This window comes from Amycolatopsis sp. WAC 04169, from assembly GCF_003947535.1.
Taxonomy (GTDB): domain Bacteria; phylum Actinomycetota; class Actinomycetes; order Mycobacteriales; family Pseudonocardiaceae; genus Amycolatopsis; species Amycolatopsis keratiniphila.
Map to the genome: position 1 here is coordinate 1 of NZ_QHJI01000010.1, position 115,343 is coordinate 115,343.

At 69.3% G+C, this 115,343-nt stretch carries 95 protein-coding genes and 2 pseudogenes (1 of these 97 running past the window's edge); 47 read left to right on the top strand and 50 right to left on the bottom strand.

The window, feature by feature from the left end; translation table 11 throughout:
* Positions 1–218, top strand: a pseudogene (locus tag DMC61_RS27530) (2-oxoacid:ferredoxin oxidoreductase subunit beta); the annotation flags it as partial.
* A gap of 981 nt (positions 219–1,199) precedes the next feature.
* Here DMC61_RS27530 and DMC61_RS27540 read toward each other — a convergent pair.
* The 6 genes from DMC61_RS27540 to DMC61_RS27570 all read right to left on the bottom strand — a co-directional run bounded on the left by DMC61_RS27540 (position 1,200) and on the right by DMC61_RS27570 (position 7,106).
* A complete protein-coding gene (locus tag DMC61_RS27540; RefSeq protein ID WP_125692472.1) occupies positions 1,200–1,661 on the bottom strand; it encodes an AMP-binding protein in 462 nt (153 codons plus the stop codon).
* Between the two features lie 180 nt (positions 1,662–1,841).
* Positions 1,842–2,969 (bottom strand): hypothetical protein, encoded by a 1,128-nt coding sequence (locus DMC61_RS27545; RefSeq protein ID WP_125692474.1) that lies wholly within the window; start codon positions 2,967–2,969, stop codon positions 1,842–1,844.
* A gap of 549 nt (positions 2,970–3,518) precedes the next feature.
* Positions 3,519–3,737 carry a hypothetical protein gene (locus tag DMC61_RS27550; protein WP_125692476.1) on the bottom strand — a complete coding sequence of 73 codons (219 nt, stop codon included), beginning with the start codon at positions 3,735–3,737 and terminating at the stop codon, positions 3,519–3,521.
* A 104-nt stretch (positions 3,738–3,841) separates the two neighbouring features.
* Positions 3,842–5,302: an alpha/beta hydrolase gene (locus tag DMC61_RS27555; protein ID WP_125692477.1), complete on the bottom strand. Its 1,461-nt coding sequence runs from the start codon at positions 5,300–5,302 to the stop codon at positions 3,842–3,844.
* A gap of 416 nt (positions 5,303–5,718) precedes the next feature.
* A complete protein-coding gene (locus DMC61_RS27565; protein WP_233594967.1) occupies positions 5,719–6,285 on the bottom strand; it encodes a hypothetical protein in 567 nt (188 codons plus the stop codon).
* Between the two features lie 104 nt (positions 6,286–6,389).
* Positions 6,390–7,106 (bottom strand): MerR family transcriptional regulator, encoded by a 717-nt coding sequence (locus DMC61_RS27570; protein WP_125692481.1) that lies wholly within the window; start codon positions 7,104–7,106, stop codon positions 6,390–6,392.
* A gap of 147 nt (positions 7,107–7,253) precedes the next feature.
* Between DMC61_RS27570 and DMC61_RS27575 the strand changes: the two genes are divergently transcribed.
* Both DMC61_RS27575 and DMC61_RS27580 read left to right on the top strand, forming a co-directional pair.
* Positions 7,254–8,699: an alpha/beta hydrolase gene (locus tag DMC61_RS27575; protein WP_125692483.1), complete on the top strand. Its 1,446-nt coding sequence runs from the start codon at positions 7,254–7,256 to the stop codon at positions 8,697–8,699.
* A gap of 304 nt (positions 8,700–9,003) precedes the next feature.
* On the top strand, positions 9,004–9,579 hold the full coding sequence (locus tag DMC61_RS27580; RefSeq protein WP_125692485.1) for a 3'-5' exonuclease: 576 nt from the start codon (positions 9,004–9,006) through the stop codon (positions 9,577–9,579).
* A 102-nt stretch (positions 9,580–9,681) separates the two neighbouring features.
* Here the strand turns inward: DMC61_RS27580 and DMC61_RS27585 are convergent, their stop codons facing one another.
* The gene (locus DMC61_RS27585; protein WP_125692487.1) at positions 9,682–10,485 is read right to left on the bottom strand and encodes a hypothetical protein; all 804 of its coding nucleotides are present in this window, start codon (positions 10,483–10,485) and stop codon (positions 9,682–9,684) included.
* Positions 10,486–10,682: 197 nt separating this feature from the next.
* Positions 10,683–11,936 carry a hypothetical protein gene (locus DMC61_RS27590; RefSeq protein ID WP_125692489.1) on the bottom strand — a complete coding sequence of 418 codons (1,254 nt, stop codon included), beginning with the start codon at positions 11,934–11,936 and terminating at the stop codon, positions 10,683–10,685.
* A gap of 115 nt (positions 11,937–12,051) precedes the next feature.
* Between DMC61_RS27590 and DMC61_RS41970 the strand changes: the two genes are divergently transcribed.
* The 6 genes from DMC61_RS41970 (at position 12,052) to DMC61_RS27615 (ending at position 14,152) form a co-directional block, all read left to right on the top strand.
* Positions 12,052–12,183, top strand: a complete 132-nt coding sequence (locus DMC61_RS41970; protein WP_255431637.1) for a hypothetical protein — start codon at positions 12,052–12,054, stop codon at positions 12,181–12,183.
* An 84-nt stretch (positions 12,184–12,267) separates the two neighbouring features.
* Positions 12,268–12,585 (top strand): YbaB/EbfC family nucleoid-associated protein, encoded by a 318-nt coding sequence (locus tag DMC61_RS27595; RefSeq protein WP_125692491.1) that lies wholly within the window; start codon positions 12,268–12,270, stop codon positions 12,583–12,585.
* Positions 12,582–12,881, top strand: a complete 300-nt coding sequence (locus tag DMC61_RS27600; protein WP_125692493.1) for a hypothetical protein — start codon at positions 12,582–12,584, stop codon at positions 12,879–12,881. The genes DMC61_RS27595 and DMC61_RS27600 overlap by 4 nt, the downstream gene beginning before the upstream one ends.
* A 20-nt stretch (positions 12,882–12,901) precedes the next feature.
* The gene (locus DMC61_RS27605) at positions 12,902–13,258 is read left to right on the top strand and encodes a hypothetical protein (RefSeq protein WP_125692495.1); all 357 of its coding nucleotides are present in this window, start codon (positions 12,902–12,904) and stop codon (positions 13,256–13,258) included.
* 40 nt (positions 13,259–13,298) lie between these two features.
* A complete protein-coding gene (locus DMC61_RS27610) occupies positions 13,299–13,976 on the top strand; it encodes a hypothetical protein (RefSeq protein WP_125692497.1) in 678 nt (225 codons plus the stop codon).
* The gene (locus DMC61_RS27615) at positions 13,973–14,152 is read left to right on the top strand and encodes a hypothetical protein (protein ID WP_016334999.1); all 180 of its coding nucleotides are present in this window, start codon (positions 13,973–13,975) and stop codon (positions 14,150–14,152) included. Before DMC61_RS27610 ends, DMC61_RS27615 begins: the two co-directional genes overlap by 4 nt.
* Before the next feature lie 142 nt (positions 14,153–14,294).
* Here the strand turns inward: DMC61_RS27615 and DMC61_RS27620 are convergent, their stop codons facing one another.
* From DMC61_RS27620 to DMC61_RS27635, 4 genes are all read right to left on the bottom strand, one after another.
* Positions 14,295–14,810: a hypothetical protein gene (locus DMC61_RS27620; protein WP_233594968.1), complete on the bottom strand. Its 516-nt coding sequence runs from the start codon at positions 14,808–14,810 to the stop codon at positions 14,295–14,297.
* Positions 14,811–14,877: 67 nt separating this feature from the next.
* The gene (locus DMC61_RS27625) at positions 14,878–15,195 is read right to left on the bottom strand and encodes a hypothetical protein (RefSeq protein ID WP_125692500.1); all 318 of its coding nucleotides are present in this window, start codon (positions 15,193–15,195) and stop codon (positions 14,878–14,880) included.
* Between the two features lie 169 nt (positions 15,196–15,364).
* The gene (locus DMC61_RS27630) at positions 15,365–15,850 is read right to left on the bottom strand and encodes an NUDIX hydrolase (protein ID WP_125692502.1); all 486 of its coding nucleotides are present in this window, start codon (positions 15,848–15,850) and stop codon (positions 15,365–15,367) included.
* A 77-nt stretch (positions 15,851–15,927) separates the two neighbouring features.
* Positions 15,928–17,286, bottom strand: a complete 1,359-nt coding sequence (locus DMC61_RS27635) for an MFS transporter (RefSeq protein WP_125692504.1) — start codon at positions 17,284–17,286, stop codon at positions 15,928–15,930.
* A gap of 340 nt (positions 17,287–17,626) precedes the next feature.
* Here DMC61_RS27635 and DMC61_RS41230 point away from each other — a divergent pair, with 340 nt between their 5' ends.
* On the top strand, positions 17,627–17,773 hold the full coding sequence (locus DMC61_RS41230) for a hypothetical protein (protein ID WP_158634141.1): 147 nt from the start codon (positions 17,627–17,629) through the stop codon (positions 17,771–17,773).
* Positions 17,774–17,866: 93 nt separating this feature from the next.
* On the opposite strand, the gene DMC61_RS27640 is transcribed toward DMC61_RS41230, so the two are convergent.
* From DMC61_RS27640 to DMC61_RS27665, 6 genes are all read right to left on the bottom strand, one after another.
* The gene (locus tag DMC61_RS27640; protein ID WP_125692506.1) at positions 17,867–18,064 is read right to left on the bottom strand and encodes an MbtH family NRPS accessory protein; all 198 of its coding nucleotides are present in this window, start codon (positions 18,062–18,064) and stop codon (positions 17,867–17,869) included.
* 11 nt (positions 18,065–18,075) lie between these two features.
* Positions 18,076–19,311 carry an MFS transporter gene (locus DMC61_RS27645; RefSeq protein WP_125692508.1) on the bottom strand — a complete coding sequence of 412 codons (1,236 nt, stop codon included), beginning with the start codon at positions 19,309–19,311 and terminating at the stop codon, positions 18,076–18,078.
* Entirely contained in the window at positions 19,308–34,142 is a 14,835-nt protein-coding gene (locus tag DMC61_RS27650; protein WP_125692510.1) for a non-ribosomal peptide synthase/polyketide synthase, read from the bottom strand. Before DMC61_RS27650 ends, DMC61_RS27645 begins: the two co-directional genes overlap by 4 nt.
* A 10-nt stretch (positions 34,143–34,152) precedes the next feature.
* Positions 34,153–51,717: a non-ribosomal peptide synthetase gene (locus DMC61_RS27655; RefSeq protein ID WP_125692512.1), complete on the bottom strand. Its 17,565-nt coding sequence runs from the start codon at positions 51,715–51,717 to the stop codon at positions 34,153–34,155.
* Between the two features lie 74 nt (positions 51,718–51,791).
* Positions 51,792–53,090 carry a serine hydrolase gene (locus tag DMC61_RS27660; RefSeq protein ID WP_233594969.1) on the bottom strand — a complete coding sequence of 433 codons (1,299 nt, stop codon included), beginning with the start codon at positions 53,088–53,090 and terminating at the stop codon, positions 51,792–51,794.
* Positions 53,091–53,868: 778 nt separating this feature from the next.
* Entirely contained in the window at positions 53,869–54,693 is an 825-nt protein-coding gene (locus DMC61_RS27665) for an SAM-dependent methyltransferase (protein WP_125693093.1), read from the bottom strand.
* Positions 54,694–54,789: 96 nt separating this feature from the next.
* On the opposite strand from DMC61_RS27665, the gene DMC61_RS27670 reads away from it, so the two are divergent.
* From DMC61_RS27670 to DMC61_RS27695, 6 genes are all read left to right on the top strand, one after another.
* The gene (locus DMC61_RS27670; RefSeq protein ID WP_233594970.1) at positions 54,790–55,572 is read left to right on the top strand and encodes a hypothetical protein; all 783 of its coding nucleotides are present in this window, start codon (positions 54,790–54,792) and stop codon (positions 55,570–55,572) included.
* A 78-nt stretch (positions 55,573–55,650) separates the two neighbouring features.
* Positions 55,651–56,196, top strand: coding sequence for a YciI family protein (locus tag DMC61_RS27675; protein WP_125692514.1), 546 nt, complete (start codon positions 55,651–55,653; stop codon positions 56,194–56,196).
* A gap of 681 nt (positions 56,197–56,877) precedes the next feature.
* Positions 56,878–57,117, top strand: a complete 240-nt coding sequence (locus DMC61_RS41760) for a metallophosphoesterase (RefSeq protein ID WP_233594971.1) — start codon at positions 56,878–56,880, stop codon at positions 57,115–57,117.
* 34 nt (positions 57,118–57,151) lie between these two features.
* Positions 57,152–57,688, top strand: a complete 537-nt coding sequence (locus DMC61_RS27685) for a hypothetical protein (protein WP_233594972.1) — start codon at positions 57,152–57,154, stop codon at positions 57,686–57,688.
* A gap of 204 nt (positions 57,689–57,892) precedes the next feature.
* Positions 57,893–59,464, top strand: coding sequence for a PP2C family protein-serine/threonine phosphatase (locus DMC61_RS27690; protein ID WP_125692515.1), 1,572 nt, complete (start codon positions 57,893–57,895; stop codon positions 59,462–59,464).
* Positions 59,461–60,492, top strand: a complete 1,032-nt coding sequence (locus DMC61_RS27695) for a B12-binding domain-containing protein (RefSeq protein WP_125692517.1) — start codon at positions 59,461–59,463, stop codon at positions 60,490–60,492. Before DMC61_RS27690 ends, DMC61_RS27695 begins: the two co-directional genes overlap by 4 nt.
* Positions 60,493–60,503: 11 nt before the next feature.
* On the opposite strand, the gene DMC61_RS27700 is transcribed toward DMC61_RS27695, so the two are convergent.
* The gene (locus DMC61_RS27700) at positions 60,504–61,718 is read right to left on the bottom strand and encodes a PP2C family protein-serine/threonine phosphatase (RefSeq protein WP_125692519.1); all 1,215 of its coding nucleotides are present in this window, start codon (positions 61,716–61,718) and stop codon (positions 60,504–60,506) included.
* 141 nt (positions 61,719–61,859) lie between these two features.
* Here DMC61_RS27700 and DMC61_RS27705 point away from each other — a divergent pair, with 141 nt between their 5' ends.
* From DMC61_RS27705 to DMC61_RS27730, 6 genes are all read left to right on the top strand, one after another.
* Positions 61,860–62,309 (top strand): MarR family winged helix-turn-helix transcriptional regulator, encoded by a 450-nt coding sequence (locus DMC61_RS27705; RefSeq protein ID WP_233594973.1) that lies wholly within the window; start codon positions 61,860–61,862, stop codon positions 62,307–62,309.
* A 108-nt stretch (positions 62,310–62,417) separates the two neighbouring features.
* Positions 62,418–63,281 carry an STAS domain-containing protein gene (locus tag DMC61_RS27710; RefSeq protein ID WP_125692521.1) on the top strand — a complete coding sequence of 288 codons (864 nt, stop codon included), beginning with the start codon at positions 62,418–62,420 and terminating at the stop codon, positions 63,279–63,281.
* Complete coding sequence (locus DMC61_RS27715; RefSeq protein ID WP_125692523.1) at positions 63,278–63,676, top strand: STAS domain-containing protein; 399 nt, start codon at positions 63,278–63,280, stop codon at positions 63,674–63,676. The genes DMC61_RS27710 and DMC61_RS27715 overlap by 4 nt, the downstream gene beginning before the upstream one ends.
* The gene (locus DMC61_RS27720) at positions 63,666–64,097 is read left to right on the top strand and encodes an anti-sigma regulatory factor (RefSeq protein ID WP_016335021.1); all 432 of its coding nucleotides are present in this window, start codon (positions 63,666–63,668) and stop codon (positions 64,095–64,097) included. The genes DMC61_RS27715 and DMC61_RS27720 overlap by 11 nt, the downstream gene beginning before the upstream one ends.
* Positions 64,094–65,092: an ATP-binding protein gene (locus DMC61_RS27725; RefSeq protein ID WP_125692525.1), complete on the top strand. Its 999-nt coding sequence runs from the start codon at positions 64,094–64,096 to the stop codon at positions 65,090–65,092. The genes DMC61_RS27720 and DMC61_RS27725 overlap by 4 nt, the downstream gene beginning before the upstream one ends.
* Entirely contained in the window at positions 65,089–66,270 is a 1,182-nt protein-coding gene (locus tag DMC61_RS27730) for a PP2C family protein-serine/threonine phosphatase (protein ID WP_125692527.1), read from the top strand. The genes DMC61_RS27725 and DMC61_RS27730 overlap by 4 nt, the downstream gene beginning before the upstream one ends.
* A 29-nt stretch (positions 66,271–66,299) precedes the next feature.
* Here the strand turns inward: DMC61_RS27730 and DMC61_RS27735 are convergent, their stop codons facing one another.
* On the bottom strand, positions 66,300–66,887 hold the full coding sequence (locus tag DMC61_RS27735) for a TetR/AcrR family transcriptional regulator (protein ID WP_125692529.1): 588 nt from the start codon (positions 66,885–66,887) through the stop codon (positions 66,300–66,302).
* 83 nt (positions 66,888–66,970) lie between these two features.
* Between DMC61_RS27735 and DMC61_RS27740 the strand changes: the two genes are divergently transcribed.
* The 3 genes from DMC61_RS27740 to DMC61_RS27750 all read left to right on the top strand — a co-directional run bounded on the left by DMC61_RS27740 (position 66,971) and on the right by DMC61_RS27750 (position 69,393).
* Entirely contained in the window at positions 66,971–67,972 is a 1,002-nt protein-coding gene (locus DMC61_RS27740; RefSeq protein WP_125692531.1) for a saccharopine dehydrogenase, read from the top strand.
* An 81-nt stretch (positions 67,973–68,053) separates the two neighbouring features.
* Positions 68,054–68,422 carry a lipid asymmetry maintenance protein MlaB gene (locus DMC61_RS27745; RefSeq protein ID WP_125692533.1) on the top strand — a complete coding sequence of 123 codons (369 nt, stop codon included), beginning with the start codon at positions 68,054–68,056 and terminating at the stop codon, positions 68,420–68,422.
* Positions 68,422–69,393, top strand: coding sequence for a sensor histidine kinase (locus tag DMC61_RS27750; protein WP_125692535.1), 972 nt, complete (start codon positions 68,422–68,424; stop codon positions 69,391–69,393). The genes DMC61_RS27745 and DMC61_RS27750 overlap by 1 nt, the downstream gene beginning before the upstream one ends.
* Positions 69,394–69,513: 120 nt before the next feature.
* Here the strand turns inward: DMC61_RS27750 and DMC61_RS27755 are convergent, their stop codons facing one another.
* The 4 genes from DMC61_RS27755 to DMC61_RS27770 form a co-directional block, all read right to left on the bottom strand.
* The gene (locus tag DMC61_RS27755) at positions 69,514–70,128 is read right to left on the bottom strand and encodes a dihydrofolate reductase family protein (RefSeq protein ID WP_125692537.1); all 615 of its coding nucleotides are present in this window, start codon (positions 70,126–70,128) and stop codon (positions 69,514–69,516) included.
* A 127-nt stretch (positions 70,129–70,255) separates the two neighbouring features.
* Positions 70,256–70,552: a YkvA family protein gene (locus tag DMC61_RS27760; RefSeq protein WP_125692539.1), complete on the bottom strand. Its 297-nt coding sequence runs from the start codon at positions 70,550–70,552 to the stop codon at positions 70,256–70,258.
* 31 nt (positions 70,553–70,583) lie between these two features.
* Positions 70,584–71,102 (bottom strand): oxidoreductase, encoded by a 519-nt coding sequence (locus tag DMC61_RS27765; protein WP_125692541.1) that lies wholly within the window; start codon positions 71,100–71,102, stop codon positions 70,584–70,586.
* Positions 71,102–72,004, bottom strand: a complete 903-nt coding sequence (locus DMC61_RS27770; protein ID WP_125692542.1) for a class I SAM-dependent methyltransferase — start codon at positions 72,002–72,004, stop codon at positions 71,102–71,104. The genes DMC61_RS27765 and DMC61_RS27770 overlap by 1 nt, the downstream gene beginning before the upstream one ends.
* A gap of 127 nt (positions 72,005–72,131) precedes the next feature.
* On the opposite strand from DMC61_RS27770, the gene DMC61_RS27775 reads away from it, so the two are divergent.
* Positions 72,132–72,611: a hypothetical protein gene (locus DMC61_RS27775; protein WP_125692544.1), complete on the top strand. Its 480-nt coding sequence runs from the start codon at positions 72,132–72,134 to the stop codon at positions 72,609–72,611.
* A gap of 55 nt (positions 72,612–72,666) precedes the next feature.
* On the opposite strand, the gene DMC61_RS27780 is transcribed toward DMC61_RS27775, so the two are convergent.
* Complete coding sequence (locus DMC61_RS27780; protein WP_125692546.1) at positions 72,667–73,224, bottom strand: SMI1/KNR4 family protein; 558 nt, start codon at positions 73,222–73,224, stop codon at positions 72,667–72,669.
* Positions 73,225–73,319: 95 nt separating this feature from the next.
* Here DMC61_RS27780 and DMC61_RS27785 point away from each other — a divergent pair, with 95 nt between their 5' ends.
* Positions 73,320–74,096, top strand: coding sequence for a hypothetical protein (locus DMC61_RS27785; RefSeq protein ID WP_125692548.1), 777 nt, complete (start codon positions 73,320–73,322; stop codon positions 74,094–74,096).
* A 12-nt stretch (positions 74,097–74,108) separates the two neighbouring features.
* Here DMC61_RS27785 and surE read toward each other — a convergent pair whose 3' ends face one another.
* The 3 genes from surE to DMC61_RS27800 form a co-directional block, all read right to left on the bottom strand.
* Positions 74,109–74,849: a 5'/3'-nucleotidase SurE gene (gene surE / locus DMC61_RS27790; RefSeq protein ID WP_125692550.1), complete on the bottom strand. Its 741-nt coding sequence runs from the start codon at positions 74,847–74,849 to the stop codon at positions 74,109–74,111.
* The gene (locus DMC61_RS27795; RefSeq protein ID WP_233594974.1) at positions 74,849–75,772 is read right to left on the bottom strand and encodes a PfkB family carbohydrate kinase; all 924 of its coding nucleotides are present in this window, start codon (positions 75,770–75,772) and stop codon (positions 74,849–74,851) included. Before DMC61_RS27795 ends, surE begins: the two co-directional genes overlap by 1 nt.
* A 164-nt stretch (positions 75,773–75,936) precedes the next feature.
* Positions 75,937–76,467, bottom strand: a complete 531-nt coding sequence (locus DMC61_RS27800) for a CGNR zinc finger domain-containing protein (RefSeq protein WP_125692552.1) — start codon at positions 76,465–76,467, stop codon at positions 75,937–75,939.
* A 96-nt stretch (positions 76,468–76,563) separates the two neighbouring features.
* On the opposite strand from DMC61_RS27800, the gene DMC61_RS27805 reads away from it, so the two are divergent.
* Positions 76,564–77,451, top strand: coding sequence for an alpha/beta fold hydrolase (locus DMC61_RS27805; RefSeq protein ID WP_125692554.1), 888 nt, complete (start codon positions 76,564–76,566; stop codon positions 77,449–77,451).
* A gap of 40 nt (positions 77,452–77,491) precedes the next feature.
* A complete protein-coding gene (locus DMC61_RS27810) occupies positions 77,492–77,722 on the top strand; it encodes a hypothetical protein (RefSeq protein ID WP_016335039.1) in 231 nt (76 codons plus the stop codon).
* A 34-nt stretch (positions 77,723–77,756) separates the two neighbouring features.
* Here DMC61_RS27810 and DMC61_RS27815 read toward each other — a convergent pair whose 3' ends face one another.
* Both DMC61_RS27815 and DMC61_RS27820 read right to left on the bottom strand, forming a co-directional pair.
* Positions 77,757–78,389, bottom strand: coding sequence for an MBL fold metallo-hydrolase (locus tag DMC61_RS27815; protein WP_125692556.1), 633 nt, complete (start codon positions 78,387–78,389; stop codon positions 77,757–77,759).
* Positions 78,386–79,471 (bottom strand): S-(hydroxymethyl)mycothiol dehydrogenase, encoded by a 1,086-nt coding sequence (locus tag DMC61_RS27820; protein WP_125692558.1) that lies wholly within the window; start codon positions 79,469–79,471, stop codon positions 78,386–78,388. Before DMC61_RS27820 ends, DMC61_RS27815 begins: the two co-directional genes overlap by 4 nt.
* A gap of 151 nt (positions 79,472–79,622) precedes the next feature.
* On the opposite strand from DMC61_RS27820, the gene DMC61_RS27825 reads away from it, so the two are divergent.
* Positions 79,623–80,888 (top strand): helix-turn-helix transcriptional regulator, encoded by a 1,266-nt coding sequence (locus DMC61_RS27825; protein ID WP_125692560.1) that lies wholly within the window; start codon positions 79,623–79,625, stop codon positions 80,886–80,888.
* A gap of 90 nt (positions 80,889–80,978) precedes the next feature.
* A complete protein-coding gene (locus DMC61_RS27830) occupies positions 80,979–81,476 on the top strand; it encodes a hypothetical protein (protein WP_199750122.1) in 498 nt (165 codons plus the stop codon).
* Positions 81,477–81,497: 21 nt separating this feature from the next.
* Here the strand turns inward: DMC61_RS27830 and DMC61_RS27835 are convergent, their stop codons facing one another.
* Positions 81,498–82,079, bottom strand: a complete 582-nt coding sequence (locus DMC61_RS27835; protein WP_125693103.1) for a (d)CMP kinase — start codon at positions 82,077–82,079, stop codon at positions 81,498–81,500.
* A gap of 59 nt (positions 82,080–82,138) precedes the next feature.
* Between DMC61_RS27835 and DMC61_RS27840 the strand changes: the two genes are divergently transcribed.
* The gene (locus DMC61_RS27840; RefSeq protein ID WP_125692562.1) at positions 82,139–82,702 is read left to right on the top strand and encodes an AAA family ATPase; all 564 of its coding nucleotides are present in this window, start codon (positions 82,139–82,141) and stop codon (positions 82,700–82,702) included.
* Between the two features lie 19 nt (positions 82,703–82,721).
* Here DMC61_RS27840 and DMC61_RS27845 read toward each other — a convergent pair whose 3' ends face one another.
* The gene (locus DMC61_RS27845) at positions 82,722–82,994 is read right to left on the bottom strand and encodes a hypothetical protein (protein WP_125692564.1); all 273 of its coding nucleotides are present in this window, start codon (positions 82,992–82,994) and stop codon (positions 82,722–82,724) included.
* 373 nt (positions 82,995–83,367) lie between these two features.
* Here DMC61_RS27845 and DMC61_RS27850 point away from each other — a divergent pair, with 373 nt between their 5' ends.
* Together DMC61_RS27850 and DMC61_RS27855 are read left to right on the top strand one after the other, a co-directional pair.
* The gene (locus tag DMC61_RS27850) at positions 83,368–83,676 is read left to right on the top strand and encodes a hypothetical protein (RefSeq protein WP_125692566.1); all 309 of its coding nucleotides are present in this window, start codon (positions 83,368–83,370) and stop codon (positions 83,674–83,676) included.
* Positions 83,673–84,992, top strand: a complete 1,320-nt coding sequence (locus DMC61_RS27855) for a DUF4474 domain-containing protein (RefSeq protein WP_125692572.1) — start codon at positions 83,673–83,675, stop codon at positions 84,990–84,992. Before DMC61_RS27850 ends, DMC61_RS27855 begins: the two co-directional genes overlap by 4 nt.
* A gap of 7 nt (positions 84,993–84,999) precedes the next feature.
* Here the strand turns inward: DMC61_RS27855 and DMC61_RS27860 are convergent, their stop codons facing one another.
* Together DMC61_RS27860 and DMC61_RS27865 are read right to left on the bottom strand one after the other, a co-directional pair.
* Positions 85,000–85,236 carry a hypothetical protein gene (locus tag DMC61_RS27860; protein ID WP_125692574.1) on the bottom strand — a complete coding sequence of 79 codons (237 nt, stop codon included), beginning with the start codon at positions 85,234–85,236 and terminating at the stop codon, positions 85,000–85,002.
* Between the two features lie 10 nt (positions 85,237–85,246).
* Entirely contained in the window at positions 85,247–86,083 is an 837-nt protein-coding gene (locus DMC61_RS27865; protein ID WP_125692577.1) for a GNAT family N-acetyltransferase, read from the bottom strand.
* Positions 86,084–86,179: 96 nt separating this feature from the next.
* Here DMC61_RS27865 and DMC61_RS27870 point away from each other — a divergent pair, with 96 nt between their 5' ends.
* Positions 86,180–87,529: an NAD(P)-binding domain-containing protein gene (locus DMC61_RS27870; RefSeq protein ID WP_125692579.1), complete on the top strand. Its 1,350-nt coding sequence runs from the start codon at positions 86,180–86,182 to the stop codon at positions 87,527–87,529.
* On the opposite strand, the gene arsB is transcribed toward DMC61_RS27870, so the two are convergent.
* Both arsB and DMC61_RS27880 read right to left on the bottom strand, forming a co-directional pair.
* Positions 87,444–88,517: an ACR3 family arsenite efflux transporter gene (arsB, locus tag DMC61_RS27875; protein WP_125692581.1), complete on the bottom strand. Its 1,074-nt coding sequence runs from the start codon at positions 88,515–88,517 to the stop codon at positions 87,444–87,446. The genes DMC61_RS27870 and arsB overlap by 86 nt on opposite strands.
* A 29-nt stretch (positions 88,518–88,546) precedes the next feature.
* Positions 88,547–88,951, bottom strand: coding sequence for an arsenate reductase ArsC (locus DMC61_RS27880; RefSeq protein ID WP_125692583.1), 405 nt, complete (start codon positions 88,949–88,951; stop codon positions 88,547–88,549).
* Between the two features lie 126 nt (positions 88,952–89,077).
* Between DMC61_RS27880 and DMC61_RS27885 the strand changes: the two genes are divergently transcribed.
* Positions 89,078–89,464, top strand: a complete 387-nt coding sequence (locus DMC61_RS27885; RefSeq protein ID WP_125692585.1) for a helix-turn-helix transcriptional regulator — start codon at positions 89,078–89,080, stop codon at positions 89,462–89,464.
* A gap of 20 nt (positions 89,465–89,484) precedes the next feature.
* Here DMC61_RS27885 and DMC61_RS27890 read toward each other — a convergent pair.
* Positions 89,485–90,962 (bottom strand): annotated as a pseudogene (locus DMC61_RS27890) (SulP family inorganic anion transporter).
* Between the two features lie 173 nt (positions 90,963–91,135).
* On the bottom strand, positions 91,136–91,522 hold the full coding sequence (locus tag DMC61_RS27895; protein ID WP_199750123.1) for a hypothetical protein: 387 nt from the start codon (positions 91,520–91,522) through the stop codon (positions 91,136–91,138).
* Positions 91,523–91,623: 101 nt separating this feature from the next.
* Here DMC61_RS27895 and DMC61_RS27900 point away from each other — a divergent pair, with 101 nt between their 5' ends.
* Together DMC61_RS27900 and DMC61_RS27905 are read left to right on the top strand one after the other, a co-directional pair.
* Positions 91,624–92,028, top strand: coding sequence for a hypothetical protein (locus tag DMC61_RS27900; RefSeq protein ID WP_125692587.1), 405 nt, complete (start codon positions 91,624–91,626; stop codon positions 92,026–92,028).
* A gap of 147 nt (positions 92,029–92,175) precedes the next feature.
* Complete coding sequence (locus tag DMC61_RS27905; protein WP_125692589.1) at positions 92,176–92,616, top strand: hypothetical protein; 441 nt, start codon at positions 92,176–92,178, stop codon at positions 92,614–92,616.
* A 3-nt stretch (positions 92,617–92,619) separates the two neighbouring features.
* On the opposite strand, the gene DMC61_RS27910 is transcribed toward DMC61_RS27905, so the two are convergent.
* A complete protein-coding gene (locus DMC61_RS27910; RefSeq protein ID WP_125692591.1) occupies positions 92,620–94,038 on the bottom strand; it encodes a hypothetical protein in 1,419 nt (472 codons plus the stop codon).
* Positions 94,039–94,123: 85 nt separating this feature from the next.
* Between DMC61_RS27910 and DMC61_RS27915 the strand changes: the two genes are divergently transcribed.
* Positions 94,124–94,579, top strand: coding sequence for an N-acetyltransferase (locus DMC61_RS27915; protein ID WP_125692593.1), 456 nt, complete (start codon positions 94,124–94,126; stop codon positions 94,577–94,579).
* A 147-nt stretch (positions 94,580–94,726) separates the two neighbouring features.
* Here DMC61_RS27915 and DMC61_RS27920 read toward each other — a convergent pair whose 3' ends face one another.
* On the bottom strand, positions 94,727–95,413 hold the full coding sequence (locus DMC61_RS27920; protein WP_125692595.1) for a dihydrofolate reductase family protein: 687 nt from the start codon (positions 95,411–95,413) through the stop codon (positions 94,727–94,729).
* Positions 95,414–95,605: 192 nt separating this feature from the next.
* Here DMC61_RS27920 and DMC61_RS27925 point away from each other — a divergent pair, with 192 nt between their 5' ends.
* Complete coding sequence (locus tag DMC61_RS27925; protein WP_125692597.1) at positions 95,606–96,934, top strand: MFS transporter; 1,329 nt, start codon at positions 95,606–95,608, stop codon at positions 96,932–96,934.
* Here the strand turns inward: DMC61_RS27925 and DMC61_RS27930 are convergent.
* From DMC61_RS27930 to DMC61_RS27940, 3 genes are all read right to left on the bottom strand, one after another.
* Positions 96,931–97,995: a DUF6348 family protein gene (locus DMC61_RS27930; protein WP_125692599.1), complete on the bottom strand. Its 1,065-nt coding sequence runs from the start codon at positions 97,993–97,995 to the stop codon at positions 96,931–96,933. The two genes, DMC61_RS27925 and DMC61_RS27930, sit on opposite strands and share 4 nt — an antisense overlap.
* Before the next feature lie 88 nt (positions 97,996–98,083).
* Positions 98,084–98,830: an SDR family oxidoreductase gene (locus tag DMC61_RS27935; RefSeq protein ID WP_125692601.1), complete on the bottom strand. Its 747-nt coding sequence runs from the start codon at positions 98,828–98,830 to the stop codon at positions 98,084–98,086.
* 28 nt (positions 98,831–98,858) lie between these two features.
* Entirely contained in the window at positions 98,859–99,356 is a 498-nt protein-coding gene (locus tag DMC61_RS27940) for a carboxymuconolactone decarboxylase family protein (RefSeq protein ID WP_233594976.1), read from the bottom strand.
* Between the two features lie 166 nt (positions 99,357–99,522).
* Here DMC61_RS27940 and DMC61_RS27945 point away from each other — a divergent pair, with 166 nt between their 5' ends.
* Positions 99,523–100,422, top strand: a complete 900-nt coding sequence (locus tag DMC61_RS27945; RefSeq protein ID WP_125692603.1) for an RNA polymerase sigma-70 factor — start codon at positions 99,523–99,525, stop codon at positions 100,420–100,422.
* Between the two features lie 55 nt (positions 100,423–100,477).
* Here the strand turns inward: DMC61_RS27945 and DMC61_RS27950 are convergent, their stop codons facing one another.
* Together DMC61_RS27950 and DMC61_RS27955 are read right to left on the bottom strand one after the other, a co-directional pair.
* Positions 100,478–101,851: an amino acid permease gene (locus DMC61_RS27950; RefSeq protein WP_199750131.1), complete on the bottom strand. Its 1,374-nt coding sequence runs from the start codon at positions 101,849–101,851 to the stop codon at positions 100,478–100,480.
* Positions 101,852–102,039: 188 nt separating this feature from the next.
* Positions 102,040–102,933: a LysR substrate-binding domain-containing protein gene (locus DMC61_RS27955; protein ID WP_125692607.1), complete on the bottom strand. Its 894-nt coding sequence runs from the start codon at positions 102,931–102,933 to the stop codon at positions 102,040–102,042.
* A gap of 72 nt (positions 102,934–103,005) precedes the next feature.
* Here DMC61_RS27955 and DMC61_RS27960 point away from each other — a divergent pair, with 72 nt between their 5' ends.
* Entirely contained in the window at positions 103,006–104,001 is a 996-nt protein-coding gene (locus DMC61_RS27960; RefSeq protein ID WP_125692609.1) for a YeiH family protein, read from the top strand.
* Here DMC61_RS27960 and DMC61_RS27965 read toward each other — a convergent pair.
* The 3 genes from DMC61_RS27965 to xsc form a co-directional block, all read right to left on the bottom strand.
* A complete protein-coding gene (locus tag DMC61_RS27965; protein ID WP_125692611.1) occupies positions 103,979–104,971 on the bottom strand; it encodes a phosphotransacetylase in 993 nt (330 codons plus the stop codon). The genes DMC61_RS27960 and DMC61_RS27965 overlap by 23 nt on opposite strands.
* 70 nt (positions 104,972–105,041) lie before the next feature.
* Entirely contained in the window at positions 105,042–106,406 is a 1,365-nt protein-coding gene (locus DMC61_RS27970; RefSeq protein ID WP_125692613.1) for an aspartate aminotransferase family protein, read from the bottom strand.
* A 246-nt stretch (positions 106,407–106,652) separates the two neighbouring features.
* Entirely contained in the window at positions 106,653–108,461 is a 1,809-nt protein-coding gene (xsc, locus tag DMC61_RS27975) for a sulfoacetaldehyde acetyltransferase (protein ID WP_125692615.1), read from the bottom strand.
* 144 nt (positions 108,462–108,605) lie between these two features.
* Between xsc and DMC61_RS27980 the strand changes: the two genes are divergently transcribed.
* Genes DMC61_RS27980 through DMC61_RS27990 form a run of 3 tightly spaced genes read left to right on the top strand, consistent with a single transcriptional unit; the run spans position 108,606 to position 112,033 of the window.
* Positions 108,606–109,406 (top strand): IclR family transcriptional regulator, encoded by an 801-nt coding sequence (locus DMC61_RS27980; RefSeq protein ID WP_125692616.1) that lies wholly within the window; start codon positions 108,606–108,608, stop codon positions 109,404–109,406.
* Between the two features lie 9 nt (positions 109,407–109,415).
* Positions 109,416–110,348: an AAA family ATPase gene (locus DMC61_RS27985; protein WP_125692618.1), complete on the top strand. Its 933-nt coding sequence runs from the start codon at positions 109,416–109,418 to the stop codon at positions 110,346–110,348.
* A complete protein-coding gene (locus DMC61_RS27990; protein WP_125692620.1) occupies positions 110,345–112,033 on the top strand; it encodes a cobalt chelatase in 1,689 nt (562 codons plus the stop codon). Before DMC61_RS27985 ends, DMC61_RS27990 begins: the two co-directional genes overlap by 4 nt.
* Here the strand turns inward: DMC61_RS27990 and DMC61_RS27995 are convergent.
* A complete protein-coding gene (locus tag DMC61_RS27995) occupies positions 112,016–112,216 on the bottom strand; it encodes an Rv0909 family putative TA system antitoxin (protein ID WP_125692623.1) in 201 nt (66 codons plus the stop codon). The genes DMC61_RS27990 and DMC61_RS27995 overlap by 18 nt on opposite strands.
* A 310-nt stretch (positions 112,217–112,526) precedes the next feature.
* Here DMC61_RS27995 and DMC61_RS28000 point away from each other — a divergent pair, with 310 nt between their 5' ends.
* Entirely contained in the window at positions 112,527–113,126 is a 600-nt protein-coding gene (locus DMC61_RS28000) for an OmpA family protein (RefSeq protein ID WP_233594977.1), read from the top strand.
* Positions 113,123–114,361 carry a polysaccharide pyruvyl transferase family protein gene (locus DMC61_RS28005; RefSeq protein WP_125692625.1) on the top strand — a complete coding sequence of 413 codons (1,239 nt, stop codon included), beginning with the start codon at positions 113,123–113,125 and terminating at the stop codon, positions 114,359–114,361. The genes DMC61_RS28000 and DMC61_RS28005 overlap by 4 nt, the downstream gene beginning before the upstream one ends.
* A gap of 5 nt (positions 114,362–114,366) precedes the next feature.
* Here the strand turns inward: DMC61_RS28005 and DMC61_RS28010 are convergent, their stop codons facing one another.
* On the bottom strand, positions 114,367–115,343 hold the 3' portion of the coding sequence (locus tag DMC61_RS28010) for a sodium:solute symporter (protein WP_125692627.1). The gene runs 463 nt beyond the window's last position; the window shows 977 of its 1,440 coding nt (coding positions 464–1,440); its start codon lies off the right edge, out of view; its stop codon occupies positions 114,367–114,369.

The following is a 115,343-nucleotide window of genomic DNA, read 5'->3' on the forward strand; positions in this document are numbered from 1 at the left end:
ACGACCCCACGATCGAGGACACGTCGTACGCGTTCGCGCTTTCGCGGATCGGCGACCAGAACCTGAACCACGTGCCGACCGGCATCCTGCGGCAGGTCGAGCGGCCCACCTACGACGACCAGGCGCGTGCCCAGGTCACCGAGGCCCAGGCCGCGCGCAAGCCCGACCTGCAGGGCCTGCTGCGCGGCAAGGAAACCTGGACGATGACAGGACGATGACTTTGCCCCGCTTGACTGCGGACCTGAGGACCTGAGGACCTGCGAGGCAGCCTAGTGCGAACTCTTCCAACCCAAACACTAAGAAAACGGCGCAGCCTGAAACTATACTCGAAACAAGAGCGACCCAGTGAACGTTATTAGATCAACGCACCTGTAGGTGCCAAGGACTGTGGCGCATCATACGACCTGCCGATATTCGTGGATCAGTCCACCGAGCCGATCGTGCCGACGAACCCGATTCGGCGCCCGTCATCCGGCCAGAAACTTGCCCAGCCTGGGACCCAACGCAAGGACGTTGCCGAACCCGAACAGGAACGTCAACCCCACGATGACGCCATCAAATCACAGTGACCAACTGTAGGACAGTGTCACGCTCAACCGGAGAACCAACAGCTTTGGCAGACACGAAGTAACTCCTCGCAACCAGCGACCGGAAGATCAACTGGCGATATTCAGGCGACCGGAACGCACCGCAACGCGTTCGAAACCGCCCTAACGAGGACGAACGAGAGACCGCTGACCTGCGAAAACAGAGGAAACGCCTGGTCAGGAGCTGGCTCGATCTTCCCTGACACGGAAGAGGTCACTGGTTCAATCCCAGTATCGCGCACCATCTGTTTTCGCAGGTCAGAAGCCCTGCTCCTCCTCGGAGGGGCGGGGCTTCAGTCGTTCAATGGCGATAGCCGCATGTCACCAAACGTGGGATGAAGGTGCGGGACCACTCCCCCAGCTTGGTCCGCTCATTCGCCGTGAGCGCGACCAGAGACCCGATCCACCGGGTCTCGAGCGCTTGCAGGATCTGACGGCGCATCAGCGGACTCATATTCACGATGCCCTTCATCTTCGGCCCCAGCCCCCGCCCGACGGGCGACCTCGGGGATGCCATCCTCCGCCAGCCAGGTGCTGTTGTGCCGTCCCTCGTAGAAGGTGAAGGTCGGCACGATCGGCTACACCACGTCCGCAGATCGGGTGTGTTCAGCATCACTGCCATCCCAACTCGGGCGCCAATAGCGGTTGCGGAAGTTCGACCGCCGCAACGGTGCGCCCTCTGCGCTGCAGAGCACGAACGGAAAGCAGTGGCTGTCCATCAGCTCTTCGTAGAACGGCTGATGCTCGGCGGCAGCTCCACGCTTCGTGTGCCCGCCGGAGTCTTCGTCCGGATCCTTCGGTGGCGAAGAGCGCAACCGCGTCGGAGTCGTCGAGGTGGTAGGTCACTTCACGGCTTTTGAGTAGGACGTTGAGCGGCACCACCGTCGCGCCGGCTTTAAAGATTCCATTGTAGACGATGGTGAACCAGGGCAGGTTCGGCGACATCACCGCGACGTTGTCGCCGCGGCCGATCCCGCGGGAGGCGAGCAGGTGTGCGACCTGGCCGACGGCCTGATTCACCTCGGCGTAACCTACATGGTCCGGCAAGAAGATCTTCAGGTCAGCATGATGCACGCAGCACTCATCGGAAAGCCGGCCGAAGCAGACTCAATGGTCGACGACTTCGTCTCAGCAGAGAGCTGACACCCCTCGTTTGTTGGCATCGCAGGTGTTGCCACCAGCTCCGCTCCCGTCCGGTGTAGAAAGTCATTGTCTACTTCGGTGGCACTGTCAGGCGAAGCCTCAGGCGACTGCTCAGCGGTCGCTTTCGGTGTTGGCTTCTTCGGCTCGTTCGCGGTTGCGCTGCTGCCGCTCGCGTTCTCGTCGGCTGTAGGTCGCCCGGCGGACGCGGTCCTCGTCCTCAAGGCTCGAGCCCACCGCGCCGGCGACAATTCCCACCGACGTCGCCAGCCATACCAGCTTCAGATAGGAGGCCGGGCCGGCCGGGTGGCCGAGGACCTGCGCGAAGTACGTGCCTTCGACGAACACGATCGACGCCAAAAGCGCCAGCCCGAAAAGAATGACGTACATGCAGGCGACACCGATCGCCAGCGTCAGCGCGGTCGAGACGTTGTACAGCACCGCTTTCCGTCGTTCGAGGTGCCCGGACGGCGAATCCCACAGATGGTTGTGCACCATCAGCCAGCCTGCCATCACCACGATCGCCAGCGCGGTGATCCCCGCCAGCCGAAGCTCCGGAAGGGCTTCCGCGAGCTTCCAGAACGAGGTGGTGACGATGCCGTACGCGGCGGTGGCCGCCGCCGCAGCGGCCGCCCCGGCGAGATTGGGAACCAGCCTCCACGGGCGGTTGTCCCGGACCATTCCGGCGAGCAGCCTCATCCGGCCGCGTAAACCCACCAGGGCCAAATGCTCATCGGCGTCGCCGCGACCGCGAATGTGCCGCGTCGGCGCGACCAGATCCCGTAGCCGGTCAAGGATCCGGCGCGGCGGATCGGCCGCCTTCGCCGAGTGGTGCGCAACCAGATGCCGAACCAGGTGGACGATCTGCCGGGACACCCGGCCGCGCAGCCGCAGGGCACCGAGTGCGGGCAGCGACACCATCGCCACGCCGTGATCGATGTTGTAGTCCGAGGCGATCGGGACCGTACCGGCTCGCCGTGGAAGATCGGTGATCAGCACCAGCAGGTCCCATTCGTGCTCCACCCGCCGCTCCTTCGCCAGGTCCAGCATCGGGATGTTCCCATCCTCGTCGAGCGGCAACGACCGCGTCTCATGCTCGACGCGCCAGGTCGTCTCGTCATCGAGGTCACGGGCCAAACGGGCGGGCAGGCCGTCCGCAACTCGCCCGGCGAGCTGCCGGGGAAATCCGTCGTCGGTCACCAGGCCCACCACAAGGGTCTCCGGCGCGCGCTGAGCAGTCATGCTGGGGACCTTTCCGCGAAGTCACGGTCAAGTTCCCGGGTGCCCGATTCACTCACCTGCAAACGGCTTGGCCGACAATGACCGGGCCACCTGCGGCTTCCTTCTCCGCGGTGCGCTGGATCAGCTTCCGCCAGACGCGCCTCCGCCTCGACGGTGACTGCGACCCCGCTGAGCAGAGTGCCGATCCTCGTCACCGCCTCCACGCTGCGCGACATGTCGACCTGGACCGAAGTGTCGAGTTGAACCTCGCCGTCCGGGAACCGTCGCCTACGCGACCGCGACGTGCTCGAGCGGATGCACCACCACAGCGTCGGCGTCCAAGAGTCTGCCGTTCAACGTCGCAGTGGACTTCGACCACCAGGTCACGTCGGCCGGCTCCAACCTGGAACACCTGAAGGTACTTCCTGTCTTCACTTTCCGATCCGTGTCGCCCTCGACTGGCGGACCGTTGCGTGAAGAGATCGGCACACCCGTCGACGTGCGCTGCGACTGCACTCCAAACGTCGGGCCCGACACCGGCGGATGTGTGTATGCCCAGTTCACCCCGATCTACGACGTGTCCACCCTCAACAACGACACCGCCCAGGTCGCCTGGCACATCCAGTGGGCCCAACGCAACCTCGCCGGCGCGTGGGGCGGGAAAGGATTCGGGCCCGAGCTCACGCGCACCATGGACAGCGCATCGATCACCGCCAACCGGAACGCCAGCACCACAACCTCGGCGATCACCAGACCGCGGACGGCAGGCGGGGTGGCGGTCGGAAGCACGCTGCCGTCCTTCCTCGTTCGCTGGTCCGGTGATCATCATGCCTCAGCGGCGACGGGACGCCGGATGCGCCGGACCGCCCGGCACATCCGGCATCCGCGGTGTTTCATCGTGGTTCGGCCGCGCACGCCAGGTCGTGCTTCGGGCGCTGGCCCGTCAGCAGGAAGGTGGTCGCCGCCGTGTCGGCGCACTCGTTGCCGACGTAGGGGTAGACGCCGTGACCGCCCGCGTCCACGGTGACCATCCGGGCCCGGTCGCCGAACGCGCGCCGCAGCTTCTCGGCGCCCGCCAGCGGTGTCGCCGGGTCGCGCTGGTTCTGCAGCATCAGCACGTTGGACGGCCCCCGGTCACCGACGCGTACCGGTGGGCTGGCGGGCGCTGACCAGAACGCGCAAGGCTGGACGTTGGCACCGGCGGCACCGAACATCGGATGACGGAGCCGGTCGATCGCGACGGTGCGCTGGTAGGTGCGCACCGAACCGGGCCAGCGGGAGTCGTTGCAGATCATGTAGTAGCGGCCGGAGACCAGGTTTTCGATCCCGGGCGGTGCGTCCGGCCCCATCGGCGGGAGCGGCTGGTCCTTGTCGAGCGCCTGCCAGATCTTCGCCACGAGCGGCATTCCCGCGTCATTGAAGAGGAAACCGTAGGTCAGCATCCGGAACGTCGGGCCGTCGATGTCGCGGACCGGGGCCTTGTCCAGCCGCGCGGCGAGGTCGAAGTACTTCGCGGTGACCTGCTCCGGTGTGCTGCCCAGACCGTATTCGGGCTTCGCCGCCGCGAACTTGGCGAAGTCCGGGAACCGGTCGTCGAAGCCCTGGGCGTACAGCCGGTCGTTCGCGTAGTCCCAGCCGTCCGGGCCCACGTTGCTGTCGAGCATGATCCGGTCGCCACGCTGCGGGTACAGCGTGGCGTACACGGCGCCGAGGTGGGTGCCCCACGAGTAACCGGCGAAGGAGATCTTCTTCTCTCCCAGCGCGGCACGGATACTGTCCATGTCCCGCGCGGTGTTCGCCGTGCTGACGTGCGGCAGCATCCACGCCGACTTCGAAGCGGCGCACTGCCGGGCGATGGCCTTCGACTGCTCCGCCCGCGTCGCCACGTCCGCGGCGTCGCGCGCATACGGCGGGACGTTGCCCACCGAGCTCTGTTCCGGCGTCAGGTCACAGGTCACCGGGGTGCTGTGCCCCATCCCGCGCGGGTCGAACCCGATCAGGTCGTAGCTGTCGAGCACGGCCTGCGGCATCTTCGCCGTCCTCAGGTCGGCGGGGAACTTCAGCCCGGCCGACGGACCACCCGGATTGGTGAGCAGCACGCCGCGACGCTGTCCCGGATTCTTGCTCGCCAGGCGGGAGATCGCGATGTCGATCCGCTTGCCGCCAGGTTCGTTGTAGTCGAGTGGAACCTTGATCGTCGAACATTCCAGGCCGGGTGCCGCGGCGTCGGCCGGACACGGCCCCCACTTCACTGTCGCCGGCGATACCTCCGATGCCGCCCCGGCCGGTGTCGCCGCCGCGGCGGCCGCCGCCAAGATGGCGACAGCCAGCGCGATGGACCACGTCTTCCTCATCCGAGCCCCTCTTCCGTTCTGTTGGCGAATCCCCATCCTGTTCACCAGGCGGTGTACGCGCATCGAGCGCGCGAATGGTTCCGTCATAGCCTTTGGTCGGCCAAAAGGACTAGCCGGAAGGACGAGGGCTCGAGCAGGCGGGAGAGCGCCGGACCGGATGGGCCCGGGTGGTCGTGAGTCGTACGTGACCTTCTGACGTCATGTCCTGTTTCAGGACTTCGTGAACGGGTCCTGGCTGGTGAGACGTTGGAAACGTACTGAGCGGTCCGGCGGGCGCCGACGAGTCCGCACCCGCCGCCGCGGCATCGAAGAGATCCAGACACTGGCCGGGCGTGATCTCGGCACTTCGGCCTGGCGAACGGTGACACAGGACCTCATCGACACAACGGAAGGCCCTCTTCGCCGCGCGCCTCGGGTCAGGAAGCGACGGTGTCGATCAGCCGGTTGAACCGCAGGCGCGTGGCACGTTCGACGGCGGAAAGCACACCGGCGACGGTCAGGGCGACGTTCCCCCACGTGGGCAGATCGACCGGCGAGACGAACCTGCCGACGTGTTCGGCGATGGCCGGGACCCGGGTGAGGGCCTCGACACCGTGCATGAGACTGATGACGAGCGCTGTCAGGAGAACAAGCAGGGTCACCGCGCCGACGACCGCGCTTATGCGCGGATTACGCCGCCCGAATCGCGCCCGCAGTCCTTCCTGCGAACGATCGTGCGGGCGTAGCGCGCGTTCCGTGCCGTCCTCGGCGACGTAGTGGACACGTTTCAGCCCGAACGCGCTGGTGGCGACCTCGATGACGCCGCCGGGCACCGGAAACGACGTCGGCAGGTTGGACCGATGGATCTGGACGCCGTCCCGGTACAGCGCGGCGGGGCTCTTCCCGACCGCGTTCTCGTGGTCCTTCTTGCTCTTCGCGTCGGCGAGGTGCCGGACGTCGACCGCGTACACGTGGGTTTCCCCGGTCGGTGTCGGGAGATCCAAGAAAAGCAGTGAACGGGAGAACAGCTGCCAGAGACGGTAGTCGGGGAGGGCGCTCCCGTCCCCGGGCCTGACTTTGCTCAGTTGCCATCGTCGTTTGAGGTTCTTCATGGTCCTTTCTCTTTCTTCTCGATCAAGGCGTTCAGCCGCCGCAGAACGTCCAGCTGGGCCGGGTTGTACAGCTCGATCAGTCCACTGAGGACTGCATGTTTGGTCAGTGCCACCCGCGTCCTCGCGTCAGTCAAGGAAGGTTGCGCCTCGATCTGGTCGCGTGCGACGGGTGCGAGAGCCTCGGCCAGCCGCTGTCGCGTGACTTCGTCGGCGTCGGCCGGTAGTGCGTCGAGCTCCGCTTGCGCCGGATGACGGGGTGCCGCGTGCAACTCGCGCACCGCGTCCATCGTTTCCGCGTCCAGCACCCGCGAGAAGACCATCAGCATCGAACGCTCCACCTCGGAGAGATCGGCGACATCGCCGTCGAAACCGGGCGGCAAGTCGACGAGACTGCGGCGGTCCAGGATCAACGCCAGTTCCTTCCGCATCCGCTCCTGCCGTTCGATGCTCGCCTTCAGCTCGGCGTCCAGCGCGCGCAACGTTCGCTCCGCGTTCCCCTCTGACTCGTCCATCGCCTCGATATCGGAAAGCGGAACCCCCAGCTCGACGAGCCGCCGGATCCGCAGCAGCCGGATCAGATGCGAGATGCGGTACCGCTTGTATCCGTTCGCCCCTCTTTCCGGCTCGGCGAGCAGACCGATCCGGTGGTAATAGCGGACGGTCTTCAAAGTCGTGCCTGCCAGCTCCGCCAGCTCACGTGTGCTCCAAGCCATCCCCCGGAGTGGACACCATGCCCCTGGGGCACAGTCAAGCGAGATCACCGGATGGCGCCCCGGCGAACGTCTTTCTTGACCGTGCCCCGAGGGCACGGTCTCTACTCGAAACGGACAGACGCCCGACGTCCCACCCGAGGGGAAACCATGCTGAGAGCCTTGACCATCGTCGTCGCGGCCACGGCCGCGGTGATGTGCGCGTCACCAGGACTTGCGCAGACCGGCCTGAAGTGGGGCGATTGCCCCGCCGACGTCGCCAAACACGGCTTGCGATGCACGACCATCGACGTTCCGCTCGACTATCGGGACCCGGACGGGCAGCAGATCCAGCTCTCGGTCTCCCGTCTGGCGAGCAAGAACCCGGACAGGCGCCGGGGTGTGCTGCTGACCAACCCCGGTGGGCCGGGCGGCAGCGGCCTCGACTTCCCTGGCGGGCTCGTCGATCTCGAGCTGCCGCAAAGCGTCCTGGACAGCTACGACATCATCGGCTTCGACCCGCGCGGGGTCGGCCGAAGCACCCCGGTCACCTGCGACCTGACGATGGAACAGCAGTACAGGGGCAACATCCCGCCGTACGCACGCAACGCGGCCGACGTACTGACACAGGCCAGGAACGCGAAGGCCGTCGCCGAACAGTGCGCCAGGTCCAAGACGGCGAACCTGCTCCCCTACTTGTCGACCGCGGCCACCGCTCGCGACATGGATCGAATCCGCGAGGCGCTGCACGAGGACAAGCTCTCCTTCCTCGGCTACTCCTACGGCACCCATCTCGGCGCCGTCTACTCCACGCTGTTCCCCGAGCGCAGCGACCGGATCGTGCTCGACAGCAACCTGGTCCCGGGTGGTCTGGACCGGACGGGCAGCCGGTTGTTCGGTCCGGGCATGGAAATGCGATTCCCGGACTTCGCCAAGTTCGCCGCGGCGCGCCCCGAATACAACCTGGGAGCCACTCCCGAAGCGGTGACCGCGAAGTACTTCGACCTCGCCGGCCGCCTGGACCGGACGCCGGTGCAGGGCTACGACGGCAACCTGTTCAGGCTGGCCACCTTCGGCTCCCTCTACCGCGACAGCCGGATGCCCGGCCTGGCCGAAATCTGGAAGGCACTCGACACGAACCAACCGCTACCGCCGTCAGCCTCAGCGGAGGCCCCGCAGACTCTGGAAAACAAGGTGGCCAGCCACCTCTACGTGATTTGCAACGACTCCCGCTGGCCGAAGTCCGTGAGCGGCTACCTCCACGACGTCTCCGTCGACCGCCAGCGCTATCCGATGTTCGGCGCGTCCGGGGCCAACATCCGCCCCTGCGCTTTTTGGCGGTCCGAGCCCGCGGAACCTCCCGTGCGGGTAGGTGACCGGGGCCCGTCGAACGTGCTGCTGGCACAGAACACCCGCGACCCGGCGACGCCGCTGGCCGGTGCCGAACAGATGCGGCGCGCCCTCGGCGACCGAGCCCGCATGGTCACCGCCGATCAGGGAGGCCACGGTGTCTACCTGATCGGCGCGAACAAGTGCGCCAATGACACGGTCACCGCGTTCCTGACCACGGGCGAACGCCCCGAGGCCGATCACACCTGCGTGGCGGAACCGGCCTGACTTCCTCCGGTGCCGGGCCGGTTCGCGCCAGAACCGGCGCGGCGCCCTCCTTCGAGTGCCCGCCGTTCGAGCGAATCGGCCACCTATGACGCGGTGTCACAGAGCAGAAGGACGTTGTCGCTCGCGATGACCGCTTGCGGGCTATATCCCATGTCCACATTGCCGTCTGGTCGGCGAGGCGGGTTGGCGAGTCCGAGGTAGCGGGCCGTGGACAGTGCGGTGAGTGCCCTGACGTTTGGTGCCGGCGGGGGCAACGCGGAAATTGAGGTGTCAGGACAGGCCGAGCATCCCTACCGTCGGCCCCATGCACCATGAATACGCCCTGCTGAACGTCATTGATGTGGAAGCCACCTGCTGGGACGGGCAGCCGCCGCCCGGCTCTGTGAACGAGATCATCGAGATCGGTCTCACCGTCGTGGATGTGCCGGCAGGGCGCCGTGTGTCCCGGCATCGTGTCTTGGTCCGACCTGTCCGGTCGACGGTGAGCGACTTCTGCTCTGAACTGACCGGACTGACGCAAGCTGAGGTGGAGCGGGGCGTCTCCTTCGGCGAGGCATGCCGGATCCTCGTCGAGGAGTATGAGGCTGGGGAGCGCCCCTGGGCGAGTTGGGGCGAGTACGACCGTCGGCAATTCGCGCGGCAGAGTCAAGCTGACGGGGTGGCCTACCCGTTCGGCTATCCGACTGAGCGCACCCACACCAACGCCAAGGCCGTGTTCGCCGCGGCCTACGGGCTGCGCAAGAAACCCGGCATGGATCGCGCTCTGCAGATCGCCGGACTGCCGCTGGAGGGACGCCATCACCGCGGCGAGGACGACGCGTGGAACATCGCCGCACTCGTTCTCGATCTTGTGGGCCGTGGGGCATGGCCGCTTCACTGAGCAGGCTGTGGGCCTGCCCCGTTGTGACGGAGAGGGTGATGTTGCCCCGGTTCTCCGGACCTTCGTGAGCGACGTTGTACGGCGCGCTTCGTGTCCGGGCGTTCAGGTGGTTGTCCAGGGTAGCCGTATCGCTTCGATCTCGGAGTCGCTCAGCAACGCTTCGACCAGCACCTGCGAGCCGACGACCTTGGTGGCCCACAGGTCATAGTCGGTACACAGGCACCAGGAGCGATCCTCAGCCCACAGGTTGGACGGGCTGAAGTCGGTCTCAGGATCGTCGTACAAGATCGCGGCGTCGCCGAGCTTCCCCACGCGCACATGGGGATTCTCGAAGTCGCCGGCCCCGAGCGTCAGCGGGCTGTAATAGGCCAGGCAGCGGGTGGCCGGACCCGCGGGACTATGTTCGGTGAGGATCTCGAGCAGCCGCGTCCAGGTCTCGCGGTCCAGGCTTCCCTCGGTGGGCGGAACGATACCGAGCGGCCAACTGCCCTTCTTCCTGATCGAGGGAAAGCATCGGTACGAGGGCAGCAATCCTTCGGGAACCACAGGGTCGCCGGTACGCCGGGCAAGCTCCGCCCAGCGTAAGCGCCGCCACCCGGAACCGGGGTGCTCGGCACGGCCCAGCCCGCCTCCCGTGGTCACGCTGACCGCGTCGAGGTCGACGCCGCCGATGATGTGGGGCTGGACGCTTCCATCCGCGAGGCGCGCCTGATGGTACTCGTGATGAGTTGTCTCCATCGGCCCTCGTTCGTGCTCGTACATGGCGTTGAGCACCCACGCCGCGTCAGGCATCGCCGGTGGCATGAACCCGGTCAGGCCGTCGCCGCACACCGCCCGTAACCAGTCTGTGGCACCGGCCGGGGCCAGTGGCCACAGCTTCGTCAACGCGGTCGGAAACTCGGACATGCCTGCATGATTCCAGTCAGCAGGCGCAGAGCGTGCCGCGAATACCTCCCGCAACAGCCGCACAGGTCAGCTGGACACTCGGGACGAGCACCTCGTCGAGCAGGATCTGCTCTCCCCTCTCTCTACCGCGATCGAGGACAGCAGCGGTGAACCGTATTCGTCTCGCGGTCCCACAACAGTGACCAGCTGCCGTCGAGTCACGGGGATCCCGCTCCCCCGGCCCGCGCCTCGGCGGCCGTGTACTCGACCCTGATCACGACCGACCGCTCGTTGGGCACGGTGAACTCGCTGTCGGGCACGACTTCCATCCGGCCCGCGACGTTGTGCAGGCGCCTGGTGACGTCGGCGATGCGGCCGGCGATCACCCGCTCGTTCCGCTCCGGGCTGCCGGTCTGGCTCGCCCGGCCAGTGATCCGCACCGGTTTCCGCCCGGAAACGATCAATTCACGTACCGGCGCAGGGATGGACGTCCACCACTCGTTCACCCCCAGAATGCCGTCGTTTCCGGACCTGAACCTGCCCTCGGCGGAATAGAAGATGGTCTTCATCTTCGTGATCTTCGGCAGGATCCGCACCCGGATGTTGACCGCGAAGCTGCACGTGACCGAGGTGGTACCGCTCACCGTCATTCCGACCGCGTGCGAATTGGCCTCGCTCACCGCATAGCTGCCGCCCGTGGTCACCGATCCCCCCACGCCGCCCGGGCTGGCGGCCCCGGTCCCCGATCCGGTGACCGTGGTGGTCGTCGTCCTCGTTCCGGTGTCCGTCGTGGTGGTGGACTGGAGCGCCCGGAAGACGACGCTGACCGTCAGAGTGCCGGAATTCTCGCCGTCTCGTGAAGTGATGGTCGGAACCCCTTCGAGGTACCCGGCGGCACCGATCGTCCCGCCGGGAGTGGTGTTGACGAAAGCCACTCGGCCTTCGGGTGTCACCGTGAAGGGCGCCGAAACCCAGTAGTCGATGGGACCTCCACCGGCGTGGATGTGCCGTTCGTTCGTGCCGTAGACCCGGCCGAGTTCCTGGACGATGCCGTGGTGGTGCCAGTACCAGGGCAGCCGGAGCATCACGGTTCCCGTCGCTCCGGGATCGACTTCGACCGTCTCCGTGGCGTTGCTGAGGAACCAGGCCGGATGACTGACCGAGCGGTTCCCGTCGGCGACGTCGACGGACGCGTTGGCGTTGACCATCACGCTGCTGTCGTTCGTCCCGCCCCAGCCGGCGAAGGTACCTCGCTTGTTGACGTCGCGCTGGACGGGGAGCCCGGGCTTCTTCGCCCCGAGATAGGCGGTGACGGCCTTGTTCCCGGCGAGGCGTTGCAGATTCGCCACGTTCGCCACGCCCGGCAGCACACCGGGCGGGAGCTTGTCTTCCGTGGCCCGGGGACGAGTGCTCCGGTCGCGGGCCGGACCGGACGGCCCGGGTCGTTGCCTGTCGATTTCGCGCTCATTCATGAATGCGACACCTCGCCAACGTGAATTGCCGGAGATCGAACTTCACGCACGTTCCCGCAGAACAGCACACTACCGTCACACTGTCCGGGGCTCGCCGATCTGCCGGGGCGTCACAATGGGCACCATCGGCTTCCCTGTCGGGCAGAGCTCGCACGGCATCGCGGGAACGGAACGCTCGGGCTCGGTCCTCTCGCTGCCGGGCTCCTCGGCGTTCCTCGTGGGTGGTGCGGTGTCGTCCGCGAGGTGACGAGGGTGATCTAGGACACAATGTCCACGGCGTTTGCCCCGAACTGTCCGCGTCGGCAAAGTCAACGATGCTTACATGCACTGTATGAACGGATACGACTGGGCTCCGCCCACGGCTGCGGAAATGGCCGTTTGGGAGGCCAAGGCTGCGGAACTCGAACGTCTGGGCGCCGAACAGGCCGAAGAACGTTTTACCGGTCGTTCGGACAGCGGTCTCGTCGAGGCCGAAGTGGACGGCAACGGACGGCTGACGGACCTCGACGTGAGCCCCGAGGCGCTGCGTCAGGCCTACCCGCAGAACATCGGCCCGGACACGATCGAAGCCATCGCCGCAGCCCGGGCCGCGGCAGGCGCTGCAGGCCGCGAGAAGGCCGAAGGAATCCTCCCGGGGGTGCGCGCGTGAGCCGCAAGCGCAGGCTGGAGAACCTGGTCAGCGAGATCGAGGAGCGGGACGCCGCGCTCACGACGGCGCTCGCGAACGTCAGGGGGCAGACCATCGAGGTCGACATCCCCGACGAGCTCGGCGTCGTCGAGGTCTCCGGTGCCGGCCGGCTGGAACGCATCGAAATCGACCTCGACAACCTCCCCTACACCACGGCCCAGGCGTTGAGCGAGAACCTGCTGGAGGCGATCGTCGCCGCCGAAGAGCACGCGCAGGAACTCAGGCAGCAGGCCCTCACCGCCTCACGCCCCCGCTGATCACCGAACGGAGAACGACTTTGGCTCGAATCGAAGGCACCGGTTACTACGTCGTACCGGACGCCCTCCGCAAGAACACCGAGGCGTGGGTGACCACTGGGGACGCCTGGCGGGAGTTCGTCAACCTCGGCGGCGACTATGCGGCCATGGCCCCCTCCGACATGGGGCTGCTCGGCATGAAGACCGGTTTCCCCACGGACTACAACGCCGCCCGCGAGACCATCCTCAAGACCGCCCGCGTCGGGATCGAGCAGATCGACGAGGTCCGCGACAACCTGGACAAGGTCGCCAAGGAGTACGAGAACCGCGACGCCGAGTACTACGAGAAGTTCGGATACATGGGCGGCGACGACGATGCTGCGGACAGTCGCTTCTAGCTCCCGGCACACACCCGAAACTTAAGGAACAGAACAGAGCATGGCGACACGCCAGAAGGCCGAGTGGCCTGAGAACGCGGCCAACAAGGTCCAGCAGAAGGCCGAAGAGCACGAGCACAAGGGTGCGCTCGACACCTTGTTCATGATCCGGGATCTCCTGTTCGGCAACGCCGACCGGATGGAGGAACTGGCCGTGTGGTGGGGCCAGGCCTGGTACATGGTCGACTCGGAGACCGCGATCGACGACTCGCGCAACAACCTCGCCGCGTACTGGCAGGGCGGCGGGTACGACTCGTACAACACCTACGCGATCAATGCCACCAAGCGCATCTCCCGCAACGAAGGTGTGTTCAACGAGATCGCCGGCACGATGGAGAGCTGCATCGACATCGTCTACGAGACCTACGGCGACGCGATCGCCTTCATCAGCGAGTGCGCCAACCAGATCGCCGAGGCTACGGCGAACTTCCTCGAAGACCTCATCAACCCCTTCGGTGAGGCTGCGAACGTCATCCGCCTGCTCAACGGTTTCGTCCAGAACGTCAGCGATCTGATCGAGGCCTCCGTCCGCAAGATGGGCGACCTGCGCCAGATGGGCGTGTTCCTCGCCCGGCAGGCGAACGACTTCAGTGACGTCAAGGAGATGGCCGAGGCGGCCGGGAACCCCGAGCTCTGGGGGGTCAAGCCGGTGCCGAAGGAACCCGCGGCCGCGCAGTGACGGACGAACCGGCGAAGGAGCCCGACGGCGAACGCCTGCTCGAGAACCCGTGGGATCCGGAGACACTCGCCGCCAAGCGCAAGAAGGCGGGCAAGCCGAAGGCCAGGATCAAGGGGGCGGACAAGCGCGCCGAGGAGGATCCTGAGTTCCGGATCAAGTTCGGGAAGGCCTGGTAGCGGCCCCGACGGGGGTCCACATAGGACTAAAGTGTCCTATGTGGACCCCTTCACGACACGCTTCGCGCGAAGGACCTCAGCCGGTGGACGGGATGCGGACCGTCGGCTGCGCGACCAGCGTTTTCAGTGAACCAAAGGCTGCTCATCCCCCGGCGTCGAGCCAGCGCGCGGTTTGCGGGATCAGCGCCAACAGGAGCGTCGCGGCCGCCGCGACCAGGACCACCGCGAACGGCCAGCCGGAGCCGATGCGCGGGGTGAATCCGCTGTACGAGACAGCGAAACGCGAGCCTATCCACGGCACGAGCAGGACCAGGCCGGCGAATCCGAAGGCGATCGCCGCTCCGACCGCGGTGAGTACCCGTCCAGGGCGTTTGCGCTGGAGCAGCAGGATCCCACCACTCGCCAGCAGCGCTGTGGCGAATAGATCGGTCACCGCGGCGATCCCCAGGAAAACGGGAACAGCGACGGAGAGTTCGATGTCGGGGGCGATGACTCCGACGGCGAGCAAAATAAGGGAATAAGCGAACTCGACGGTGCGGAGCGCGGCAGCTGCCAGGAAACCGAGACCACCGAGAATCGCCAGAACCCCGGTAGCGATCCCGGTCGCGCCCTTCGGCTGCGACGTCGCAGCGGGCAACGGATGGTGCTCGAGTGTCATCGCGTGCTTGCCGTAGGTGGGGTGCCCGTGCCTGGTGATCAAGGTGCAGCGAGCCGGTCGACAGTCGTCAGCAGGCCCTGACGATGACCGAGTGCGCCTTGCTGCCGAGGTCGAGGATCTTCACGTTCCGGTTACCGGCAGGCACGCGAACCTCATAGGTGCCGGGATTGACCGGATATCCGAGGTAGCTGCCCGCCGGAGCGGCCGCGGTGCCCGCGATCATCGAGCCGTCGGTGCGGTGGATCGTCGTGGAGACCGAGCTACCGCAGTTGTTCGAGATGTAGATCTTGCCCTGGGTCGCGGCCGAGGCGGAGCCTGTGCCGAGGACCGAGACGGCCAGCCCTGTGGTGGCCAGAACGGCAAGAACGCGCCGGGAAGTCGTCATGGTGGCTTTCTCCAGTGTCTGATCGGGGTCGCCACAAGCTACCGGCAGGCGTGTTCCCATGCTGTCGGTCGAACAGACCACAACGCACGAGTCAATCGGTGACGTCAGTCTCGCTGGCGACCTCGCGCGCCGACGCGGCGTCTGCGGGCATAACAGCACGACCGGCCATTCAGCTGTCGGCTGATCGGACCACCCGCCTGGCGATCTCCGCGTCCAACGGGCTCATCTCCTCGCTCACCGGTTCCGATGGCGGCCACCAACGAAAGTCCAGCGCTTCACTGTTGACGGTCAGTCGAGGCGCGGCCTGGAGCCGAGTCCGATATACGGCCAGGAGTTCCCGACGCTCCGGCTTCGTGAGATCGAACTCGGCCACGGCGGCGAACGACAGGTCCACGCCGTGGATGCCGGTCTCTTCACCCAACTCCCGCACCGCGGCCTCGCGCGGGCACTCACCCGGCTCCCGCGTCCCTCCCGGAAGCTCCCACTGCCTCCGCCAGCTGTCGAACATCATCAGGACCGCCCCCGCATGGATGGCGACAACCAACGACGCGGGCACGCCCACGTGCTCGGCCAGTCGCCCCATCTCCTCTTCCGCGACAAGACGGAAATCGACCAAGACGTTGCCGGCACGATCGCGGATCGGAAGGTCAGCCACGACTCCATTCCACCGCACTACCGACAGGCCTTCCACCGGTTCAGCTCGTCGCCGTGCGGCAAAGAGCGACGAGGCCCCTAAGGCTGTCCCCGTTCCCAGGGCGCGGTCCCCGCTGTGACCCGTGGCCCGCTCAGTCCGAGGGTCGCGGCCGTACCGAGGACGGCGGCACCTAAAGCCACGAAGATCCCGGACGGCAGATCCGTCACGCCGCTCCCCAGCGCGACAGTACTGATCACCGCCGTGCCGAGCGCGGAGCCCAGCTGCGGCGCGGTGTTGAGCAGACCGGACGCGATACCGCGGTCCGTCTCCCCCACCACGGCGGTCCCGGCGTTCGTCGCCGCCACCGATGCCGCGCCGAGACCGGTGCCCGAGATCGCGAGCGACACCGCGAAGCCCGCTGTCGAGCCGGTGTGCAGCGCGACCAGCCCGATCACCAGCGCCGCGGCGACGACACCGAAGGCCCCGAAGGCGACCCATCGGCCGCTGAGCCGGTCCAGCAGCCGGGTGCCCAGCCAGCTTCCGCCCACGACGCCGATACTGAAGGGGGCGAACAGGAATCCGGTGGTCCCGGCCGACAAGCCTTGCTGCTGCTGAAAGAACACCGTTCCCAGCACACTGGCCGGGGTGGTGGCGAAGGTCAGCGCGAACGCCACCACGAGCGCGGCGTCGAAGCGCGGCGTGCCGACCAGACGCGCCGGGACCAGCGGTTCGGCGGTCCGCCGCTCCACCACGACGAAGACCGCAAGCAAGGCGACAGCGCCCACGAGAGCGACCACCCGAACGGTTCCGGTCGCCGCGCTGACACCGTAGATCGCGGCGAGCAACCCGCCGGTCACCAGCATGGCGCCCGGCAGGTCCAGCGAACCACGTTCGGCGCGTTCGGTACGCGCGGGCAGCAGGGAACGCGCGAACAGCAACACCGCCAGGCAGATCGGCACGTTGAGCAGGAAGATCGAGCGCCAGCCCGCGTAGTGCACCAGCAATCCGCCGAAAAGGAACCCGGCCGCTCCCCCGGCCGCCGCCGTGGCCGTCCACCAGCCGACCGCGACCACCCGCTCCCGGCCCTCGGCGGTCAAGGACAACACCAGGGCGAACGCCGCCGGGACGACGAACGCGGCGGCCAGCCCCTGGACCGCGCGAGCGGTGATCAGCACCTCGATCCCGGGCGCCAGGCCACCCGCGAGGCTCGCGGCCAGAAACGCGGCCATTCCCCAGACGAACGTCCTCCGGTGCCCGTAGCGGTCCGCGACCCGCCCCGCCGAGACCAGGAAACCCCCGAACAACAACGCGTAGCCGCTGACCACCCATTGCGTGGAGGCCTCCGCGCCGGGGAACCGGCGGCCGATCTCCGGCAGGCCGATCACCGCGATCGTCACCCCGAGCACGTCCACGAACTGAGCCGCACACAGCAGCAGGACCGCCGCCCGCTCGCGCATCACATCACCCCATCACGCTGTCCATCCTGCGATCCCGCAGCCGATCCCGCCACTCACGCCGGACGTAGGGCAGGCCGTTGAGGTGCACCACCGGCACACTCCCGTCGCCGGACACCGTCGCTCCCAACGCGATCCGGCGGGGGCCGGCGTGCGGGCCCCACGGCGGCGCGCCGGGGTCGAACCGTTGGGCGGCGGCGGAGACACCGGGCGGTGGCGTCTACTCGGCGAGGTTGAACAGAGTCGGCCGTTCTTCATCGAATACGACGTCGCTCGCGCCGGTCGCGTAAAGGGATGGCAACGCGCTTATGCGGACGCGGCGCATGACTGTGCACCTGGCCGGGTGTCATATCTGGAGATCGGCGGCGATGAGTCCGACGTTCAGCAGTGGGTGGGCGAGCTTGATGTGCCGCTGCGCTTCATTGGTGGTGAGTCACGCCTAGCGGCCGTAGGGATCGTCACCGCCCGAGGCGAGATCGTGATGCGCTGACGCGGCTGCGTTAGGACAGGAGCACGTTGGTCACGAGTCGCCCTGGGACGCGTGCCCGGGACGGCGGTCACCGCCCCGGGCACCGCGATCGGGTCATTCCGCCGCCATGCGCTCCCTGAGGCTTCGGGGGCGCATGTCCGTCCAGACCTCGTCCACGTGGTCCATGCATTCCTGCCGGGTGCCGGTCTTGCCGTCGGGACGCCAGCCTTCGGGAATCTCTTTTCCCTCCGGCCACAGGGAGTACTGCTCTTCGTCGTTGACCAGGACCTGGAACGTCGTGTTGTCGTCCATCGGTTCTCTCCTTATTTTCGGGTTGTTCCGGCTTCGAGTGGTTCGGAAGTGGCGGGGAGCCCGCGCAGCGTGGGGTTGAAGGTGGTGAACACGGTGACGACCGCGATGGCGCCCGCGCACGCGAGCACCGCGGCCGAGCCGGGCAGGGCCTCGACCAGCCAGCCGCCCAGCGCGGGGCCGAACGCGGCGGCCAGGCCGCCGGTCACCCCCAGCACGCCGCCGAGCCGACCGCGCAACTCGTCGGGGGTGTTGAGCAACTGATAGGTGCCGATGGCGGTGTTGGCGGCGGGCGGCAGGAAGGCGATCCCCGCGAACAGCAGGCCCATGAGGTATCCGCTGTGCACGAAGATGGCGAGTGGTGTCAGTACGGTCAGCGCCCAGAACACCCCGGCGATCAACAGGTACGGGCTGACCTTGCGGTAGAGAACGGGCGCGGCCAGCGCACCAAGTACTCCGCCGGCGCCGAGCATCGCCGCCATGACGCCGATCTCCCCGGAAGGCATACCGCGACCGTTCGCCAGCACGATGATCACCAGGTAATAGGCCGAGAAGAAGAGGTTGAGGCTGACGACGCAGAACGTCGTGACGCGCAGCCGCGGTTGCCGCCACACCCAGCCGAGTCCTTCCGCGATCTCCCGGCCCAGATGCGCGGGCGGCCGGGAGGCGGTGGCTCGCCGGACCGGCAGCCGGACGAACCACAACGACACGAAGGCGAACAGGTGCGCCACGACGTCGAAGACGAACGGCACGAACCGGCCGAAGGAGAACAGGAATCCGCCGAGCGCGGTACCCGAGAGCTGGCCCGCGCTCGTCCTCGCGGCGTTCAGCGAGACCGCCGACGGTACTTCGTCCGGTTTGACCAGCAGCGGCAGGCTCGCCTCCTCCGCCGGTTCGAACAAGGCGCGGCACACTCCCATCACCACCGCGACGGCGACCAGAAGCCCCACTCCGGCCACGTCCGACCACAGCGCCAGGACGAGCACGGCGGCCGCGATCGCCTGTGCGGCCTCGCATCCGAGCATGATCCGCTTGCGGGACCAGCGGTCCGCGAACGCGCCGGCGGGCAGTCCGGCGGCCAGCTGGGCGATCGCCACCGCGCCGACCACGAGTCCTGATTGGACGCCGGATCCGGTGATCGCCAGCACCACCAAGGGAAAGGCGATCATCGTGGTGCTGAAACCGGCTTCGGAAACGACCTGCCCGGTCCACAGGAGACGGTAGTCGCGATTGTTCCGCAGCCCGCTCACGTCTCGTCACCCCGGCAGTCGGACGCGATGGCGCGCAAGGCGTCGGCGAAGTCCGCGGCGACGGCCGCCACCGTGGCCCGCGTGTTCAGGTGTGGCTGGTAGTACCAGGAGAACTCGAGCCTGCCGTCCCGCACACCGCCGACCACTTCGAGCACGTGCGCCGGGCGGTTCTCGGGGTCCTGCTCGCGTCCGAGTGGTGCGTGCGCCCGGCGGTAGAACCCGCTCCCCTCGCTCGCGTGGTCGCCCTGGCCCAGGTAGTTGAACGCGACCTCCGGTGCCGTGTCACCGAGTTCCGGGAACCGGAAGTGCCGCAGGGCGCCGTAGCCGAAACCGTTGCCGGGCAAGGCACGCAGCTGCTTCCGGGTCGCCTTGACCAGTTGCCGCCACCCCGCCGAGCCGTCGACCGTGAGCCCGACGGGGAACAACGTGGTGAACCAGCCGACGGTCCGGGAAAGGTCGACGTCGTCGAGGATCTCTTCGCGGCCGTGTCCCTCCAGATCGACCGCCACGGCGGATTCCCCGGTCCAGCGGGTGAGCGCCGTGGCCAGCGCGGTCAGCAGGACGTCGTTGATCCGCGTCCGGTAGACGCCGGGGGCCAAATGCAGCAGGGCGTCGGTGTCGTCTTCATCGACCTCCACGGTCACCGATTCCGGTGGCGCGGGCGGGACGCCGGTGCGATCGCGCGGGATCGTGCGGCCGGGCAGCTCACGCGACCAATGCCCGTGTTCAGCGTCCAGTGCGCCGTTTTCGACGAACTCACGCAGCCGGTGCGCCCACTCCCGGAACGACGTCGTCTTGGTCCCGAGGTCGGTCTTCTCACCGGCTTCGATCTGCCGATACGCGCGTTCGAGATCTTCGAGCAGGATGCCCCACGACACCGCGTCGACGACCAGGTGATGCGCGGCGAGCAGCAGCCGGGGATTCTCCGCGCCGTCCGGTTCCGTCAGCACCGCACGCAGATGCGGTGGCCGTGCCAGGTCGAAATCGGCCTGCGCGTACTCGGCCTCGGCCGCCAGCGCGGCCGCGGGCACCTTCTTCAGCACCGGCCTCGGCTCAGGCGGTTCGTTGTACTGCGTCCACCCCGCCTCGGTCCGCTCGAAGCGCAGGCGCAGCGCGTCGTGCTGGGTGATGACGGCGTCGAGCGCGAGCCGCAGCGACTCCTCCTCCACCGGCCCGTCGAGTTCGACGAGCACCGATTGGTTGAAATGCGTGGGATTGGCCGGTTCGGCGGCGAAGAACCACTGCTGGATCGGGGTCAGCGGAACGTCGCCGACGACGACCTCGCGGTCCGCGTCCGCGGTGTCCACCGGTTTCACCACCGTCGCCAGTTCGGCGATCGTCTGATGGGTGAACAGGTCCTTCGACCGCGTCGACAACCCGGCCCGCCGGGCGCGGTGGACGACCTGGATGCCGAGGATCGAGTCGCCGCCGAGATCGAAGAAGTTGTCCGTGACGCCGACCCGATCCAGGCCGAGGACTTCGGCCCACAGTTTCGCGAGCACCGCTTCCGTTTCGGTGCGTGGCTCCACGTGGTCCGCGCCCTGCACCGAGGACGGGTCCGGAACCGGGAGCGCCGCACGGTCGGCCTTGCCGTTGGCGGTGATCGGGATCGCGGCCACCGGTACGAAGACCGACGGCACGAGATAGTCGGGCAACGTCTCGCCGAGGAAGGCCCGCAGCCCCGCCACCTCGCCGACGACGTAGGCGACAAGGCGTTTGTGGCCACCGATCTCCCGGGCTTCCACCACCGCCTCCCGCACCTCGGGATGGCGTCGCAACGCGGTCTCGATCTCGCCGAGTTCCACCCGGAAACCGCGGATCTTGACCTGGTCGTCCACGCGGCCCACGAATTCCAGCACGCCCTGAGCCGTCCAGCGGACGAGGTCGCCGGTCCGGTACATCCGGCTCCCCCGGTCGCCGAAGGGGTTCGCCACGAACCGGTCCGCGGTCAGGCCCGGGCGGCGCAGATAGCCGCGGGCCAGGCCGTCGCCGGAGACGAAGAGCTCACCGGTGGCCCCGATCGGTACCGGCCGCAGCGCGGCGTCGAGGACGTGGACCTCGGTGTTCGGGATGGGAGCGCCGATCGGCGGTGACACGCCCGGGGTCAGCGGCTCGCTCCACGAAGTGACCACAGTGGACTCCGTGGGCCCGTACGCGTTGATCATCCGCCTTCCGGGCGCCCAGCGGTCCACCAGCGACGCCGGGCAGGTGTCCCCGCCGACGATCACCGTGCGGAAGCCGGGCAGTTCCACCTCGGGCACGGTGGCGAGCGCGATCGGCGGGATCAGCGCGTGGGTGATCCGCCGCCGCCGCAGGACGTCGGCCAGCCCGGTGCCGAGCAGCGGTCCCTCGGGCGGCACGACGAGCGCGGCGCCGGCGGGCAGGGACAGGCACAGTTCCAGGATCGAGGCGTCGAAACTGGGCGAACTGAAGGCGAGCACCCGATCGCCCGGCCGCACCTCGCAGTGCTCGATCCCGGCCGCGGAGAACGACGCGAGCCCGGAATGGCTGACGACGACGCCCTTGGGCCGGCCGGTCGAGCCGGACGTGTAGATCACGTAAGCGGGCTGTGCCGGGTCGATCCGGACACCGAGGTCGGTGTCGTCGTACCCGGCAGCGTCGAGTTCGCTGTCCACCACCAGGACGGGGTGGGCGTCCTTCAGCATGTATTCGATCCGTTCGGCCGGGTAGCCGGGATCCACGGGCAGGAACGCGGCGCCGGTCTTGGCCACGGCCAGTTCGGTGACCACGAGCGCCACCGAACGCGGCAGGCGGACGGCCACGATCCGCTCCGGCCCGGAGCCTCGCTCAGCGAGCCATCGGGCCAGCCGGTTCGCCCTCGCGTTCAGCTCCGCGAAGGTCAGCGAGCCGGTGTCGGACACCAGAGCGGAGGCGTCCGGCGTCCGCCGGGCCTGTGCTTCGACGAGTTCGGCCAGTGAAGCCGCCGGGATTTCGCGCGCGGTGTCGTTCCACGCTCGCAACCGTTCGAGTTCACCGCGCGGCAACGACGGCAGGGCCGCCATCGGCCGGTCCGGCTCGGCGGCGAGCATGGTCAGGAGTTCCCGCAGCCGCGCGATCAGCCGTTCGATGGTCTCCGCGTCGAACAGCCCGGTGCTGTAGTTGATCGCCCCGTGCACCGTGTCGCCGTCCTGTTCGAACTGCACGAGGAGGTCGAAGGGGGCCGACACCGCGGGCAGCGCGACCTCCCCCGCGACGAGCGTGCCGGAACCCGGCCGGTCACCGGTGTTCTGCAGGACGACCATGGCCTGGAACAACGGTGTCCGGCTCGGGTCGCGAGCCGGTTGCACGGCGTCCACCACGCGCTCGAACGGGACGTCCTGGTGGGCGAAGGCGTCGAGCACCACGGTCCGCACCTGGGCGAGGAACTCCCGGAAGGAGCATCCGGTGTCCACAGTGGACCGTAGGGTCAAGGTGTTGACGAAGAACCCGACGAGGCGTTGCAGCTCGGCGCGTTCCCGTCCGGCGGTCACCGTGCCGACGGCGACGTCCCGCTGGCCCGTCCATCCGGCCAGCAGGATCTGGCAAGCGGCCACCAGGGTCATGAACAGGGTGCCGTCCTGGGCGGTGGCCAGCTCCCGGAGCTTCGCGACGACGTCGGCGGGCAGGTCGAACCCCATCCATTCGCCCTCCGTCGTGCGCACCGCCGGCCGGGGCCGGTCGGTGGGCAGCTCAAGGGGTTCCAGCCCGGCGAGGCGGTCCCGCCAGTGGTCGAGCTGACCGGTGAGCTCGGGACCGTCGAGGAGTTCGCGTTGCCAGGACGCGAAATCCGCGTACTGCACGGGAAGTTCGGGCAGTTCCGGCTCCTCGCCACGCGCGAGGGCGGTATAGACCTCGTCGAGTTCGGCGGCCAGCACGCCCGCGGACCAGCCGTCGGTGACGATGTGGTGCAGCGCCAGCAGCAGAACGTGCTCTTCGGACGTCCGCCGGAAGAGCCGTGCCCGCAGGAGCGGTCCGGTGCGCAGATCGAACGGCCGCGACGCTTCCCGTGCCAGCACGTCTTCGTCGAACTCCTCGACCGGGAGGTCGACGTCGCAGGGCTCGTGCACGACCTGGACGCCACGGCCGTCGATCGCGTCGAACGTGGTGCGCAGCGCTTCGTGCCGGGCGACCAGGAGTTCCAGCGCCCGCTTGAGGACCGCGACGTCGAGTTCCCCGCGAAGCAGCAACGCCGTGGGCGAGAGGTAATCGGCGCCGCCGGGCTCGAACTCGTCGAGGAACCACAACCGCTGCTGGGCGAAGGACAACGGCAGGGCACCGTCGCGGGCCACGACCGGGATCGGCCGCGTTTCGGCCCGCCGGTCCGGCAGCGCCGCGGCGAACCGGCCGAGGGTCGGCGCGCTGAACAACGCGCGCGGTGAGACGTCGACGCCCAGTTCCGCCCGCACCCGCGACGTGATCCGCATGCTGAGGATCGAGTCGCCGCCGAGTTCGAAGAAGCCGTCCGTCACCCCGACCCGGTCGAGTTTCAGCACCTCCGCCCAGATGACGGCGAGGCGGCGTTCGGTCTCGGTCCGCGGCGCCACGTACTCGGCCGCGGCGTCGCGGCCGGGTGCGGGCAGCGCTCGCTTGTCGACCTTGCCGTTACGCGTCAGGGGAAGGGCGTCGAGCGCGACGAGCACCGACGGCACGAGGTGGCCGGGCAGGCGGTCTCGCAGCCAGTCCCGCAGCCCTTGTGTGTCGCCGACGACGTAGGCGACGAGGCGTCCGTCGTGCGCGGTGACCGTGGTGTCGGTGACCGCCGGATGCTGCCGCAGCACGGCTTCCACTTCGCCGGGTTCGACCCGGAACCCGCGGATCTTGACCTGGTCGTCGACGCGGCCGAGGTAGTCGAGCCGCCCGTCGGTGGTCCAGCGCACCCGGTCGCCCGTGCGGTACATCCGGGTGCCCGGCGGGCCGAACGGATCGGCGACGAAGCGGTCCGCGGTCAGCCCGGGACGGCCGAGGTAACCGCGGGCGAGCTGGACACCGGCGAGGAACAGCTCCCCCGGTACCCCGGCCGGGACCGGCGTGCCCGTGGCGTCCAGGACGTAGGCCCGCAGGTTGGGCAGCGGACGGCCGATCAGCGGCCGGTCTCCGGCCACCGGTGTGTGGACGGCGTCGACCGTCACCTCGGTGGGGCCGTAGTAGTTGTACGAGGTGACACCGGACGCCACTAGCTCCCGCCACAGCCGCTCGCCGGTCGCCTCACCGCCGACGAGTACCGTGCCGGGCCGATGTTCCCCGCTCAGCAGTCGTGCCTCCAGCAGCTGCTGGAGATAGGCCGGGGTCAGGTCCATCAGGTCGATCCGGTGGTCGCGGACGTAGCCGACGACGGCGTGGGGATCGAGCCGGGTGTCGTCGTCGAGCACGTGCAGCTCGTGCCCGTCGATCAGGGCCAGAAGCGCTTCCCAGGACGTGTCGAACGACAACGACGCGGTGAGCGCCACCCTGCGGCGCTCCTCGGCGAGGAAGACACGGCGGTGCGCGGCGAGCATGTTCATCAGGCCACGGTGTTCGATGACGACGCCCTTCGGCGTTCCCGTCGAACCGGAGGTGTAGATGACGTACGCCGCGGTGTCCGCGCTCGCCCCGGTCGCGGCGGAGGTCGCGGGGCCGGGGTCCGTCCCGTCCAGCACGACGACCGGTCGCGCGTCCTCGAGCAGGAACCGTTTCCGTTCCTCCGGAAGGCCGGGATCGACCGGCAGGTAGGTCGCGCCCGTCTTGAAGATCGCGAGGATCGCGATGACGGCTTCGGCCGAACGGGGAAGCGCGACGGCGACCACCGTTTCCGGCCCCGCACCCTGGGCGGCCAGGTGTCCCGCCAGCCGCGTGGCGCGGGCGTCGACCTCGGCGAAGTCCAGCACCTCGTCTCGGAAGATCAGCGCGGTCTCGTGCGGTATCCGGGCGACCGTCGCCTCGAAGACGTCGAGCACCGTGCCGGATGGCACGTCGATCAGCGGGCCGCTGCCCGTGGACAGCAGTTCACGCCGTTCGGACGGCGACAACGGGGAAAGCGCGTCGAGGCGGCACCGCGGGTCATCGGCGATGGCACGGACGAAACCGGCGAGCTGATCCGCGAGGCGGCGAACCGTGCCCGCGTCGAACAGCCGGGGGTCGTAGGAGAGTTCGAGCCCGAGTTTGTCGTGCAGGTAGGCGGTGAGGTTCAGCGGGAAGTTCGTCGTATCGAGCGATTCGACGTCCAGCACGCGCACGTCGGCCTGTCCGCTGTCCTCGATCGGGTAGTTCTCGAACACCACCACGCTGTCGAACAGCGCCGTACCGGCCGGAACGGCCGTGAACGCCTGCAGTTCGGACAGGGCGAGGAAGTCGTAGCGGCGCGCGTCGGCCTGCGCCGCCTGGGTTTCGCGCAGCCAGTCGAGCGCGACTTCCCGGCCACGGACCTCCACCCGCGTCGGGACCGTGTTGATGAACATGCCGATCATCGACTCGACCCCGGGCATCCCCTCCGGGCGGCCGGACACGGTCGTCCCGAACAGGACGTCGGTTTCCCCGCTGTAGCGCGCGAGCAGCAGCGCCCACGCGCCTTGCACGATCGTGTTGACCGTGAGCGCCGCGGACTTCGCCGTCTGGTGCAGCTTCGCCGACTCCTCCGGGGAAAGCTCGACCAGGACCGCCTCCGCGGATTCCGCCCGGTGCGCTTCCGTCGGCCGCCGGTCGAAGGGCAGCGGGGTCGGGGTGGTGAACCCGTCCAGGACGGCGCGCCAATGGTCCTCCGCCTCGGCGCGGTCCTGTGCGGCGAGCCAGGCCAGATAGTCGCGGAACGGACGTCGCGGGACCAGCCGCGCGGGCCGGCCTTCCACGATGGCCGCGTACTGTTCGCACACCTCGCCGAAGACCTGCGCCGTACTCCAGCCGTCGAGCAGGACGTGATGCGAGGTCCACACCAACTGCACCTCGTCCTCGGGGAGCCGGGCGATCGCGAGCCGCATCAACGGCGGCTCGGTCAGCTCCATTCCCGCCGCCACGTCGTCGGCGAGCAGCTTCTTCAGTTCCCGGTCCTGCTCGTGCCGGTTGAGCGCGCGCCAGTCGTGGTGCCGGACCGGGACCACGACCTCGCGGTGAACCCGCTGGACCGGCTCCTCGATACCGTCCCAGGCGGTACTGCTGCGCAGGATCGGCGTGCGGTCGACCACCCGCTGCCACGCCTCGGCGAGCGCGTCCGGCCTGCTCACGCCGGCCAACCGGAGCCGGAACTGGTCGAAATAGGCGGTCGATCCGGTGTCGACCAGGCTGTGGAACAGCATGCCCGTCTGCAACGGCGTGAGCGGGTAGATGTCCTCGACGTCGCGGCCGTCACCGGCGAAGCGGTCGACGTCCGCCTGCGAGAGCCGCGCCAACGGAAAGTCCGACGGCGTACGTCCACCGCTCTCGGCGCAATGCGCGATGATCCCGCGCAACGCACCGAGCATGGCTTCGGCGATCCCGCGCACGGTTTCCTCATCGTGCACCTCGTCGGAATACTGCCAGGTGAGATGCAATTCGCCGCTTTCGACGACACCGACGACGTCGAGCAGATACGGACGGACGCTTTCCGGATCGCTGTCGTGTCCGAGGGTCTCCCCTCTGCCCCGGATCCACCCGTCGTCAGGGCTCCCCATGTCCCAGCGGCCGTGGTAATTGAAGGAAATCCGCGGTTCGGGGGCCGCTCGTAAAGCGGAACCCGGCGTTTCTTCGGCGTTCGAGTAGCGCAAAGCCCCGAATCCCGCGCCTTTCGACGGGACCGCGCGCAGTTGTTCCTTCACGGATTTGAGCACGTCGCCCCACTCGCCTTCGGGCACGGCGAGCGAGAGCGGGTACTGCGCGGTGAACCAGCCGATCGTGCGCGAAAGGTCCAGCGGGCCGGCGATCTCCTCGCGGCCGTGGCCCTCCATGGCGATCACCACCCGCGACCGCCCCGTCCAGCGAGCCAGCGCCCGGCCGAGCGCGCTCACCAGCACGTCGTTGACCTCCGTGCGGTACGCGCCGGGTACGTCGCGGAGGAGCGCGGTGGTCTCGGCCCGGCCAAGTGACACCGAGACACCGCGCTCCGACTTCGCGGTGTTGCGGCCCGGGCGGTCAACCGGAATGTCCGTCCGAGCTCCGCGAAACGCAGTTTCCCAGTACCCGATTTCCTTGTCGAGTCGTCCCATTTTCACGTATTCGCGCAGAGAACGCGCCCAATACGTGAATGATGTTCGCACCGGGGGCAGGGTTTCGCCCCGGTACGCGCGTTCGAGGTCGGCCAGCAGAACGCGCCACGACACCCCGTCCATGACGAGATGGTGGGCGGTGAGGAACAGCTGTGGTGCCCGGTCCCGGAAGGTGAACACCACCGCACGCCAGAGCGGCCCGGTGGTCACGTCGAGCGACGTCTGTGCCCGCACCGCCTCGGTGTGCATGGCAGCGGAGACACTGTCCACTTCGGACAGATCGACGTGCCGGAGAAGGTCGGCGGATTCGACGGGAGCGGGCTCCTGCACCCAGCCCTCGTTCGTCCGGGAAAAGCGCATGCGCAACGCGTCGTGGTGCTCACCGACGCGGTTCAGGGCGGAGATCAGCTTCGGTATGTCCACTGAGGACAGTACGACGTGCACGGACATGGTCAGCCGCCACGGCTCGTCCATCCGCTCGAACAGCCAGGACTGGATCGGGCCGAGCGGCGCGGGTCCGGCGTCGTCCACCTCGACCTGGTCCACCGGCACTTCGGTGCGGGCGACGTGCGCGAGTTCGGCGATGGTCTGGTTGCGGAACAGGTCCTTCGACGACAGCGTCAACCCCGCCTGCCGGGCCGCCGCGACGACCTGGATGCTGAGGATCGAATCCCCACCGAGACCGAAGAAGTTGTCCTCGACACCGACCCGGTCGACGCCGAGCACCTCGGACCAGACCCCCGCCAACACGGTCTCGACGTCGGTGCGCGGCGCCACATACCGGTTCTCGGTCCGGGCGCCGGGCTCCGGCAGCGCACGGGTGTCGAGTTTCCCGTTGGCGTTGAGCGGCAACCGCTCCAGCGGGACGAACACGGCGGGCACCATGTGCGCGGGCAGGGAGCGGCTGAGGAACTCCCGCAGTGCCGTCGTCCCCGGCACAGGTCCCGTCAGGTACGCGACGAGCCGCCGCGCGTCGCCGGTCCCGTGGGCGACGACGGCCGCCGCGTCGACGTCGGGATGTGCGACGAGCGCCGCTTCGATCTCGCCGGGTTCGATGCGGAATCCGCGGATCTTGACCTGGTGGTCGGCCCGGCCGCGGTAGTCCAGCTCACCGCCGCCGGTCCACCGCAGCAGATCGCCGGTGCGGTACATCCGGGTGCCGGCTCCGCCGAAGGGGTCCGCGACGAACCGCGACGCGGTGAGGCCGGGCCGGTCCAGATAACCGCGTGCCAGGCCCGCGCCGGCCACGTAAAGCTCACCGGTCACGCCGGGCGGGACGGGAGCGAGATCGGCGTCGAGCACGTAGGTCCGCAGGTCCGGGATCGGGACCCCGACGGTGGCCGTCCCGTCCGCTTCCAGCGCCCGGTACGTGACGTGCACCGTGGTCTCGGTGATGCCGTACATGTTCACCAGCCGCGGCCCGTCCGGATGCCGCCGGAACCACTCCCCCAGCCGCGCCGGATCCAGAGCTTCGCCGCCGAAGATCACGTATCGCAGGCTGAGCTCCGGAGTCGGCAGCGTGCTCAGCCGGTGGAACGCCGACGGCGTCTGGTTCAGGACCGTCACCCGCTGCTCGGCGAGCAGCGCCAGGAACTCCTCCGGTTCGCGGACCGCGTCCTGCGGGACGACCACGAGCCTGCCGCCGTGCAGCAGCGCGCCCCACAGCTCCCAGACCGAGAAGTCGAAGGCGTAGGAGTGGAAGAGCGTCCAGACGTCGTTCTCGTCGAAGCCGAACCAGTGCGCGGTCGAGGAGAACAGGCGGGTGACGTTGGAGTGCGGGATCAGCACGCCCTTGGGCACGCCGGTGGAGCCGGAGGTGTAGATGACGTAGGCGGTGTTGTCCGGCTCGACCCGCACCCGCGGAGCGGTGTCCGGGCGGCCGTCGGCCTCGACGGAGTCGACCACGCACACCGGACGCGCGTCCGCCAGCGTCGCCTCGATCCGCGCCGCCGGGTACGCCGGGTCGATCGGCAGGTAGGCGGCGCCCGTCTTCAGCACGGCGAGCACCGCGACGACGAGGTCCGCCGAACGCGGCAGCCGCAGCGCCACCAGCCGCTCCGGCCCCGCGCCCTGGTCGATCAGCCGGTGGGCGAGACGGTTGGCGCGCCGGTCGAGTTCGTCATAGGTCAGCTCCGTGCTCCCGCTCGTCACCGCGATGGCGTCCGGAGTACGCGCGGCGCGTTCGGCGAAGAGTTCGTGCAGGACGGGCGAAGGTTCCGCCTCCGCCTTGCCATTCCACTCCAGCAGCACCCGGTCGCGTTCGGCCGGGCTGATCCAGGGCTGCTGTCCGAGCGGCAGTTCCGGAGCCGTCGCGATGCCGTCGAGCAGGCGGCGAAGCCAGCCGGTCAGCCGCTCGATCGTGGCGGGATCGAACAGATCGGTGTTGTAGTTGACGAGCGCGTCGAGCCGGCCTCCGGTCTCCTGGAAGTGGATCGTGAGGTCGAAACCGGCGGTCACGACCGGCGGCGCCAGCTCTTCGACCTCCAGGCCCGCCATCGACGGCCGGGTGTCCGGGGTGTTGTGCAGTACCACCAGCACCTGGCACAGCGGTGTCCGGCTGGTGTCGCGTTCGGGCTGCAGGTCGTCGACGACCCGGTCGAAAGGCACGTCCTGGTGCGCGAAAGCGTCCAGGACGGTGTCCCGCACGTCGTCGAGGAAGACGTCGAACCCGAGTTTCAAGTCCACTGTGGACCGCAGGACGAGGGTGTTGACGAAGAACCCGATCAGGCCTTCGAGGTCCGTCCGCTCGCGGCCGGAAACGACGGTGCCGACGGCGATGTCGTCCTGCCCCGACCAGCGGGCGAACAGCAGTTGGCTCGCGGCGATCAGGGTCATGAACAGGGTGCCGCCCTGATGCCGGGACAGCTCCTTGAGCCGCGCCGTGGTCCCGGCGGGCACGCTGAATTCGTACAGGGCACCGTTCTTGGTGCGCACGGCCGGACGGGGCCGGTCGGTGGGCAGGTCGAGCGCGGGCACGCCGTCGAGGCGGTTGCGCCAGTAGCTGAGCTGGGCGTCGAAGTCGGTGCCTCGCAGCCGTTCCCGCTGCCAGACGGCGTAGTCCGCGTACTGCGCCGGCAACGGTGGAAGGACCGGCTCTTCGTCGCGGCGGAACGCGCTGTAGCACGTGGCCAGCTCGGCCAGCAGCACGCCGGAGGACCAGCCGTCGGTGACGATGTGGTGCAACACGAGCGTGAGCACGTGATCGCCGGGCGCGAGCCGGGTCAGCGCGACCCGCAGCGACGGCCCGGTGTGCAGGTCGACGGGGCCGGTCGCGGCGGCGAGGGCGCCGTCCAGGTCGCCTTCGGTGACGGGCACGTCGACGGCGTACGGCGGGTGGATCACCTGGACGCCGCGGCCGTCGACGGTCGCGAAGGTGGTCCGCAAGGATTCGTGCCGGGCGACCAACGTGGTCAGGGCGCGGTTCAGCGCGCCCGTGTCCAGCTCACCGCGCAGCCTCAAGGCCGTCGGCGACACGTATTCGGTGCTGCCCGGTTCGAATTCGTCGAGGAACCACAACCGCTGTTGCGCGAAGGAAAGCGGCGCCTCGAACCGGCCGCCGTCCCTGGGCAGCACCGGAATCGGCGCCTGCGGCGCGGTGATCTCGGGCAACCGCAGGGCGAGGCGCGCCGGAGTGGGCGCGGTGAAGACGAGCCGCGCGGGCACGTCGGCGCCGAGCGTGTCGCGGAGCCGCGCGAGCACACGGATGCCGAGGAGGGAGTCGCCGCCGAGTTCGAAGAAGTCGTCGTCGACGCCGACGCGTTCGACACCGAGGACGTCGGACCAGATGGCGGTCACCAGCCGCTCACGGTCGTTGCGGGGAGCCACGTACGGCGTCGAGGTGGCGTGTCCGGGATCGGGCAGGGCGCGGCGGTCCAGTTTTCCGTGCCGGGTCAACGGCAGTGCGTCCAGGCCGACGAACGCCGAGGGGACGAGATGCGCGGGCAGGACGTGGTGCAACGCCGTCCGCAGCGGGGCGGGGTCGGCGTCGCCGACGACGTAGGCGACCAGTTTGCCGTCCCGCGCGTCCACGGCGGCGTCGGTGACGGACGGCTGCGCGCGCAGCGCCGTCTCGACCTCGCCGGGCTCGATCCGGAAGCCGCGGACCTTGATCTGGTCGTCGACGCGGCCGAGGTGTTCCAGCCGCCCGTCGGGGGTCCAGCGGGCACGGTCGCCGGTGCGGTAGAGCCGGGTACCGGGCGGGCCGAACGGGTCGGCGGTGAAGCGATCCGCGGTCAGTCCCGGCCTGCCCAGATAGCCTCGGGCGAGCTGGGCGCCGGCGAGACACAGTTCGCCGGGCACCCCGGCGGGCACGAGCCTCGACCCTTCGTCCAGGACGTAGGCGGTCACGTTGCCGAGTGGCGTGCCGATCACCGGCCGGTCGCCGGTCACCGGCGCGCAGGTGGTGTCCACAGTGGACTCGGTGGGCCCGTAATAGTTGTGGACCGCGGTTCCGGAAGCGGCGAGCGCGCGCCAAAGGTCGCCGTCGAGGGCCTCGCCGCCGACCATGAGGAACTTCGGCCGGTGTTCTCCGTCGAGCAACCCGGCGGGCAGCAACTGCCGCAGGTACGACGGCGTGACGTCGAGGAAGTCGACGCGCTCGTCCCGCACATAGCGCGTCAGCCCGTCCGGATCGAGCCGGGTCTCTTCGGTGATGACGTGCAGTTCGTGACCGTCCGCGAGCAGCAGGGGGCCTTCCCACGACGTGTCGAACGACAGGGTCGCGGTCAGCGCGACGCGCATCCGCTCGCGGCCGAAGACGGTGCGATGGTTGGCGAGCAGGTTGACCAGCGCCGCGTGTCCGACGACGACACCCTTCGGTGTCCCCGTCGAACCCGACGTGTGGATGACGTACGCGGCGTCCGACGGCTGCGGCGGCTCCGGTCGCGGCCGGTCGGTGGTGACCGTGAAGGTGTCGTCGAGGACGACGACCGGCCGGGTGTCGTCCAGCAGGGTCCGGATCCGCTCGGCCGGCAGGCCGGGGTCGATCGACTGGTGCACGGCACCGGCTTTGAGCACGGCGAACAACGCGACGATCGCGTCGGCCGAACGCGGCAGCAGCACCGCGACGACCTGGTCCGGCCCGGCGCCGCGGGCGGCCAGTTCCGCGGCGAGGCCGTCGGTGCGGGCGGCGCGTTCGGCGAAGGTCAGCCGGGTGTCGCCGCAGACGAGCGCGACCTCGTCAGGCTGGGTGGTCGCCTGGTGGTCCAGGAGATCGACGATGGTGGTCGCCGGAACCTCCAGCTCGGTGCTCCCCCACGACAGCAGGCGGCGCTCTTCGTCCTCGTCGGTCAGCGGCAGGTCCGCGATCCGGCGCCCGGGTTCGGCGGCGATCCCGGCCAGCAGCCGCAGCAGGTGGCCGACCAGGCCGTCGATGGTGGCGGCGTCGAACAGTTCGGTGCTGTATTCGACAAGTCCGGCCAGCCTGCCGCCGGATTCCTCGAACTCGATCGAGAGGTCGAAGTTCGCCGCGTCCCGGGCGACGTCCGCCGGTTCCACGGCCAGCCCCGGGAATTCCGGACCGTCGCCGGAAGCGGAATGCAGCAGCACCATGACGTCGAACAGCGGGTTCCGGCCGGCGTCACGGCCCGCCCGCACGGCGTCGACGACCGCGTCGAACGGCACGTCGTCATGGGCGAAGGCGTCCAGAACGGTCTGGCGGGCGTGGGTCAGGTGCTCGCTGAAGGACAGGGACCGGTCGACGTCCGAGCGTAGGACGACGGTGTTGACGAAGAAGCCGACGACCCGTTCCAGTTCCGGCCGCTCGCGGCCCTGCACGACGGTTCCGAGCGCGATGTCCTCCTGCCCGGTGTAGCGGGCGAACAGTGCCTGGCACGCGGCGACGAGCACCGTGAACAGCGTCGTCTCCGACGAGCGCGCCAGCTCGGCCAGCCGTCCCGCGACCTCCGTGGGCACGGTGAACTCCCGTGTCGCGCCGTCGGTGCTCCGGACCGGTGGCCGCGGCCGGTCGGTGGGCAGCTCCAGCGGGGCGACGCCGTCGAGATGCGACTTCCAGTAGCCGAGACCCGCACCCCGGAGTGGCCGGTTTCGTTGCCATACGGCGAAATCCGCGTACTGCACCGGCTGGGCGGGCAGCCGGGCGCGGTCGCCGTCGCGGTAGAGCAGGCCGAGTTCCTCGGTCAGCACGCCCATCGACGCGCCGTCGGTGGCGATGTGGTGCACGCACACCAGCAGCACGTGCTCGGTGTCGGTGAGCCGCAGCAGCGCCGCGCGCAGCAGTGGCCCGCGGCTCAGGTCGAACGGCCGGGTGTACTCGGCCCGCAGGACGTCTTCGAGGTCTCCGGGCCCGACGTCCACGACGGGCAACGCGATCTCGTGGGGCGGCCGCACGATCTGGAAGCCCTCGCCGTCGATCTCCTCGTAGGTGGTGCGCAAGGGCTCGTGGCGAGCGACCAGCAGTCGTAGCGCGGTGGCCAGCGCGGCGCGGTCGAGCGGTCCGGTCAGGCGCAGGGCGAACGCGCTGTTGTACTCGGGGTCGTCCGGCCGCAGCCTGCTGAGGAACCAGAGCCGCCGCTGGGCGGACGAGAGCGGGATCGGGCGGGAACGGTCGGCGGCGGCCGGGATCTCCGGCGCCGGGCCTGCCGTTCCCGCCATCCGCGCGCGCAGCACCTCCCGCAGGTGGGCGGGCAGTGCCGCGATGCGGTCCTGTCGGGACGAGGTCATGGTGGCGTCCTCACGCTTCCGTTTCGGAGGCGAGGCTCTCGAGCTCGCCCAAGATGAGTTCTTCGACCGTCCCGGCCAGCCCCGCGACGGTGCGCGCGGTCAGGACGTCGGCCGGGGTCAGCCGGACGGCGAACAAGGCGCCCGCCTTGGCCGCGATGTGCAGGCTCCGCAGCGAATCCCCGCCGAGGGCGAAGAAGTTGTCCTCGGCGCCGACCCGCTCCACGCCGAGTACTTCGGCCCAGATCGCGGCCAGCGCCTGTTCGGTTTCGGTTTCCGGCTCGACGTACCCCGTCTCCGGCGCGGCGGGCGCTGGCAAGGCCTTGCGGTCGAGCTTTCCGTTGGCGCTGACCGGGATCCGGTCCAGCGCGACGAACGCCGACGGCACCAGATAGTCCGGCAGCCGATCGGCCAGGAAGTCCCGGAGTGTGTCCTGCCCGGCTTCCGACACGACGTAGGCGACGAGTTGCTTGGCACCGGGCTGGTCCTCGCGAACGACGACGGCCGCCTGCGCCACGGCGGGATGCCGGGCCAGCACTGCCTCGACCTCACCCGGCTCGACCCGGAACCCGCGCAGCTTCACCTGATCGTCCGCCCGCCCGAGGAATTCGAGGGTGCCCGCTCGGGTCCGGCGGACGACGTCGCCGGTGCGGTACATCCGTTGCCCGCCCGGGGCCGCGAGGAACCGGTCGGCGGTCAGCCCCGGCCGGTCGCGGTAGCCGCGAGCGAGACCCGAGCCGGCGAGGTACAGCTCGCCCGGCATTCCCGGCGGCACCGGGCGCAGCTCCTGATCCAGCACGCGGGCGACCATCCCGTCCAGCGGTGTGCCGATCGGGACCCGGTCGGGAACCGTCTCGTCCATCGGATGGGCGGTGGCGAACGTCGTCGTCTCGGTGGGGCCGTAGCCGTCCACGACGCGCAGCGCCTGGCAGGCACCCAGCACTCGCCGCACCGCCTCGGCGGGCACGACGTCGCCGCCGGTCCACACCTCCCGCAGTCCGGCGAAGCAGTCCGGGCTTTCCTGCGCCAGCACGCGGAACAGGCCCGCCGTGACCCACATCCCGGTCAGCCCGTGCTCGCGGATCAAGGTCCGCAGCCGGTGCGCGTCGAGGCCGCCGTCCGGGGCCGTGACGACGCGGCCGCCGGTGAGCAGCGGCACCCACAGTTCGTAGGTGGTCGCGTCGAAGGCCGCCGGGGAATGCAGCAGCACCCGTTCGTGTGCACCGCCGCTGAACCGGCTGTCCCCGGCCAAGGCCGCGACGTCACGGTGCCGCACGGCGACGCCCTTCGGCGTGCCGGTGGACCCCGAGGTGTACATGACGTACGCCAGCCGGCCGGGATCGACGACGACGGCGGGATCACCGTCCGGCTCGCCGTCCACTGAGGACAGCCGGATGGCATCTGGGTAGTCCGTGTCGGACACGACGAACCGCACACCTTCGAGCAGTACCTGCCGCCGTTCCGCCGGGGCGCGGGTGTCGATCGGCAGATACGCGCCACCCGCCTTGACCACGGCCAGTTCCGCCACCACGGTGCCCGCCCTGCTCGTGGCGAGGCCGACCGGTTCCTCCGGGCGCAAGCCGAGCCCGATCAGGCGGTTGGCCAGCCGGTTCGCCCGCCGGTTCAGCTCGGCGTACGTGACCGGTTCGCCGTCGAGGACGGCAGCCACCGCGTCGGGCCGGGTGCGGACCTGCTCGGCGAAGAGGTCCGGCAGCGACCGGGCGGGGGCCGCCGTGCCGGTTTCCGTCCATCGCGCCAGGAGCAGTTCGTCCTCCGTGGTCAGCATCGACACGTCGGTGATCGCCCGAGCGCCGTCCACCGTCAGTTCCCGGAGCAGGGTGAGCAGGTGACCGGCCAGCCGGCTCACCGTTTCGGCGTCGAATAAGGCCGGGTCGTAGCCCAGGTCGACGTTCAGCTCACGACCGGGCGACGCGACGACCGTCAGCGGGAAGTTCGTCGTCTCTCGTGCCGACAGATCGCGCACGGTCAGGCCGTGCCCGGCCTCGGCGCCGGTGATCGGATAGTTCTCGAACACCACCAGGCTCTCGCAGAGGTTCACTCCCCCGGGCAGCTCCGCCCAGCCTTGGACCAGCGCGAGCGGAAGATGTCCGTGACGGCGCGCCTCGGCCTGCCCCGCCTGAAGATCCGCGAGCCACTCGGCGACACGGGCACCACGGTCGATCCCGACCCTGACCGGCAGCGTGTTGATGAAGATGCCGGTGATCGCGTCCACACCGGTCACCTCGGGCGGGCGGCCGGACACGGTGGACCCGAACACGACGTCGTCGTGGCCGCTGTAAGCCGACAGCAGCAAGGCCCAGGCCCCTTGCAGGACCGCGTTGTGCGTGAGGCCGTGGCGTTTGACGAACCCGTCGAGCCCGCTCGTCGCCGCCTCGTCGAGGCGCACAGGCAGCCACTCGGACGAACAGGCGACATGCCCGGCCGCGGGCGCCCGATCGCCGGGAACGGGTGTCGGCCCGTCGATCCCGGAAAGCGTGCGACGCCAGAAGCGTTCGGCGTCGGTCCGGTCGAGGCCGCCCAGCCACGCGAGGTAGTCCCGGAACGGCGGCCTCGTGGGCCGCGTCTGCCCGGCGTAGGCGCCACAGACGTCGGACAGGACGTGGAAGACGCTCCAGCCGTCGAGCAGTGCGTGGTGGAACGTCCACAGCACCTGGACCTCGGTCTCCGACAACCGCACGAGCGCCACGCGCATCAGCGGCGCCTCCGCGAGGTCGAGCCCTTGTTCGCGGTCCTCGGCCAGGAGCCGCTGGAGATCGTGACCGGTCCCGTCCAGCACGCGGATCGGCAGCCGTACCTCGCGGTGTACCACCTGCAGCGGCTCCTCGACGCCGGTCCACACGAACGCCGTCCGCAGGATCGGCGTACGGTCCACGACCCGCTGCCACGCCGTGGCGAGCCGGTCGAGGTCGGTGACACCTTCGAGGACGAATGTCGCCTGCTCGACGTACATGCCTTGCGCCGTCTGGGAAAGGCCGTGGAACAGCATCCCGCCCTGCATGGGCGTCACCGGGTAGACGTCCTCGACCGTCCGGCCGTCGCCGACCAATTTGTCCACTGTGGACTGGTCGAGGGTGGCGAGCGGGAAGTCCGACGGCGTGCGGCCGCCGGCTTCCGGTGCGGCGCAGTGCGCGATGATCTCACGCAGCGCGGCCAGCATCCGCTCCGCGAGTTCTTCGACGGTGCGGCGATCGTGCCGGGTCTCCACGTGCGCCCAGGTCAGCTCCAGTTTCCCGGCAACGACACGGCCGACGATGTCGAGCGTGTGGCCCGCGGGCGCGGCCGGGTCGACGTCGGCGTCGAGCGCGCCGGTCCGGAACGCGCCCGCCTCGGCGTCGTCGAACCGGCCGAGGTAGTTGAAGCCGATCCGGGGATCGATGGCCGGCGCGGTACCGGTGAGATAGCGCAGGGCGCCGTACCCGATGCCCCGCCGCGGCACCGCCCGTAGCTGTTCCTTCACCGCTTTGAGCGCGGCGCCCCAGTCGTCCGGGACGTCGAGCGCCACGGGGAACATGCTGGTGAACCAGCCGACCGTGCGGGACAGGTCGACGTCGTCGAACAGGTCTTCGCGCCCGTGTCCCTCCAGGTCGATCACCGGGGTCTGTCCTGTCCAGTCCCGCAGCACCCGGCCCAGCGCGGCGAGCAGCACGTCGTTGACCTGCGTGCGATAGACCTCGGGAACATCCTGGAGCAGCGCCCTGGTCTCCTCGGCGGTGAGCCGGACCGCCACCTCGCCGGTGTCGGCGATCGTGGCCGGTACCGCCTCGGCCGGCGGCGCCGGGATCCCGCGCCAGTAAGCCAGTTCGTCGTCGAAACCGCCGGACTCGGCGTGCTCGGCCAGCCGCCTGGCCCACTCCAGGTACGACGTCGTCTTCGGCCCGAGTTCGCCGCCGCGGTAGGCGGCTTCCAGGTCCTCCAGCAGGATCCGCCAGGAGACGCCGTCGACGACGAGATGGTGCGCGGCCAGGGTCAGCCGCCGCCCGTCGAGCACCGCGGCCAGCAACGGCCCGCGTCCGAGGTCGAAGGCGATCTCGTCGGTGAGCAGCTCAGCCGGCCACACCGGTTCGCCGTGCTGGACGCCGTCGCGTGCGAATCGCAGCCGCAGCCCGTCGTGCTGAGCCCACACGGCTTCCAGCGCACGGCGCAGCGCGGCCTCGTCCACCTCTTCGGTGAATTCCAGCACCACTCGCTGGTCGAACCGGTCCGGCAGGCCGTCGAAGTACCAGTGCTGGATCGGGGTGAGCGGCGCCGTCCCGGTGACCGGCCCCTGTTCGGCGCGCGGCCCGGCGTCGCCACCGGCGTGGGCGGCCAGCGCGGCGAGGGTCGGATGCCGGAAGACGTCGTGAGGCAGCAAGGTCAGCCCAGCGCGGCGGGCGCGTGACACGACCTGGATGCTGAGGATCGAGTCGCCGCCCAGTTCGAAGAAGTTGGCCTCGGCGCCGACGTCCGCGACGCCGAGCACGTCGGACCAGATCGCGGAGAGCGCGCGTTCGGCCTCGGTCGTGGGCGCGGTCCCGGCCGACTTGCCGCCGAAGTCCGGCGCGGGCAGGGCGCGGCGGTCGACCTTCCCGTTGGCGGTCAACGGGAAACGGTCGAGCCGGACGAACACCGAGGGCACCATGTAGTCGGGCAGGGTGCGCCCGAGGAACTCGGCGAGGCCGTCCGCGTCGCCGGTGTGGTAGGCGACGAGGCGTTTGACGCCGTGGTCTTCCCTGGTCAGGACCGAGGCCTGGCCGACGTCCGGATGCGCGGTCAGCGCGGCCTCGATCTCCGCCGGTTCGATCCGGAAACCGCGGACCTTGACCTGCTCGTCGGCACGCCCGGTGTACTCCAGTTCCCCGCGCGGGTTCCAGCGGACGAGGTCGCCGGTGCGGTACATCCGCTCCCCCGGCGGGCCGAACGGGTCGGGCACGAACCGGTCGGCCGTCAGCGCCGGATCACCGAAGTACCCGCGGGCGAGTCCGGCGCCGGCGATGTACAGCTCACCGGGCACGCCCTGTGGCACGAGCCGCAGTTCGGCGTCGAGGACGTAGGTCCGCATGTTGTCGAGCGGTTTCCCGATCGGGACGGGACCGGTGACGTCGTCCGGAATCGGATGCGAGGTGGCGAAGGTCGTCGTCTCGGTCGGACCGTAGCCGTCGACGACGACCGTGCCCGGGCACGCCTCCCGCACCCGCCGGACCGCGGCGGCCGGGACGACGTCGCCGCCCGCCCACACCTCGCGCATCCCGCGGAAGGTCTCCGGGGCTTCCTGGGCGAGCAGCCGGAACAACCCGGCGGTGAAGAACGCCCCGTGGACCTCGTACTCGGCGATGACCCGCCGGAGGGTGTCCACGTCGAGGTCTCCCGGAGGGGCCACGACGACGGTGCCGCCGTTGAGCAGCGGGACCCACAGCTCGTAGGTGGAGGCGTCGAAGGCGGGCGAAGCGTGCAGCAGCACCCGCTCGTGCGCGGCGAAGCGCCGGTCGGCGGCGAGCGCGACGACGTCACGCTGGCGTACGGCCACGCCCTTCGGCCTGCCCGTCGAACCGGACGTGTACATCACGTAAGCGAGGTTGTCCGGCGCCGCCTCGGGCAGCGCCACGTCCGCCGTCCGGCCGTCGGGGACGACGATCTGTCCACTGTGGACCAACGACTCGGCGCGGGCCCGGTCGGTGACGAGGATCGGCACACCGTCCAGCAGTGTCTTCAACCGCGGCGCGGGAGCCCTCGTGTCGAGCGGGAGATACGCCGCGCCCGCCTTGACCACGGCGAGTTCGGCGACGACCAGGTCCGGGGAACGGTCCATGAGCACGCCGACGACGGTTTCGGGACCGGCGCCGAGCGACACCAGCCGCCGGGCGAGCCGGTCCGCGCGCTCGTCCAGGTCCGCGTACGTCAGGCGCACGCCGTCGCCGACGAGGGCGATCGCGCCGGGAGCGCGCGCGACCTGCCGTCCGAAGAGCTCGGCGAGACTTCCTGCCGGAAGCGGATGCGCCGTGTCGTTCCAGTCGCCGAGGATCTGGAGCCGTTCGGCGTCGGTGAGCAGGTCGATGCTGTCGAGCGGACGGTTCAGGTCCTCGGCGAAGGCGTCGAGCACGCCCACGAGCTGGTCCGTGATCCGCTCGGCCGTCGCGGCGTCGAACAGATCGGGGTCGTAGCCGACGTCGAGGCTCAGCCGTTCCCCCGGCGACGCGACGACGCTGATCGGGTAGTTCGTCGTCTCGGCGGCATCGACGTCGCGCAACCGCAGCCCGTCCCGCGTCGCCGAATCGATCGGGTAGTTCTCGAAGACGACGATGCTGTCGAAAAGGCTGCCGTCGGCACCACTCCACGCCTGCAACTTCGTCAACGGCAGATGCCCGTACCTGCGGGACTGCACCTGGCGGTCCTGCAACGCCGCCAGCCATCGCGCGACCGGCGACCGATCGGTGGTGACGCGGACCGGGAGCGTGTTGATGAAGATCCCGGTGATGTCGTCGGCGCCGGTCAGGTCGACCGGGCGACCGGAAACGGTGGTGCCGAAACAGACGTCGAGTTCCCCGGTGAGCCGGGACAGCACCAGCGCCCAGGCGCCCTGCAGGACGGTGTTCATCGTGAGCCCCGCCGTGCGCGCGGCTTTCGCGAGCCGCGCTGAGCTTTCGACCGGGACCCGCAGCCACTCGGCCGACCTGCTCGTGTGGTCTTGCGCCGTGAGCCGGCCGCGTGCGGTGAAGTCGCCGAGTTCGCGACGCCAGTGGCGTTCCGCCTCGGTGTCGTCCTGACGGTCCAGCCAGGCGACGTAATCCCGGAACGGCGGCCGCTCCGGTAGTTCGGCCCCGGAGTAGGCGGCGAACACATCGGACAGCACCCCGAAGACGCTCCAGCCGTCGAGCAGAACATGGTGGAACGTCCACAGCACCCGGACTTCCGTGTCCGAAAGCCGTGCCAGGGTCAGCCGCAGCAGGACTTCGCCGTCCAGATCCAGCCCTTCGGCACGGTCCGCGGCCAGAACCTCCTGCCAGAACCGCTCCTGCCCCGCGGCGGAGTGGGCGCGCCAGTCGAGCCGGTTGACCGGGACGGTCACCCGTCGCCGCACCACCTGTACCGGTTCCGGCACGCCCTCCCAGGCGATCCTCGTACGCAGCACGGGGGTGCGGTCGACGACGTGCTGCCAGGCTTCGGCCAGCGCGTCGACGTCCTCGACACCTTCGACAACGAAACCGACCTGCTGGAAGTAGAGCCGCTCGTCCGGCTGTGACAACGAGTGGAACACCATCCCCGCCTGCATCGGCGTGAGCGGGTAGAGATCTTCCACCGCCTTGCCGTCCCCGACGAGGGCGTCCACTGTGGATTGGTCGAGCGCGAGCAGCGGGAAGTCGGACGGGGTGCGCCCACCGGCCTCCGGTTCGGCGCAGTGCGCGATGATCTCCCGCAGGGCCGTCAGCATCGCCTCGGCGAGCCTGTCCACTGTGGACTCATGGTGGACACCCTCGGTGTAGTACCAGGTCAGTTCGAGTTCGCCGGACTCGACGCGGCCGACGACGTCGAGCAGATGCGCTCGCGCCGAAAGCTCGCTCTCGTCCGATTCCAGCCTGCCCGAGGTGAAGCGGCCGAGGTAGTTGAAACTCACTGCCGGGTCGATCGACGGCGCGGTCCCCGCCAGGTGACGCAGGGCGCCGTAGCCGATCCCGCGCCGGGGCACGGCCCGGAGCTGCTCCTTCACCGACTTCAGTGCCGTACCCCAGCCTTCGGGGACGTCGAGCGCGACCGGGAAGACGCTGGTGAACCAGCCCACCGTGCGAGACAGGTCGACGTCGTCGAACAGATCTTCGCGCCCGTGTCCTTCGAGGTCGATGACCGGGACCTTGCCCGTCCAGTCCCGCAGCACCCGGCCCAGCGCGGTGAGCAGCACGTCGTTGACCTGCGTGCGATAGGCGGCGGGTACTTCCCGCAGCAGCGCCTCGGTCTCCGCTTCGGGAAGCCGCACGGTGACCTCGCGCATCGCGGCGACCGTGGCCTCACCCTCGCCGTCGACCGGGATCGAGGTGTCCGCCGGCAGGCCGTGCCAGTGGTCGAGTTCGTCGTCGAATCCGCCGTCGGCGGTGTGCTCGGCGAGCCTGATCGCCCACTCCCGGAAGGAGGTGGTGCGCGGCCCGAGGTCGATCGCCTCGCCCCGCAGCGCCTGGGCGTAACCGCGGTCGAAGTCCTCGGCGAGCACCCGCCACGACACACCGTCGACGACGAGGTGGTGCACGGCGAGGGTGACGCCATGCTCGGAGAGGTCGAGGCGGATCAGCGGTGTCTCGGCGCCGACAGGACCGTTCTCCTGCTTCCAGCCGTCCTCGTGGGTGAACCGCATCCGCAGCGCGTCGTGGTGCTCCAGCAACGCGTCCACGGCCTTGCGTGCCGCGGCTCGGTCGATCCGCTCAGGTCCTAACCGGACGAACTGGTGGAAGTGCTCCGGATCAGCCGTCTGGGTCGCGAAGAACCACCGCTGGATCGGGGTGAGCGGCACCTCGCCGCTGACCGGGCCGCGACGGACGGTTTCGGCGGCGCTGCGTGCCGCAGCGGCGAGTGCCGCCGGGGTCCGATGGGCGAACAGGTCGCCGGGCAGCAGTTCCAGCCCGGCACGCCGGGCCTTCGACACCACCTGGATGCTGAGGATCGAATCGCCGCCCAGTTCGAAGAAGTCGTCGGTCGCCCCGACCCGTTCGACACCCAGCACCTCGGCCCAGATCCCGGCGAGCACGAGCTCGCGATCAGTGCGCGGCGCGACGTGGTCACGGGCCCCGAAGTCCGGGGCGGGCAGGGCGGCGCGGTCGAGCTTCCCGTTGACATTGACCGGGAATTTCGCCAACCGGACGAACGCCGCCGGGACCATGTAGTCCGGCAGGGTCCGCCCCAGGAACTCCCCAAGCCCTTCGGTCTCGCCGACGACGTAAGCGACCAGCCGTTTCACCCCGCCGTCCGCGCGGGCCAGCACGGCGGCCTGCTCGACGCCGGGGTGCTCACCCAACGCGGCCTCGATCTCGCTCGGTTCCACGCGGAAACCGCGGATCTTGACCTGCTCGTCCACCCGGCCGACGAATTCGAGTGCCTCCTCGTCGTTCCAGCGCACCACGTCACCGGTGCGGTACATCCGCTCCCCCGGCGGGCCGAACGGATCCGCGACGAACCGGTCCGCGGTCAGCCCAGGCCGTCCGAGATAGCCACGCGCAAGCCCTGCCCCGGCGAGATGCAGCTCGCCGGGCGCACCCGGCGGCACCAGGCGCAAGCCGTCGTCGAGGACGTAAGCACGGGTGTTGTCCAGCGGTGCCCCGATCGGCACGACGTCGGGTACCTCGCCCGGCAGCGGGTGCACGGTGGCGAAGGTCGTGGTCTCGGTGGGGCCGTAGACGTCGGCGACCAGGGTCCGCGGACACGCGGCCCGGACCCGGCGCAGCGCGACGGCGGGGACGGCGTCGCCGCCCGTCCAGACCTCCCGCACGCCGGCGAACGTCTCCGGGGCCTCCTGCGCGACGAGCCGGAACAGCCCGGTCGTCATGAAGACTCCCGTCACGGCGTGCGCGGCGATCACCCGGCCGAGCGTGTGGACGTCGAGCTCCCCCGGCGGGGCCAGGACGACCGTGCCCCCGTTCAGCAACGGCACCCACAGCTCGTACGTGGACGCGTCGAAGGCCTGCGGTGAATGCAACAGCACCCGGTCGTGGGCCGCGAAGCGCTGGTCGGCCGCCAGGGCGAGGACGTCGCGATGCCGGGCGGCGACACCCTTCGGTTTGCCGGTCGAGCCGGAGGTGTAGATGACGTAGGCGAGTTGCTCGGGGTCGACCGGCACCACGGGCGCGGCTTCGGGGGCGTCACCCGAGTCCGTGACGATCGCGCCGTCGTGGATCTCCTCGGCGGTGGACAGCCAAACCTCATCGGTGACGAGGACGTCCGCCTCGGCTTCGCTCAGGAGCAATCGCAACCGCTCGGTGGGCGCGCGCAGGTCCAAAGGCAGGTAAGCGCCGCCTGCCTTCAGGATCGCGAGTTCGGCCACAACGAGGGCGGGTGACCGGTCCATCAGGAGCGCGACCCGGTTTTCGGGGCGGACGCCGAGCTCGCGCAGCCGGTTCGCCAAACGGTTCGCCCGGACGTCGAGTTCGCCGTAGGTGACGGTTTCCTCATCGGTCACCAGTGCGACCCCGTCGGGATTCCGGCGTGCGCGAGCCTCGAACCGTTCCGGCACCGATCCTTCCGGTATGCGCCGGACGGTGGCGCTGCGCTCGCGGAGCAGGTGCCGGATCTCCGGCTCCGACAGCATCGGTACCCGTGTCACGGGCTCGTACGGTGTGTCCGCGAAGCCACGGATCAGCGTTTCGAGGTGCCCGGCGAGCCGCCGGGCCAGATCCGGTCCGATCAGGTCGGGGTCGTGGGTCAGCATCAGCGACAGCCGGCGGCCCGGGTACGCGACGACGCCGAGCGGGTAGTTGGTGCGTTCGGCCGCGCGGACGTCCCGCACCCCGGCGACGTCCCCCACCGGGTAGTTCTCGAACACGATGATGCTGTCGAAGAGGCTGCCGCCGGTGTCGCTCCAGGACTGCAACCGAGGCAGGCCGACATGGCCGAACCGCCGCGATTCCGCCTGTGCCGCTTGCAGTTCCCGGAGCCAGTCGACGAGGCCGCGCCCGGCGTCGAGCCGGACCCGCACCGGCAGGGTGTTGATGAACAAGCCCGGGATGTCGTCCGCTCCCGGCAGCTCGACCGGCCTTCCCGACACCGTCGCGCCGAAACACACCTCGGATTCGCCGCTGTAGCGGGACAGCAGCGCCGCCCAGGCGCCCTGGACGATCGTGTTGAGCGTCAGGTGGTGCCGTCGCGCGAACGCGTTGATCCGGGCGGTCGTGGCGTCGTCGAAGTCCACCGGCACCCGGGCGGACGAACTGGCGGCGTGCGCGCGGGCGCCGCGATCGCCGGGCAGCGGAGTCGGCGTCACCCCGGCGAGTTCGGCCCGCCAGTGGGCTTCGGCGGCTTCGTCGTCCTGGGCGGCGAGCCATCCGGCGTAGTCGCGGAACGGGCGCCGCACCGGCGGTTCTTCACCGCGCAGCACGGCGAGGACGTCGGACAGGACACTGAACACGCTCCAGCCGTCCAGCAGCACGTGATGGAACGTCCAGATCACCCGGACCGAGGTCGCCGACTCCTTGGCGACGACCAGCCGCGTCAGCGGGGCACGGGTCAGGTCGAGCCCTTCGGCGAGGTCTTCGGCCAACCTCCGCCGCAACGCCTCCTCGGCGTCCACTGTGGACCAGTCCGGGCAGCTGACCGGGATCTCCGCCGAACGCCGCACGATCTGCAGCGGACGCGGTACCCCTTCCCAGACGAGCCGGCTCCGCAGGATCGGGGTCCGCTCGACCACCCGTTGCCAGGCCGCGACGAGCGCACGGGGATCGGGAACGTCGTCGACGGTGAAGGTGATCTGTTCGAAGTAGTTGCGATCGCCGGGCCGGGCCAGGCTGTGGAACAGCATGCCCGCCTGCATCGGCGTCAGCGGGTACACGTCCTCCACGTCCCGGCCGTCGCCGGCCAGCTCGTCCACAGTGGACTGATCGAGCCCCGCCAGCGGGAAGTCCGACGGCGTCCGCCCGCCCGCGCCGGGTTCGGCGCAGTGCCCGAGGAGTCCACGCAGGTTCTCCAGCATGCCTTCGGCCAACCGGGTCACGGTGACCTCTTCGTGCACGCCTTCCGCGTAGTGCCAGGTGAACTCCAGCGTGTCGCCGGTGACCTGGCCGACCACGTCGAGCAGATGGGGGCGGACGCCGCCGGGGTCGGCGGCCAAGGACAGTTCGCCGGGCGAGCCGGTGTAGAGCTCACCGGTCAGCTCGAACTGCCCGAGGTAGTTGAAGCTGATCTGGGGGTCGATGGCGGGCACGGTGCCGGAGAGATAGCGCAGCGCGCCGTAACCGATGCCGCGTCGCGGGACCGCGCGCAGCCGCTCCTTCACGGCCTTGAGCGCGGGGCCCCATTCGTCCGGAGCGTCCAGCGCGACCGGGAACAGGCTGGTGAACCAGCCCACCGTGCGCGACAGGTCCACGCCGTCGAACAGTTCCTCCCGGCCGTGGCCCTCCAGGTCGATCACCGGGACCCGGCCGGTCCAATCCCGCAGTGTCCGGCCGAGCGCGGTGAGCAGCACGTCGTTGACCTGCGTCCGGTAGACCTCGGGCACCTGCCGCAGGAGTGACCGCGTCTCCCCGGCGGTCAGCCGCACGGTCACCGCGCGGGTCCGGCCCACCGTGTTCGTGCCGATCCCGTCGACCGGGATCGGCGCGACCTCGGGGATCGCACGCCAATGCTCCAGTTCGTCGTCGAATCCGCCCTGTTCCGTATAGGTGGAAAGGCGTGTCGCCCACTCCTGGAACGAAGTGGTCCTCGGCCCGAGATCGGCCTTCCGGTAGGCCTGGTCGAGGTCGTCGAGCAGGATCCGCCAGGACACGCCGTCGACGGCGAGATGGTGTGCGGACAGATGCAGCACGCGCCGTTCCGGAGGACCGGACAACTTCCAGCGCAGCAGCGAATGTCCGTCCTCGACACCGGCGATGCGCAGTCGCCACCGGTCTCCGTCGTGGGTGAAGGTCGTGCGCAACGCGTCGTGGTGCTCGATCACCGCGTCGACGGCGAGCACGAGCGCGGCCTCGTCGGTGCCGTTCGCCAGTTCGACCGCGATGACCTGGTCGAACCGGGCGGGTTCGGAGATCGTGTCGAAGAACCAGCGCTGGATCGGGGTCGGCACGACGTCGCCGGTGACGGGCCCCTGGTCCGTGGCCGTGGCGACCTCGGTCAAGGCCGGGGCGAGGGCGGCGATGGTCTGATGCCGGAACAGGTCCGCGGTCGTGATGGCCAGCCCCCTCTTCCTGGCCCGCGCGCTGACCTGGATGCCGAGGATCGAGTCGCCGCCGAGGGCGAAGAAGTTGTCCTCGACACCGACCCGGTCGAGCCCCAGGACGTCGGCCCAGATCCCCGCGAGCACGGCTTCCCGCTCGGTCCTCGGCGCCGTCCCCCCGCTCGCGGCGGGCTCGAAGGCCGGCTCCGGCAGCGCCCGCCGGTCGACCTTCCCGTTGCTGTTGAGGGGAAGTGCGTCGAGGACGACGAACGCCGACGGCACGAGATAGTCCGGCAGGGTCCGGCCCAGGGCATCGCGCAGCGTCTCGGTGTCCACTGTGGAGCCTTCCGTGGCCACGACGTAGGCGACCAGGTGCTTGCGGCCGGACCCGGTGCGCGCCGTGACCACCGCCTCCGCGACCTCGGGCCGGGCGGTGAGGGCACGCTCCACCTCGCCGGGTTCGACCCGGAAGCCGCGGATCTTGAGCTGGTCGTCGGCCCGGCCGGCGAACTCGAGGGTCCCGTCGGTACGCCATCGCCCGCGGTCGCCGGTGCGGTACATGCGTTCGCCGGGCGCACCGTACGGGCAGGCGACGAACCGATCGGCCGTCGCGCCCGGCCGTCCGGCGTACCCGCGGGCGAGCCCCGGGCCGGCGACGCAGATTTCGCCGAGCGCGCCGCGCGGGACCGGCCGCAGTCCGTCGTCGAGCACGTAGACGCGCATCCCGGTCAGCGGGGTCCCGATCGGGATGGTTTCGGGGACCGCGTCCGCGGACGTCATGCGGAACGAGCTCGCGAACGTGGTGGTCTCGGTCGGTCCGTAGCCGTCGACGACCGCCACACCGGGACAACCGTCCAGCACGCGGCGCACGGCTTCGGGCGGGACGACGTCGCCGCCGGTCCAGACCTCCCGCAGGCCGCGGAAGCACTCGGGCGTGTCACCGGCGAAGAGCCGGAAAAGACCGGCGGTGAGCCAGAGGGCGGTGACACCGTGCCGCGCGGTCAGGTCGCGGACGACCTCCGCGTCGACGTCCCCCGGCGGCGCGACGACCACGGTGCCGCCGTTCAGGAGCGGAACCCACAGCTCGTAGGTGGAGGCGTCGAACGCCAGAGGCGAGTGCAGCAGCACGCGCTCGTGCGCGCCGCCGGTGAACCGGGGATCCGTGGCCAGCGCGACCACGTCGGAGTGCCGGACCGCAACGCCCTTCGGTACGCCGGTGGAGCCGGAGGTGTATTCGACATAGGCCAGGTTCGCGGGTTCGACCGTCACCGTGGCCGCGTCCCCGGTGGCGGGCAGCGTCAGTATCCGTCCGCTGTGGACGGTGGCGGCGGTTCCGTGCCACGTCTCGTCGGTGAGCAGAAGCGCTGTGCCGTCGAGGAGAAGGCGCAGGCGGTCGGCCGGGGCACGCAGGTCCAGCGGCAGGTAGGCGGCACCGGCCTTGAGGATCGCCAGCAGCGCCACCACCAGGTCGGCCGAGCGGTCCATCAGCACGCCGACCCGGTCTTCCGGGCGCACGCCGAGTTCGATCAGCCGCCCCGCCAGCCGGTCGGCCTCGGCACGCAGCTCGCCGTAGTCGAGGCGGTCGTCACCGAAGAGCACCGCGGGGGCCTGCGGATGCCGCTCGGCGTGCTGGTCGAACAGGCGCGTGATGGTCGTCGACGGCGCGGGGTCCGGCGACGCAAGGAGTCGGCGGTCGGTCTCGGTGAGCAGCGGAAGCTCGCCCACCGGACGGCCGGGATCGGCGGCGATCCCGGCGAGGAGGGCTTCCAGGCTCGTGGTCAGCCGCTCGATCGTCGCGCCGTCGAACAGCGCGGTGGCGTACTCGACGGTGATCCGCAGGCCGTCTTCCCTCGGCCAGAACTCGACGACCAGGTCGAACCGGGCCGACGGCCGGGGCAGGTCGTACTCCGAAACCCACAGGCCGGCGATTTCACGAGGGCGGACCAGCGGGCTCTGCAGGACGACCACCGCCTGCACCAGCGGCGTCCGCGACGGATCGCGCTCCGGCTGTACCGCCTCGACGACGCGGTCGAAGGGGACATCGGCGTGCGCGAACGCCTCCAGCGCCGTCTCCCGGAACCCGGCCAGGAATTCCGGGAAAGGTCGGGCGCGATCGATATGGGAGCGCAGTACGAGGGTGTTCACGAAGAACCCCGTCAGCGGCTCCCATTCGGGCCGGTCGCGCCCGGAGACCGCGGTGCCGACGGCGATGTCACGCTGACCTCCGTAGGCCGACAGGAGGAGTTGCACGGCCGCGGTCAGGGTCATGAACAACGTCGCCCCGTGCGGACGTCCCGCCTCGGTGAGGCCGCGGACGAGGTCCGAGGGCAGATCGTGGCGGTGCACCGCGCCGGCCGTACCGCGCTGGGCGGGCCTCGGGCGGTCGGTGGGGAAAGCGAGCGGTTCGAGTCCGTCGAGCGCTGCACGCCAGTAGCCGAGTTGAGCGTCGTCGTCGGTCTGAAGGCGCCAGTGCGTGTAATCGCGATAGCCCGACTCCAGCGGCGGCGGGGTGGCCCCGGCGTAGAAGTCCAGCAACTCACCGGTCAGGATGCCGATCGACCGGCCGTCGGTGACGATGTGGTGCTGGCACAGGACGAGCAGATGCTCCTCCGGCCCCTGGCGATAGAGCGTGGCCCTCGTCAGGGGGCCGCCGCGCAGGTCGAACGGGACGCTCAGGTCCGCCGCCAGCGTGGCGTCGTCCGCGGCGGTTTCCTCGACGCGCAGCGGTATCCCGGCCGTGTCGGCGATGCGCTGGGCACCCTCGTCGAAGGTCGTGCGCAGGGACTCGTGACGAGCGCAGAGCGCGGCCAGCGCACCGCGCAGGGCGCCGACGTCCAGCGGTCCGGAAAGCCGGAGACCGACCGCGGTGTTGTACTCCGCGCTGTCCCCGGTCAGCTCGTCGAGGAACCATAGGCGCCGCTGGGCGGGCGAGAGCGGTATCACCCGCGACGGTGGTGCGGCCGGGATCGCGTCGTTCCCGGCGGGCTGCGCCTCGTCGACCAGCCGCGCCAGTCCGCTCACGGTGGGCGCGTCGAAGACGGCGCGAGCCGACAAGGTCACGCCGAAGGTCCGGCGCAGCCGCGACAACGCCTGCACCGCGAGGAGCGAATCGCCGCCCAGAGCGAAGAAATCGTCATCGCTCGCGACGTGGTCCATTCCGAGCACGCCCGCCAGCACGTCGGCGACGGCACGTTCCGTTTCCGAGCGCGGCTCGGTTTCCGTCCGGCTCTCTTCCGGGGGCGCGGGCAGGGCGCGGCGATCGACCTTCCCATTGGCGTTGAGGGGAAGCGCGTCGAGGACGACGAACACCGACGGCACCATGTAGTCCGGCAACACCGCCGCTGCGGATTCCGCCAGTTCGCCGAGCGCCTCGCCCGGCCGGGGCACGACGTAGGCCACCAACCGCTTGACGCCCGCCTTTCTCTCGCGGGCGACGACCACGACCTCGCCCACACCCGGCGCGGCGGCCAGCACCGATTCGATCTCGCCGAGCTCGACGCGGAAACCGCGGACCTTGACCTGGTCGTCGGCCCGGCCGAGGAATTCCAGTTCGCCGTCGTCGTTGAACCGCACCAGATCGCCGGTCCGGTACATCCGGCCGCCGGGTACTGCGGGATCGGCCACGAAGCGGTCCGCGGTCGCGCCCGGTCTGCCCCAGTACCCACGGGCCAACCCCGCTCCGGACAGGTGCAACTCACCCGCCTGCCCGGCCGGGACGGCGTTCAAGGCCTCGTCGAGGACGTGGGCGCGGACTCCGTCCAAGGGGCGGCCGATCGGCACGGGGTCCGGCACACTGTCCTTTGTGGACATCAGACGCGAGGTGGCGAAGGTGGTGGTTTCGGTGGGGCCGTAGCCGTCGGTCACGGTGAGCCCGGGGCAGGCGTCCAGCACCCGGCGGACGGCGGCCGCCGGGACCACGTCTCCGCCCGTCCACACCTCTTCCACGCCAAGGAAACAGTCCGGTGCCTCCTGTGCCACCACGCGGAACAGCCCGGCGGTCAACCAGAGCGAGGTGACCTCGTACCGGCCGACGATCTCGCGCAGCATCTCCACGTCCGGCTCGCCCGGCGGCGCGATCACCACCGTCCCGCCGCCGAGCAGCGGCACCCACAGCTCGTAGGTCGACGCGTCGAAGGCGGCCGGGGAATGCAGCAGGACCCGGCGGTGCGCGCCACCCGCGAACCGGCTGTCGGCCGCCAGCGCCGCGACATCCCGATGCCGGACCGCCACTCCCTTCGGCGTCCCGGTCGACCCTGACGTGTGCATGAGATACGCCAGCTGATCCGCGTCGACACGCGGAAGCACCACGTCCGGCGGCGCGAGTGGCCGTCCCGCGACGACGATTCGTCCACTGTGGATTCGCGCGGCCCGCTCCGGCTCGTCCGTGATCAGCACCGAGACGCCCGCTGTGGCCAGTACGAGCCGTGAGCGATCGTCGGGGGCGCGCCGGTCGAGCGGCACGTAGACCCCGCCCGCCAGCACGATCGCCAGTTCGGCGACGACGAGTTCGGCGGACCTTTCGAGCAGCAGCCCGACCCTGTCCTCGGCACGCACTCCGAGCCGGACCAGCCGGGCGGCGAGGCGGGCGGCCCGGTCGGCGAGTCCGGCGTAGGTCAGCCGTCCACCGTGGCCGTCCACGGCGACCGCGTCCGGGGTGGAGCGCACCCGCGCGGCGAACAGTTCCGGCAGGGCGACGGCTCTTTCGGCTCGGGGGGCGGCCGTCGTGTCGAGCACGGTCATCTTTTCGGTACCTTCCAGGCACAACAAGCGAACCCACCGAGGTGGGCCAGGGGGACGGGGAGGGAGAAGGCGGCTCAGTGACGCCGCGCGAGACGGCCGCCGATTTCGATCGCGGTCGCCTCACCGGGCGTTCCGCGCAGCCGGCCGCACGGTGTCGGGCGCCCGGTGACGGGGTCGCGCACCGTGAACGAGGCGTCGTCGTGGAGGGTGAGTTCGGGGAAGACCTCGCCGTCGGCGACCAGTTCGGCTCCGCCGTGTTCGCCGGGGCGGATCGTGTAGTCGAGGGCACCGTTGCGGTAGGTGCCGAAGTCACCGGCCGCGATCGGGACCGGGCCGGCCGGTGCGGACGGCCGCCGCTGCGGAAGCGCGATGCCGAGCGCGCGGAGTTCGGCGACGAGGTCGTGCCACATGTCCGTACCCGCGGCACCGTTCGCGGTGAAGGCCACGACGCAGGCACCCGCCTGATCGATCCGCAACTGGCAGGAGGTGCCGTCGGCGGTGCCGTCGTGACCGAGCCAGACTTCGTCGTCGTCCTCGTAGTGCGCGATGCCCAGGCCCCAGCCGTCGGCCAGACCGTACGGCTCGGCATCGGGCACCCGGCGGTGCATGTCCGCGGCGGTCACGACGTCGAGCAATCCCGGCTTTCCCAAATGGACCCGGCCGAGTTCGACGAGGTCCGCGGCGCTCAACGCCAGCGCACCGGCGGGTTCGAGCATCGGCGGCAGGGCCTGCTCGACCGGACGGGCACCGGCCGGGCCCGTGGCGCGTCCGTGCCCGGGAACGGTTCTCGGACTTTCGGTGTAGGCGGGCTCGATCTTCAATGGCCGCAGGAGTATCGCCTCGACGGCTTCACGCCAGGTCATCCCGGTGACCGCTTCGATCAGCGAGCCCGCCAAGGCGTAGCCCAGATTCGAATACGAGAACGCGGTGCCGGGCGGGCAGACGGAAACCGCCGCGCGGATCTCACGCAGGCACGCGCCGGTGACGTCGGCCGGATCGGAGGGCAGGCCGCTGGTGTGGCTCAGCAGATGTCGTGGTGTCACTCCCTCCGCGAGACCGGGGTCGCCCAGTATCTCGCCGACCGGCTGGTCCAGTTCGAGATCGTCGTCCGCGACCAGTGCCATCACGACCGTGGCGGTGGCCACTTTCGTGACGGATCCGATCGGTACGGCGGACGACGGGCTCATCGGTCTCCTTCTGTCCTGGTGCTCGACACCGGTCTGGACCACTGTCGTCACGCCGCCGTCGAGTACCGCGAGCTGTGCTCCCGGAACGCCGTGCCTGCCGGCCAAACCGGCCAGTACCTCTTGGAGCCGTCGCTTCGCCACCGGATTCCGTCCTGTGTGGCCGTACTGTTCCGACGCAGACCGCATGACCTATTCCTCCCCTACCACCAGAAAACCGCGATTTGATTGCCGCGTTCCGTACCGCGTCACATTCCTTGTTCCCCCACCCGTGGAACCGGAAGTCCGCATCGGGCCGGAACATCACGCTGCCCGGACGGTGAGATCGTCTGTACCGCCGATGGTGGGAACAACGATTCGACCGAAAAGCGCCCGGCGCTACACAGGGTGGCGATACCTGGCATTCATTTTATTGAACCGGTGTCAATCCGCCGCACATCCTGGAATTTCATCCGGCGGCAAACCGGAAGAAGGCATGGACGGGCCAACACATCCACCAGCGGAAGGATGCGTTAACAAAAAATGGAGTCCACTGTTCCGACCGCCGAGCTTGGCCCCCGGCGGGACAATCGCAGGCATCCTCCTCTCGTCGCTTTTTCCAGTTCAGCCGCCTTTTTCGCATATGAAACACCCGAGGCGGCGCCTGCTGGTTCCCCACAAGCCATCCGTTCAAACGCGGAAATGCGATAAAGCGGCCTCGAAGATCATTTCCCCCGCGCCGGCGACACCGCCAACAGCGAAAACAAGAAGGTGATCTTGCCGAATGGGATTCCCACCATGTGATGAGCACGGCCATGCGCACGTGCACCGTATCGTGCATCCTCGCGAAGCGGGCTCACAACGGCGTTTTCGATCATCACCGGCACCCGGAAAACGAAGATTCACCCGGTTGCCTGTAACGGTTCCGGCCTTGTCGCCGACGCGACGATCGTCGGTTGCCCAGGTGACTCGTTGCCGGTAAACGGGGTCAGCGGGTGCGTGCCACCCCGGCGAGGCCGCGCGAGCGGGCGGCGTCCTTACCGGCTCCGGGGGTGTCGGGGCGCCATTGCGGCAGCCACACCAGGCCGGGCTCGACCAATTCCAGGTCTCCGAAGAACTCGGCGATCTGCTCACGCGAGCGCATGATCGCGGTGTGATTGGTCCGGCGCCCGTACTCCCGCGCCACTTTCTCACCGGCGCTCTTCGTCTCGACATCCTCCGGCGCGACATGAATATGCGAGACCGCGAGGAAACTGCCCGGTGGCAGCATCGTGCGATGGAAACCGAGCGCGGCGTGCGGATCCTGCTCGTCGGGCATGAAATGCAGCAAGGCCACCAGCAGCAGCCCGATCGGCTGGGTCCGGTCGATCAGGCCCGTGTCGAGCACGCGGTCCCACAGCAGACGCCGGTCGAAGAAATCGGCATCCAGCGCCGCGTGCCGGTTCGGGTCCGCGGTCTGCTCGAGCAGGATCTGCGCATGCGCTCGGGCGATCGGTTCGTTGTCGATGTAGACCACCCGGCATTCACCCGGTGCCACCTCGTCGGCGACCTCGTGCACGTTGCCCTGTGTCGGCAGCCCGGAGCCGATGTCCACGAACTGCCGGATCCCTTGCCCGACCATGAAACGGACGGCACGGCCCAGGAAGGCCCGGTTCGCGCGGGCGAAGTCCCGGATCTCCGGCAGCACCGCGAGCTGCTGTTCGGCGAAGGCCTGATCGACGGCGTAGTTGTGCGTCCCGCCGAGCAGATAGTCGTACACCCGGCCCACCGAGACCTTGTCCACCGAGGTGGCCACACGGGCGGCGTCATCCATGCTCATCGTGTTCCCCAAGAGTCTTCAGCGAGTACCGGCACACTACCGGTCCCGGGAACGACGCGAGGCCCGGATCGACGGCCTAAGGTTTCGAAGGTGAGCACTGTTCCGGCACAACCTCCACTGACGCGCGATTCCGACGTCCCGATGTACGTGGTCGAGACGTACGGCGACCCGGCCACGCCGGACTCACGCGACACCGTCGGCGGGTGGCCGATTCTCCCCGCCGGGGAGCCTTGGCCACTGTGTTTCTGCGGCGAAAGGATGATCCTGTTCTTTCAATTCGACATCCCCGCGGACATCGCCGTGTTCGGCGGAGATCATCTCCTGGTCTTCCAGTGCCCGACGCACAACGACGCGGTCGTCGCCCAAGGTGCGCCGGAGCAGCTGCCGCCGGGATTCTGGGACACGCCACCGCCGCTGTACACGGCACCCGGCGCGTTCTGGAGAATCATGCTGCACCGAGACGACACCAGCCCGGCCGCGAATCCGGACGAGTACCTCCGGCCACGACGGCTGGACCTCCGGCCCGCGGCCGAGCACGTCACCATCTGGTGGCCCGGTGACGTGCTCTCGGACGGTCAGGACCTGGACTCGGCGTTCAACGCCCACGGCATCGGTCTACGGGAGTTCAAAATCGGCGGGGTGCCGAGCTGGATCCAGGGGCGCGAGTTCTACACCTGTCCCTGCGGCAACGACCTCGTCTATCTATGCCAGCTCCCCACGGACACCGGGTTCGACAAACACCACGATCGACCCGAACAGCTCGACACCTTCCGCTTCGGCCAGTACGGCCTCTTTCTCGGCAACGAGACCTACGTGCTGGCTTGCCCGGCACACTGCCACCCCGCCGCGGCCTGGCCGGTCAATCAAAACTGACCACTCGAAACCCCGGCCCCGGCTGCGTGGCTCACAACTACCGGGCGAAGCGGTGCAGGGCGGGTGGAAACTGTGGGCATGGAGTTCTTCTGCTACCACCGCGATCGGCCCGGCTCCATGGCGCTGCGTGAAGAGCTGTCGGAAGAGCACTGGTCCTACATGGATCGGTACGCGGCGGAGATGATCGCCCGCGGGCCGACCCTCGCCGGCGACGCTCCCACCGGCAGCGTGCACATCCTCGACCTGCCGGATCCCGGCGCCGCCCGCGCGTTCGCCTTCGACGAGCCCAACTACCAGGCCGGCGTTTACCGGGACGTGCTGCTGCGCCGGTGGCGCAACACGCTGGGGCGCACCATGTGGGATTTCCCCGGCGGCCACACCGGCGGCGACCGGTACCTGGTGCTGGGTCTCGGCACGGGACGGGCGGCCGACCTCGCCTTGCCGCCCGATCGGGACGAGCTGATCGCGTATGGGCCGCTGATGTCCGACGACGACACAAGATGGTTGGGTACAGCCGCGTTGGTCCGGGCACCGGACCCGGACACGGCACGCGCCGTCCTGACCCCGAACCGGTACGCCGACATCGAGGTCCACGATTGGCAGTTCGGGGGACGACCGTCATGAACCGAGGTCGCCGCGTGCCGCCCACCACATCGAGGAGAGAACGACAGGCATGCCTCGGGGTCCGCTTCTCAGCTCCAGGCGAACAGGTCCTGTTCGAGGTTCATCGCCGCGAAGAGGTGATCGCGGGCGGATACGCGTATACGAGCTCAGCCGGCTGGCCGCCGGGGAGAAGAGCCGCATGCACCACCAGCTCACCCGGATGGGCAAGTGAGGCCTGATCACACGGGAACGATGCGGTTCACGTGGCATGGAGGCGGTGATCACTACGAAAGGCCTCACCGCGCTGGAGCAAGCCGACTGACGGAGGCTCACTGCATCGGCCTGTCATCTTCCCGAGTGTCCACAAGAGACGCTTTCGGAGTGGCGGTGCCCGATTCGGGCGTTTTGCACAGGGGTCGTGAGTGGCAATGAGCGTTAGAACCCGCATTACCACTCACGACCCTGACCGAAAACCGTGCATATGTGCATCAAACGGACATCCAGCTGGCAACTGGTGTCCTTTGTGGACAAAGTTCGCTCAAGCCCTCTGGCGGCAACCCTCGTCCGGGGGCACAATCCGAATCATCAAGAGTGGCACCGGCCAGCGCTTATGCGACTTTGCCGGGCCCCTGCCCGAGGAGCGTCACAGCTCGACCCGAAGTTCCGTAGCGTGGATCCTGACGGACGGCCGGGGGAGCTCACATGGGAAGAGTCGCCATCATCGGCGATGTCGGCGGGCATCCGGATCAGCTCCGCCGGGCTCTGGCCTGGCTCGGCGCCACCGGAGAACGGCTTCCACCGGATCTGACCGTGATCCAGGTCGGAGATCTGGTCGACCGCGGTCCGGACAGCACGGGAGTGCTCGACATCGTCGCGAACCTGCTGGACGACGGGCGATGGATCCAGCTCGCCGGGAACCACGAGGCGCCTGCCCGGCGGTGACGTCTTCTGGCGCGAGCCCCTCGCGGCGGACGGCGTGGCCCGGCTGCGGGAGTGGTGGGCCGACGGGCGGTTGCGGGTGGCCGAAGCGGTGCGCACCGCCGAGGGCGAGGAACTCCTGGTCACGCACGCGGGTTTGACTCTCGACTCCTGGCAACGGCTGAACGAGCCGATGTCGGCGACCGAAGCCGCGGAGATTCTCGAGGGGCGCCCGGACCTGATCTGGGAGAAGGGTGCACACGGCCGCGACGGCACGGCGGGACCTTTGTGGGCCGAATCCGGCGCGGCACTGCACGAACCCTGGATGGGGTACCGCGGCGTCGTACCGTTCGGCCAGATCCACGGGCACTCCACGGTCGTCCGGTTCGCCGAGCGAACCTGGCGGTGCACGGGACGCGTCCGGCACCGCGCGACGGTCGCCTGGCACGAACGCCACGTTCACGTCCGTGTCGGAGGGCGTGTGTTCACCGGCGTCGACCCTGGGCACGGCCGCGGTGGCGCCGCCGAGTGGCGACCGCTCGTCCTCGACGACGCCCGCGTCACGGCACCAGCCGACGCTCCGGGTCCGGCGTGAAAGTGTCCACATAGGACACCCTCGTCCACGTATCGGCACCGTCACGTTCCCACTGATCGGCCCGTTCCTTGAAGCACTGGTAGGTTCGGGTCAGGGGTTGAGGCGCCAGCCCTTCTGGCACCACCCCTGAGCAGGAGTAACGATGACGATTGACGTCGCGCGGACCCACCCCCGTCCGGCGAAGCCGGGCCTCCGGGCCTGCCGATGACCGAACCGGTGATCGCCGCCCCTGCCGGACGGAGCTGGGACACCGCTCCTTCCCCAGCCCTGGTCGTCGACGGCGACGGGAACGTCCGTGACCTCAACGACGCCGCCCGCGCGCTGTTTCCCGAGGCGAGGCAAGGGCTCCCTTTCCGGCACGGTGTGCCGTCCTGGCTTTCGGACGCCGACGGGCTCGTTCGAGGTGAGACTGGAGGCCGTAGCTGGACCGCGTCGCGGGTACCGCACGACGGTGTCGTCACCTGGTGGCTGACCGACGAGACTGAGGCCGAAGCCGCTCGTGACCTGCTGCGACAGGAACGGCAGCGCGTCGCGTTCCTCACCGACGCCTCGGCGGCGTTGCTGAGCTCGCTCAACGTCGAACGCAGCATCGAGGTGGCCGCGCGGCTGGCCGCCGAACACCTCGCCGGGGCCGCGGTGGTGCTGGCCCCGCCGGTTCAGGGTGCTCATCCGGCGGCGGCGTGCGTCCGCGGTCAGGCGGTGTCGCTGAGCAGGCTGACCATCGAACCCGCGGAGCTGCCGGGTCTGGACGAGGCACTGCGCGGCTTCCCTCCGGTGCCTTCGCGCTGGCTCGACCCCGGCGCCGCGCCGTCGTGGGTGCTGCCGGCCGGCTTCGGCCCGGCCACGTCGATCGTCGTCACGCCCTTGCCGGGACACGGTGTGCCCGCCGGGGCCCTGATCCTGCTGCGCACCGGTGACCAGGCGGTGTTCACCGAGCAGGAAGAGATCTTCGCCCGGCTGTTCGCGGCCCGCGCGGGGGCCGCGATCTCGGCGGCCCGGATGTTCGCCCACCAGGCGTCGACGACCGAAACGCTCATGCGCGAACTGCTTCCGCCGCGGCTGGAGCAGCTCGGCGGCGTGGAATTCGCCGGGCGCTACCGGCCGGCCCAGGACGAGGATCGCATCGGCGGCGACTTCTACGACGTTCATTCCGCTGTCGACACCGGCGGCAAGGAGTCGCTGGCCGTACTCGGCGACGTCTGCGGCAAGGGCCTCGACGCGGCCGTCCTGACCGGGAAGATCCGGACGACCCTGCGCGCGTTGCTCCCGATCGCCGAAGACCACCATCGCCTGCTGAGCCTGCTGAACGCCTCGCTGCTGAGCCAGGACGGCAGCCGGTTCGCCACGCTCGCCCTCGCCTCCTCCCGACGGGAGGGCGACGGGGTGTGGGTGCGTCTCACCTGCGCGGGACACCCGCCGCCACTGGTCGTGCGCTCGGACGGTGCCGTCGAAGAGGTGGACACCGGCGGCACCCTGATCGGCGTGCTTCCCTCGATCCGGACGAGGTCCGCGGAGATCCTGCTCGCGCCCGGCGAAAGCTGCCTGCTCTACACGGACGGCATCGTGGAGGCCCGGGGTGGCCCGCTGGGCGACGAGATGTTCGGCGAGGACCGGCTGATCGCGGCCATGGCCGAATGCGCGGGCCTGACGGCGGAAGCGGTCGCCGAACGTGTGCACATGCTGGCCGCGCAATGGATCGGCCGCCGGTCGCACGACGACATGGCGGTGCTGGTGATCACCGCGCCGCCTATCCCGCTGCGGCCCGCGACCCCGTGACGGCCGAGTACTTCGACCGACTGTGGCAGGCGGTGACCACCGGCGACGAGTACGCGGCCGGGCAGGCCGTGGTCCAGGCGCTCGGCGCGGGGCTCGACGCGGAGACCGTGCTGCTGGACATGGTCGGCGCGGTCCAGCGCAAGGTCGGCCACGAATGGGCGGCGAACCGGCTCACCGTGGCGCAGGAACATGCCGCGACCGCGATCAACGACCGGGTGCTCGCGGGCTTCGGCTCCGTGCTCCCCGAGCCGCGGGCGCACCGGGGTCGCATCGCGGTGGCGTGCGTCGACGGCGAATGGCACGCCATGCCCGCACGTCTGCTGGCCGAGGTGCTGAAGGTCCGCGGCTTCCGGGTCGACTATCTCGGCGCCCAGGTGCCCGCACCGCGGCTGGTCGCGCACCTGCACCGCACCGGGCCCGACGCGGTGGCACTTTCGGCTTCGCTGGCCACTCGCCTGCCCGCCGCGCACGCGACGATCACCGCCTGCCGGGCGGCCGCGACCCCGGTCATCGTGGGCGGGGCGGCCTTCGGGCCGGACGGCCGGTACGCGCGCCTGCTCGGAGCGGACGCCTGGGCGCCGGACGCGCGGGCGGCGGCCGATTTGCTGGCCTCCCCGCTGCCCCGTCCCCGTGCCGGGCATCAGCCGCTCGACGACCTGCCGCATCTGGCCGATCAGGAGTACACCCTCGTTTCCAGCACTTCGAGCGCGCTGGTGAAGGCGGTTCTGGCCGGCCTCGAAGACCGTGTCCCGGCGATACGCGAGTACACGAGCCGCCAGCGGCAGCACACCGCGGAAGACCTCGCTCACATCGTCGAATACCTGGCGGTCTCGCTCTACGTGGGTGACGGGGAACTGTTCACCGAGTTCCTCGCCTGGACCGCGGAAATCCTGTCGGCCCGCCGGGTCCCGGCCGGTTCCCTGCTGCCCGCGCTGGACCTTCTGCGCGCCGAACTGCACGACTTCCCGCGTTCACAGGCGATGATCGACGCCGCGCGCGTACGGGTGAGCAACGCCCTCTCCTCGTAAACCGCCGCCTTTCAGATCTTCGTGTCGTCGGTGAGCGCGGAGGCGATGTCGGATTCCCGGTCGACGCTGGGGTTCGAGCCGAACCAGTCGAGGCAGACGACCATGGCGTCGTCAGCGGCCAGCCCTCCGTCGCGACGGTCGTGCAGTTCGGTCAAGACGGCGCTCGGAACGTGGGCTGCGGGCAGGTCCGTGGTGGCGAGGATGGCCTGTGTCAGTTCGCGGTCGCCGTAAAGTTCCCCGTGCGGTCCGGCCGCGTTGTAGACGCCGTCGCTGACGAAGACGAACCGGTCGCCTGGCAGTGCCTGCAGGGTTTCGGCGGTGTAGAAGGTGTCTTCGAAGGTGCCGAGGGGAAGCTGTTCGTCGAAGTGGACTCGCTCGGCCTTGCCGTCACGAAGCCGCCAGAGGCGAGGCGAACCCGCGTCGACCGCCGTGATCCCACCGGTCGCGAGGTCGAATTCCAGCAGGAGCGTGGCCACGTGTTCTTCACCGCGGTGCTGCGCGTAGATGGCTTGGTCGGCGAGTTCCGCCTGTGCGTCGAGGGGGATCCCGGCGCGGCGGGCGTTGCGCAGCGCGTTGACGGCGAGGTTGGTCAGCAAGGCGGCGCTGCTGCCTTCGCCCATACCGTTGACCAGTGTGACCGCCAAGGTGCGGGCGGAGGCCGACCAGTCGAAGCAGTCGCCGTAGATGGCGTACGCGGGTTCCAGCTGACCACCGAGCGCGAATTCGGGCCGGCTGCACGCGCGGCCGGGGAGCAACTGCCACTGCATCTCCGCGGCGAGCGTCAGCCGTGACGAGCGGCGGGCCTGCACGTAGAGATCGGTGTCCCGATCGGCGACGAAGACCTCGTGCCCGAGCGCCTCGGCGAATCTGCCGAGTTCGGCCCACACCGGCGGTTCCGGCTCTTCGGGCAGCGTGACGACCAGGACGCCGAGCCGGTCGCCGCGCACAGTGACCGGGAGGTTGGCGCGGATACCGTCTTCGTCGGGTTCGAACGTCGCCGACTGGCTGGTGAAGGCCGCGCCCGCCGCGGTGTCGGCCACCGGCATCGGCTCGGTCGTGTACGGCAGGACGGTCACTCGCCGCAGCTCGGTGAGGCTGTAGTCGGCCATCAGCAGTTCGACGGTGCCGGCGCCGAAGTGTTCGCTCAACGCCGCGCGCAGCCCGTCGAGCAGCGCGTGAGGCTGGACACCGCGCAGGACACGCTCGACTGCCAAGGATCTGTCCACCGGGTTGCCTTCCGCTCGCCCGAACCCGGTGCTCGGATCGAGTACACGGGGGTGAGTCCGCACCGCTCCGTCGGACCGGTCGCAGGACGTGCCGCGGTGAGCTGAGCTGACAGTTCAGCATAAGGATGCGAGAGTGGGGCTGTGAATCGGTCCTCCGAGCCGCCCGGCACCGAGACGGTGGCGGCGGCCGTGACCGAGACGGCCGAGTTGCTCGAGATCATGTTCGAGCGGGCTCGCGAGGCGTCACCGCGTCCGCTGTCGACGTCCCAGGTACGCGCCGTCGTGGCACTCGATCACCACGACGGCCTGAACCTGCGCGCGCTCGCCGACGTCCTCGGCTCCACTCCGCCGCTGGTGAGTCGCCTGTGCGACCGGCTGGAGGCTGTGGGGTTCCTCGAGCGGCTGCCCAGCTCGGCCAGCCGCCGCGAAATCACGCTGCGGCTCAGCGACCGTGGCCGCGCGTATCTGCGGGATCTGCGGGCTCGGCGGCGGGAAAGCCTGCAGGCCGTGCTGGCGAAACTCACGCCCGAGACCAGGGCGGCGCTCGCCAAGGGCCTCCGAGAATTCCGTGAGGCGGCGGCAGGCGACTAGGTCCGGGTATGGCGCATCCGATTCTCTCCAGTAGGCTAACTATTGTCATATAACAACAGTCGTTGCCGTCGGATGCCGGACAGCGGCCGAAGCTCCTGGGAGGCCTCAGTGCTGAGGACGGACGACTCCGCCGTCCGGGACCTGCTATCGCGGATCTTCGGTGAAGACCACGACGAGCTGGTCGACGAGTGGGTCCGATGGCAGCTGGCCGACTCGTCCGCCCGGCTCGACGAGACCGCACTGCGGCGCGAGGCGACCGAGTTGCTGGGCGCACTCCGTGACGCGCTCGCCATCGGGATGCCGCTGAGCCGGATCATCGAGCGCGACCAGGCGGTCCGCGCGGCCCTGCGCGGGCTTTCCGAACGGCGCGCTCGTGCGGGTACCGCGCCGGCTCTCACGGCCACGGCGATCCTCGCGCTGAAACACACGACCATGGCCGCGGTCGAACGCCGGATCGAGGACGCGGCGCTGCGCTATCAGGCGTCGCTGCTGGTCAACCAGCTCTTGGACGCCGCCAGCCTGCTCACCTTTTCGGTGTACGTCGAAGGACGCGAGGAGATCATCGGCCGCCAGCACCAGCAGATGCTGGAGCTGTCCACCCCGGTGGTGCGACTGTGGCGGCAGGTACTGGCCGTCCCCCTGATCGGCACTCTCGACAGCGCTCGCACGCAGGTCGTGATGAGCAGCCTGCTGGAGGCGATCCAGACCCACGAAGCCCGGGTGGCGATCATCGACATCACCGGCGTGTCCACAGTGGACACCGCAGTGGCGCAACATCTGCTGCAAACGGTCAGCGCGGTGCGGCTCATGGGTGCCGAATGCCTGATCAGCGGTGTCCGTCCGTCGATCGCGCAGACCGTCACACAACTCGGTATCGATCTCTCCCACATCGTGACGCGTGGCTCGCTGGCCGACGCGCTCGCCGCCGCGCTGGAGCTGCTCGGTGACCGCGCCGGCGCGGTGACGGGGTGACCGCCGACGCGGGCCTGCCGATCCTGCGGCTCGGTGACATCCTGATCAGCGGGCTGCTGGCCGATCTGGACGACACCACCGCGCTGCGGTTCACCGACGAACTCACCACCCGTATCTCCGACGAGGGGATCCGCGGGGTCATCCTGGACATCTCCCGGCTGGAGATCATCGATTCCTTCGTCGCCCGGGTGCTGATGCAGCTGGCCGCCACCGGACGTCTGCTCGGGGCACGGATGATCGTCGCCGGGATGCGCCCGGCGGTCGCGATCACCCTGTCCGAGCTCGGCCTGCGGCTCACCGGCGTCCAAAGCGCACTCAACGCCGAACAGGCCATGGAACTGCTGGGGTGGCGCCGCCCCGCCGAGGCCGCCGAAGAGGCGCCTCATGCTTCCTGACGAACTCACCGGTTCCGGGCGCGACATCCCCGCGCGCGAACACGCGGTCCGCGCCGAGGAAGACCTCCTCACCGCCCGCCACGCCGTGCGGGCCTGCGCGGTCGCGGTGGGCTTCTCCATCGTCGATCAGACGAAAATCGTCACCGCGGCCAGTGAACTGGTCCGCAACGCCTACATCCACGGCGGCGGGGGCTCGATGACGATCACCGTCGTACGAGAGGGCCGGGTGGGCCTGAAGCTGACCGTACGCGACGAAGGCCCCGGAATCGCCGACGTCGAGCAGGCGATGGCCGACGGGTTCAGCACCGGCGCCGGCCTCGGGCACGGCCTCGGCGGCACCCGGCGCCTCGTCGACGAGTTCACCATCGACACCGCTCCCGGCCGCGGCACCACGGTCACGATCGTGCGCTGGAAACCATGACCGTCACCATCGCGGACCTCACCCGCCAGATCCGCATCGACCACATCAGCGCGGTGTACACGGCGGCGCGCGTCGCCCGGGAAGTCGCCGCGGAGGCAGGACTGCCGGAGGTATTGGCCGAGCGCGCGGCCGTCATCGCCTCCGAACTGGCAGGCAACATCGACAAACACGCCACCGACGGCACGGTCTTCATCCACCGTTCCCTCGCCGGGGCCGGCGTGGACATCCACGCCGCGGACTCCGGGCCGGGCATGACCGATCTGGATTATTGGCGCATCGACGGCCACAGCACGACCGCGACGCTCGGCACCGGCCTCGGCGCCGTCGGCAGGCTGGCCACCGAGTTCCGGATCCGGTCGGCGGCCGGCTCGGGCACCACCGCGGCGGCACGAACGCTGGTCACCGGCACCAACACCACAGGCGTCGCTCACGTCCGCTTGGCGCGCGAAGGTGAAGACCAGTGCGGTGACGGCCTGGCGCTCGCCGACCTGCCCGACGCCCGGACCATCGCCGTCGTGGACGGCCTCGGCCACGGCCCCGGGGCCGCCGAGGCGGCGGAGACCGCGATCGACCTTTTCCGCCGCAATCCCGGCCGCCCGATCCGCGACCACCTCACCGCCATGCACCGGTCGCTGCGGCAGACCCGCGGCGCCGCGGTCGCGCTGGCCCGGATCTCCGGTGGCCTGCTCGAATTCTGCGGTGTCGGGAACATCGGCGGCCTGGTGCTGACGCCAGGACAGAGCCGGCCACTGCTCGGTATGCCCGGCATCGTCGGCTTCACCCTGCCGGATCCCCACATCCGGACCGTGGAACTGCCCGAACACCACCTCGTGGTCCTGCACACCGACGGAATCGGCAACGGCTGGCGCGGCGCCGCACCCCTCGGCCCGCTCCCGGCCCCGGCACTCCTCGCCGCCGACCTCGCCCACCGGTACCGCGACCCCCACGACGACGCCACCCTGATCGCGGTCGGATCCGGAACAGGCACACCATGACGCGCTCCCCCACCGACCGGCTACGCCACCGCCTTCGCGAAGCTTGCGCCGCCGCGGGGGTCGCCGTCGACGATCGCGCCAAACTGGTCCTCGCGGTGACCATGCTCGCCGAGCACGCGGGGCGGCCACTCGAGCTGTCGACCCATGCGGGCAACGGCAGGCTGGCCGTCACCCTCCGGTTGCCCGGCCCGGTCGGGCAAGACCACCGCAATGCCCTGCCCCTGCTGCCCGACGCCGGCGACAGCGCGATCTTGACCTGGCACCTCCCCGCCGTCCGCGACGCGGCGACGGTTCCCGTCGAAGAGGAACTGGCCATCCGCGAGGAAATGCTCGCCCTGATCGCCCGCGCCGACACCGTCACCCAGGAGCAGCGCGAGCTCAAACACGAACTCGCCGAAACCAACAGCGGCGTGCTCGCCATGTACGTCGAACTCGAGGAGCGGGACGAACAACTCCGGCAAGCCCACGCGGTGATCTTCCGCGAACTCGAAGACGCGCTGCGCCCGCCACCACCACACGTGGACGCTTTCGACCTGGCCGTGCACTACGCGCCCAGCGAACCGGACTCCCCGACCGGCGGCGACCTCTACGACTGGTTCGTACTGCCCGACGGGAACCTGCACATCACCCTCGTCGACGCCGTCGGCCACGGCGTCACCTCGACCCGGCACGCGCTGACCGTCACCCACGCCATCCGCACCCTCGCGCTGGAAGGCCATCCCCTCCACGACCTGATCTCCCGCGCCGCCCGCACTTTGGCGACCATCGAGCCCGGCTTGATGGCGACCGTGCTGCTCGCCCGGCTCGACGCGGTGACCGGCGACATCACCATCGCCAACGGCAGCCATCCCCGTCCGGTCCTCGTCACCGCTGACGGCGACACCGAGCTCCTGGTGCCTTCCATCGTCGGGAGAGGGATCGGATTTCCCGATCCTGGGAACGGCAGCCTGGTCAGCCGCACCCTCGCCGCGGGCGACCTGCTCCTCCTCTACACCGACGGCTTGACCGAGAGCCGCAAGAACCACCACGAAGGCGAGGCCCGGCTAGTGGCCATCGCGCCCCGCCACGCCCGAGAACCCACGGCGGCGGTCCCCGGTGCTCTCGCCACCGAAATGCACGACGTCATCCTGCACGCCGACGACACCGTCGTCATGGCGATCAGACGCAGACCGCTGTAGCTCCGTCTGAGTAGCCGAGCCTGCGACGGCTATCCGGTGGCCCGCTCGATGCGGCCGAGAATGACTCCGGTCAATGCCGTGATGGCGTCGGCGGCGGTCGTGGTGCCGCGGTTCAGTTGGGCGGCGATCGCCTCGGCGGCGCCGAGGGCGCCCGCGCAGTGCAGTCGCAGCGCCGCCCGGTCCAGCCCGGAGTACGGCGTCAGTGCGTCGGCCATCAGCTCGGTGTAGCCGTCGTGCATCTCGTGCTGGATCGTCTCCATTTCCGGAGTGCCCTTCAACGCCGAGGAAACGGCGTGGAACTCGGGAATGTCGGCGGCGCAGGCGAAGTACGCGACACTGATGGCTCCCGCGACGTCCGCCGCAGTCGGCGGAGCCTGTTCCAGCGCCCGCGCGATGGCGGCCCGGTGCCGTTCGTCGAGTCGCCGGTACAGCGCGAGCAGCAGCCCCGGGCGAGAAGCGAAGTGGTCGTACACGACGGGCCTGCTCACCCCGGCCGCCTCGGCGAGGGTGGGCAGCGTCAACCCGTCGGCCCCGTTCGCACGCACGATCGCCAGTGCCACGTCGAGCAACTGCTCGCGCCTGGCCTGCTTGGACAGGCGGGTCGGTACGGCGGTCATCGCCCTCCTCTCGGGGTCCACACCATCCTAGCTACATCGTGTAGGTTACAAAATGTAGGTTACCGGGAATCGAGGAGGATCACATGGACCAGCGGGGATCGGTACTGCTGTTGGGCGGGTCGGGACAGGCAGGCTCGGATACCGCCGCTCTTCTCCGGCGGCGGTATCCGGAGTTGCCGCTGACCATCGCGGGCCGGAACCCGGCGCGGGCGCAACGGGTGGCCGACGACCTGGGCGGTGCCACCGTGGCGACCGTCGATCTCGCCCGTGGTGATCTCGGGCTGCCGGACGGCGAGCAGTACGCGGCGGTGGTCGCGACGCTGTGGGACAGCAGGCTGAACGGGCTGCGGTTCGCCCAGGACCGCGGTGTGCCCTACGTCAGCCTGTCCAGCGGCATGATCGACATCGCGCCGGAGGTCACCGCCGCCGCGCAGCGCCCGGCGGCCGCTCCCGTACTGATGGCCAGCCACTGGGCCGCGGGCGTCATCACCCTCACCGCTCTGGCGTGGGCCGAAGAGTTCCGCCGGGTCGACACGATCCGGGTCGGCGCGATCCTCGACAAGAACGACGCCGGCGGGCCCGCGGGACTCGCGGACCTGGCGCGCTGGGCGGAGGTCACCTCGGCCGGGTACGCGCGGCGCGACGGCGTTTTCGCCTGGTCAGGCGCGGCCGACGCCCGGGTGGAGTTGCGCAGCCTCGACGGCACCACGGTCACCGGCCAGACCATCCCGATCCTCGACGTGACCAGCCTGGCGCTCGCGACGGGCGCACTGGACGTCGAATTCGCTTTCGCGGTCGGTGAATCCGCGGGGTCGCGACGGGGCGACGGTCCGTCCGTCGAGGTCCGGGTCGAACTCGAAGGGGCAGGCCCGGCGGATACCCCACTGAGCGTCAGCCGGTACCTGGTCCACCCGCACGGCCAGCGTCCGCTGACCTCGCTCGGCCTCGCCATGGGGATCGAACGGTTGCTCGGCCTGCGCGGTGAAGCGGTGGCGCCGGGCTTCTACACCCCCGAGACCTTGCTCGAACCGGTCCATGTGGTCGAACAACTCGCCGACGCGGGCACCGTCTTCGTCGACGCATGAGACCGGCACAGGCCCGCTGACGTCCGGCTCTCGTGGTCCGCCGCGGATCGTTCTCCACTCGTCGCCTAGAATCATCAGGTAATGAATCTCTTGTCGAGCCGGGAGGCGGCGGTGCAGGACACCTCGCTCCCGGTCGGCCCTGGGCTGCGGATCGCCGACCTCACCGGCACGTCCGGGATACGGGTCGTCGGTGTGATCGACCCGTCGACCCGATCGATCTGGGAGCAGAGGCTGGACGTGCTGGTGGGGGCCGGTGGCGGGACGATCGACCTGTCCCGGCTGGCGTTCGCCGACGTGCGAGGAGTGAGCGCCCTGGTCGACGCCGCCCGCCGGGTCCGGCCGCCGCGCACGCTGACCGTCCGGCACGCGCCCGAATCCGTGCGGAAGGTGCTGCGCCTTTTCTGGGCAGAGGAGTACATGAATCTCCTGAATGAGGGTATGCGCCCATGATGAGCCCGACCACGGAGGCCGTGGGCACCGATCCGTTCGTCCACCCCGCGCTGTTCTACCGCGGACAGGACGACTACCTCGCGGGCACCGTCCCCTTCATCCGGCAAGGCCTGGACCGCGGCGAACCCGTCGCCGTCTCCGTGCCGGGTCCCAACCTGGAACTGCTGCGCACCGCACTGGGCCAGGACGCCGAGCGGGTGCTGCTGCTGGACATGACCGAAGAAGGCCGCAACCCGGGCCGGATCATCCCCGGCGTCCTCCGCGCGTTCGCCGACAGCCACCCCGGCCGGCACGTCCGCATCATCGGCGAGCCCATCTGGGCCGAACGGTCCGAGCTCGAATATCCGGCCTGTGCCCAGCACGAGGCGCTGATCAACCTCGCGTTCACCGGCCGCGACGTCACCATCCTCTGCCCCTACGACGTCACCCGCCTCGACGCGCGCGCACTGACCGACGCCGAAGCCACCCACCCGCTCCTGATCGACTCCACCGGTGAACGCGCCAGCGCCGGCTACGACCCCGGCCGCATCATCGACGGCTACAACGCCCCACTGCCCGAACCCGCCCCCACCGAACCCTCCCGGCACACCACCCTCGACCCCGTCACCGGCGACACCGTCTCCCTGGCCCAAGCCCGCGCGATGGCCCGCGACCAGGCACGACGGGCCGGTCTCACCGACGAACGGGTCGAAGACGTCGAACTCGTGGTGGCCGAGCTCGTCGCCAACAGCGTGGAACACGGCGGCGGGCAAGGACGGCTCGGCATCTGGCCGGAGGACGGCCTGCTGGTCTGCGAAGTCCACGACACCGGCCACCTGACCGACCCGCTCGCCGGACGGCAACCCGCCCCCGCGGGACAGATACGCGGCCGGGGACTGCTGCTCATCAACCATCTCTCCGACCTGGTCCGCGTCCACACCGGTCCGCTCGGCACCACCGTCCGCGCCTGCTTCACCACCGCACGGCCCTGAACGGGTGACCGCGGGGCGATTGCCCGGCGGCCGATTCGGGTACTCGAAGGATCATGTGGATGGTGCTGATGATCCCGCTGTTGCTCATGTCGTTCGCGCTGCTGATGGAGCGCGTGGAGGTCACCGCGCTCCGGCGGCCCCCGCCGTGACCGGATAGACGAGGTGCGTGACCTTCTTCCCCTGAATGACCTGGGGATCGCCGAATTCCAGGGGAGCGGCGCCGAGCGTGTCCACGAAACGGACACCGTCGCCGAGCATGAACGGCACGAGGTCGATGCGGATCTCGTCGAGCAACCCCTCTTCCAGCGCTTCGCGGGCTACGACGCCCGGGCCTACGCCGATGTTCTTGTCCCCGGCGACCGCCTTGGCCCGTTCGATGGCGGCCTTGACGCCGCCCTCGGTCACGAAGACGAACTCGGCGCTTTCGGGAGCCCAGCCTTCGGGTACCGAATGAGTGACCACGAAAACCTGCACGCGCATGGGGTGCTGTCCACCCCAGCCGTCCATGCCGTCGAACTGGTTTCGCCCGACCACCAGGGCCCCGTAACCGTCGATCATGTCGCGGACATAGTCGGCGGACGCCTCGGAGACCTGGTACGACCGGCCCGGCGACGCGGTGGGCACCTCGACATCACCGGCACGGCACCACGCGAAAAGGTATTCGAACCCCCCGTTCTCCGGACCGGCGATGAAACCGTCCAGCGACACGGACGCTTGAGTCGCCACCTTTGGCATGAAAAGCCCCTTCTAGCGCGAAGAATCGAGACCCGCTCGACCCTGGCACCGTGACCGGCCGTCGTCCACTTCTCCCGTGCTCGGCGGCACGCTCTCGAAGTCGGCGACCCCAGCGACCGGCCGTGCCTCACTCCGCCCGGCGCTCGTCGCGCGCCTTCTTGGTGAGCGACTTGCTGACGTAGACCAGCCCGCCCGCCAGGATCACGATGTCGTCGAAGTACACCGGGTCAGGCAACAAATCGAACGGGAACACCGTGTAGGCCAAGGAAACCCAGTAGGCGACCTTGGTCGGCACCGGCGTGCCGGGCTGATGGACCTGACGGTGCTTCCGCACCAGCTTGACCACCAGGAACAAGGCGACCAGAACGAGGATGACGACCACCACCACGGCCACGACGCCGAGTGTCGTCCACAGAGATTCCATGTGCTCCTCTCTCACCACCACCGTTGCCGCTTCACCCCGGAGGCCGGTACCACCGACGGTGGACGACCGGCTCGACGGTCAAGACCATGACCGCGGCCGCTGTCGCGACTACCCACGCGAGCCAGTCGCTCGCCCCCGCCACCGACCACACCAGGGCACCGAGCACGATCAGGGGCCGCAGCAAAGTGAACGGCCCGAGGCCGACGAGGATCACGAACGTACTCCCCCGCATCGGTAGCAGCCAGTACGCCAGCAACGATGCCACCACGAGCGCCGCGTACGGCGCCAGCACCTGGAGCATGCGCGTGCCCGCGTGGAGCAGTTCGCCGTAACGAGCGCCCGGATCCGCCGAAAAGGCGAGGGTCGCCACGATCAACGAGGCGAGAAGTCCGAGCCCGATCGCTCCACCCGTGAGGCCTCGCCGCGCCGCCAGCAGGAAATAGGAGCGTTTGACGATCCGGGCGTCGCGGCCGGTCGCGGCCCGGAATCCCGCGAAACCGCTGTCCACGAGCGCGAGCAGACCGAGCGCGATCGGAACCACCGCCGCCATCAGCCGGCGGCCAGTCTGCGTGCCCGATGGCCCAGCGCACGACGGAACTCGGTAGCCAGCGCCGGACGAATTCCGACGACCGGTCTCATCGCCGCGCAGAACGGATTGGTGTACCTGAACGACTCGAACAGAAAAGTCTTCATCCCCGCTGCCGCCGAGGCGGCGGACAGCAGGACCGAATCCCCGTGAGCGCGCCGCGCGGACGCGACACCGTCGTGGCGGCCTAGCGGCTCTCGCATCCTGGCGCGGTGGAACAACCAGGCACCCAGCGGGGCAAGCCGGGTCGCAGCGACGTCGTAGTGGATGAATCCCACCGTCCCGTCACGGTCCTGAGCGCGGAAGAACTCCGGCAACCTGCCTGCCTCGAAATGGTGCAGCACCCCGCTCGACAGGTAGACGCCTGCCTCCTCGGCCAGGGAAAACGCGTCCGCGCAGACGAAGGTGCACGGAAGCCGCTCCTCCTCCGCCAGCCTGGTCGCTTCCGTCACCAGGGCACGATTGAAGTCCACCCCCACCAGCTGGACGTCCGCGCCCAGCACTCCGGAAGCGGCCAGGCTCCGCACCGTGAATCCCAGCCCGCATCCGACGTCCACCACCCGCAAACGGCGGCCGCTCGCCCTGGCGACCGCGAGCATCGGCACGAGCAACTCGGCGAACCGGTGCGCCATGTGCAGTTCTTCGTTGAGCCGTTGCAGTTCCGTGTGCACTCGGACCAGGAGCCGGTCCACCGCGGCGGGATCCAGATACTCGCCGAGCACCGGCATCCGACGCACGATTCGGGCGGCCCCGCGGTCCCCGGCCGCTTGCAGCCGGTCGACCACCTCCGCCCTGCGGACCGGAACACGCTCGCCGGTGCGCGCGTCCCACGCCACGACCAGATCCGAGATCTCCAGCACGGCCACGGTCGAACTCTAGCGATCAGGCTCGCGGTACACCCGGTTGAGTAGTTCTACTCGTGGCAAGCAGCAAGAGCACCGGCAACATAGGTGAGGACCCGCTCCACGGAGAGCGGCTGACCTTGGGGGTTCCATGAAGTTTTCCCGTGCCATCACCACGCTCGCCATCGCCGCCGGACTGGCCACCGCGCTGGCGCCTGTCGCGGCCGCCGAGACCGTCGCGAGCCTCGACTTCACCGCCGAACAGGGCGCCCACCCCGTCAGCGGCAGAAGTGGTCATTGGACCGCCTCGCCGGACAACGAGGTGCGATTCTGGGAGAACGGCACCACCCTGCGGGTGGATGCCGAGACCGACCACGGCTTCGACCACATCGCGCTCGACTTCACCGCCCCGTCAGGAAACCTGCAGGCTGGAACCTACAGCCACGCGGACGGAGCGCATATCCTGGCCACCTCCAACGGCCTGGCCTGCGTCGACGACTATTCGACGTTCACGATCGACCACATCGAACGCGGCGCCGAGGGGCTGGTCGCGCTCGACGCGACGTTCGAGCAGCGCTGCGGCAGTCCCACGTCGCCTGCTCTGCGTGGTGAGGTCCACTACCGGCGCTGAGCCGGATTCGCCGCCGGGCGGGCGAAATGGCGATAGGGCGCCTGAAGTAATCCGCTCAATAAAGATCGGGAACGACGAGCGTGCCGTCTTCGGCCTTGACGTGCCCGGCTTCGACGAGGTCCGCGGCGCGGGCGAGGAACGCGGTGAGCGACGGCGCTACCGGATCGTCGAAGTCCGGCACGTTGGGGCGGAACACGACCTGCCCGAGGGTGCCGCGTTCGCCGGGGGCCAGGTCCAGGAAGTAGCAATCGCCCTGGAAAGCCAGGAACGGCAACCAGGATTCCGACCACACCGTCCATTGGAGACAGGCGGGTTGCTCGACGGGTTCGGCAAGGTCGCCGACGACGTCGGTGAGCATCCGGTGCATCTCGACGATCTCGTCGACGGTCAGGAAATGGTGGAAGTTGAGCGGGCCGTTCAGCTGATCGGGGTCGTCTTGGCCCGCCGACACGCTCAGGAGGTCGCGCAGTTCGGCCGGCAGGACGAGCCCGGTCTCGGTGGCGAGCCGGTCGAGTTCCTGCTCGGACGCGCCGGGCAGGAAAGGCGCGGCGTCGGGCAATTCCCGCTCGATGATGCTTCGCAACCGTGCGAACTCGCGGGCGGTCTCGTTCATGACGGCCAGTATTCACCACGCCACGGCAAATCCGGATGACCTTCGTCCAGCTCGGCCAGTAGGCTCCAGCGGACCAAGGAACAGGGGGAGCCGGCGTGTCCAGCCACTTCGGGACGATCGGGATCGACGTCACGAGCGAGGAAGAGTTCGGGGAACGGGTCGTTTCCCTGATCAGCACGGGCACTGCCCGGCGGATCACCAAGAAGATCAGCGAACACGTCTGGACCGATCCGTCCGGAGCCCGGTTGGTCGCGCAGGTCCACAACGGTCAGATCGAGTTCCTTCTGCCGTGCCTGGCAGGCTCGGCGCCCGCCGTGCCCGTGGGCGACATCCGCCTCGTCGACGACGAGACCGCGATGCTCGCCCTCCTGGACGGTGTCGGCGGCGAGCTGATCTGCCCCATCGCGGTCGAACTGGAAGACCGAGCGGTCCTCGCCCACTCCGGCGGGCGGCTCGAGTCCGGTTCCCTGGTGCTGGCGGCCCTGGCCGAGGAAGTCACCGTGCACGCCGACGCCGACGCGTACTCGGCCGCGCAGGACGGTGAACTGGAGTTCGCCGCCGACCACTTCATCCCGTCCGGCACCTTCTCTCCGGAAGAATCCGCCCCCGGCTGGACACCCTCCGCCCACGCGCTGTTCGCCGGCGAGGTCGTCGAGGTCGAAACCCCCGTGAACACCGTCACCGGTACGTCCTTCCACCGGATCCGGGTCCGCACCATCGCGGCGATCGAACTCGACGTCGCCATCGCGACCACCGAACTGGAGCGGCCGCCCGCGCGCGGCAACATCGTCGCCGGGACCTTCTTCCTGACCGGAAGTTTGGGGCTGCAGCCGGAAAATCCTGCGAAGCGGCGGGGCTGGTTCCGGAGGTGACCGCACCGGAGGTCACCAGTCGAGGTCGGGATCTTCGGTCACCGAGTTCAGCGCGGTCACCGTCGTGTGGCCTTCGCTCAGCAGGCGGGCGTCGCTACCGGGCGACAACTCTCCCTCGACCGTGACGGCGGTCAGGGTGAACGCGCCGTCCTCGCCGTTCTGGATGTGACTGCGCACCGCGCCGAACTCGGCCAGCCCGGTGCGTTTCGGCGGTCCTGCCTCGGCTCGATCGGGCACGTTGAGGTTCAGGACCGTGCCGGCGGGTAGTTCCGTGAGCCGGTCGAACAGGCTCGCGGCGATCGCGACGGCGGTGTCCCAATGGGGTCGCGGGCCGGGATCCAGCCCCACGTCGAGCGACACCGCGAGCGCCCTGGCGCCGTTGATCGAGGCCGTCAGCGCCGCGCCCACCGTGCCCGAGTGCAGGATCGCGCGCCCGACATTCGCCCCGTGGTTCACCCCGGACAGCACGATTTCCGGTACGTCGCCGAACGTTCCCTGCGCGGCCGCCAAGGCGATCAGTCCGGGATGCGCGGCGACGGCGAACGCGGGGACACCGGCCAGTCCGGGCAGCTCCCGCCGTTCGACCGCGACCCGCCCCGCTCCCCCGGCACCGGTCAGGCCCGCGCTGGTTCCGCTCGCCTCCGCCGCGGGCGCGGCGACCACCACGGTCCAGCCGTGCTCCGCGGCACCCTTGGCCAGCGCCGCCAGGCCCGGCGAGTCGATACCGTCGTCGTTGGTGATCAGGGCACGCATCAGGAGGCCTCCCACGGTTTCAGGCGTACGCGTCCGGTGAGTTCCCGTACGGCGCCGTCGCTACCCGAACCGAGACCGTGTCGTGTCACGTTGATCGCGCCGGCCGCGGCTCCGAGCTTCAGCGCGTCTTCCAACGACCGGCCTTGCGCCAGGCCGACCGCGAGCCCCGCGGTCATCGAATCCCCGCCGCCGCGGGTGTCGACCGGTGTCAGATCGGGCGACTCCACCAGGACGAACCGTCCTTCGAGGCAGGCGAGCGTCTCCTCGGCCGCGCGGGACACGACGACCGCGCGGGCACCGCCCGACGCCAGCTCCCGGCAACCCTCCGCGAGATCGGCCAGCGAATCCGACTCGGCGAGGCCGTCCTCGACCATTTCCTCATGGCTGACCTTGATCACCGCCGGATCGCCCGCGAGGGCACTGGCCAGCCGCTCACCGGAGAGGTCCACCACGACCGGTGTGCCGTGCGTGCCCAGATCGCGGGCGAGCCGTTCGTACACCGAATGCGGCACCGGGACGTCGTCCCCGTCCGGCCCGCTGAGTACGGCCACGTCCGCGCGCAAGGCCTGGACCAGGGTCAGCTCGTACAGATCGTCGAGTTCGTGCCGCGTCAGCGCGTCCGCGGGCATCCGCACCATCTCGTCCCGGCGGCCGTCACGCCGGTCGTGCACGTAGGCGCCGTTGCGCGCCGCGACCTCGCGGACCTCCGCGTCGACGCCGATCAGATGCCGCAGCACCCGCCCGGTCTCCCCGCCGAGCGCGCAGCACACCACCGCACGCGCGCCGAGCGCGTCGATCATCCGCGACTGCCACACTCCCTGCCCGCCCGCGTGCACGTGGACGTCGGGCGCCCCGTCCAGTTCTTCCACCGTCACCGTCAGCTGCGGAGACGGCGCGAACACCGCCACTCGACCCTCAGTCATACCGGCCCTTTACCCGTTTTGCCGGATTCCATGCGTGCGACACGGGATCGTGGGTGGCCGCAGTGACAGCAGTGACAGCAGCGAGTGTCTCTTGTGGACAGTCAAGCCCCGTCGGCGTCCAGAACCGTTCGCCCTACCCCTCGATATTCGTGGCCGGGCGGGCGCTAGGCCGATTGTTCGCGGCGATAGTGGCGAGCGGCTTTCGCCCGGTTGCCGCAGGTTTCCATGGAACACCATCGCCTGGTGCCGTTACGCGTCGTGTCGTCGAAGTACAGCGTGCACACCGGGTACGCCGAACACCGCTTGATCCGGTCCGGACGCGCGCGAAGCAGGCTCAAGTAGCCGTACGCCGCGAGCCACGCGGGCCGCCAGGCCGCGTCGTCGACCTCGATCACCTCTTCGGCGCCACCCTCCCGCAGCTCCGGCCGCAACCGCCCGCGGGCCAGCACCTCGTTCAGCGCACGTTCGGCGGAGGGGCCGGGGCTTTCGAGCACCTCGCGCAGGACGGAACGCGTGTGGCGCAACGGTTCTTCCGCCCCCGGCGTATCCGGCAGGCCTCGCTCGGTGAGCCAGGCACCGACTCCCCCGGGCTCGTCGAAGACGTCACGACGCTCACCACGATCGGGCCACGTGGTGTTCAGCAGATCCAGCGCGAGGGGTTCACCGATCAGAGGACGTTGCAGCACGAGCGTCATTCTACCCTCCGTCGACCGCTTGACAGGTTAGGTTGCGTCATGCTTGAGTCTAACCGTTCAAACAACTTTAGACGGTTAGATCAAGGAGTGCCTGTCATGTCCGAAGTCACCCGGTCCCCCGGCGAGGTTTTTCACCGCACCGCGACCATCGACGGCCGGAGCGTCTTCTACCGGGAAGCCGGCGACCCCACGGCGCCGACGGTGGTGCTGCTGCACGGTTTCCCCACGTCGTCGCAGATGTTCCGCACGCTGATCCCCGCGCTGGCCGACCGCTATCACGTCATCGCCCCCGACCACGTCGGCTTCGGCCACTCCGACGCCCCGCCCGTCGACCGGTTCGACTACTCGTTCGAGAACCTGACCGCGATCACCCTCGGCCTTCTCGACGCGCTCGGCCTGGACCGCTTCGCCCTCTACATCCAGGACTACGGCGCGCCGATCGGGCTCCGCATCGCGAGCAGACACCCGGAGCGGGTCACCGCGCTGCTGGTGCAGTCCGGCAACGCCTACGTCGACGGCTTCACGCCGTTCTGGGACGTCCTGTTCGCCCACGCCAAGGACCGCGAAACACACGAGGAAGCCGTGCGCGAACTCCTGGAGCCCGCGGCGACCCGCTGGCAGTACACCCACGGCGTCCCCGCCGACCGGCTGGACCGGCTCTCCCCCGACACCTGGACCCTCGACCAGGCCCTGCTCGACCGTCCCGGGAACAAGGAGGTCCAACTGCAGTTGTTCTGGGACTACCAGTTCAACCTCGACGTCTACCCGGCCGTCCAGGAGTACTTCCGCGAGCACCGGCCGCCGACGCTCATCACGTGGGGCGAGCACGACGAGATCTTCGGCCCCGACGGGGCCCGTGCCTTCCTGCGCGACCTGCCCGACGCCGAACTGCACCTTCTCGACGCCGGGCACTTCGCCCTCGAGACGCACGGCCCGGAGATCGCGGCCCTCATCCGGGACTTCCTCGGACGCGTCCTGCGCTGATCACGGCCGTCGTATCCTCGAGGTGAGGCGGAGGTGCGGAATGACGGACGAGCAACTGCTCATCGAGTTCGCGCTGACCCGCATGGACCATCCCGACCTCGATCTCGAGGAAGTGGCCACACTGACCGTCCGGCGGCTCGGTGAGGACCGGATGCTGGACTTCGCCGGGCTCACCCTGGCGAGCCGGGGCGAACTACGCGGAGCCGTGTTCCCCGCAGCGGTGGAACACGTGCTCCGCGTCGTCCTGACGTTGCGCGGGCCGGACGACTGAGCGCCTTCCGGCCGTCACCGGATCAACGGCTACCTCAGTGTCCGCGGGCGATCCACTCGGCGAGGTGAGGCGCTTCGGTACCGATCGTGGTGGGGTCGCCGTGTCCGGTGTGCACCTTGGTGTCCTCCGGCAGGGCGAAAAGCCGGTCCCTGATCGAGGAAATGATCGTCGGGAAGTCGGAGAACGAGCGTCCCGTCGCGCCGGGCCCGCCCGAGAAGAGCGTGTCCCCGGAGAAGAGGGCCTTGGCCTCGGGGAGATGCAAGCAGACCGATCCCGGCGAGTGGCCCGGCGTGTGGATGACCTCGAGTTCCGTGCCGGCGACGGCGATCCGGTCACCGTCCTCCGTAGCCCGGAAACGGCCGCCGGGGTGGGTCATCTCCCACAGTTCCCGATCCCCCGGATGCAGAACGGCCGGGGCTTGCAGGCGTTCGCTCAGCTGCGGTGCGACGGTGACGTGGTCGTTGTGTCCGTGAGTGCAGACGACGGCGACGACGTTACGGCCGCCCACGGCCTCGACGATGGTCTTCTCGTCGTGTGCGGCGTCCACGATCACCACCTCGTCGTCGTCCCCGACGAGCCAGACGTTGTTGTCGACGTCCCAGCTTCCGCCGTCGAGTTCGAAGACCCCGGCGGTGACGACGCGCTCGATCCGCAGGTTCCCGCTCACAGGATCACCACCGAACGCAGCACTTCACCGGCGTGCATGGCGTGGAAGGCCTTCTCGACACCGTCGAGCGGGATCCGCTCGGTCACGAACCGCTCCAGCGGCAACCGGCCCTGGAGGTACAGGTCGATCAGCATCGGGAAGTCGCGCTCCGGCAGGCAATCGCCGTACCAGGACGATTTCAGCGCGCCACCGCGGGAGAAGAAGTCGATGAGCGGCATCTCCAGGCGCATGTCCGGGGTCGGGACGCCGACCAGGACCACGGTGCCCGCCAGGTCGCGGGCATAGAACGCCGCTTTCCACGTCTCCGGGCGGCCGACCGCGTCGATGACGACGTCGGCGCCGAAACCGCCGGTCAGCTCCTGGATCGCGGCGACCGTGTCGGTGTCGCTGGCGTCGACGGTGTGGGTCGCGCCGAGCTCACGGGCCCACACGAGCTTCCGTTCGTCCCGGTCGACCGCGATGATCGTGCCCGCCCCCGCCAGCCGGGCCCCGGCGATGGCGGCGTCGCCGACTCCCCCGCAACCGATGACCGCGACCGAGTCCCCGCGGCCGACGGCGCCGGTGTTGACCGCCGCGCCGAGCCCGGCCATCACGCCGCAGCCGAGCAGGCCCGCGACGGCCGGGTCCGCGGCGGGATCGACCTTGGTGCACTGTCCGGCGTGGACGAGCGTCTTGTCCGCGAACGCGCCGATACCCAGGGCCGGGGTCAGCTCGGCGCCGTCGGTCAGCGTCATCTTCTGTGTCGCGTTGAAGGTGTCGAAGCAGTACTGCGGGCGTCCGCGTTTGCAGGCCCGGCACTGTCCGCACACCGCACGCCAGTTGAGGACGACGAAGTCCCCCGGCCGCACGGAATCCACGCCCTCCCCGACGCTTTCCACGGTGCCCGCGGCCTCGTGACCGAGCAGGAACGGGAACTCGTCGTTGATGCCGCCGTCGCGGTAGGTCAGATCCGTGTGGCAGACCCCGCAGGCCGCGATCGACACGACGACCTCACCGGGGCCGGGGTCCGGGATCACGATGTCCGTCAGCTCCACCGGAGCGTTCCGGGACCGGGCGATCACCCCGCGCACCTGCTGTGGCATTCCCTGTTTCCTCCACCGTTCGGCGACATAGGCATGCGCATGAGCGCATGCTTCACCTGAGGCTAGGCCGGAAAAGCTCGACGGCGACCTGGCCATCGGGCCAGTGGATCCTCTCCTTTCGACCAGGCAAGCAGGCGGTTAGGCTCACCCGATGCCCGACACCGCCGACCTGACCGCGCTGCGCGACGTCATCGAGGGCCCGCTGCGCGAAATCGCCGACCGTTTCTCGCGTTTCCTCGCCGACGGCTGGCCACACCAGGCCCTGGTCATCTTCACCCGGGAGTGCACCGGGCGGCCGCGGAAGGTCACCGGTGCCCGGGAAATCGCCGACAAGGTCACCATCGCAGAACTCGAAGCGCTCAAAGCGAGCGTGCCGCCCGGACGGCAGCTGACCACGACGGCCACCCTCGGCGGCATCACCCGGACGGTCTGGGCGGTCCAGGATCCGATCGGCACCCTGCTCGTCCTCGTCCCCCGGTCGAGCCGGACCCGCTTCCCGCATCCCGCTCCCCTGGCCGAGGTCTTCGGCATCGTCGCGACCTCGATCCGCCAGCAGGTGACCCAGGCCAGCCCCGACTACTTGGCCGAATCCCGCGCGGCCTCCAGCGAACGCGCCAGGACGATCGCCGAAATGGCCGCGGCACACGAGACCGCGCTCGTCACGATCCTCACCACCTTGCGGTCGGCCCGGCTGGAGGACCACCGCGCCCGGCTCGCCGCGACCGACTCCGCCTCGGCCGCGCTGGTCGCGCTCCGATCCGCCCGGGAAACCGATCTCGCGCACTCCGAAGAGCCCGCGCATGCCGCGTTCGGCAGGCTACGGCGGGAAATCCGGCAGATGCTGCGCCACCACGACGCGGAGCTGGAGTTCACGGCCCCGGCGAAGAACGGGCGGCCGGTACCGGGCGAAATCGCCCACGCCGCCAGGGCGATGACGTGCGCGGCGGTCCTGGCCTTCACCGGCCAGCCGGATCTGACCCGCCTCCGAATCGCCTGGTCGAGTGACAGCACCGCGCTGCATCTCGATATCCGGGACCAGGAATCCGGGAACCTCGACGTGCACGGCCTGCGAGCGCAGCTCGACGGACGCGCGAAAACGCTGGGCGCCACCGTCGAGATCGACGCCGTCGCCGGCTGGGGCAGCCGCGTCACCGTCGACCTCCCGTTCGAGCCTGCCGTGGGCCGCGTCGACGAGACACAGCTGGCGGACCTCAACCCCCGCGAACTCGAAGTGCTGAGGCTGGTGGCGCAGGGACAACGCAACAAGTCCATCGCCACCGCGCTCGGCATCACCGAAAGCACGGTCAAGTTCCACGTCGCGGGCCTTTTGAAGAAGCTGAACGTCACTTCGCGCGGTGAAGCCGCGGCCTTGGCCCTGAGCGCTGGAGTCTCCGGAACTCAGCCTGCCTTGCCGTGAAACGACAATCACGATCCGGCCTCGGCCGGTAACAGAAGATCAGGTTCACGGGACATACCGGCGTCGACCGTCACAACGCTGGAGGGGTCCGTGATCATCCGTCGTACCGTAGCCACCGTCTCCGTCGCGCTTGCCGCGCTCTCGCTTGCCGCATGCGGGAGTAGCTCCCCGTCGGCGATCGGATCCGCCGCGGTCACCGCTCCGAGGACCGCCGAAGACGTCACGAAGACACTCGGCGAGAAGATCGCGACAACGAAACTGGTCAAGGTGTACACCGCCGAGGACGATCCGAACCACCTCCTCGGCCGCCCGAACGGCTACACGTCGAAGACAGCGTTCGGCGATTCCCGGGTCAAGCCTGCCGACGTCGAATATCTCGGCGCGGACGCGGTGGAACGTGGCGGTTCGGTAGAGGTTTTCCCGGACGAGGCCGGCGCGAAGGCGCGGATGGACTTCATCCAGTCGGTGGCCAAGAATCTGCCCGCGGTCGGCGAATACGACTATCTGAAAGGCCCTGTCCTGGTGCGGGTGTCACGATTCCTGACACCGGACCAGGCGAAGGAGTACGAGGCCGCGCTGAACGGCTGACGGAGTCGAGCATCTTCCGGTTCACACCGCGGCCTGATCGAACGCCCCTCGAAGCCACTGATCGACCTGTCGTTGACCGCGCAGCCGGACGACGACGAGTCCGGGATAACGGTTCTCATCGATCACCTTGCGGACCCGCGCGCGCATCATCGGGTGGTAGCGCCACGCGAGCTTGACGATGTGCTCCGGGTCGGTGAAGAACGTGCGCAGCGGGCCCTCGACGTTTCCCCCGGCGATCTTCGACCCCCGCCCGACACGACGTCGAAGCGTGCGCATGACGACGCGAGTCATGTGCAAGGCACGCGGATGATCGAGCCACACCAACACGTCGAGCCGCGCCGTCAGCCGCTCCCGGACCTGTTCGCCTTGCCACTCGATCGCCCAGACTTCCCCGTCGAGGAACTGCAAAACGTCGTCCTGCCACGTCTCCCGGACCGTCCATCCAGGACCGAGGTAGAAGGACTCGAACTCGACATAGGGCACGCCCAGGCGCTCGCACAGTGTTCGCGCGAGGGTGGATTTGCCCGCTCCCGCGGGACCTGCCACCGCAACCCGTCGGACCGGCCGCTGAGGAAGAGGATCGGTCGGCCCGAGAACATGCATACGGCGATCATAGATCGACTGTCCGGCCACCGACCGGGGCCAGGACATAGGGTCGGCTCATGGCGCGCCTGATCCACCTCAACGGTCTGTCACGCACGGGGAAGTCGACCCTCGCCCGCCGCTACGCCGACGAGCACCCGGGAACGCTCGCCCTCGATCTGGATGTGCTCACGGGGTTGATCGGCGGCTGGAAGGAGAACTTCTTCGAGGCCTTGGAGATCGCCCGCGGCCACGGACGGGACATGGCCGCGCGGCATCTTCGCGACGGGCATGACGTGATCCTCCCGCAACTCGTGACCGTTCACGACCGCGATCCGGACCCGGCCTTCGAAGCGGTGGCCATCGCGACTGGAGCCACTTACGTCGAGGTCATCCTCCTCGTCGACGACCACGAGCATCTGCAGCGCCTGCACGGAAAGCGTCCGGCCAACGCCGTCGAGGCACGACTCCAGACGATGCTGAAAGATCCCGATTCCGACTTGGTCGACAGGATCCGCGGCCACCTCGCCGAGTACCTGGCCGGACGTCCGCACGCGATCCGGCTCGATACGACCGGAATCGGGGTGGACGAGTCGTACACGCGCTTTTTGAACGCGGTCGACGTGACGCAGCAACGAAAGTAGACCGGCGGACGGTTTCGAGTCAGCTCCTCAGTTTCGTCACGGTCCACAATGCGGTTCCCGCACGGCAGACCCGCAGTCCGACGACCTCGGCCTGGCCGCCACCGTTGTGCAGGCAGAGACCGGTCGACACGTTGGTGAAGTACTTGTTCGTCGTGGACGAGGTTCCGGCGGCGAGACACAGCCCGGTCGCCTTGTTCTTGAACTTCCCGGGAGCGTAGTTGTTCCACTTCTGATTGTTGTTCCGGTCTTGGCAAGCGTGCGTGTAGACACTGCCCGCGGAATTGGAGTCCAAGCAGCGCTGAACCCCTGCCGCAAATCTGATCCAGAACAGCGATTCGGCCTGTGTCGACGCGGTGGCCGCCCCAGGTACCGCGGTGAACATCAATGCCGCACACGCGGCAACCGCCCCGATTCCGGTCACAGTTCTCGCGAATTCAACATGCCTGATGTTCCGAAATCCTCGGCCCCCGAACTGAATTCGACGTTAGCGCCTACGCGCCCGATTCTGCAAATCGGTCACCGAAAGCACTCCAACGGAGGTATGCCCGATCACGCAACACGACGATTCGTCCACCTTCGGCCGAAAGTGTGAACCGCACCGCCAGGCGGGAGTTGGGTGTTACATTGCCCATGGGGAGTGTCACTCGGGGCGGGGAGGACGTGCTGTGGGGTTCGAGGTCGATGTCGCGGACATCAGCAACGCGGCCGGCAAGCTCGCCGCCGGGAAGCCGCCGACGCTCACTCCCGGCGGCTCGCCGAACGTCGGCGCCACACATCGGGCCGCGGGGTTCGCGGGAGACTACGACGTCTGGCTGCTGACCCGACAGGAGGATTTGGTGGCCTCGCAGCAGCAGGTCACCAGCCTGGTCGAAGCCATCCAGGCCGCCGCGAAGAGTTACGACGGCACAGACTCCGCCGCGCGCGACATCTTCCTGAAGGCACTGGACAAAGGCCTCGAAGGGATCGACCGGTGAGCTCGGTCTTCGACAAGATCCGACAGCTCCACGACCAGGTCGCGAAGGGCAGCACGACGGAGCTGGACGACCGGGCGCGTGCGTGCCGGGCCACCAAGGAAGCCGTGCTGGACGCCAAATCGCTGGTCGAGGCGGTCCGCGTTCAGCTCGCCGAAGGCTGGCAAGGCGGAGCCGGCGAGTCGGCGCTCGCCTCGCTGGCGGACTTCAAGAAGAACCGCGACGACCAGGCCCACGATCTCGAAGAGTCCGCGAAGTCGTTCGAGGTGGTCCGCGACGCGCTGGCCAAGGCACAAGGCGACGCACGCAGTCACCTCGCGGACGCCGAATCCCTGCGGCAGAAGCTGGACAGCGTCTGGAACGACCTTTCGCACGGCAAGGGCAACATCGTTTTCGCCTGGGCACAGGACAAGGCGATCAAGGCGCAGGCCCTCGTCGTGCTCGCCGATCTGGAGCGGATCATCCTCGGCTACGACGCGGTCCTGCTCGCCGAAGGGCTGAAACTGCGGAACAGGACGGGCCAGGTATGGGAACTCGCGGGTTCGGGAAAGCGGAATCTCGCCGAGATCGCCGCGATCATGCTGCGCGAGATCCCTGGCTTCGCCGAGCTGGTCAAGAACGACCCGAGACTCAAGGCCGCCCTGCTGACCGGTGACTGGGAATTGCTCCTGCAGAACCGCGAGATCGCGCAGAAGATCTACGACTACCTCGGTTTCAAATACGTCGCGGACGGCGACTACTACACCACCGGCGAACACTCGGTGCAGAGTTTCCTCGGCTGGCACGACTTGTACGACAAGCTCGAAAAACTCATCGGCGCGGACCTCGACGCGACCGGCGACGACGGCGACAACATGGAGTTCACCGACCCGAAGACCGGCAGGCAATACCGGCTGGAATTGTGGAAGGGCGGCTACGGGTTCGGCGGCGCGTTCGGCGGCGAAGTCGGGTTCTACACCCGCGAACCGGGTTCCTCGGACCCGTCCGGTTACTTCAACGCCGCCCAGGGCGACGACCAGATCAAGGTGACCCAGACGATCTACAACAAGGAGACCGACGAGGTCTACTTCACCAACGACGGCCAAGGCGCCGACGGCACCGACAAGAAACACTTCTGGAATCTGGCGATCCGCACCGACCCGGACGTCGACCCGAGCAAGCTGGCCCAGCGCGCCACGATCGAGGTGCGGGACGCCGGCCTGCGCGACCAGCTCTACAACGAGATGACCCGGTGGGCGGCCGCGCACCCCGACCAGCGCCTCACCGTCACCAAGACGACCGACGACCCACCGGCCCTGAGCTACACCTGGGAGAAGTGAGCCACGGTCAGGTCAAGGACTCCCGCTTGAACTCCCACGGCTCGTCGTCACCGTCCCGCCGCGGACTCTCGGTTTCCCGCAACCCGGCGAACACCCCGTCGACGTCGATCAGGCCGGCGACCTCGTCGGCGACGCGCCGGCCGTGGCGCTCTTCGATTTCTTCCAGCCCCTCGCGCAGGGCGGTGGTCGCGGCGTTCCTGGCCGTGGTTCGCAACGCACGGGCCAGCTGCTCCGGGTCACTCATGAAACCCACTCTAGGCGTCGACCGGGCCCCGGCGTTCGAGGAAGACGGTGTCCAGCCACGCGCCGTCGCGCCGGGCGATGCGTTCGCGGATGCCGACGGTGCGGTAGCCGGCACTCTGATGCAGGGCGATGGACGCGCGATTGTCGGTGAAGATCGACGTCTGCAGTGTCCAGAGCCCGGCCGCGTCGGCTTCCGTGACTTGCTTGTGCATCAAGGCCTTACCCACACCACGGCCGCGGTGGCTTTCCGCGGTGTAGACGGAAGTCTCGGCGACCCCCCGGTAGCACTCGCGCTCCGAAACCGGGACGGCGGCCGTCCAGCCGACGACCTCGCCGCCGATCTCGGCGACCCACCGGTGCCCGGGCAGCCATTTCGCGTCGAGGGTTTCCCGGCTGGGGACCTCGGTTTCGAACGTGGCGATCCCGGTGGCGATTCCTTCACCGTAGATCCGGCGGACCGAGTCCCAGTCGTCGTCGCGCAGCGCACGGACGATGACGTCTTCCGGCAGGTTTTCCGGGCAGCACGAACGCGGCGCGAGCAGGCCCATCACGGCGTCGGCGGCATGCGGTAGCCCACTGCAGCAGGCCTGGTTGATCGTCACGACCGTGGCTGTGCCCTCTTTGCGCAGGTGCAGAAAGCCGACCTCGGCCAGCTTTCGCACGTGATGGGAACACGTCGACTGGCTGGTTCCGAGGATCTCCGTGAGCGCGCCGACGGTCAGGCCACGGGGCGACGTCGCGACCGCGTGCAGAAGTTTGACGCGCATGGGCTCGGCCAGACAGGCGAACCAACCGGCGTACGTCGCGGCTTCACGCTCGGGCAGGAGAACGGGCACAACCGTGGTCATACCGCACAGTATCGACCAGAATCGATGGTTGCGTCAATCGATCCCGGTCGATACAGTCCGCTTCAATCGAGCTGGATCGATGAAAGGTGCGCGGGGATGAGCGAATTGCCTGTCGTGGTGATCGGAGCGGGCCCGGTGGGACTGGCGGCGGCCGCCGAATTGGCCGAGCGCGGTGTCGAGCCGCTGGTGCTGGAACGCGGGGCCGGAGCGGGCGCGGGGGTGGCCGAGTGGAATCACGTGCGGTTGTTCTCGGCGTGGTCCGAGCTCGTCGCTCCGGCGGCCGGCCGGTTGCTGGAGGACACCGGCTGGACGCGACCCGATGGCGACACATATCCGACTGGTTCGGACTGGGCCGAGCGGTATCTGCGACCGCTGGCCACGGCGCTCGCCGGTCGAGTGCGCTTCGACGCAGAGGTGGTCGGTGTCGCGCGGCGGGGCCGGGATCTCGTCGTGGACAGCGGCCGTGACGAGGAGCCGTTCACCGTGCACGTCCGAGCTTCGGACGGCTCGGAAGAGCGGATCTCGGCACGGGCCGTCATCGACGCGTCGGGAACCTGGTCGACGCCGAATCCTCTTGGCGGGGAAGGACTTCCGGCCATCGGCGAAAGAGCCGCGGCGGATCGGATCGTCTACCGGGTGCCGGATCTGGGCGACCCGGCGGTGCGGTCCCGGTACTCGGGCGAACACGTGGTGGTCGCCGGGAGCGGGCACTCGGCACTGACCGCGCTGGTCGCCTTGTCCGGTCTCGCGAAGGACGCGCCGGATACGCGGATCAGCTGGGTGCTGCGCCGCGGTTCGGTCGGCAACGCCTTCGGCGGCGGCGACGCCGATCAGCTCCCGGCGCGGGGCGCGCTCGGCCTGCGGGCGCGGGCGGCGGTGAAGGCCGGGCTGATCACCGTCGTGACCGGGTTCCGCACCGAGGCGGTCGAACGCGACGACGCCGGGAGGCTCACCCTGACCTCCTCTGCCGGGCAACGGATCGAGCAGGTCGGCGAGGTCGTGACGCTGTCCGGATTCCGGCCCGACCTGACCTGGTTGTCGGAACTCAGGCTGGAGCTGCACCCGGCACTGCGGGCGCCGGTCGCGCTCGCGCCGCTGATCGATCCGAACGTGCATTCCTGTGGAACCGTCTACCCGCACGGCGCGAAGGAACTCTCCCACCCGGAGAAGAACTTCTACCTGGCCGGGATGAAGAGCTACGGCAGGGCACCGACGTTCCTCGCCATGACCGGCTACGAGCAGGTCCGCAGCATCGCCGCGGAACTCGCCGGCGACCACGAAGCGGCCGCGCGGGTCGAACTGCACATGGCGGAGACCGGCGTGTGCGGTGGCGCCGGACTGTTCGACGAGCTGGCGACGGTCACTCCGCCGGGGCTTTCGCGGTCCAGCGTTGCCGCAGCCGGAGACTCACGTACACCAGGGCCACCAGCACCGGCACCTCGATGAGCGGCCCGACGACCCCGGCGAGCGCCTGCCCCGATGTCACCCCGAAAACGCCGATGGCGACGGCGATCGCGAGTTCGAAGTTGTTGCCCGCGGCGGTGAACGCCAGCGTCGTGGTGCGCTCGTAGGACAGCCCGGACGCCTTGCCGAGCAGGTAGCCGCCGATCCACATGATCGCGAAGTAGGCCAGCAGCGGCAAGGCGATCCGGGCGACGTCAAGCGGCCGGGAGGTGATGGTGTCCCCCTGCAGGGCGAACAGGATCACGATGGTGAACAGCAGGCCGTACAACGCGACCGGGCCGACCTTCGGCAGGAACGTGCCTTCGTACCAGTCACGTCCCTTCCTTCGCTCCCCCACTCGGCGGGACAGATAGCCCGCGGCGAGCGGGACGCCGAGGAAGATGACGACGCTGAGCGCGATCTCCCACGGCGAGAAGTCGATGCTCGAGGTGTCGAGACCGAGCCAGCCGGGCAGCAGATCGAGGTAGAACCAGCCGAGCACCCCGAACATGACCACCTGGAAGACCGAGTTCACCGCGACGAGCACCGCCGCGGCCTCGCGATCGCCGCAGGCGAGGTCGTTCCAGATGATCACCATCGCGATGCACCGGGCGAGACCGACGATGATCAGGCCGGTCCGGTACTCGGGCAGGTCCGGCAGCATCAGCCAGGCGAGCGCGAACATCAGCGCCGGACCGAGAATCCAGTTCAGCACCAAGGAAAGCACCATCGTGCGCCGGTCCTTGGTCACCGCGCCGAGCCGGTCGTAGCGGACCTTCGCCAGCACCGGGTACATCATCAGCAGCAGGCCGAGCGCGATCGGGAGCGAAACCTGCCCGATCTTCACCGCGTCCAGCACCCTCTGCAGGCCTGGGACGATACTGCCCCACAAGAGCCCGATCACCATCGCGGCGACGATCCAAGCGGGCAGATAACGGTCCAAAAAGGACAGTTTGCGCAGGACGTCGGGCTCGTCGGCGACACGTGTCACGCTGGGGCCTCCTGGCTCCGGGAAGTCGTTCACGCGTCGAGGATTTCGGCGACCAGGCCACGCACACGGCGGTCGATCTCGTCACGGATCGGGCGGACGGCGGCCAAGCCCTGCCCGGCCGGGTCTTCCAGAGGCCAGTCCAGGTACCGCTTGCCGGGGAACACCGGGCAGGTATCCCCGCAGCCCATGGTGATCACCACGTCGGAAACCGCCACGTCCTCGGTGGACAGCTTGCTCGGCACCTCGGCGGTGATGTCCAAGCCCCACTCCGCGAGCGCCGCGGCCGCGGCCGGGTTCACCATCTCGGCGGGCTCCGAACCGGCGGACCGGACGGCGACCCGGCCGAGCGAATAGTGCCGCAGCAACGCGGCGGCCATCTGCGAGCGACCGGCGTTGTGCACGCAGACGAACAACACCTCGGGCGTGCGGGGCATCGGCGGAGTCCTCTCGGCGCTCGACTGGATCGAAGTCTACGGATCCAGATTGAAGGGCTTGCATCGATGTTTGTCAATCCACCGGGTACGCTCGCCGTCGAAGGTCACTCGGACCGAGGAGGGCACGTGGCGACGGAGAACGGGCGCGGGCGGAAGCCGGTGCCCATCACCCTGCTGATGGCCGAGCCCGCGGCGGTCATCTCCCAGGACGGTGCCGAGCAGGCGGCGAAGTTGTTCAAGGCCCTCTCGGACCCGGTCCGGATCCGGCTGCTGTCGCTGGTCCGGTATTCACCCGGCGGCGAGGCCTGTTTCTGCGATCTCGCCGAAGAGTTCGACATGCCGCAGCCGTCGCTGAGTCATCATCTCCGCGTCCTGGTCGCGGCGGGCATCCTCGATCGGGAGCGTCGTGGCACCTGGAGCTGGTACAGCGTCCTTCCCGAGTCGCTTCGCTCCCTGGAGACGCTTCTGCGCCCCGGTGGCCCGCTGGCCGATCGGACCGCGCCGCTCCGGTGAACCCGAGGCGCTTCGCGCGTTCAGTGGCTGCCGGCGAGTTCGCCGGAGAGCTTCCCGTGCATACGCGCGCTGTGCTTGTTCAGCCCGATGATCTCGACGGTCTTGCCGCGCGAGGCGTACTTGGTGGTGATCGCGTCTAGGGCCGCGACGGTCGAGGCGTCCCAGATGTGGGCGCCGGTGAGATCGATGACGACCTTCTCCGGGTCGTTCGCGTAGTCGAACTGGTCGACAAGATCGTTGCTGGAGGCGAAGAACAGCTCCCCGGTGACGGCGTAGACGACCTGGGTGCCGTCCGGGTCCACCACGGCGGTGACCTCGACCAGCCGCGCGACCCGGCGGGCGAAGATCACCATCGCGGTGATCGAACCGACGACCACGCCGATGGCCAGGTTGTCGGTGGCCACCACCACGCCCACGGTGACGACCATGACGACGACCTCCCCCACCGGCATCCGCTTGAGCGTGGCGGGAGCGACGCTGTGCCAGTCGAAGGTGCCGAACGCGACCAGCACCATCACCGCCACCAGCGCGGCCATCGGGATCTGCGACACCAGCGGGCCGAAGACGATGCACAGCACCATCAGGAAGGCGCCGGCCAGGAACGTCGAAAGCCGGGTCCGGGCGCCGGCGGTCTTGACGTTGATCATGGTCTGGCCGATCATCGCGCATCCGCCCATGCCTCCGAAGAAGCCCGTGACGATGTTAGCGACGCCCTGGCCGATCGCCTCGCGCGTCTTGTTGGAGCGCGTGTCGGTGATGTCGTCGACCAGTTTCGCGGTCATCAGCGACTCCATGAGCCCGACCAGCGCGAACGCGAGCGCGTACGGCGCCAGCAGGGCGAGGGTGCCGAAGGTGAACGGCACGCTCGGGAGGCCGGGCACCGGCAGCGACGACGGCAGAGCGCCCTTGTCCCCCACGGTCGGGACCGCGATCCCGGCGGCGATCGTGAGGACGGTCAAGGCCACAATGGACACCAGCGGCGCGGGGATCGCCTTGGTCAGCTTCGGGAACAGCACCATGAGCACGAGCCCGCCCGCGAACAGCGGGTAGACCGGCCATGGAACGTCGATCAGCTCCGGGACCTGCGCCAGGAAGATCAGGATCGCCAGCGCGTTGACGAACCCGACCATGACACTGCGCGGCACGAACCGCATCAGCTTGGCGACACCGAGGGAGCCGAGCACGATCTGGAACAGGCCACCCAGGATCACCGTGGCGATCAGGTGGTCCAGCCCGTGCTCACGGACCAGCGGCGCGACCACGAGCGCGATCGCTCGGTCGCCGCGGAGATCATCGCCGACCGGCCGCCCACGATCGAGATCACCACGGCCATGGTGAAGGAGGCGAACAGCCCGACGCTCGGGTCGACCCCGGCGATGATGGAGAAGGAGATCGCCTCCGGGATCAGCGCGAGCGCGACCACCAGACCGGCGAGGATCTCGGTGCGGGCGACCTTGGGCGACAACCACGAAGGACGTGTGCGCAGGCGCGTGGACACCTGGGACCCCGGACTCGGCACAGACGGACGACCTGACTTTCTCGGGCGCCACGGACGGCGCGGAACTCCCACGCTAGAGGAGAGCACCGGTCCACGCGGACCCCGTCGTCGCAATGAGGCCGGGATCACCACGACAGTCCATGTCGTGTCGCCGGTCTGGACGGGCTGGCGGTTCACACCTCGTCTTTCAGCCATTGGTCCGCTTTTCGCCAGATGGCTCGCGCATCGAGATCGGCGGTGCGCCAGGTGGTGGCGCGGGTGGTGCCGAGATCGCGGTACTTCCGCATGATCGCCACGTGGGCGGGCAAGCCGACGAAATCACGCAAGCCGTCATGGTCGCGCCACACCGAGACCGATCCGAGCCGCCGGCGCAGCGGTTCCGCCCACAGCCATTGGCCGACCGCGCCGGGCAACCGGGGCCACTCACGGCTGAGCACGTAACCCGCCCTGTAGGCGCCCGGCGTGCTCCGGAAGTCGTCGAGTGTCAACGCGGTGACGCTGACCAGCACTTCTCCGGAGAAGTCCACGGCATGGCCGGGCATCCACCTACCTCTGATCATGCTCGCTCCTCAGTTCGCGGCGGCCCGAGATGGCTGCACACTGCTTATGATACGCACATGCTTATTACTTGGGTGTCGTACCTTCGCGCTAGCGTCCGTTCATGACTCCGGCCGAGGCCCGCGAAGCCCTTCTGTTCCACTCGTGCACACACCCGGATGTGGACGATCCGCGTTGGCGGACGGGTTTCATCGGGTCGCTGCGGCCCTTCTCCGGCTTGCGCGAGGAGAACTACCACGAAGTGATGGCGGCCCTCCGGGCTCTTGCCGAGCCACTACAGGCCGACTTTGTTCCCCGTGAGGTGGTTTCCGCCTTGGTCGGGATATGTCATTTCGCCCGGGCTTGGGGTGTCGCGCCCGACGGCATGCTCGGCCAGAACGGTTTGATCAGCGCCGAGGACGCGGCCCTTCTCGAGGAATGGATCTGGACTATTTCCTATGCCCTGGCCATGATCCTGGATGGCGCCGTGGCAGAGGCCTTCGACGAGTACGACCGTCGCCGGACGTGAGCGGCGAACAGCGGGTCCAGGACAAGGCACGGCGAAGGTGGGCGCCGTGCGGATCACCGCCTCGCTCAAGCGCTGTCGAGCGCTCCGGCACTGACCTCGCCGGGCGAACTACTATGGCGGACCACCGGGCCACGCGAGGAGGCAGTGATGCGCAACGAAGCCATGGGGCGGTTGGACGTCCTCGTCGGTTCGTGGCGGACGACGCTGAGCGACGCGTGGTTCCTGGAACCGCCCGATCAGGAGGTGCCGGGTTCGGCGACGATCGAATGGCTCGGTGACGCGTTCCTGGTCCTTCGCTGGACGATGGGCGGTGAGGACGGGCAAGCCGCGAGCGAGATGGTCCTGGTTCTCGGCCGCAGCGACACCCGCGACGCGTATACGGCGCTGTACCACGACGAACGAGGTGTGTGCCGGGTCTTCGCCATGGATTTCGACGGCACCGACTGGGTTCTGAGCCGGGAAGACCCCGACATGTTCCAGCGCTTCGTCGCCGAGGTCGAGCCGGATCGGATCACGGGCCGCTGGGAGGCGTCCGAAGATCAGGGAGCCACCTGGCGCAAGGATTACGACCTCGTTTTCGAGAGGTAGCCGTCAGGTCTTGCGGACGGCGCCGGTGAAACCCGCGATGAACAGGGTGGCCGACGCCCACGCCGCCAGTTGCAGGGCCCAGCCCGCGACGGTGAGGGTCTGCCCCGCGGCGGTACCGGTGGGAGCGCACAGCTCCCGCGCTCCTGTCTTGACCAGTGGAAGCCCGAGATCCAGGCCCACCCCGATCCGTTCCACCACACCGCACGGCGTCGCCGGTGCGCTCGCGCGGGCGGTGTGCGCCAGACCGCCCTGCCCGCCGAGGACGAGGGCCAACACGACCGAGCCGGCGAGGACGGCGAGCAACAGCAGCGAAGCCCGCCAGGGTTGATAGCCGAAACCGAGGGCCAGCCCGGTGAACCGGGCCCACATCCGGTCGTGCCATCGAAGCCCGCCGCGGCGGATCTGATCACGCCGTTGCGCCATCAGGATGTCCCGCGCCTGGCTGTCGTGTCCCGCCGCGCGGTGGACGGCGGCCAACTGCTGGTAGGGCTGGGCCGCGTAACCGGGCGTCCGGGTACGCAACAGCTCCAGCCACCGGGACAAGCCGATCTGCTCCGGAAGGTCTCCGTAGGTCAGCTCGTCGATGTCGATCAGCGCCCCCGAAGCCTGATCCGACCGCGTCACCTCGCTGGTGTCCAACCACAGCGAGCCTTCGATCGACGCCCCGTGCAACCGGAGAACGGCGGGTGCGGTGCCGGTGGCTCGGAACCCGGCGCGAAGGAACAGCGCTCGGTCGACCCGCAGACCGTTGGCGTACAGCGCAGGCCCCGCCGGGTTCTCCAGCTGCGCGCCGTCGCAATCGAGCAAGCCGACGTGGGCGTCGACCAGTTGCACCGCGCCGGTGGCCTGGAATCCGGCACGAAGGAACACGCCGTGCTCGACGCGCAGCCGGTCCCCCAGCAGGGCGGGCCCGGCCGTGTTCTCCAGCCGCGCCCCGTCACACTCGAACAGCCCGAGCTGGGCCCCGCGTAACCGGACCGCACCGGCCGGGGTGCGGGCGTGCGCGACCACACCCTTCATCGTCATCGCCGAAGTGGTGAACCTTTCGGCGTCCACCGGCGGGTCCTGTGCGGAATGCCCGAAACGGGAACGGTCCAGCACCAGGCCCGGCAGGCGGCCGTCGCGCAGGTCCAGGCCGTCGGGTAGGAAGCAGTCGACCAGCTCGACCCGCCTCTCACCGGCGATGTTCGCCAGGTCGAGGCGGCCGGTGATCCTCGCCCCGCGCAGCCGCAGCCCGTGCGGGTCCACTTCGACGTCCCGGCGGCCGCGGACCAGGTCACGGATCAGCGCCGCCGAGACGGTGCGGCCGCTTCCCCACGACGGCATCTCCGCCGGATCGACCTTTCCGCCATCGGTCAGGTCGAGCACCTCGCCGTCGCGGACCGCGTCGAGCAGGCGCTGCTCCATCCCCTCGTCTGACACGCGATCATGCTGGCCTGCCCACGACGCGACGGCAAGCGCGGAAACTCGAGTGCGGGTAGCCCGGTCCGCCACTACGGTCCTGGCCATGCCCGAGGATGCGTTCGTACCAGCCGGTTTCCTCCCGCCGACCGCACTCGTCACCGACGAGTTCCGCCTCGAACCCCTGGGACCGGAACACAATCAGGCCGACCACGCCGCCTGGATGTCGAGCATCGAGCACATTCGCTCCACTCCCGGCTATCCCGACGGCGACTGGCCGCCGCGCGACGGCATGACACTCGAGGAGAACCTCGCCGATCTGCGCCGCCACGCCGAAGATTTCGCGCGGTGCACCGGTTTCACGTTCACCGTCCTCAGCCCGGCCGACGATGTCATCGGTTGCGTCTACCTGTATCCCACGGCCTCCGCCGAATGGGACGTCACGGTGCAGTCCTGGGTGCGGGCCGACAGAGCGGAACTCGATGGTGTGCTCGCCGACGCCGTCGCACGCTGGCTGGTTTCGGACTGGCCGTGGGAACGGGTGGATCGCTGCGGTCGTTGAGGTGCGCGCTCGGAGCATCGCGCTGACCGGTGACGGCAGTACATGAAGGCCCCCTTCCTTGCGTCTAGCGCAAGGAAGGGGGCCTTCATGTACTCGGGGAAGGTGTGAAGGTCGAGTTTTCTCGGCTGAGCCGAGGGAAGGGGGCCTTCACGCGCCGCCGCTGTGATTACTGGTGCCGGTGGTGTTGCCGAGGCTGCGGATGCCAATCGCGTAATCCGTGAAGGCCTCCTTCCCTATCTTCAGGGTAGGCAAGGAGGCCTTCACGGGCCTGATCGTCGAGTGCCGGACGCGAAAACGCAGGTGAGTGGCCGCCCCAGCGACAGGTGCCCCCTCCAGCACCAACCCGCCCACACGCCCGCCGAACATCCCGGTCCCCCGCCCCAGCAACACCGGAGCGACATGAACGTGGACCTCGTCGAGCAGACCCGCGACCAGCAGTTGCCCAGCGATGTCCGCGCCCATCACCAGGACGTCCTTGTCCCCCGCAGCGTCTTTGGCCCGCCGGACCGCGGCCTCCAGTCCGTCGAAGTAGAACATCCCGCCGTTGTCGCCGCGGAAGTCTTCCTCTGTCCGATGAGTGACCACGAAACTCGGCACGCCGGGCCACGGCGTACCGCCCCACGGCCGCAGGCCGAGGTCGAAGGTGCGCCGCCCGATGACCGTGGCCCCGACCATCGCGTTCACCTCTTCGACGGCACGGGCATCGGCCCCCTCCCCGGCCATCCACTCGTGCAGCCGTTCGCCGCCGTCCCCCATCGGCTCCTCGGCCCGCACGTTCGGCCCGGCGGTGAAACCGTCCAGCGACATCGACACATCCAGCACCACCTTGGTCATCGCAAGGCCTCCTTCGTCTCCGTGGCGCCGCTGTCCGGGCGCTTTCACGGAAGAGTCGGAGCCGGTCCGGTCTCCTCGACATCGACGATTGCGCGATCCGGCCGACGCGGTCTATGTTCCTACGTGTCCGAATAGCGTCCCGAACTGTCCGATTATCGGACGTCGGGAATCGGCCGGAGACGAGGAGCGAAAGTGACGAACGTGCCCGCCTCGCGCGAAACGGCCGATTCGAGGTCCACCGGTGTCAGCCGGTCGGCGTTCCGGCGGGTCCTGGCGGGCAGTACCGCGGGCGCCGTGCTGGAGTGGTACGACTTCGCGCTCTACGGAATCCTCGCGGCCACCGTGCTCGGACCGTTGTTCTTCCCCGGCGGCAACGGGTTCGCCCAGTTGCTGCTCGCGCTGGCGACGCAGGGGCTCGGCTTCGTCGCCCGCCCGATCGGCGGCATCGTCTTCGGGCATCTCGGCGATCGCCTCGGGCGCAAACCCATGCTGGTGACCACTTTCCTGCTCCTCGGATTGTCGACCTCCGCGATCGGACTGCTCCCCACCTATTCGCAGGTCGGTATCGGGGCGACGATCTCGCTCGTGGTGCTGAGGCTGATCCAGGGATTCGCCCTCGGCGGCGAGTTCGGCGCGGCGGTGCTGATGGTCAGCGAATACGGAAGCCCGAAACGGCGCGGTTTCTGGTCGGCGTGGCCGCAGGCGGGAGCGCCTCTGGGCACTGTGCTGGCCACGGCCGTGGTCGGCGGCGTCGCCTTGGTGCTCCCCGACAATGCCTTCGACCAGTGGGGCTGGCGCGTCGGGTTCCTGTTCGCGATCCCGCTGCTGGTCATCGGCTTCTGGATCCGGCGGCGCATCGACGAGTCGCCGGTGTTCCAGGAAGCACAGGCACGGGCAGCCACGAAAACCGTCCGCGAACGGTCGAGCATCCTCGAAACGCTCGCCCACCCCGGCCCCGTCCTGCGCGGTCTCGGCGTGCGGCTGGGCGAAAACGTGGCCTTCTACGTCTACACCGTCTTCGTGGTCGCTTACGCCACAAAGACTTTCGGCTACGACAAGTCCGACGTGCTCCTCGCCGTCGCCATCGGGTCACTGCTGCAATTCGCGGGGATGCTGGCCGGCGGTTACTGGTCCGACCGCGTCGGGCGGCGCGTGGCGATGCTGGTCCCCGCGCTCGGCCTCGCGGTCTGGGCGCCGGTCTTCTTCGCGATCGTCCAGGCCGACGCGCTGCCTCTGCTCTATCTCGGTGTCGGCGTCGGGGCGGCGCTGCACGGCCTCCTCGCCGGGCCGGAAGCGGCCTGGATCGCCGAACTCTTCCCGACGCGCCGCCGTTTCGCCGGGGCTTCCCTGGTCTTCCAAGGATCTTCGATCATCGCCGGCGCGCCGGCGCCCCTCATCGCGGTGTGGCTGGCCGAAAAACAGGGCCCCACGGCGGTCGTGCTGTACCTCGTGGGCACGATCGCCGTCACCGTCGTCGCCCTGCTCCTCAGCGCCGAAACCCGCGGAACCGACCTGAACTAGACGTCGAGGGGCACGAGCAGCCCGAACACCCGCGTCGCGACCCGCCCCTCGGCGACCAGCGCCGGGTGATCCGCCACCACCGCCTCGCCGCCGGACCACGGGCGGCTGTCCAAGAGGACTTCGTTGTTCAGCAACGCGCCGTCGTTGTGCGCGACGAACAACCGGAGCCCGTGTACCTTCCGGCTGAGCTTTTCCGCGCGCAACGCTTCCAGCAACCGGTCGAGCAGCGGTTCGGCGGAAGGCACGTTTTCGGCGAACAGGGTGATCTGCGCGCCCAGCACCAATTCGAACGCGCCGTCCGGATGGTCGTACCGCTCGCGGTCGACCTGATCGGCCGCGGCGCCGGGCGACAGCAACCCGTCGACGATCGGATGCAACGCCCCGTGGCGGAAACCGTCCACCGCACGGCCGATCGCCTCACGCCAAGTGGTGCCATGCCCGGCGAAGCTCTCGACGAGCCACGGCTCGGCCAGCGCGGGATGCGACACGGCGAAGTCGACCTGAGCCATCACCATGCCTTCCGGGGCGGGATGCACGATGAGTTTCGTATCGACACGAGTGTCATCGCCCAGCACGACACCGTGCTCGCGAAGGAACGCCTCGAACACCGCTTGCGGTGAAGGCACACCGCCGTCGCCTTCGACGACCGGTTCCAGATCCTTGAACAACACGGGTTCGCCGAGTTCCAGGTCCGCGAGCTGCGATCCGGCGTTCAGCGCCTCGTTGATCACGGCGAACGTGCTGCTGCGGAACGCGATCCGCTCGAATTCCGCCCGGTCCGCGTACTGGGCACGATCGAACGCCGCCACGAAGACCGGCTCCTGCGCGAGGAAGACCTGCCCGCGGGAGTCGCGTACGGCGTCCGGATACGTGACGTCCGGCAGCAACCGCCGGACGTAGGCCATCGGCAGGAAGACCAGCAGCCGCTCGGCCAGCCACGGCTCCACTCCCGCGCCGGTCAGCTGTTCCCAGAACAAGTCGTCGCTCGGCGGTTCTTCGCCCGCGCAGAACGCGGCGATCCCGATTTCGAGCGCGGCATCGAGCCCCCATGATGCGATCACCGCCGAAGTCTAGGGAATGGGCCGAAGGGGCCCTTCACCGCGTCGGATGCGGTGAAGGGCCCCTTCAGCCCGAGGCTCGGCCGATCGGTCAGGATCGGGTTTCGAGCCACTCCCGGAAGGTGGGGCCGGCCAGCTTCGCGTGCGGGCCGGGCAGGAATCCGCCCTTGGCGGCGATCTCACCGTCGGGCACGTTCGCCCCGTCGATGCCGACCACCTCGATCCCCCGGGCGGCCCCGGCGAGCCGCGCCGCCTCCGCCATGTTCTCCTCGCGTGGCCCGGCGATCTCGGGAATCGGGGTTCCCGGTGCGGCCGGAGCGGCCGCCAGATCGGCGAGTTCCTCCGCCACGGCGCGGCAAGCCACGAGCTGAGTGGGCATCGCCGGAACATAGGCGACGTCGTCCCGTCGCCACTCCAGCAACTGAAGCACGAACTCGTGGAACTGAGCCGCCCGCAGAAGACGGACCGGCAGCGGCCCGGCCGAGAGGAACTCCTCGTGCTCCTTCTTGGCGGCGAGAAAACCCGTGGTGGCGTTGTCGACACCGATGATGGACGCGGCGGCGATCAGGCCGACTCCGGCCCGCCTGCCTTCCTCGTGCAGATTGCGGGCGGAGGTACGGAAGAACTCCGTCGCCGCCTCCTGGTCGGAGGCGTGCCACGAAGCGACGTCGATGATGACGTCCGCCCCGGTGAGCGCCTCGGCGAGCCCCTCGCCGGTGATGATGTCCACGCCGGTGGCCCGGGACATCGGGACTACTTCGTGGGCGCGTTCGGTGAGGACGTCGACGACGTGCCGTCCCAGCCGCCCGGTCGCTCCCGCCACTGCGAACTTGCTCATTTTCAGGCCTTTCGTGGAAGTAGAAGGGTCAGTCGGTGTAGTTCCGGCCGGGCGGCATCCCCGGGATCGGTTTCGCGATGAGCGCGGCGGGGGCGAAGAACCCGATGTGGGCGATGACCATGACGAGCGTCCAGAGCGCCTTGTCGTCGTAGTGCTCCGACGCCCTGGCGTACAGCTCGTCGGGAACGCGCTCCCCCGAGGGATTGGCGGTGAACACGGCTTCCCCCAGCTCCAGCGCGACCCGTTCGGCATCGGTGAAGCAGGTCGCGTCGCGCCAGGTGACCACGGAGGTGAGCCGCTCCTCGGATTCCCCGAGCTCTCGCAGAACGCGCGTTTCACGGACGACGAAATACGTGCTGCCGAGCAGCTGCCCGGCCCGCAGTTGCACCAGGCTGACGGTGGTCGCGGGAATGGTGCCGTTCCCGACGACCCGGTGCAGGCCCGCGGCGACTTCCGCCAGCTCGGGCACGAACGGGAGCGGATTGGGCATCCGCGACCGCGGGCCCTTCTCCGAAATTGTGGACATGATCGGGATCTCCTCACTCGTGATGGCGCTTGGTGACGAGCAAGAGATCCCGGCGACCGGCCCGGTGTGACAAGCCCGCCCTGTGACGCAGGCCACCACTCCCGGGTGTCACAAACCGGCGGCGGGCGGGATCGTAAGGGCGAAACACGAACAGGGGAAACCATCAATGAGCGAGACACCCGGCGCCCTGGACCCGGCGACGGAAACCTTCGTGGCCCATCGCAATCTGCTGTTCACCGTGGCCTACGAGATGCTCGGTTCGGCCACCGACGCCGAGGACGTCCTGCAGGAGACCTGGCTGCGCTGGTCGGGCGTCGCGCTCGACACGGTGCTGGACCGGCGCGCGTTCCTGGTCCGGATCACCACGCGGCAGGCGCTGAAACGGTTGCGGACACTCGGCCGTCGCAAGGAGTCCTACGTCGGCCCGTGGCTGCCCGAGCCGCTGCTGACCACACCGGACGTGGCCGAGGACGTCGAACTGGCCGCGAACGTCTCGATGGCGATGCTGCTCGTGCTGGAGACACTCGCGCCGACAGAGCGGGCGGTCTTCGTGCTACGGGAGGTTTTCGCCGTCGACTACGACGAAATCGCCCAAGCCGTCGAGAAGACTCCCGCCGCCGTACGCCAGATCGCTCATCGGGCGCGGGCCCACGTCGCCGCCCGCAAGCCACGCGGCACCGGCTCCCCTGCCGAGCACCGGGCCGCGCTCAAGGCGTTCCAGGCCGCGGTGGAAACCGGCGATCTGCAGGGACTGCTCGACATCCTCGCGCCGGACGTCGTCGCCCTCAGCGACGGCGGCGGGGTGAAGCACGCCCTGCCGCGGCCGGTCGTGGGCGCGGACGAGGTGGCCCGGCTGCTGGCCGTCGGCTGGTGGAAACGCGAAGCGGAACGGACCGTGGAACCGGTACAGGTCAACGGCGGACCCGGCCTGCTCATCCGGATCGGTGGGGAGATCGACGGCGTGCTGGCGGTGCGGGTCGAAAACGGCTACGTCACCGGCGCCTACCACGTCCGCAATCCCCAGAAACTCTCAAGCGTGGCAAGGGAAATAACCGTGAGCCGATAGTAAAGCGTCCTTCGCCGCATCAGACGCGGCGAAGGACGCTTTCAGCCCATCCAGATCACTCCCGGACGGTGGCCGGGGCACGCCGGGGTTCGTCCGGGACGGGATCGACGGGCACGTTCGCCACCGGCTTGCCGCGCCGCCTGCGGATCTCGAACCCGATGAGGATCAGCGCGAGCGTCACCGCGCTCAGCCAGAACTGCGAGCGGGTCGACGGCAGCAGCGCCATCGCCAGGATCACGGCGGCCATCAGCGCGATGGTCGCGTAGCTCAGCCACGGGAACAGCCACATCTTGAGCGTGAGCTTGCCCGGGTCTTCGCGCTCCAGCCGGCGGCGGAGCCGCACCTGCGCGAGCGCGATCGCGAGGTACACGAACAGCGCGACGGCGCCGTAGGAGTTGACCAGGAACTGGAAGATCAGATCCGGTGAGGTGTAGGCGGCGATGACCGAGATGTAGCCGATGACCGTCCCGGCCAGGATCGCGCGCCTCGGCACGCCGCTGCCGGAAAGCCGGGTGAACGCCTTCGGCGCGTCGCCGTTGCTGGTGAGCGCGAACAACATCCGCGACGAGGTGTACAGGGCCGAGTTGAGGCACGAGAGCACCGCGGTCAGGACGATCGCGTTCATGATCGTCGCTACGGCCGGGATGCCGAGCACCTCCAGCACCGCCGCGTACGGGCTGACCGCGGTCGCCGGATCGTCCCAGGACTTGATCGCGACGACGAGGAACACGGAGCCGACGTAGAACAGCACCACGCGGAAGATGATCGAGCGCATGGCCTTCGCGATCGCCTTCTTCGGCTCCGCGGACTCGGCGGCGGCGATGGTGACGATCTCCGCGCCGGTGTAGAAACCGATGCACGGCACCACCGCCGCGAGTACCGCCCCGATCCCGAGTGGCGCGAATCCGCCGTGGGACACCAGATTCGTCAGGCCGCCGTTGGCACCCGGCCAGAAACCGAACAGGTACAGGGCACCGACGACCAGGAACACGACGATCGCGACGACCTTGATCGAAGAGAACCAGTACTCGAATTCGCCATAGGATCGCGCCGAGACCATGTTGGTACCGGTGAGGATCACGAGCAGGCCGAGACTGAGCACCCACAGTGGCACGTCGGGTACCCACAGCTGCAGGATCCGGCCGCCCGCGACGGCTTCGACCGCCACGACGATGACGAAGAAGTACCAGTACATCCAGCCGACGGCGAAGCCCGCGCGGTTGCCGAGCGCCTCCCTGGCGTAGACGTAGAACGACCCGAGCGCGGGTTTGGCGATCGTCATCTCCGCGAGCATGCGCATGATGAGCACGGTGATCAGACCGGCGATGAGGAACGAGACCACCGCCGCCGGGCCCGCCGACTGGATGACCACGCCACTGCCGACGAACAGTCCTGCGCCGATGACACCGCCGAGGGCGATCAGGTTCATATGTCGCTGTTTGAGCCCTGGTTTCAGGCCGCTGCTCTGTGCCGGACCGGACGTTGAAGTCACGTCTCCTCCTTCTCGCACGCACCGCCGGAGCGGTGGCGCTGGGAGCTCCATTGTGGTTCCGGTCACCGTAGGAACAAGTCGGGCCAGGGGCGAGTGCCAGTTACGATGTGGGAAAGGGGTCCAGATCACCCTCGCGACGAGCAGCGCACGGCCAGGGCCAGCAGCTCCGCCGCCGGACCGGTGAGGCGCCGCCCCTCCGGCCAGACCGCGCGCAGCACCCGTCCGAAGTCGACAGTCTCGACCGCGACAGGCACGAGTTCGTGGTCCGCGACGTCCAAGGCGCTGATCACCGCTGGGCCCGCTCCGGCGATCACCGCACTGCGGACGGCGGAGGCGGAACCCAGTTCCAGCAACGGTTTCACCGGCCCCACGCCGGCCTTGCGCAAGGCCATATCGACGGTTTCCCTGGTTCCGGAGCCGTGTTCCCGCACGACGAGCGGCGTGTTCGCCAGCTCCGCCAGCGTCAGCGAACGGCGTTCACGCGCCCAGGGATGAGTGCGGGCGACGACGACCACGAGATGGTCCACGGCGACCTTCCGCGACGTGAGCCCGGCGAAAGGCCCGGGCGATTCGACGAAACCGATGTCGACCAGCTCGGCGCGGGCCAGCTCGGCCACCCGGTCCGAGTTCGTGACCTCCAGGCCGAGCCGGAGGCCGGGGTGGGCGCGGTTGAGCTCGCCGATCCAGCGCGGGACCAGATGTTCGGCCAGCGTCATGCTCGCCGCGATCCGGAGCCCGGTCTCGTGCCGCGCCCGCAGGGCTCGGGCGCCGTCGAGCAGTCCGCCGAGTTCGGCGAGCACACGCCGAGCCCAGCCCGCGATCACCCGGCCGTCCGGGGTGAGCGCGGAGCCGCGGCGGGTCCGGTCCACCAGCACCAGTCCCAGCCTGCGTTCCACAAGGGACAGTCGCTTGCCCGCCGACGGCCGCGTCATCCCGAGCGCGGCGGCGGCCTGACCGATACTGCCCAGTTCGCCGACGAGGACGAGCAGGCGCAAGGAGTCCAGTTCCGGTGCGGTCATAGCCAAAGTGCATGACCTACCCGCCGTTCTCCCGCCTACCGGCGCTGTCCTTTCCGGACGACGCTCGTCGGTATGGGCACCATCTCCGCGCGGCGAACGAAGCCGCACCTCACCGGTCTGGCCGTCACCGCCCTCGGTGTGGTCGTCGCGTACCTGCTGAGCACCGCCGTTCCCGTGCTGAGCGCGCTCACCCTCGCGGTCGTGCTCGGGGTGCTCGCCGGTTCGCTGCCGGTGCTCTCGGACGGCACCCGGCAGGCCATCGCGAAGGTGACGAAGAAGCTCCTGCGTGCCGGTGTCGTCCTTCTCGGTCTGCAACTCGCTCTCCCTTCGGTGCTTTCGCTCGGTCCCGGCACGCTGCTCGCGGTGGTGCTGACGGTCGGCCTCACATTCCTCGGCACGATCGGGCTCGGCAGGCTGATCGGTGTCCCGCGTGGGCTCGCGATGCTGGTCGCGACCGGTTTCTCGATCTGCGGCGCGTCGGCGATCGCGGCGATGGAAGGGGTCGTCGAGCGTGAGGACTCCGACGTCGCGACCGCGGTCGCACTGGTCACCTTCTACGGCGGTCTGGCGATCGCGGCGGTCCCGCTCATCGGCGGCCGGCTGGGGATGGACGCGCTGCGGATAGGCGGCTGGGCCGGATTGGGCGTGCACGAGGTCGCCCAGGTCGTCGCGGCCGCCACCCCGGCCGGGACCGCCGCCGTCGCGGTCGCCGTGGTGGTGAAGCTGAGCCGTGTCGTCCTGCTGGCCCCGATGGTCGCCGTGGTCAGCGTGCACGAACGGCGGCGCCGCCCGTCCGCCGCCGGGAAGCGCGCCCCGCTGGTCCCGCTGTTCGTCCTCGGTTTCCTGGCAATGGTGGTGGTGCGCAGCACCGGGATCCTGCCCGGCGTGGCGCTCGACGTCGCCAAGGTCGCCTGCACGCTGCTGCTGGCGGGAGCGCTCTTCGGGCTGGGCTGCGCGGTCCGGATCGGCACCCTGGTCCGCACCGGTGGCCGGGCGCTGCTGCTCGGCCTGCTCTCCACGCTGCTCGTCGGCACCATCGCCTACGTCAGCCTCGCGCTGCTCGGCTAGCTTGGACGGCGGTCAAGAGCGAGAGCGTCTCGATGTCGGACGCCGAGCAGCCGCGCGAGAGGTCGTTGAGCGGCGCCGCGAGGCCCTGGAGGATCGGGCCGAGCGCGACGGCGCCCCCGAGCCGCTCGGCGATCTTGTAGCCGATGTTGCCCGCGTCCAGATTCGGGAACACGAGGACGTTCGCGCGGCCGGCGACCGCGGAACCGGGCGCCTTGGCCGCCGCGATCGACGCCACGAGCGCGGCGTCGAACTGCAGCTCACCGTCGACCGGAAGACCGGGTTCCCGCCGCCGCACCAGCGAAGTCGCCTCGCGGACGACCTCGACCCGCTGATGGTCGGCACTCCCCTGGGTGCTGAACGACAGCATGGCGACGACGGGGTCCTCGCCGGTCAGGCCGCGGTGGGTCGCCGCGGCGGCGAGGGCGATGTCCGCCAGCTGTGCCGCACCCGGCTCGGGCACCACCGCGCAGTCCGAAAAGGTCAGCCGCCGCCCGTCCGGGAGCAGCAACAGGAAGCAACTGCTCAACGTGGACACCCCCGGGGCGAGACCCACGACCCGCAGCCCCGCGCGCAGGACGTCGGCGGTCGGCCGGGTCGCCCCGGCGACACAGGCGTCCACCTGGCCGGCCCGCAGGGCGGCGGCCGCCACGAACACCGGATCGCGCCGGGCGGCGGCGAGCTTCTCCGGGTGCCGGGCGAACCCCGACGTCAAGGCGGCCTCGGTTCGGTCGTCGGCGAGCGCGTCGGCGACGTCCACGATCAAGTCGTCGGTGGCCCCTGCCGCGCGCAGGCGCGCCCCGTCACCGAACAGCAACGGCCGCACGACACCTTCGTCCCGGAGCGCCAGCGCGGCACGGACGGCGCGCTCGTCGTCGCCGTCCGGCAAGGCGACGCGGAGGTTCCGGCCGCGTAACGCCTTCCGCCATCCGTCGAGCGTCGCGTCCGGCGTGACCTCGGTGGTCAGGCTCATCGAAGTACCTCCGCGTACGAAGCGGGGGCCGCCGGAAGACGGCGACCCCCACCGGGTGAAAAGGGCTGATTCAGGGCTGGACGGCCTTCTCGACGTCGTTGAGCATCGCGTCGACGCCGTGGAGCAGTTCGGTGAGCACCTCGCGGTCGGCGACCAGCGGCGGCGAGATCATCAGCATCGTCGCGCCGCGATCGTCGCCGCGGAGGATGACGCCCGTGCGCCGGAACGCCTCCGGGAGCACCTCGCGAAGCACCTTCAGCGATTCGGCCTCGGTCAGCTCGCGGCCGCTGTCGCGGTCGGCCATCAGCTCGATGGCGTAGAAGAACCCGGTGCCGCGGACGTCCTTGACGACGCGGTGCGCGGACTTGAGGGAGTTCAGCGCGGCGAACAGTTCCGGCCCCTCGGCGAGGACGTTGCCCAGCACGTTCTCGTCCCGCATCGCGGTGAGGTTCGCGACCGCGACGGCGGTGGCGACGGGATGTCCGCCCCAGGTGGCGCCGTGGGTGAAGACGCCGCCCTTCGGCGAGTCGTACAGCTCGGTGACCAGCTTCTCGCGCACGATCACCCCGCCGAGCGGCGCGTATCCCGACGTCGATCCCTTGGCGAAGGTGATCAGATCCGGCACGACGCCGGTGAGCCCGTGTCCGAACCAGTGCCCGAGCCTGCCGAACGAGCAGATGACCTCGTCCGAGACGAGCAGGATGCCGTACTTGTCGCACAGGGCACGCAAAGCGGGCCAGTAACCCTTCGGCGGGACCAGCGCGCCGCGGCCGTTCTGCACCGGCTCGGCGAACAGCGCCGCGATGGTCTCCGGCCCTTCTTCGAGGATGACCCGCTCGATCGCGGCGACACAGTCCAATTCGGACGCCGGGCCGCAGTCACCCAGCAGTCCCAACGTGTTCGGCACGTGCCGGACGCCGGACATCAGCGGGCCGAAGGGTTCCTTGATCTTCGCCAGCCCGGTCACCGAGAGGGCGCCGATGGTCGTGCCGTGATAGGCCATGTCGCGGCTGATGATCTTCGTGCGCTCGGGCTGCCCCTGGCTGCGGTGATACTGCCGGGCGAACTTCAGCGCGGTTTCAACCGCTTCCGAGCCGGAGTTGACGAAGAACGTCGTCCCGAGGTCGCCGGGCGCGAGCTCGGCCAGCAGCGTGGCGGCCTCGATCGCGGGCGTGTGCGCCGAGCCCCAGTTGCTCGCGTAGGCGAGGGTGCCGACCTGGTCGGCGGCGGCCGCGGCGATGTCGGCCCGGCCGTGGCCCATGTTGACGCAGAAGAGCCCGGCGAGGCCGTCGAGATGACGGCGTCCTTCGGTGTCGATCAGGTAGCTTCCCTCGCCGCGTACGAACACCGGGAAATCCGAGGCCCAGGTGTCCTTGCGGGTGAAGTGCGGGCCGAGATGCCGTCGAGCCTGCGCTCGCAGCTGGGTGACGTCCACCGGAGACCTCCTTCGAGACACGAGTCTGTGCTTTGACTTTCGCAACCCGGCTGGCACCGGCCCAGCACCAGAGCGGCGGCGTTCGATGGGTCCAGTTGGTCGTGAGTGGCGATTCGGGTTCTAACCCGAATCGCCACTCACGACCAACTCGACCGACGCCTCACCGCAGCCCTCCCCGTACACGCGTGAAGGCCCCCTTCCCTCGACTCAGCCGAGGGAAGGGGGCCTTCACGCGCAAAACGAGGCCTACACGTAGTCCTTGTACTTCTCCAGGAACCGCACCGGCTTGGACAGCGCGTCGCGGCGGAACGGGTCTCCCAGTTCCCGGGTGCACATGATCTCGACGACGGTGGTCTTGCCCTCGTTCATCTGCGCCTCGACGGCGCGCTGCAGCGCGGGGCCGACCTCGTCGAGCTTCTCGACGACGATTCCTTCCGCGCCCATCGCCTTGGCGATCCCCGCGAAGCTCTCGCTCTCCAGCTCGCCCGCGACGAACCGGCGGTTGTAGAAGTCGACCTGGTTCTTCTTCTCCGCACCCCACTGCCGGTTGTGGAACACCACCGCGGTGACCGGGATGTCGTGCCGGACCGCGGTCATGATCTCGCCCATGCTCATCCCCCACGCGCCGTCGCCGGCGTAGGAGATCGCGGGCCGGTCGGGCGCCGCGGCCTTGGCGCCGATGATGGTCGGCAGCGCGTACCCGCAGTTGCCGAAGCTCATCGGGGCGAAGAAGCTGCGCGGTTCCTCGAACCGCAGATAGCTGTTCGCGACCGAGTTGATGTTGCCGATGTCGGTCGACACCATCACCCGCGGCGGCATGGCCTTCTCCAGCTCCCGCAACACTTCCCGCGGGTGCAGCCAGTTGCCCTCCTCGCCCTCCTGCTCGGCGATCATGTCGAGGCTGAATGGGTCGGTCTCGTGGGTCCAGGCGTCGAGCTCGGCCTCCCACGCGTCCTTCTCCACCTTGATCTTCGCCGCGCGAGCGTCCTTTGTGGAGTCGCAGGCGAGCGTGCGGTCGGCCAACCGCTTGGTCAGCGCGACCGCCGCGTCCTTGGCGTCACCGCAGATGCCGACGGTGATCTTCTTGACCAGGCCGAGCATCTTGTGGTCCGCGTCGATCTGGATGATCTTCGCGTCCTTGGGCCAGTAGTCCATGCCGTGCTGCGGCAGGGTGCCGAACGGGCCGAGCCGCGAACCGAGCGCGATCACGACGTCCGCCTGCGAGATCAGTTTCATCGCAGCCTTGGACCCTTGGTACCCCAGCGGCCCGCACCACTGCGGGTGGCTCGCCGGGAACGAGTCGTTGTGCAGGTAGCTGTTCACCACCGGCGCGCCGAGGCGTTCGGCGAGCGCCTTGCACTCCTCGACGCCGTCGGCCATCACGACGCCGCCGCCGGAGATGATCACCGGGAACTCCGCCGTGGCCAGCAGCGCGGCGGCCTCGTCGAGGCTCCGCTCGCCACCGGGGCCGCGGTCGCGCCGGGCGGGCTCCGGGATTTCGGCCTCGATCTCGCCGTAGAAGAAGTCACGCGGGATGTTGAGCTGCGTCGGGCCGAGTTCCGAGTGGGCGCGGTCGAAGCAGCGGCCGGTGTACTCGGCCATCCGCTTCGGGTTGTTGACGTGCCCCTGGTACTTGGTGAACTCCTGGAACATCGGCAGCTGGTTGGCCTCCTGGAAGCCGCCGAGGCCGGTGCCCATGGTGCCCGCCTCCGGCGTCACGATGACGACCGGGCTGTGCGCCCAGTACGCGGCCGCGATCGCGGTCACGCAGTTGCTGATGCCCGGGCCGTTCTGCCCGATGACGACGCCGTGCCTGCCGCTCACCCGGGCGTAGCCGTCGGCCATGTGCCCGGCGCCCTGCTCGTGCACCACCGGTACCAGCCGGATCCCCGCCGGCGCGAAGATGTCCATCGCGTCCATGAACGCCGAACCCATGATGCCGAAGATGTCGGTGACGCCGTTCGCCACGAGCGTCTCGACGAAGGCCTCGGACGGGGTCATCTTCTTCCGGCCGCTGACGACCACGCGGCCGTCACCCGTCTTCCGTTCCGTCATGTTCCGCTCCTTCGACAGGCGATATTTACAAAAATCGGTACGTGGCGTTCCTGAAATCAGGATGCGACCGACGATAGGACGCGGACCGCCGAGCGTCAACGTCAGATTCTGGAAACCGAGACGCGGTGTGCTACTTTTCGGAACATGGAGCTGCTTCGCGAACCCGATCCGATCAACGGGGACACGCCGACCATGCGGCTGTTCTCCCTGCTCGAGCTGATCGCCGCCAAGGATCAGCTGGTCTCCCTGCAGGGTCTCGTCGAGGAGACCGGCCTGCCGAAACCGACGCTGCACCGCATGCTGCAACAGCTCGAAGGCGCGGGCCTGCTGATCCGGCAGGCCGACGGGCGCCACTACGGCACCGGCCACCGGCTGCGCCGGCTCGCGGAGAACCTGCTCCTCAACGCGACCCACCACGGCGCCCGGCACGCCGTTTTGCGTCACCTCGTCGACGAACTCGGCGAGAGCTGCAACGTGACCACGTTGTCCGGCAACGAGATCGTGTACCTCGACCGGGTCGAAACCCCGGAACCGCTGCGGTTCTACCTCCGGCCGGGGTCGCGGGTGCCGATCCACTGTTCCGCCAGCGGCAAGATGATCCTCGCGCAGATGAGCCCGGCTCAGCGGCGGAAGCTGCTCGCGCACGCGCCGCTCAAGCAGTACACGAACAAGACCATCACCGACCTCGACGCGCTCGAGGCCGAGTTCACCCGCATCCGCCGGGACGGGTTCGCCCTCGACGACGAGGAGTTCCTGCCCGGTCTGGTGTGCGTCGCGGTCCTCGTGCCGGGACGCGCCAACCTCTGCGTCGCCGTGCAGGCGCCGGTCATGCGGCTGACGCCGGACAAGGCCCTGCAGACGCTCCCGGCGCTGCAGCGCGCTGCCGAGGCGATCAGCCGCGTCGACGCCGAGGGCGGGTCCGAACCGGAAAGTGTTCCGTCGTAAGGAGTTCTCATGGTCCCCGAGTTTCGGCTACCGGTGCGTGACGTCTTCGGCATCGATTCGGATCTGGTCGTCGGCGCGTTCCGCGAACGCACCGAGCACGTCCCCGAGGTCGACGAGGCGTACCGCTTCAACCCGGACGTGACGCTGGCGCTGCTCGCCGGGTTCACCCGCGACCGCCGTGTGCTGGTGCAGGGATTGCACGGCACCGGGAAGTCGACCCATATCGAACAGGTCGCCGCGCGGCTCAATTGGCCGTGCGTGCGGGTCAACCTGGACGGCCACCTCAACCGCCTCGACCTCGTCGGCCGCGACGCGGTCGTGCTGCGCGAGGGCAAGCAGGTCACCGAGTTCCAGGAGGGCATCCTCCCGTGGGCGTTGCAGCGGCCGGTCGCGCTGGTGCTCGACGAGTACGACGCGGGCCGCCCGGACGTGATGTTCGTGCTCCAGCGGGTCCTCGAACGCGACGGCAAGTTCACCCTCACCGACCAGAACCGGGTGCTGCGGCCACATCCGTCGTTCCGGCTGTTCGCCACCGCCAACACGGTCGGCCTTGGCAACCTCAACGGCCTGTACCACGGCGCGCAGCGGCTGAACCACGCGCAGATCGACCGCTGGAACATCGTGGTTTCGCTGAACTACCTGTCCGCCGCCGAGGAGATCGCGATCGTGCGGGCCAGGGTGCCCGGCATCCCGGAAAACCTGGCGGCGTCCCTGGTCGCGGTGGCCGCCTTGACCCGCAAGGGCTTCCAGGCCGGTGATCTGTCCACTTTGATGTCCCCGCGCACGGTGATCACCTGGGCGGAGAACATCGAGATCTTCGGTGATCCGGCGACGGCCTTCCGGCTGTCCTTCGTGAACAAGTGCGACGAGGCCGAGCGCGACCTGGTGGCGGAGTACTTCCAGCGCTGCTTCGACGACGAGCTCCACCTGCTCTCGGCATGACCGCCGGGCAGGCGGAAACCCGGCGCCGCAACCAGGTCGAGGAGCTGTGCGCGGCCGCGGTCCGGGCGCTCAGCGGCGATCCGGCACTGCATTTCCGGGCGCGGCGGTTGCATCGAGGACGCGAACCGCTGCCCCTGCACGCGCCTCACCTGCGTCAGTCCGCCGACGACGATCTGCTGTCCGCACGCGGGATCGCGGACGGAATGGCCTTACGTCTCACCACATCGGACGCCGCGCTCCACCGCGGGCTGAGCCCAAGCGATCCGGCCGAGCGCGGGATTTTCGAACTGCTGGAACAGTTCCGCGTCGAGTCGCTCCCGCCCGCGGAGCTACCGGGGATGCGGCGGAACCTGCGTCTGCGCCACGTCCGCTGGTCGCTGGAGTTCCACCGGTCCGGGCTGACGGAGACCGCCCGCGGGCTGCTGCTGTACACGGTCGCGCAGATCTGCCGCTCGCGGATCACCGGCGAACCCGTGGTCGAGGAGACCGAGGACCTGATCGAGGCGACCCGGTTCGCCTTGGCGCCGTCGCTCGGCCACGACCTCGCCGGCTTGCGACGGCATCGGACGGATCAGAAGGCGTTCGCCGAACACGCGCTGGCGATCGCCCGGACGACCGGCGCGCTGCTCGCCGGAACCGCTCAGGACGCCGAAGACGACGGCGATCCCACCGACCCCCGCTTCAACCTCGCGATCGACTTCGACGCGAGCCAAGGCGACGAGATCCCCTCGGCGGCCGCTGGAAACAGCCGGACGTTGGGCGAATCCGGTGCGGCGTACCGGGTCCACACCACCGCGTACGACCGCGAGCGGCGCGCTTCGGACCTGGTCCGGCCCGCGATGCTCGCCGAGCTCCGCGAGCGGCTCGACCGGCGTGTCGGCAGGCAGGGTGTCGGGCCGGGACGGCTGGCACGCGACCTCAACGCGGTGCTCGCCGAACCGGCACGCGACGGCTGGGACGGCGCGCAGGAGGAAGGCCTGCTCGACGGCCGGACCCTGGCACAGCTGATCAGTTCACCCACGGAGCGAAGGATCTTCCGCACCGAGCGGATCGAACCGGTGGCGGACACGCTCGTGACGTTCCTGATCGACTGCTCGGGTTCGATGACCGCGCACGCGGAACCCGTCGCCGCGCTGGTCGACCTCTTCGCCCGCTCGATCGAACTCGCCGGGGCGGCCTGCGAAGTGCTCGGGTTCACCACCGGCGGCTGGAACGGGGGCAGGCCGAGGCGGGACTGGATCCGGGCCGGGCGGCCACCGCATCCAGGCAGGCTCAACGAACGACTTCACCTCGTGTTCAAGGCCGCCGAAACGCCGTGGCGCCGGGCACGCCCGGACCTCGCCGCACTGCTGAAAGCCGATCTGTTCCGGGAAGGGATCGACGGTGAGGCGGTGGCCTGGGCCTGCGCCCGGATGCGCGCGCGACCGGAAGCACGCCGGATCCTGCTCGTCCTCTCCGACGGCAGCCCCATGGACAGCGCGACGAGCCTGGCGAACGATCCGCACTACCTGGACGAACATCTGCGGGAAACGGTGCTGCGGGAGGAAAGCACCGTCGAGATCCGCGGGGTCGGGGTCGGCCTCGACCTCAGCCTCTTCTACCGCCGCTCGCGAGTGCTCGACACCTCGGTGACGTCCGGATACGCGCCGTTCCGGGACGTCCTCGGGTTACTGGCCCTGCGGTGAGTCCTGCTGGCCTTCGCCCTGCTGCTCACCGCCGCCGGACTCACCGAGGTAGTCCTTCGCCTTGTCGGCGGCCGAGTCGATCTTGTCGGAGTGTTCACCGAAGCGGCCCTTAGCGAAATCGGCGGCCTTGTCGACGTGCTCGCCGCTCACCTTGTCCTTCATGCCTTCGAAGTCGATACCCATGAGAACTCCTCACTTTTCGGTACGCCGTCGATCCGGCGTATGCCTTCCATCAAAGTGCATTCGCGTCGCGGGGCAACTCGGGGACGACGGGTGGGTGAGTCCCGGGCACGATTTCCTTCGACCAGGTAAGGAAAAGCGCTTCGACCACGAAGAGACGGCACTCACGGTCGCTCACTCGGGTGGACTTGCCGATCTCGTCATCGATCCATGACTGTAACGAGTTTCCTGGTCGAAGCGATTTCTCCGGACTTCGGCGATGGATGACAACTGAAGGACGCGCTCGCTCGCGGTTGGCGCATTTAGTCCTTTCGTGTTCGTATCCCTGGCGTCAGCCAATGCGGAGACGGCCAAAGGGAGTTCGAACTTCATGCGCAGGACAATTGCCCGAACGGTGACGGGCGTGGCGATCGTGGCCGGCCTCGTGGCCGCGTGCGGCTCCGAAGGCGAAAACGGTGCGGCTGGGTCTTCTGGCACGAATGGAACCGCTTCAAGCGCGGCGGGCGCGCCGTCCTCCGGAGCCCCGGCCTCCTCGGGAGCGGGCACCGGCGACGCGGGCCAGGCAGGCGGCGAGGCGGCCCAGAAAGTGACCGCCGCGATCCAGCAGGCGCTTCAGCAGTCACCGATCACCTTCACCACCGAAAGTGCGGAACTGTCCGAAAAGAGCAAAACGGCACTCGGCGAGATCGCCAAGGCCATGCAGGGCAACGACGTCAAGATCGCCGTCGCCACGCACGCGGGTTACCCCGACGCGGAAAAGTCCAAGGCCCTCTCCGAAAAGCGCGCGGAAGCGATCACCGCCGCGCTCGAAGCGGCGGGCGTGGCCAAGGACCGCGTCAAGACCGAGGCGACCGGCAACGAAAAGGCGCAGGGCGACAAGGCGTTGGACACGCAGATCACCGTCGCGCAGTGACCTTCGACGGAAGCGCGGGTGAGGGAGGCGACTCCCCCACCCGCGCGCCGCGTCCCCGCCGTCGCCACTATCTGATCGGCCCGAGCGGCTTTCCGAATTTCGGCGACGAACTCATCGCGGCGACCTGGCTGCGCTATCTGGCACGGACCGAGCCCGAGGCGGACGTCTGGCTCGACACCCACTCACCGGGACCCGCGCAACTGCTGCTGAACGATCTGCATCCACGCCTGCGCTGCACGGACACCCTGTGGCGGTTGTGTGGCGAGGCGCCCTCGGACGATCCGTGGGAGGTGGCGAACTGGGTGCAGTCCGCGGTGAACGACCCGGGGCTCGCGCCCCGCTGGGACGCGGGCATCGATCTGCTCGGCCGGACCGACGTGCTGCACCTGATCGGCGGCGGCTACCTCAACGCGCTGTGGCCCCGGCACATCGGGCTGCTCGCCGGTGCCGCTGCGGCCGCCCGGCGGTCAGGTGCCCGCACCGCCATGACCGGGCAGGGACTGACGCCGTTCCCGCCCGGCGCCACCGATCTCCTCCGATCGCTCGTCGACCGTTTCGACGTCGTCGACGTCCGTGACGACCCGTCGGCCGAACTGCTGCCCGGGGTTGCTCGCACATGCGACGACGTCTTCCTGGAGCCACCCGAGCAGAGACCCGCCGCGCAGGCGCGCGAATTCGTGCTGTGCGTCCAATCCGACATCGGCGCCTTCGAACCGTCCGTGCTGGCCTCCCAGGTGCTGGGTTTGTTGCGGGCTTGGGAAGTCGACCCGGAGCAACTCGCCGTCGTCGAAGGGATTCCCCGTGTCGACCGCGCCGTCCCGGCGCTGCTCGAACACGAACTCGCCGGTGCCGAGTTCCATCCGTTCCGCGATATCTGGCGCCACGGCCTGCCGCTGGCGCCCGGGCAGACCTGGATCTCCAGCCGCTATCACCTGCATCTCGTCGCCGCGGCGGCCGGCGCGGCCGGTCTCGCCTTCAGCGTGTCGCGCGGGTACTACACGACCAAGCACCGCAGCCTGATCGACCTCGGCTCGGGCTGGACGTCGTTCGACGCCGAGGAGGGCGGAACCCCGGACCGCCCGACCGGGACCGGTTTCCCGCCGCACGTCCTCCGGCGGTGCCGCGACCTGAAACGCTCGGTCGCGACGGCGGTGTACGGACACCAGGTGGCCGAGGAGGTCCGGCCCGCGACGCGGCGCCTCGCCCTGCGCTCGTGGCGAACCCGGTCGAGCTAGCCGGATCACGCACTGAGGGAGGGGACCGCCTCGGCGTCCGGGGCGGCCTCGGCCGACCGGGCCACCGGTGTCCGCGCCACGTCCGGTTTCACCAGGCTCCAAGCAACCACCACGGCCAGGTTCACCCCGAGCGACACCAGACCCGCGTTGAACCCGCCGAACGTCGCACCGGTGAGGTACAGGGCGATCGCGGTGAGCACCCCGGCGACCATCCCGGCGGCGACCGCGGCCGTCCGCACCCGGCGCACGAAGAGGATCGCGAGCCAGCCTGGGACGACCTGGGCCAGCAGGTTGTACGTCAGGTTCAGGATCGTGAGCATCAACGTCGACGCGACGAGGGTCAGTACCGCCGCCAGCACCAGGAAACTCGCCACCGCGACCACCGTCCACCGCCGTTGCGCCGCGGCCGGGACGTTCGGCGCGAGGTTGCGGCAGACCATGCCGCCGATGGTGAGCGCGGTCGCCGCGAGCACCAGCACACCGGAGAGCGCGGCGCCGGCGGCGACGAGTCCCAGCAGCCAGTCGGGCAGCAAACCCTTGGCGGTCACCATGAACACCGTGTTCGGGTTCTCCAGATCCGGATGCGCGCGCACGCCGTAGTAGGCGGCCAGCACCAGGAACGGGTAGATCAGCATGTACATCGGCATCCACACGGTCGAGCTCTTCACCGCGCGTTCGGACCGGGCCGGGAACACGTACGCGCCACCGAAGCCGAGGTAGAACACGATGCTCTGGAAGAGGATCGTCGTCATCGCGAAGGTCAGTTCCGAGCCGCCCATGGTGGTCTGCGCCGCGCTGAGCACCTCGGGCCCGCTGACCTTGGCGGTGCCGCCGGCGGCGATCACGACCGCCACCCCGACGAGCACGACGCCGAGCAGCATGAAGAAATCCTTGAGGATCGAGACGAACGCGGGCGACCGCACACCGGAGACGGCGATGTAGACGAACGCCACGATGCCCGCCAGCACCACGCTCTGCACCG

Excerpts from the sequence above, each read along its gene's own strand:
- DMC61_RS27545 (WP_125692474.1), bottom strand. The coding sequence starts at position 2,969 with ATGACTGCTCAGCGCGCGCCGGAGACCCTTGTGGTGGGCCTGGTGACC.
- DMC61_RS27555 (WP_125692477.1), bottom strand. The coding sequence starts at position 5,302 with ATGAGGAAGACGTGGTCCATCGCGCTGGCTGTCGCCATCTTGGCGGCG.
- DMC61_RS27570 (WP_125692481.1), bottom strand. The coding sequence starts at position 7,106 with ATGGCTTGGAGCACACGTGAGCTGGCGGAGCTGGCAGGCACGACTTTG.
- DMC61_RS27575 (WP_125692483.1), top strand. The coding sequence starts at position 7,254 with ATGCTGAGAGCCTTGACCATCGTCGTCGCGGCCACGGCCGCGGTGATG.
- DMC61_RS27580 (WP_125692485.1), top strand. The coding sequence starts at position 9,004 with ATGCACCATGAATACGCCCTGCTGAACGTCATTGATGTGGAAGCCACC.
- DMC61_RS27585 (WP_125692487.1), bottom strand. The coding sequence starts at position 10,485 with ATGTCCGAGTTTCCGACCGCGTTGACGAAGCTGTGGCCACTGGCCCCG.
- DMC61_RS27590 (WP_125692489.1), bottom strand. The coding sequence starts at position 11,936 with ATGAATGAGCGCGAAATCGACAGGCAACGACCCGGGCCGTCCGGTCCG.
- DMC61_RS41970 (WP_255431637.1), top strand. The coding sequence starts at position 12,052 with ATGGGCACCATCGGCTTCCCTGTCGGGCAGAGCTCGCACGGCATCGCG.
- DMC61_RS27595 (WP_125692491.1), top strand. The coding sequence starts at position 12,268 with ATGAACGGATACGACTGGGCTCCGCCCACGGCTGCGGAAATGGCCGTT.
- DMC61_RS27610 (WP_125692497.1), top strand. The coding sequence starts at position 13,299 with ATGGCGACACGCCAGAAGGCCGAGTGGCCTGAGAACGCGGCCAACAAG.
- DMC61_RS27620 (WP_233594968.1), bottom strand. The coding sequence starts at position 14,810 with ATGACACTCGAGCACCATCCGTTGCCCGCTGCGACGTCGCAGCCGAAG.
- DMC61_RS27625 (WP_125692500.1), bottom strand. The coding sequence starts at position 15,195 with ATGACGACTTCCCGGCGCGTTCTTGCCGTTCTGGCCACCACAGGGCTG.
- DMC61_RS27635 (WP_125692504.1), bottom strand. The coding sequence starts at position 17,286 with ATGCGCGAGCGGGCGGCGGTCCTGCTGCTGTGTGCGGCTCAGTTCGTG.
- DMC61_RS27640 (WP_125692506.1), bottom strand. The coding sequence starts at position 18,064 with ATGGACGACAACACGACGTTCCAGGTCCTGGTCAACGACGAAGAGCAG.
- DMC61_RS27650 (WP_125692510.1), bottom strand. The coding sequence starts at position 34,142 with ATGACCTCGTCCCGACAGGACCGCATCGCGGCACTGCCCGCCCACCTG.
- DMC61_RS27655 (WP_125692512.1), bottom strand. The coding sequence starts at position 51,717 with ATGACCGTGCTCGACACGACGGCCGCCCCCCGAGCCGAAAGAGCCGTC.
- DMC61_RS27660 (WP_233594969.1), bottom strand. The coding sequence starts at position 53,090 with ATGCGGTCTGCGTCGGAACAGTACGGCCACACAGGACGGAATCCGGTG.
- DMC61_RS27665 (WP_125693093.1), bottom strand. The coding sequence starts at position 54,693 with ATGGATGACGCCGCCCGTGTGGCCACCTCGGTGGACAAGGTCTCGGTG.
- DMC61_RS27675 (WP_125692514.1), top strand. The coding sequence starts at position 55,651 with ATGGAGTTCTTCTGCTACCACCGCGATCGGCCCGGCTCCATGGCGCTG.
- DMC61_RS41760 (WP_233594971.1), top strand. The coding sequence starts at position 56,878 with ATGGGAAGAGTCGCCATCATCGGCGATGTCGGCGGGCATCCGGATCAG.
- DMC61_RS27690 (WP_125692515.1), top strand. The coding sequence starts at position 57,893 with ATGACCGAACCGGTGATCGCCGCCCCTGCCGGACGGAGCTGGGACACC.
- DMC61_RS27720 (WP_016335021.1), top strand. The coding sequence starts at position 63,666 with ATGCTTCCTGACGAACTCACCGGTTCCGGGCGCGACATCCCCGCGCGC.
- DMC61_RS27725 (WP_125692525.1), top strand. The coding sequence starts at position 64,094 with ATGACCGTCACCATCGCGGACCTCACCCGCCAGATCCGCATCGACCAC.
- DMC61_RS27730 (WP_125692527.1), top strand. The coding sequence starts at position 65,089 with ATGACGCGCTCCCCCACCGACCGGCTACGCCACCGCCTTCGCGAAGCT.
- DMC61_RS27735 (WP_125692529.1), bottom strand. The coding sequence starts at position 66,887 with ATGACCGCCGTACCGACCCGCCTGTCCAAGCAGGCCAGGCGCGAGCAG.
- DMC61_RS27740 (WP_125692531.1), top strand. The coding sequence starts at position 66,971 with ATGGACCAGCGGGGATCGGTACTGCTGTTGGGCGGGTCGGGACAGGCA.
- DMC61_RS27745 (WP_125692533.1), top strand. The coding sequence starts at position 68,054 with ATGAATCTCTTGTCGAGCCGGGAGGCGGCGGTGCAGGACACCTCGCTC.
- DMC61_RS27750 (WP_125692535.1), top strand. The coding sequence starts at position 68,422 with ATGAGCCCGACCACGGAGGCCGTGGGCACCGATCCGTTCGTCCACCCC.
- DMC61_RS27755 (WP_125692537.1), bottom strand. The coding sequence starts at position 70,128 with ATGCCAAAGGTGGCGACTCAAGCGTCCGTGTCGCTGGACGGTTTCATC.
- DMC61_RS27760 (WP_125692539.1), bottom strand. The coding sequence starts at position 70,552 with ATGGAATCTCTGTGGACGACACTCGGCGTCGTGGCCGTGGTGGTGGTC.
- DMC61_RS27765 (WP_125692541.1), bottom strand. The coding sequence starts at position 71,102 with ATGGCGGCGGTGGTTCCGATCGCGCTCGGTCTGCTCGCGCTCGTGGAC.
- DMC61_RS27775 (WP_125692544.1), top strand. The coding sequence starts at position 72,132 with ATGAAGTTTTCCCGTGCCATCACCACGCTCGCCATCGCCGCCGGACTG.
- DMC61_RS27780 (WP_125692546.1), bottom strand. The coding sequence starts at position 73,224 with ATGAACGAGACCGCCCGCGAGTTCGCACGGTTGCGAAGCATCATCGAG.
- surE (WP_125692550.1), bottom strand. The coding sequence starts at position 74,849 with ATGCGTGCCCTGATCACCAACGACGACGGTATCGACTCGCCGGGCCTG.
- DMC61_RS27795 (WP_233594974.1), bottom strand. The coding sequence starts at position 75,772 with ATGACTGAGGGTCGAGTGGCGGTGTTCGCGCCGTCTCCGCAGCTGACG.
- DMC61_RS27800 (WP_125692552.1), bottom strand. The coding sequence starts at position 76,467 with ATGACGCTCGTGCTGCAACGTCCTCTGATCGGTGAACCCCTCGCGCTG.
- DMC61_RS27805 (WP_125692554.1), top strand. The coding sequence starts at position 76,564 with ATGTCCGAAGTCACCCGGTCCCCCGGCGAGGTTTTTCACCGCACCGCG.
- DMC61_RS27810 (WP_016335039.1), top strand. The coding sequence starts at position 77,492 with ATGACGGACGAGCAACTGCTCATCGAGTTCGCGCTGACCCGCATGGAC.
- DMC61_RS27820 (WP_125692558.1), bottom strand. The coding sequence starts at position 79,471 with ATGCCACAGCAGGTGCGCGGGGTGATCGCCCGGTCCCGGAACGCTCCG.
- DMC61_RS27825 (WP_125692560.1), top strand. The coding sequence starts at position 79,623 with ATGCCCGACACCGCCGACCTGACCGCGCTGCGCGACGTCATCGAGGGC.
- DMC61_RS27835 (WP_125693103.1), bottom strand. The coding sequence starts at position 82,079 with ATGCATGTTCTCGGGCCGACCGATCCTCTTCCTCAGCGGCCGGTCCGA.
- DMC61_RS27840 (WP_125692562.1), top strand. The coding sequence starts at position 82,139 with ATGGCGCGCCTGATCCACCTCAACGGTCTGTCACGCACGGGGAAGTCG.
- DMC61_RS27860 (WP_125692574.1), bottom strand. The coding sequence starts at position 85,236 with ATGAGTGACCCGGAGCAGCTGGCCCGTGCGTTGCGAACCACGGCCAGG.
- DMC61_RS27865 (WP_125692577.1), bottom strand. The coding sequence starts at position 86,083 with ATGACCACGGTTGTGCCCGTTCTCCTGCCCGAGCGTGAAGCCGCGACG.
- DMC61_RS27870 (WP_125692579.1), top strand. The coding sequence starts at position 86,180 with ATGAGCGAATTGCCTGTCGTGGTGATCGGAGCGGGCCCGGTGGGACTG.
- DMC61_RS27880 (WP_125692583.1), bottom strand. The coding sequence starts at position 88,951 with ATGCCCCGCACGCCCGAGGTGTTGTTCGTCTGCGTGCACAACGCCGGT.
- DMC61_RS27895 (WP_199750123.1), bottom strand. The coding sequence starts at position 91,522 with ATGATCAGAGGTAGGTGGATGCCCGGCCATGCCGTGGACTTCTCCGGA.
- DMC61_RS27900 (WP_125692587.1), top strand. The coding sequence starts at position 91,624 with ATGACTCCGGCCGAGGCCCGCGAAGCCCTTCTGTTCCACTCGTGCACA.
- DMC61_RS27905 (WP_125692589.1), top strand. The coding sequence starts at position 92,176 with ATGCGCAACGAAGCCATGGGGCGGTTGGACGTCCTCGTCGGTTCGTGG.
- DMC61_RS27915 (WP_125692593.1), top strand. The coding sequence starts at position 94,124 with ATGCCCGAGGATGCGTTCGTACCAGCCGGTTTCCTCCCGCCGACCGCA.
- DMC61_RS27920 (WP_125692595.1), bottom strand. The coding sequence starts at position 95,413 with ATGACCAAGGTGGTGCTGGATGTGTCGATGTCGCTGGACGGTTTCACC.
- DMC61_RS27935 (WP_125692601.1), bottom strand. The coding sequence starts at position 98,830 with ATGAGCAAGTTCGCAGTGGCGGGAGCGACCGGGCGGCTGGGACGGCAC.
- DMC61_RS27940 (WP_233594976.1), bottom strand. The coding sequence starts at position 99,356 with ATGTCCACAATTTCGGAGAAGGGCCCGCGGTCGCGGATGCCCAATCCG.
- DMC61_RS27945 (WP_125692603.1), top strand. The coding sequence starts at position 99,523 with ATGAGCGAGACACCCGGCGCCCTGGACCCGGCGACGGAAACCTTCGTG.
- DMC61_RS27950 (WP_199750131.1), bottom strand. The coding sequence starts at position 101,851 with ATGAACCTGATCGCCCTCGGCGGTGTCATCGGCGCAGGACTGTTCGTC.
- DMC61_RS27955 (WP_125692607.1), bottom strand. The coding sequence starts at position 102,933 with ATGACCGCACCGGAACTGGACTCCTTGCGCCTGCTCGTCCTCGTCGGC.
- DMC61_RS27960 (WP_125692609.1), top strand. The coding sequence starts at position 103,006 with ATGGGCACCATCTCCGCGCGGCGAACGAAGCCGCACCTCACCGGTCTG.
- DMC61_RS27965 (WP_125692611.1), bottom strand. The coding sequence starts at position 104,971 with ATGAGCCTGACCACCGAGGTCACGCCGGACGCGACGCTCGACGGATGG.
- xsc (WP_125692615.1), bottom strand. The coding sequence starts at position 108,461 with ATGACGGAACGGAAGACGGGTGACGGCCGCGTGGTCGTCAGCGGCCGG.
- DMC61_RS27980 (WP_125692616.1), top strand. The coding sequence starts at position 108,606 with ATGGAGCTGCTTCGCGAACCCGATCCGATCAACGGGGACACGCCGACC.
- DMC61_RS27985 (WP_125692618.1), top strand. The coding sequence starts at position 109,416 with ATGGTCCCCGAGTTTCGGCTACCGGTGCGTGACGTCTTCGGCATCGAT.
- DMC61_RS27990 (WP_125692620.1), top strand. The coding sequence starts at position 110,345 with ATGACCGCCGGGCAGGCGGAAACCCGGCGCCGCAACCAGGTCGAGGAG.
- DMC61_RS27995 (WP_125692623.1), bottom strand. The coding sequence starts at position 112,216 with ATGGGTATCGACTTCGAAGGCATGAAGGACAAGGTGAGCGGCGAGCAC.